Annotated in this window: 59 protein-coding genes and 1 pseudogene; 40 read left to right on the top strand and 20 right to left on the bottom strand. The window is 44.1% G+C overall.

Features of this window, described 5'->3' with window-relative positions; translation table 11 throughout:
• From AB5443_RS19120 to AB5443_RS19105, 4 genes are all read right to left on the bottom strand, one after another.
• Window positions 1-2,290: SusC/RagA family TonB-linked outer membrane protein (locus tag AB5443_RS19120; protein ID WP_368119625.1), on the bottom strand; the 2,290-nt coding region annotated here is incomplete at its 3' end.
• A gap of 448 nt (window positions 2,291-2,738) precedes the next feature.
• Complete coding sequence (locus tag AB5443_RS19115; RefSeq protein WP_307995438.1) at window positions 2,739-5,321, bottom strand: hypothetical protein; 2,583 nt, start codon at window positions 5,319-5,321, stop codon at window positions 2,739-2,741.
• A 201-nt stretch (window positions 5,322-5,522) separates the two neighbouring features.
• A complete protein-coding gene (locus tag AB5443_RS19110; RefSeq protein ID WP_307995439.1) occupies window positions 5,523-7,784 on the bottom strand; it encodes a GH92 family glycosyl hydrolase in 2,262 nt (753 codons plus the stop codon).
• 36 nt (window positions 7,785-7,820) lie between these two features.
• Window positions 7,821-11,063, bottom strand: a complete 3,243-nt coding sequence (locus AB5443_RS19105) for a sugar-binding domain-containing protein (RefSeq protein ID WP_307995440.1) — start codon at window positions 11,061-11,063, stop codon at window positions 7,821-7,823.
• Between the two features lie 381 nt (window positions 11,064-11,444).
• Between AB5443_RS19105 and AB5443_RS19100 the strand changes: the two genes are divergently transcribed.
• The 3 genes from AB5443_RS19100 (at window position 11,445) to AB5443_RS19090 (ending at window position 17,038) form a co-directional block, all read left to right on the top strand.
• Window positions 11,445-13,958: a carbohydrate-binding protein gene (locus AB5443_RS19100; protein WP_277134157.1), complete on the top strand. Its 2,514-nt coding sequence runs from the start codon at window positions 11,445-11,447 to the stop codon at window positions 13,956-13,958.
• 56 nt (window positions 13,959-14,014) lie between these two features.
• Window positions 14,015-15,514 carry a hypothetical protein gene (locus tag AB5443_RS19095; protein ID WP_277134159.1) on the top strand — a complete coding sequence of 500 codons (1,500 nt, stop codon included), beginning with the start codon at window positions 14,015-14,017 and terminating at the stop codon, window positions 15,512-15,514.
• A 96-nt stretch (window positions 15,515-15,610) separates the two neighbouring features.
• Window positions 15,611-17,038 carry a glycoside hydrolase family 32 protein gene (locus AB5443_RS19090; protein ID WP_277134161.1) on the top strand — a complete coding sequence of 476 codons (1,428 nt, stop codon included), beginning with the start codon at window positions 15,611-15,613 and terminating at the stop codon, window positions 17,036-17,038.
• Window positions 17,039-17,142: 104 nt separating this feature from the next.
• Here AB5443_RS19090 and AB5443_RS19085 read toward each other — a convergent pair whose 3' ends face one another.
• Window positions 17,143-18,015, bottom strand: coding sequence for an aldose 1-epimerase family protein (locus tag AB5443_RS19085; protein ID WP_277134163.1), 873 nt, complete (start codon window positions 18,013-18,015; stop codon window positions 17,143-17,145).
• Window positions 18,016-18,025: 10 nt separating this feature from the next.
• Entirely contained in the window at window positions 18,026-18,874 is an 849-nt protein-coding gene (locus AB5443_RS19080; RefSeq protein WP_073342574.1) for a Bro-N domain-containing protein, read from the bottom strand.
• Window positions 18,875-19,164: 290 nt separating this feature from the next.
• On the opposite strand from AB5443_RS19080, the gene AB5443_RS19075 reads away from it, so the two are divergent.
• The 5 genes from AB5443_RS19075 (at window position 19,165) to AB5443_RS19055 (ending at window position 28,982) form a co-directional block, all read left to right on the top strand.
• Window positions 19,165-22,269: a TonB-dependent receptor gene (locus AB5443_RS19075; RefSeq protein ID WP_277134167.1), complete on the top strand. Its 3,105-nt coding sequence runs from the start codon at window positions 19,165-19,167 to the stop codon at window positions 22,267-22,269.
• Window positions 22,270-22,296: 27 nt separating this feature from the next.
• On the top strand, window positions 22,297-24,006 hold the full coding sequence (locus AB5443_RS19070; RefSeq protein WP_083589132.1) for a RagB/SusD family nutrient uptake outer membrane protein: 1,710 nt from the start codon (window positions 22,297-22,299) through the stop codon (window positions 24,004-24,006).
• 13 nt (window positions 24,007-24,019) lie between these two features.
• Window positions 24,020-25,414 (top strand): DUF4960 domain-containing protein, encoded by a 1,395-nt coding sequence (locus tag AB5443_RS19065; RefSeq protein ID WP_277134169.1) that lies wholly within the window; start codon window positions 24,020-24,022, stop codon window positions 25,412-25,414.
• Window positions 25,415-25,447: 33 nt separating this feature from the next.
• Window positions 25,448-27,019: a glycoside hydrolase domain-containing protein gene (locus AB5443_RS19060; RefSeq protein WP_368114534.1), complete on the top strand. Its 1,572-nt coding sequence runs from the start codon at window positions 25,448-25,450 to the stop codon at window positions 27,017-27,019.
• A 130-nt stretch (window positions 27,020-27,149) separates the two neighbouring features.
• The gene (locus AB5443_RS19055) at window positions 27,150-28,982 is read left to right on the top strand and encodes a DUF4980 domain-containing protein (RefSeq protein WP_368114535.1); all 1,833 of its coding nucleotides are present in this window, start codon (window positions 27,150-27,152) and stop codon (window positions 28,980-28,982) included.
• A 165-nt stretch (window positions 28,983-29,147) separates the two neighbouring features.
• On the opposite strand, the gene AB5443_RS19050 is transcribed toward AB5443_RS19055, so the two are convergent.
• Window positions 29,148-29,324 carry a hypothetical protein gene (locus AB5443_RS19050; RefSeq protein ID WP_307995444.1) on the bottom strand — a complete coding sequence of 59 codons (177 nt, stop codon included), beginning with the start codon at window positions 29,322-29,324 and terminating at the stop codon, window positions 29,148-29,150.
• 121 nt (window positions 29,325-29,445) lie between these two features.
• Here AB5443_RS19050 and AB5443_RS19045 point away from each other — a divergent pair, with 121 nt between their 5' ends.
• The 8 genes from AB5443_RS19045 to AB5443_RS19010 all read left to right on the top strand — a co-directional run bounded on the left by AB5443_RS19045 (window position 29,446) and on the right by AB5443_RS19010 (window position 44,083).
• Window positions 29,446-30,615: an MFS transporter gene (locus AB5443_RS19045; RefSeq protein ID WP_307995445.1), complete on the top strand. Its 1,170-nt coding sequence runs from the start codon at window positions 29,446-29,448 to the stop codon at window positions 30,613-30,615.
• 35 nt (window positions 30,616-30,650) lie between these two features.
• Entirely contained in the window at window positions 30,651-31,538 is an 888-nt protein-coding gene (locus AB5443_RS19040) for a carbohydrate kinase (RefSeq protein WP_022140174.1), read from the top strand.
• 431 nt (window positions 31,539-31,969) lie between these two features.
• Window positions 31,970-37,534 (top strand): alpha-2-macroglobulin family protein, encoded by a 5,565-nt coding sequence (locus AB5443_RS19035; RefSeq protein ID WP_368114317.1) that lies wholly within the window; start codon window positions 31,970-31,972, stop codon window positions 37,532-37,534.
• A 14-nt stretch (window positions 37,535-37,548) separates the two neighbouring features.
• Window positions 37,549-40,359 carry a substrate-binding domain-containing protein gene (locus tag AB5443_RS19030; protein WP_368114333.1) on the top strand — a complete coding sequence of 937 codons (2,811 nt, stop codon included), beginning with the start codon at window positions 37,549-37,551 and terminating at the stop codon, window positions 40,357-40,359.
• Window positions 40,360-40,485: 126 nt separating this feature from the next.
• Window positions 40,486-40,824, top strand: a complete 339-nt coding sequence (locus tag AB5443_RS19025) for an MGMT family protein (RefSeq protein WP_073342551.1) — start codon at window positions 40,486-40,488, stop codon at window positions 40,822-40,824.
• Between the two features lie 296 nt (window positions 40,825-41,120).
• Window positions 41,121-42,347 carry a glycine betaine/L-proline ABC transporter ATP-binding protein gene (locus AB5443_RS19020; protein WP_368114318.1) on the top strand — a complete coding sequence of 409 codons (1,227 nt, stop codon included), beginning with the start codon at window positions 41,121-41,123 and terminating at the stop codon, window positions 42,345-42,347.
• A complete protein-coding gene (locus tag AB5443_RS19015; protein ID WP_167966670.1) occupies window positions 42,344-43,171 on the top strand; it encodes a proline/glycine betaine ABC transporter permease in 828 nt (275 codons plus the stop codon). Before AB5443_RS19020 ends, AB5443_RS19015 begins: the two co-directional genes overlap by 4 nt.
• Window positions 43,172-43,219: 48 nt before the next feature.
• Window positions 43,220-44,083: a glycine betaine ABC transporter substrate-binding protein gene (locus tag AB5443_RS19010; protein ID WP_368114319.1), complete on the top strand. Its 864-nt coding sequence runs from the start codon at window positions 43,220-43,222 to the stop codon at window positions 44,081-44,083.
• Between the two features lie 74 nt (window positions 44,084-44,157).
• On the opposite strand, the gene nifJ is transcribed toward AB5443_RS19010, so the two are convergent.
• Together nifJ and AB5443_RS19000 are read right to left on the bottom strand one after the other, a co-directional pair.
• Entirely contained in the window at window positions 44,158-47,706 is a 3,549-nt protein-coding gene (nifJ, locus tag AB5443_RS19005; RefSeq protein WP_195662727.1) for a pyruvate:ferredoxin (flavodoxin) oxidoreductase, read from the bottom strand.
• 32 nt (window positions 47,707-47,738) lie between these two features.
• Window positions 47,739-48,917 carry an ATP-binding protein gene (locus AB5443_RS19000; protein WP_044655606.1) on the bottom strand — a complete coding sequence of 393 codons (1,179 nt, stop codon included), beginning with the start codon at window positions 48,915-48,917 and terminating at the stop codon, window positions 47,739-47,741.
• 161 nt (window positions 48,918-49,078) lie between these two features.
• On the opposite strand from AB5443_RS19000, the gene AB5443_RS18995 reads away from it, so the two are divergent.
• The gene (locus tag AB5443_RS18995) at window positions 49,079-50,332 is read left to right on the top strand and encodes a hypothetical protein (protein WP_277134186.1); all 1,254 of its coding nucleotides are present in this window, start codon (window positions 49,079-49,081) and stop codon (window positions 50,330-50,332) included.
• Here AB5443_RS18995 and AB5443_RS18990 read toward each other — a convergent pair.
• Window positions 50,277-50,840, bottom strand: a pseudogene (locus tag AB5443_RS18990) (AAA family ATPase). The gene AB5443_RS18995 and the pseudogene AB5443_RS18990 sit on opposite strands and share 56 nt — an antisense overlap.
• A gap of 535 nt (window positions 50,841-51,375) precedes the next feature.
• Between AB5443_RS18990 and AB5443_RS18985 the strand changes: the two are divergent.
• The gene (locus AB5443_RS18985) at window positions 51,376-52,575 is read left to right on the top strand and encodes a glycoside hydrolase family 88 protein (protein WP_277134188.1); all 1,200 of its coding nucleotides are present in this window, start codon (window positions 51,376-51,378) and stop codon (window positions 52,573-52,575) included.
• Between the two features lie 62 nt (window positions 52,576-52,637).
• A complete protein-coding gene (locus AB5443_RS18980) occupies window positions 52,638-56,726 on the top strand; it encodes a hybrid sensor histidine kinase/response regulator transcription factor (RefSeq protein WP_277134190.1) in 4,089 nt (1,362 codons plus the stop codon).
• A 53-nt stretch (window positions 56,727-56,779) separates the two neighbouring features.
• On the opposite strand, the gene AB5443_RS18975 is transcribed toward AB5443_RS18980, so the two are convergent.
• The gene (locus AB5443_RS18975) at window positions 56,780-57,229 is read right to left on the bottom strand and encodes a DUF5053 domain-containing protein (protein WP_073342531.1); all 450 of its coding nucleotides are present in this window, start codon (window positions 57,227-57,229) and stop codon (window positions 56,780-56,782) included.
• Between the two features lie 491 nt (window positions 57,230-57,720).
• Here AB5443_RS18975 and AB5443_RS18970 point away from each other — a divergent pair, with 491 nt between their 5' ends.
• The 8 genes from AB5443_RS18970 (at window position 57,721) to AB5443_RS18935 (ending at window position 73,620) form a co-directional block, all read left to right on the top strand.
• Window positions 57,721-59,130, top strand: a complete 1,410-nt coding sequence (locus tag AB5443_RS18970; RefSeq protein ID WP_277134276.1) for an alpha-L-fucosidase — start codon at window positions 57,721-57,723, stop codon at window positions 59,128-59,130.
• Window positions 59,131-59,167: 37 nt separating this feature from the next.
• On the top strand, window positions 59,168-62,410 hold the full coding sequence (locus tag AB5443_RS18965) for a TonB-dependent receptor (protein ID WP_277134194.1): 3,243 nt from the start codon (window positions 59,168-59,170) through the stop codon (window positions 62,408-62,410).
• A gap of 10 nt (window positions 62,411-62,420) precedes the next feature.
• The gene (locus AB5443_RS18960) at window positions 62,421-64,193 is read left to right on the top strand and encodes a RagB/SusD family nutrient uptake outer membrane protein (RefSeq protein WP_277134196.1); all 1,773 of its coding nucleotides are present in this window, start codon (window positions 62,421-62,423) and stop codon (window positions 64,191-64,193) included.
• Window positions 64,194-64,217: 24 nt separating this feature from the next.
• Window positions 64,218-66,020 carry a TonB-dependent receptor plug domain-containing protein gene (locus AB5443_RS18955; RefSeq protein WP_368114320.1) on the top strand — a complete coding sequence of 601 codons (1,803 nt, stop codon included), beginning with the start codon at window positions 64,218-64,220 and terminating at the stop codon, window positions 66,018-66,020.
• A 14-nt stretch (window positions 66,021-66,034) separates the two neighbouring features.
• Complete coding sequence (locus tag AB5443_RS18950) at window positions 66,035-67,186, top strand: TonB-dependent receptor (RefSeq protein ID WP_368114321.1); 1,152 nt, start codon at window positions 66,035-66,037, stop codon at window positions 67,184-67,186.
• Between the two features lie 12 nt (window positions 67,187-67,198).
• Window positions 67,199-68,887, top strand: coding sequence for a RagB/SusD family nutrient uptake outer membrane protein (locus AB5443_RS18945; protein WP_368114322.1), 1,689 nt, complete (start codon window positions 67,199-67,201; stop codon window positions 68,885-68,887).
• Window positions 68,888-68,903: 16 nt separating this feature from the next.
• Entirely contained in the window at window positions 68,904-71,027 is a 2,124-nt protein-coding gene (gene hepC / locus AB5443_RS18940; protein ID WP_277134202.1) for a heparin-sulfate lyase HepC, read from the top strand.
• Window positions 71,028-71,259: 232 nt separating this feature from the next.
• Window positions 71,260-73,620 (top strand): PDZ domain-containing protein, encoded by a 2,361-nt coding sequence (locus AB5443_RS18935; protein WP_277134204.1) that lies wholly within the window; start codon window positions 71,260-71,262, stop codon window positions 73,618-73,620.
• Window positions 73,621-73,653: 33 nt separating this feature from the next.
• Here AB5443_RS18935 and AB5443_RS18930 read toward each other — a convergent pair whose 3' ends face one another.
• The gene (locus tag AB5443_RS18930; RefSeq protein WP_277134206.1) at window positions 73,654-75,105 is read right to left on the bottom strand and encodes a glycoside hydrolase family 10 protein; all 1,452 of its coding nucleotides are present in this window, start codon (window positions 75,103-75,105) and stop codon (window positions 73,654-73,656) included.
• Between the two features lie 108 nt (window positions 75,106-75,213).
• Between AB5443_RS18930 and AB5443_RS18925 the strand changes: the two genes are divergently transcribed.
• Genes AB5443_RS18925 through AB5443_RS18915 form a run of 3 tightly spaced genes read left to right on the top strand, consistent with a single transcriptional unit; the run spans window position 75,214 to window position 77,361 of the window.
• Window positions 75,214-76,644 (top strand): carbon starvation protein A, encoded by a 1,431-nt coding sequence (locus tag AB5443_RS18925; protein ID WP_195662723.1) that lies wholly within the window; start codon window positions 75,214-75,216, stop codon window positions 76,642-76,644.
• A complete protein-coding gene (locus AB5443_RS18920) occupies window positions 76,641-76,871 on the top strand; it encodes a hypothetical protein (RefSeq protein WP_022138347.1) in 231 nt (76 codons plus the stop codon). Before AB5443_RS18925 ends, AB5443_RS18920 begins: the two co-directional genes overlap by 4 nt.
• A 4-nt stretch (window positions 76,872-76,875) precedes the next feature.
• Window positions 76,876-77,361 (top strand): outer membrane beta-barrel protein, encoded by a 486-nt coding sequence (locus AB5443_RS18915; RefSeq protein WP_022138348.1) that lies wholly within the window; start codon window positions 76,876-76,878, stop codon window positions 77,359-77,361.
• A 110-nt stretch (window positions 77,362-77,471) separates the two neighbouring features.
• Here the strand turns inward: AB5443_RS18915 and uvrA are convergent, their stop codons facing one another.
• Window positions 77,472-80,243 (bottom strand): excinuclease ABC subunit UvrA, encoded by a 2,772-nt coding sequence (gene uvrA / locus AB5443_RS18910; protein ID WP_277134210.1) that lies wholly within the window; start codon window positions 80,241-80,243, stop codon window positions 77,472-77,474.
• Window positions 80,244-80,338: 95 nt separating this feature from the next.
• Here uvrA and AB5443_RS18905 point away from each other — a divergent pair, with 95 nt between their 5' ends.
• Window positions 80,339-81,847: a glycoside hydrolase family 10 protein gene (locus tag AB5443_RS18905; protein WP_277134212.1), complete on the top strand. Its 1,509-nt coding sequence runs from the start codon at window positions 80,339-80,341 to the stop codon at window positions 81,845-81,847.
• Here AB5443_RS18905 and AB5443_RS18900 read toward each other — a convergent pair.
• From AB5443_RS18900 to purL, 4 genes are all read right to left on the bottom strand, one after another.
• A complete protein-coding gene (locus tag AB5443_RS18900; protein WP_022138353.1) occupies window positions 81,844-82,392 on the bottom strand; it encodes a chromate transporter in 549 nt (182 codons plus the stop codon). The genes AB5443_RS18905 and AB5443_RS18900 overlap by 4 nt on opposite strands.
• 51 nt (window positions 82,393-82,443) lie before the next feature.
• Complete coding sequence (locus AB5443_RS18895; RefSeq protein ID WP_022138354.1) at window positions 82,444-82,986, bottom strand: chromate transporter; 543 nt, start codon at window positions 82,984-82,986, stop codon at window positions 82,444-82,446.
• Entirely contained in the window at window positions 82,983-86,999 is a 4,017-nt protein-coding gene (locus tag AB5443_RS18890) for a two-component regulator propeller domain-containing protein (RefSeq protein WP_277134215.1), read from the bottom strand. The genes AB5443_RS18895 and AB5443_RS18890 overlap by 4 nt, the downstream gene beginning before the upstream one ends.
• 273 nt (window positions 87,000-87,272) lie before the next feature.
• On the bottom strand, window positions 87,273-90,977 hold the full coding sequence (gene purL, locus AB5443_RS18885; RefSeq protein WP_277134216.1) for a phosphoribosylformylglycinamidine synthase: 3,705 nt from the start codon (window positions 90,975-90,977) through the stop codon (window positions 87,273-87,275).
• Between the two features lie 259 nt (window positions 90,978-91,236).
• Here purL and AB5443_RS18880 point away from each other — a divergent pair, with 259 nt between their 5' ends.
• The 9 genes from AB5443_RS18880 to AB5443_RS18840 all read left to right on the top strand — a co-directional run bounded on the left by AB5443_RS18880 (window position 91,237) and on the right by AB5443_RS18840 (window position 100,386).
• The gene (locus AB5443_RS18880; RefSeq protein ID WP_044656119.1) at window positions 91,237-91,890 is read left to right on the top strand and encodes a LysE family translocator; all 654 of its coding nucleotides are present in this window, start codon (window positions 91,237-91,239) and stop codon (window positions 91,888-91,890) included.
• A 10-nt stretch (window positions 91,891-91,900) separates the two neighbouring features.
• Window positions 91,901-92,446, top strand: coding sequence for a DUF4924 family protein (locus AB5443_RS18875; protein ID WP_022136486.1), 546 nt, complete (start codon window positions 91,901-91,903; stop codon window positions 92,444-92,446).
• Window positions 92,447-93,295, top strand: coding sequence for a dTDP-4-dehydrorhamnose reductase (rfbD, locus tag AB5443_RS18870; protein ID WP_022136485.1), 849 nt, complete (start codon window positions 92,447-92,449; stop codon window positions 93,293-93,295). It abuts the gene before it with no gap.
• 5 nt (window positions 93,296-93,300) lie between these two features.
• On the top strand, window positions 93,301-94,875 hold the full coding sequence (locus AB5443_RS18865; protein WP_022136484.1) for a peptide chain release factor 3: 1,575 nt from the start codon (window positions 93,301-93,303) through the stop codon (window positions 94,873-94,875).
• Window positions 94,876-94,951: 76 nt separating this feature from the next.
• Window positions 94,952-95,542: an RNA polymerase sigma factor gene (locus tag AB5443_RS18860; protein WP_022136483.1), complete on the top strand. Its 591-nt coding sequence runs from the start codon at window positions 94,952-94,954 to the stop codon at window positions 95,540-95,542.
• Between the two features lie 8 nt (window positions 95,543-95,550).
• Window positions 95,551-96,387, top strand: coding sequence for a FecR family protein (locus tag AB5443_RS18855; protein ID WP_277134220.1), 837 nt, complete (start codon window positions 95,551-95,553; stop codon window positions 96,385-96,387).
• A 644-nt stretch (window positions 96,388-97,031) separates the two neighbouring features.
• Entirely contained in the window at window positions 97,032-97,292 is a 261-nt protein-coding gene (locus AB5443_RS18850; RefSeq protein WP_022136481.1) for an OadG family protein, read from the top strand.
• A 29-nt stretch (window positions 97,293-97,321) separates the two neighbouring features.
• A complete protein-coding gene (locus AB5443_RS18845) occupies window positions 97,322-99,151 on the top strand; it encodes a biotin/lipoyl-containing protein (RefSeq protein WP_277134222.1) in 1,830 nt (609 codons plus the stop codon).
• Window positions 99,151-100,386, top strand: coding sequence for a sodium ion-translocating decarboxylase subunit beta (locus AB5443_RS18840; RefSeq protein WP_022136479.1), 1,236 nt, complete (start codon window positions 99,151-99,153; stop codon window positions 100,384-100,386). The genes AB5443_RS18845 and AB5443_RS18840 overlap by 1 nt, the downstream gene beginning before the upstream one ends.
• Window positions 100,387-100,486: 100 nt before the next feature.
• Here the strand turns inward: AB5443_RS18840 and AB5443_RS18835 are convergent, their stop codons facing one another.
• From AB5443_RS18835 to AB5443_RS18825, 3 genes are read right to left on the bottom strand one after another with little or no spacing between them, the layout of a single operon-like run.
• Window positions 100,487-101,758 (bottom strand): TolC family protein, encoded by a 1,272-nt coding sequence (locus AB5443_RS18835; protein ID WP_368114323.1) that lies wholly within the window; start codon window positions 101,756-101,758, stop codon window positions 100,487-100,489.
• A gap of 33 nt (window positions 101,759-101,791) precedes the next feature.
• The gene (locus AB5443_RS18830; RefSeq protein WP_195662715.1) at window positions 101,792-104,830 is read right to left on the bottom strand and encodes an efflux RND transporter permease subunit; all 3,039 of its coding nucleotides are present in this window, start codon (window positions 104,828-104,830) and stop codon (window positions 101,792-101,794) included.
• On the bottom strand, window positions 104,827-105,882 hold the full coding sequence (locus AB5443_RS18825) for an efflux RND transporter periplasmic adaptor subunit (RefSeq protein ID WP_022136476.1): 1,056 nt from the start codon (window positions 105,880-105,882) through the stop codon (window positions 104,827-104,829). The genes AB5443_RS18830 and AB5443_RS18825 overlap by 4 nt, the downstream gene beginning before the upstream one ends.
• Window positions 105,883-106,061 lie beyond the last annotated feature (179 nt).

Here is a 106,061-nt window from a genome sequence, read left to right as displayed (position 1 = left end):
CTCCATAGCCGCTTACACCGTTGATGGTGGAAGTCAGAATTTGGTTTTTGGTGTTCTTGTTGTAGTAGGTGAAGCTTAAGGAAGCGCGGTCTTTCAGGAAACGAAGGTCCAGACCTGTCTCGAAAGATGTAGTGCTTTCCGGTTTCAATGAGTTGGTCTTTCGCTTGTTCTCGCTTTCAAACCATGCCATGTCTCCCAGATAAGAAGTATTGTAGCTGAATCCGTTCAGCAACTGGTCGAAGCCGGTATCGTTACCTACCTTGGCGTAAGAACCACGAATCTTGGCATAGGATAACCAGTCTTTAGGAATGCTCTTCACTAGCTCCGTCAGTACGAAGCTGACACCGTAAGAAGAGTAGAAATAAGAACGGTTGTCGGAAGGCAGGGCAGACGACCAGTCGTTACGTCCGGTTACGTCCACGTAGATGAAATCTTTGTAACCTATGCTGGCGGTTCCGTAGACAGCCTGCTTTTTCTTCGCGTTATACTCCGGCCATGATTTGACAGTAGCACCGTTGTTGGTGAGAGAGATAAAGTCGGAAGTAGCCAATGTGCCGATTTCCGAGTTTTGTTTCTTGAATAGGAAGTCCTGCGAGTTGGCACCCACACTGGCGGATATGTTGAAGTCTTTCCAGGTCTTGTTGTAAGAAAGCATGGCTTCGTAAGTATAGTTGCGTGATTTTTCGGTAAACTCCTTGTAGAATCCGTCGGCATCCCCCGGAGTGTACATATTGCGAAATTCGTATCCTTCTTTCATATTCAGGTCGAGGGCGGCTTTCAAACGCAGTTTCAGGTCTTTGGTGATTTTGTAGTTGACCGTTACGTCCGCCAGCAACCATTCTTTCTTATCCTGGTTGGAAAGCTCGTTCAGCATCCATACCGGGCTTTTGAATTGAAGGGCGGTCGGTTTTCCGTTCTCGTCTTTCCAGGGATACATTTCCTGTATGGAAAGGTCACGGGGCATATCCATAAGTGTATAGATAGGGTTACGGTCGGAATTGTTACGGTAAGAACGGTTTTTTACATTCTCGTGCGTATAGCGACCGTTCAGGTCGACATCCAGTGACTTTGTCAGTTTCACATTGGAACGCACGTTGAAAGCGTTACGGGTAAGGTTGTTCAATCCTTCCAATACGTCGTCACTCCGCAGGTTGGTGAAGCCGATACGGGTGGAGACATGTTCGGTGGCGCGTTCTATGGAAACACTGTTCGTCCAGGAGTAAGCAGTCTGATACATGGAGGTGGTGTTTGCCGGGGTAGGAACGTAGGATTTGAGTTCTCCGTTACGTCCCACTACTTGGAAGCCTAACATGGGCATGCCCCATGAACGGGAGTTGTCATAACCGCCCATCCGTTGGATGCCGTAAGGCAGATTTGGGTCGTAGGGCACTTTGACGTCACCATTGAATGAGTTAGCCTTGTTGTTTTCAAAACGGTTGATATGTCCGCCCCCATATATATTCTGATAGATGGGGTATTGGGAAAACTCGGTGAACTGCACGTTTGTGGAGTAGGTAACTCCCAGTCCGCTTCTTTGACCGGCTTTCTTGGTGGTAATCAGGATGGCACCGTTGGCTGCATCCGAACCGTAGAGGGCGGAAGCGTTCGCACCTTTCAGGACTACGATGTTTTCAATGTCGTCCGGGTTGATACTGTTGGCAGGGTTACCGTAGTCAATTTCGCCGCCGGTGACATCATTAATAATAGGTACACCGTCGATAACATAAAGTGGCTGGTTGTTACCTGAAATGGAGTTGGCGCCACGGATGCGCACGGTAGCCGAACCGGCGGCACCATTGGAGATAACCTGTAATCCCGCTACTTTACCTGCCAGCATGTTTACGAATCCGGCATCCCGGTTTTCGGTCATGCTTTCCACGTCCATCTTCTGGAAAGCGGTGGAAAGTGATTTTTCATCACGGCGCAAGTCCATGGCTGTTACTACTGTCTGTTCCAACATGACGGCGTCTTCTTCCAGGGTTACATTCAATACATTTTTTCCTTTTACTACATTGAATGATTTTGTCTTAAAACCGATATAGGAGAATTTCAACACGGCGCCGTTTTCCGGGACTTGAATAGAGTATTTACCATCAAGGTCGGTTATTACACCTTTTGTACCACCTACTATCACTACATTAGCACCGATAATAGGCTCACCTTGTGCATCGGATACTGTTCCTTTAACTGTCCGGTTCTGCGCCTGCATCACCGAAGCACTGAACAGCATTAAAACTAAAATGAGACTTCTTTCATAGTATCTCATGTGCTGAGAAAATCGTTGTTTCATGCTTTTCATGAATTTATTTTTGAATAATCACTAAATTTAAGAATCAGTCGGATGAGAGAACCTGTTTTTATTATAGGCTTCATCATTCGAATTAGATTAAGGTGTTCTTTCTTCTTTCATAATACAGTTCTGTTTTTAAGATTAATTTTCAGCAAAAGAACTGTGAACCGATAAAAAAAGCGTGGTGTTTGCGATTAATTGGGGATTAAAAAACAATTAAATGTGAATTAAGTCTTTTTTTTCTTATAATCCTTCACAAACAGATGCTTACCCTTTGTATTAAGTGAAAATAAAGTTATGAGCAAAGAGGAATATCACTCGGTTTATTCAGGCTTGTGGTGTGGAATGTATGAAAAGAAACTCCCCTTTCTCTAAATCTTGATAAGTTTATCGGTGGTTCAGGGAAAAGGGAGAGAAAATTTAATTAAAAAATAGCTTGTCGTCCGGGTTATAAGTCGGCAAAGGGGACTTTATAAGTTTCACCCATGGAGTCATGATACTCTTTGCAGAAGCGGTCGTACAGGTTTCGGGCAATACCTTTCTTTCCTTGTGCGACTAGTACGGAACACTTGGCTGCCAATGCTTCTTCATTCAGCGGGTCGTGCAGGAACATGATGTCGGCAAGGCGGATAATCATATCCTGATGGTTCCGGCTGATTTCAATGTCCAGCAAGTTTTTCAGCAAGTCAATGGAATAACTGGAATAGTCGTCCTTAAAGTCGTCCAGCCAATCGAGAATCGTGTTGGGGAGTAAAGGGCCGTATAGCAGTAATTCCAGAATCCGGTTCAACAGTTCTTCACTTTTCTCCTGCTCGAATTGTTTGGTACAGGCAATCAGAGTGTGGTAATCACAGAAAACATCAGTTCCCCATTTGATACGCAGGAAATTGTTTTCTATCATTACTTCCATATCTCCGATGCTTTCCAAGAGTACCCGTAGCTTGCGCAGGTTTACGTTACGGTTATTACGGGCGGCTGTTTCTTCCTTGTCCGGCCATAATATTTCCGTGGTCTTGGAAGCTAAGATGCCTTGGGCATTTTTTTCCGTATGAAGTATGAGCAGGATAAGCATATGTTTCAAACGGGGGGTAAAGTTGGAAGTGATGTCATTTCCATCTTTATCGCGTACGTTGAAACAACCCAGTAAAGAAATTGATGCACGGCTACGGTCGTAATAGTTCATCGTTTCAGTGAAAACTGGTTCTGTATCTTGCATTATTTCTCTTTTCGATGTCGTCTTATACTCTGTTGGTTCCGGTTGGTTTGGAACTTTTCCGGTTTCTGTCATAGCTGGACTTTCTGCGATTTTCTTGGGGGAAGGTGTTTCTTCCTTCTTGTTCTTGCATTTCAAGCGGTAGAATACAAAACCACCTAGGGCAAGCAGGATGATACCGATGACATAGATATACCAACAGTTGCCGGTATCCTCTTCAGTCGTGGACTGCCGGATATCCATTTCATTCACGAGCGGCATATTGATGGAATAGATAGCTACATCGTGTGTATGGTTGCTTAGTATCTTATCCAATACCAGGAACAGTTTCCCATGTGACGGAGAAGTATATAGGCTGAAGTCGCAGTCTTGATAAGTCGATTCATTATATATAGGCTTGGAGACTTCCGTGTAAACGGAGTCTTTCATCGAAATCTTCCACAATACGCCCCCTTTATTTGTCGAGACGGCGTAGAAGGTACTGTCCGATGGTTCGAAATACATGGATGAAGCCATAATTGTGCCATCCGCTTTGGGGCTGTCTTTTTGCCAGACGATACGTGATTGCTTGGTTTTCAGATTGATGGCACACAAGCCCCAATAGTAGTGAGTGCTTAGTTCCTGCTTGCCGTACTTGTTTCCTCTGCCGCCAAAGATATATAGTTCATCGCCTACCACCGCCATAGCTGCCGAGTAGCGGGGATAGAGGGGGCGTTCGTATTCTATCTGTTCTACTTTACCGCTGCCGGACTTCATCCGATAGAGGTCATTGCGGTATTGGTAGAAACCATAGCCGCCGAAGAAATAGAAAGAAGAGTCTGCCGGATTAAATGCCCTGGCATGGTTGTAGTTAGAGGCTTCTTCCGTATTGCGTACCTCGTTGCTCCATTTCTCCATATCGAACGAGAAGCTGGAAGTTGTGCCTTTTTTCGGGAAATAAGAGACTAACCGGTTGCTTAATGTATCGTATATAAGATGGTTGGGAGACTCGACAGCCGGATAACCGCCGCGTATGGTTACTTCTTTTTGAAGGACTCCGTTTTCATCTAAAATATCAATAGACTGGGATTTGACGATATAAAACAAGGCGTCGCGGACGTTAAAGGCTATGTTCAGTTTTCCCGGAATTTTAGCCTGGTGGATAAGTTTCCATTCGATATGATTGTCTATCAGCCATAGAGGATGGACTGCGCGTGCCACGGCCTCTTCTATTTCATCATAGCAGACATCGTCATTGTGTTTCCACAGTTTCCATTCTCGTATCTGTTTTCCATCTTGTGTGATGGTTATGTTTCTCAGGTCGATAGGAGCTACGTCTGCCAGGTATTGTTGCATCTGTCCGAATGAAGCCGTTACGCTTTTCACTCCTTGCAGGGGAGCCATTGCCGATATTTTCTTGTTGTCGTAATCTACTTCGATAACGTTGTCTTTCAGGCGTAGGTGCAAAGATACATCCAGCCATTTTTCCCGTTCTATGGGGCTGTTTATGTTCACGATACCTTCGTTGAGCACCAATGCCGGGAAATGCCTTTCTTCACCTGCGACAAATGAGAAGCGGATAAACTGGTTCGTATTTGTATGCAGATGGAGAATGGAACCAAAGTCGGGTTCGCCTGCCCGTACATACATCTGAAAGGAAATGATGAAGTCGTTTTTTATAGAGAAAGGTTGGTTATCATCCAAGTACAAGGTGGTTCTCTCTACTCCCGGCACTGTATGGGATTTGAGAGAAAGACCATAATCATACAAAGAAGATGCGTCCACTTTACCTACCGTGCAAAGCAGGACGAAGAGCAAAATTTGCAGTTGATATTTCATAGTACTCTGTTTATAGTGCAAAAATACAAAAAACTGTATGATATCCCCAAGAAATGGGAGTTATTTATGGGGCAATACTTTGAAACAAACATTTGGCATTACTATCTATCATACGTTTTATGAAAAATGAAGATGTCCCAAAATAGAATGCAGGAAATGAAAATTCTATTTTGCGACATCTTCATATAAACCGGTTGTAGCTTATTTACTGTCTGCTGAGGGTGGAGCGGCATTGATTCCGCTGCCCCATGCCTTATTCGGCTTATTGCCCATTTTCAATACTAATTTTCCACCGTTTTTCAAATCATCGTGGCTGAACCAGGGTTTCTCCCATTCTTGACCGTTCAGTGTAGCCGACTGGATATATTTATTTTCTTCGGAAGCGTCCGGAGCCTCGATTTCAAATACGGAACCGTTGCTGAGGGTCACCTTTGCATTGGTGAAAAGAGGACTCCCGATATTGTAGGCGGGCATTCCCGGAGTGACAGGGTAGAAACCCAGTGAGGAGAAAACTACAAATGAAGTCATGCCACCGCCGTCTTCGTCTCCCGGCATCCCCATAAGGTCATTGCGGAACCAAGTTTTCAGCATTTGGCGGATACGTTTCTGAGTTTTCCAGGGCTGACCTGCGTAGTTGTAAAGATAAGGTACGTGCAATGACGGTTCGTTTGCCATGGAAAACTGTCCGACGTTGCCTGTGTGGTCGGGGAGTTTTGAATAGAATTCATATTTGCTGCGTCCCAGCGGTTCGCTGAAAGTACGGTCGAGGTTGGCGATGAACTGTTCTTTTCCGCCCATAAGGTTGATGAGGTCGGCTATGTTGTGGGGGACGTCCCAACGATATACCCAGCCGTTGTTTTCGCCATAATATTCACGGGCACCCATACCGCCTGAATAACGGTAGTCAAATGGAGTAATCCAGTTGCCTTCCTTATCTTTCGGATGGAAGAAACTTGTTTCTTTATTGAAGATATTCCGGTAGTTGTAAGAACATTGCAGATAGTGGGCAGCTTCGTCTTTTTTGCCTAATGCATCTGCTATGCGTGAAAGGCACCATTGGTCATAACTGGTTCCCAGTGTGACGGCAACAGGTTGACGCTTTTCAAAAGGATGCACGTTCGGGTCGGTTTCCTTTTCGTCCGGGCGAAGGGCAGGGATGTATCCGTTTTCATGGTAGAAGTTATCCAGCCAACCTGCGGCCGCTCCCGACCAGGGGGCAAGGGTTTTTTCTTCAATTCCTTTCCGGCAGGCTTCGTAGGCTTTTGCCGCATCTATGTTCAAGCCTTTGGCAAGGGCGTCGGCTATGGTGGCGACGGCATGATTGGAGTTCATACGGCGTGAGTCGCCTGTCACTTCGGGGAAGGTAGGCATCCACATCGTTCCCATCTGTTCCGCCATCAACAGGAAAGAAGCGATAATATCTTCTTCTTTTTTCTGGTCGATGAGTGTGCGAAGCGGGTGGGCGGCGCGGTAGGTGTCCCAAATCCAGTCGTCGTTATAGAAAGGTGTACCGTTGTCGTCATGTACTTTGCCGTCGAAGGCGCTGAAGTAGCGGCCGCCGGCTTCGCTCATGCAGATAGGACGTTCGAAAGTACGGTAGAACGAGGAATATAATACGGTCTTGTCGTCTTCCGTACCGCCTTCCACCTTGATGCGTCCCAAGGTTTCATTCCACAGTTGGCGCCCGGCTTTTGCCAGGTTCTTTATATTGTAGTCTTTCAGTTCGTTGCGCATATTCTTTTCAGCTTGTTCTTCGCTGATGAAAGAGATGCCATAGCGAAGGTTGACTGTCGTTGTTCCATCGGCGAAACGCCATGCTGCACAAGCATTTATGCCTTCTGCATTGTCTTTGCTGGCTTCGATGACACCGTCGTTCAGGATGCCGGTGCTTACCGGTTTTTCCTGCGGTTCGATATATACATATACATTGGTGTTGTCGCTCAGTTGCTGATGTCCGCTGATAAAGTTCTCACCTACATGGATAGAGCCATTGCGGGAGTTGACAATGATATAGGCAGGTTTGTCCGCTTCAAAGGTTATCCGGTAAAGGGCGGATTGATGGGAAAGGGCATACTCTGCTTTCATGCGGTTGTCGTCCAGGTCTACTTCGTATGAGTAAGGGGTGAGACGCTCGTTATCATAGTTGTAAGTGATGATGGGGCGGAGCTCCGTTCCCTGATAGGGACTGAGGTTGAACGCGGAACGTTCGCGATGATTGGTGACAATCAAAGGCAGTCCGTTTAACAACTCGGTTGTATAGTCGGCGCGTTCGGGATAGACGCGGAGCATACTGTTCGGTAGTTGGATGGTAGGGAATGTAGGAACCAGCAGATGGCTGATATTACCTATGTACGGATTGACATAGTCGACAGGCTCCTTGTTGGAGCTCTGCGACTGTCCGCCATTGCATCCGCTTAATATGGCAACGATTGTTGCGGCAGCGAAGAAATGTGTAATTCTCATGGTTACTTTTTATTTTTAGTTGTTTCTAATCCTATCTTATTTGTCTTCCGGGTTGATGAAGGCAGCCTTTAAAGTCGGAAGAAAATCCTGTTTGTTGTCACATTTGAAGAATCCGGTAAAGTCGTTCCGGTCGCCTTCTCCTATTTTAATGATAAACTTGTTCCAGCCTTGCAATAGAGGAAGCTCTTTATAGATTATTTCATTCCGCCCATTGTGCGATACGCTTGTATAAGGCTTGTCATTAATGAACAGTTCGCGTTTCTTCGCTTTCAACATCAGGGAGAGTTTCGGCATATTAGGCTCTATCAACAGGTCGTCCAGGGGACGCGGGCTGAATACATAAAATTCCAATGTCCGGCTGTCATTCTCTTTCACGAATTTATCTTTGGTGGCTACCGGGAAGTTCATCTGCTCGTCGCGCAGGAAAAAGACTTCGTTAATGTCGGTTTCCGGCTTTTGGGACTGGATTCCTGCGTTCTTCAAGATAGCGCTCAGTGTATTGTATCCTTTTTCTGAATTGGCGAACTCGGTTAGTGTGCTCAAATAGAAAGTGGAAGCGCCTTCCCGGTATTTGACAAACACCGGAGTGGCGGACGTACATTCGTATTCACTGCGGATTGTTCCGGCTGTCTTGATTTCTTCCGGTCGTTTGTTCCACTTGCGCCAGTCTGTCTTGCAGGCGTTCAGTAGGACATCGCCTTCTTCTACGAATGCGCCTTTCAGTGAATACTCGGAAGCATCCGCCTTTTGAAGTTCACAGAAATAGAAGTCGGAGTTGTTGAGCCCATGCATCCATGTTTTCTGCACAGGTAGGAAAGAAGAACGTTTCAGCGGGTCTAAGGCTACCGGAAGCGGTAGAATCTCGTTGTATCTTCCTACGGTTTCCGGTGTAATTCCCCAAATCCATGCATCTGCGCCTTTGGCAAGCTGCTTTTGCAGTTCTTTTTGGGTGGCGGCATCTAATGCGCGGCTACCGTCTATGATATAAAGCAGTGAGGAAGGAGTAGTTATTTTTGAAGCGAATGTTACTCCCTGTGCGTCCATCAGTTGTTTTATTTTGCTGTCCGGATTGCCCACGTATACTACTTCTTTATAATTCCCGGTTGCATTTGTGGCTTCGTGGGCCTTGTATTGTTCTTTGTCGATTGTGGCGTAAGGTGACCATGCCGGTTCTCCCGGAGCATTAGCGGCACGCAGAGCGCTATACATCGGCCATTCCTGATAGAGTGGCAAGGTTGGGTCGTAACCGGGATTGAATGTCGTGCAATAAGGGCCTACACGTTCGGGTTGCACGCCCGGAACCCCTTCTTTGTATTCGCCGAAGAATACGCCGTCTTCCGTCACGGAAGGCGTTTTCGTTACATCTCTCTTGCCGAGTGGGAGTGGTTTCAGTGCATACCATGCCATATTGAAGACAGTGGTGTATGAAGCACCCATCCGGCGTTGGTTGGCTATCAGGTTGTAACACTCGTTTGCCAGTCCTTCCATACGTCCTTCCTGTGATTCGTAAGCACGTTCTCCATTGTATTTGGATACTTGTTCCGGTGTTCCGTAGTAAGCCATGCTGTGTTCGCCGATACCCCAAGGCTTTCCGATGTTAATCCAGTTTTTCATGGAGTTGATGTCTCCATAGTGCCCGACGGTTACAGGTAGTATGCCATTGCCGTCGTCTTCACCGTCAGATGAAATCCAGGGACGGGTAGGGTCATATAGGCGTACGATGTCGCGCCATTCTTCCCATGCCTTTTGTTGGGTGGGCATTAGTTCGGGACGGTTATATACATGCAGGATAACAGGTTTATTCTCGTTGCTGACACTCCATCCGAAGACGGAAGCATGGTTGCGGTCACGCAAGACAAAACGTTTCAGATGTTCTTTTGATGATTCCCAAAAGTGTTCCGAATCCAGTTTCGGTCCGCCGTCACTTGCCCAGTTGGCGGTTTCATTCAGTACGCAGATACCCATTTCGTCGGCCATATCCATATAGAAGCGGGGATAGACTTGTGCGTGCGGGCGGACTGCGTTTCCGTTCATGCCCTTAATGGCAGTGAACCATGCCCATGCGTAGCGGCGTGTCATTTGCGGGATACCCATAAAGTGCCAGGAGTCTCCATGCAATGCATAAGGTTCGCCGTTCAGACATTGTGTAGTTCCTTGCAATGTCCATTCACGCCAGCCGAAGCGTTCGTATTTCGTGTCGACAGTCTGTTTTTTGTCTTTTATGGAAAGTAACAAGGCATACAGGTTCGGTTGTTCGGGAGTCCAGTATTGGAGCGTATTCTTGCCGACAGGTACTTGTAAAGTGACTTTCTGTGTTTCATTGGCTGCCAGCGAAACTTTGAGCGGAGCTACCTGTAACGCTTCCGTACCCAATGTCCAAGCAGGAACGGGAGCGGAATTAATGTCCGTTCCGGCACAGTTTATCCATTCTTTTACATTGCCTTGCAGTTGTATGTTGGCTTTCTGGGTGGTTTTATTCTTCAGGGTTACTTCTATTTCCAATGTATTCTTGGAAACCAGCGGTTTCACATATACATCTTCTATATGTATTTGGGGCAATGCCAACAGATATACATCTTGCCAGATACCGTTGATATGGTATCCCCACATGGAACCGCCCGGAACGATACGGCGACCGATAGTCGAGTTGTCTTCAAATAAGGACTGGCTGCGTACTCCTACAAGTATTTCCACAGTTTCGCCGGGAGTCACTTTATCTGTGATGTCGAAGCTGAAAGGCAGGAACAAATCGAAATTCTCGCCTAACTTTTTCTTATTGACATAGACTTCGGAATATCCTGCGACGGCTTCAAAGTGAAGTTTGATTTGCTGACCTGTCCAGTTGGCGGGGATGGTGATGTTCTTCTTCATCCATGCCATTTTTACCTGTTCCCATTCTTTCGGGTAAGAAGGATAGTTGCGATGGTCGGGCCCCTCTAAATCACGATAACCGAAAGAGTTGATATTCCATGGAGAAGGAACTTTGATGCGTGTCGCACTCCAACTGTCGCCTTCTTTCGGGAGTGGCAATTCGGGAGCTGTTCCTTTCCCTTGTTTGTAGTCCTTCGGTAAAGCAACAGGTTGAAAATCCCAGTAGCCGTTCAGGCAAATTTCTTGACGGTGTTCTTTCTCGGTTTTATTCACTAAGCCCTCGCTGGGAGCAAAAGGGTAGGGATAAAGTAACTTTTGTCCGTTAGTAACTGTTTGTGCATTCGTCTGTATGGGCTGTAAGGTAAAACTAGCCAGCAGACTGCACAATAGGATTAGATTCTTCTTCATATTTATACATTAATAGTTTTTCTGATATTATTAGTTTGTGGCAAAGTAAAGGGAAAAGCATTAAAAAGGGGGAAGGAAAAGAATTAATCTGGGATTAAAAAGTGATTAATTGCACAAAACGCTCGTTTTTCTTCAAAATAATGAAGAAAAGCAAGGTTTGGTTGTCAACTTTGCGGGACTAAAAAAACTTGTGGGCAAGAATGTTTTTTATTTTGGTTTCCATCTGTTGTCCGGGTGGATTTTAGATGAAAAACGGCATTTTAAGCGATTTAATTGTTTTTTAATCTCCGGTTAATCCGGTTTTAATAAAGTAGGAAACCGGCTCCATTTATCTTTGCAAATACAGATATGATAAATGTTATTTGATAAAAATGAAAAACTATGAGACACAATTTATTATTTGCTTTGAGATATTTTCTTCCGCTCTTCTTTAGCGGATTAGTCGTCTTGAATGTTGCTTGTAAGGAAGAACGTTCGTCCATTAATGATGATTCCGGGAAAGATGGGGATAGTGATGATGAATATGAGTACGTGGACGACCGTTATGATAATGGGATAAGCTGCGAGGAATACTTGGCCAATTATCGGGGAGTTCCGTTTAAGAAAGACCAGGAAGGAAATAGTTTGTTTGTGATTTCGGGAGTCCCCGCTACGATAGAAGCCGAGGACTTTGATGACGGCGGACAGGACATCTCTTTCAACTTCAAAAACAGCACGGCTGGAAACTACAAGGATTATCGTACAGAAAAGGGAGTTGCCATCAGCAAAAGCGGAACGGTCATTAATATTGGTAATATCAATAATGGTGACTGGCTTTGTTATACATTGCAGGTCACTCAGGCAGGGGCTTACTCTATTGAAACATATTGTGTGTCGGGTGGCGGAAAGACCAGTTTTTATTTTGAGGTGGACGGGAAATCCGCCGGTCAGATAGTCGATTCGCCGGAAGATGACTGGAGCGTCTTTTCACATTCGGTCAAGGTGACGAATGTGCAATTGAGTGAAGGAAAGCATGTTTTGAGGTGGTACACTACGGGCAGCATCAATCTGGATAAGTTCGTATTTACACGTACCGGAGAATATACAGGAGATAAAGTGGACGGTTCCCAGTTTGAATATCCCAGATACGGCTATTATGAACATAATCCGTTGTTCGTCAATTTCTCCTCTCAGATGTTTCAGAACTCATTTACGGGAACGCTTTATACAGCCGACCCTTCGGCACATGTTTGGGCGGACGGAAGACTGTATGTCTATGCTTCACACGACATGGAACCGACACAGGGATGTGACCGCATGGACAGGTACCATGTTTTCTCTACTACGGATATGAAAAACTGGACAGACCATGGAGAGATAATGAACTCGGCTACTGTAAAAGCGCACGTAGGCATGGGTATCGACGGCTTTATGTGGGCTCCTGATTGTGCGTATAATAAGGAAGACCAATTGTACTATTTTTATTTCCCTCATAAGATTGACGCGAATACATGGCGCATTTTTGTGGCAACAAGTAAAGAGCCTGCCGCGAAGTTCAGAGTGAAAGGAGTGATTGACGGCATTCCTTCTACGATTGACCCTTGTGTATTTGTCGATGATGACGGACAGCCTTATATTTATACCAGCGGTGCCGGCAAAGGTTGTTGGGGCGCTAAGTTACGTAAGGATGACTGGACGAAACTGGATGGGGTAATGATGCCTCTGACCGGTTTTACCGATTTTCATGAAGCTCCTTGGGTGCATAAATATAAAGGTAAGTACTATTTGAGCCATTCGGACAATCATGCGGCCAGCCAGGGCGGTAACCGGATGCAGTATTCTATGTCCAACAATCCTTTAGGCCCGTATACTCCATGTGGTGCATATATGTATCCTCATGGTGAAGAAACGGCGCATGGTTCTATTGTTGAGTATAACGGGCGTTGGTATTCGTTCTACCATACGGCTAATCATTCGGGAAAAGGAGCTTTACGTTCGGTCTGTGTAGACCCGATTGAATATGACCAGAATAATAAGTTGAAAATGGTACGGAATTGGGGAATTCCCCGCAGTGGAAAGGCCGTGGAAGTAAAGATGTCGCCGTCTGTGGTGATTCAGGCAGAGGACTATAATGCGGGCGGTGAACATTATGGGTATCATAAGAATCCGTCGGAAGGCGGAATGAAGCAGGAGACACAAAATGGGGTTACGTATCTTAAAGGAATGAAGTCCGGTGAATGGGTACGTTATTCGATTAATGTCAGGGAAGCGGGACGTTATGGCATCACTTGCAGAATGTTTCAGAAGCGTTCGGGCGGTAAATTCCGTATTGCCATCAATGGGGTATATAAAACGGGGGAAATTTCTTTGAGCGGTTCTGCCGGTGTATGGAATGAGACTTTTGTATATCCTGTTGAGCTGGAAGCAGGCGAGCAATATATCGACTTTCGTATTAAGGGCGGGGATATTGACATGGACTGGATAAAGTTCGGTGCGGGATACAGTCAGGTGCCTGGTGTCATTCAGGCTGAGGACTTTGACGAAGGACAATATAGTTTCAAGAACGGTTCGTCCGGCAATTTCAAATCTTACAGGAGCGACCAGGGGGTGGCTATCAGTGCAAGTAATAATGTTGTCCATATCAGTAATACTTCCGGTGGCGACTGGATTCAATATACGTTTAACGTTCAGGAGAAAATTTCCAGTGTCAAGGTTCGCGCGGCAGCAGAAAATGGCGGTAAGTTTGCTCTCTCTTTTGATGGCGGGACGCAGTTGGATGCCGTTTCCACAACTACGGGAAATTGGAATACCTATAATGACTTTACGGTATCGAATGTACAATTATCCCCCGGTACGCATACGATGAAAATTCATATACTCAGTGCCTTGAACATCGATTGGTTTGAATTTCGATAAGAAATAGAAAGAAATAAGTATAGTTGAGCTTGTTTGAGAATTAAATAGAGCAAAATATGAGAATACGAAATTTGTTTTTAGCGGGAAGTCTTGTCTTCTTTGGCTACTGTCCGTCTTTAGTTTCAGCGGTTACTGTTGAAAAGGCGGTAGTGCCGGGCACGGAAAAGAAAGATACCTATGTTCATATAATAATGAACGGGCAGAGTTTGTCTACCGGGCACCAGTCTTATCCGGTACTTTCTACGGAGAATGTGGAAGGTAATTATATGATTGGCAATCAGGTATGGATAAACTATGGAAATTCCCGGGAATATGTGTTTAATCCGTTGACAGGCAATATCGCTTCGAGTTTTCGCACCGGAAACGATGTAAAGAGCCGTTCGGCAGGAACGATAGCCGAGTGCCCGTTATTGGCGGCTGTCAATCATATCCGTTTGAAGCGACCGAAGATGGATAAAATTTTGGCGACTTCGGTAGGCGTCAGTGGTGCCAGTGTGGAAGAATTGTCGAAAGAGTCGGAAATACGTTCTTATTATAAGGACTTTCTCCGTTCATTGGATTATGGTGCTGAAGTTGCCCGAAGCCAGAATAGCAATCTCTATTGCCCGGTTATTTTTTGGATGCAGGGTGAGTTTAATTACAGTCCCAATAAAGATAAGGGAATGCGTGCCGATGTGCCGAATACAACAGACAGGGAAGAATACAAAGCATTGTTGTTGCAGTTGAAAAACAACATGCAGGATGATATATTGTCACGATACGGACAGAAGAAGAAACCGGTATTTATAACCTATCAGACCGGTGCGCAATATATGCGGGATACGCTTTCCATTTCTATGGCACAACTTGAGGCGGCTAACGAAAATCCGGATATTATCTGTGCGGGCCCCATTTATCCGATGACAGACAGGGGCGGGCATCTCGATGCGAATGGTTATCGTTGGTACGGGGAGATGTTGGGTAAGGTTTATTATCAGACGCAAATCAAAAAGAAGGAATTCAAACCTTTACAACCGGTGGCAATAAAGCGGACAAGCCAGCCCAATCAGATACGTATCAAGTTTCATGTACCTGTGCCGCCTTTGGTGTTTGACGTGAATACATTACCCAAAATCCGTGATTATGGTTTTGAAGTGTATCTGAATGATTATCGGCCGGACAACCGTCAGGAGATAACCAACATAACTATCGAGAAGGATGAAGTTGTACTGACCTGTCAGCAATCTTTGGAAGGAGAGGTTGTCATCATGTATGCCGGAACAAGAGCGCATATTGACCAACAGGAGAATGGCAGGAATCATTTGCAGGGACATGGCAATTTGCGGGACAGCGACCCTTATAAAGCTTTTTATACCTATATAGACTTGGATAAAAAGAATGAGGATGGTTCTTATGTTTATCCGCGTGAGGAATTCGAAACGACTCTCCGCCCTGACTATGAGCCCAAAGATGAATCGGGGCAAATCATTTATGATAAGGCATATCCGCTGTATAATTTTAGTGTCGGGTTTTATTATAAGCTGCCTGCCGGTTGTATCAAAATTGACATCCTTTGAAACAAAGTTTATAGATGAAGGCAAAGATACCCCCTATCTTTGCCTTCGTCTTATCTTTGATTAGAAGTTTGTATAAATAAAGAATGCTTTGTTGCTATGAGAACAACCCCTTGGATAGAACTATGTAAAGGTATGCTACTTGTGTTGACAGTTTCCTGCGGACTGACCTGTTGCCACACAAACGGTACGTTAGATACAGCCGATACTGATAAGTTTCGTCCTGTCTACCATCATGCTCCCCTTTACGGCTGGATGAACGATGTTAACGGATTATCCTATAAAGATGGAGAGTATCATATCTATTTTCAATACGATTTCCCCGATTCCAAACGGGAAAATATGTATTGGGGACATTCTGTAAGCAAAGATCTTATGCATTGGGAGTATTTGGTGCCGGCTGCTTCCCGTGATACGTTGGAACACATCTTTTCCGACGACATGGAGATATTCAGCGCTTCCAAAGTCTTTTGGTATGCATCGGAGAACAAATGGGTGATGATCGTGTCTGCCGGTAAAGAAATAAGTTTTTATGATTCCAAAGATAAGAAGGATTGGAAGTATATGAGCAGCTTCGGGGAAAGATACGGAGTTCAGCCTTGTCTATTTGAATATCCTTATATGGTGGAACTTCCCGTAGATGGAGATATCGGTCGTAAGAAATGGGCTTTGGTAGTCAATGTAAATCCGGGCTGTTACTTCGGCGGTAGTGCAACTCAGTATTTTATAGGAGACTTTGACGGGACGAATTTTATTTGTGACAATCAGCCTAATGTCACCAAATGGCTGGATTGGGGAAAAGACCACTATGTTACAGCTTGCTTCTCAAATACAGAAGAACGGGTGATTGTCGTCCCTTGGATGAATAACCGGCAATATTGCCACATTGTTCCGACGAAACAATTCCGCAGTGCCAATGCATTGCCGCGTGAATTGGGATTGTACACACAAGACGATGACATTTATCTTTCCGCCACTCCGGTAGCGGAAGTAAAAATGTTGCGGAAAGAAAGTAAAGAGATTCCCGCTTTCGCCGTTACCAAAGATTATCACGTTGATTCTTTATTAACTGATAATGAAGGTTCTTATGAACTTGTACTGGATGTTACTGCCGGGAAAGCGGAGATTATGGGATTCAGCCTTTTTAATGGTAAAGGTGAAAAGGTTGACGTCTATTTCAATCTTCCGGAGAAGAAACTCGTAATGGACCGTACAAAAAGTGGTATTGTAGATTTCGGAAAGAACAGTGTACCCCATGAACTGGAAGCCCATGACCGTAGAAAAACGATTTCGATTAATTATATGGATGAGTTTGCGTTGGCTACATGGGCGCCTATAAGGAAAGAGAATAAATATACTTTGGATATTTTTGTTGATAAGTGTTCGGTAGAAGTCTTTCTGAATGGAGGAAAGATAGCTATGACTAACCTCGTTTTTCCGACGGAACCATACAACCGTATGTGTTTCTACAGTAAAGGGGGAGCATTCAATGTTGATTCATTAAAAGTGTATAGATTAGGTTTATAAGTTAGGTTTTGTTGATTAGAATTAGGTGTGGGTAGCTGTCGGATACGAATCCGGCAGCTACTTTTAGGTATGATATGGTTCGAATATTGTCGGCTATTCATCAATTACTCATTTATTTCAATCGTGTATCTCCCTTGGAATATCTCACTCGGCTGTAAATGTTGCATCCAGTCTTTATTTTTATATTCACCTGTATAGTGTGCGCGGTCGCAACGCCCATACCAGGGTTCGATGCATACGAAAGGAGCATTCTTTGCAGGCGGTGACCAAAGACCTACCACTGGAGCATCAAAATGCAGGCTTAGATAAGTTCTCTTCTCCTTATTATATAACGTGACTTTATGAGTCTGTTCACCTTCCAATATCAAAGCATCCTTATCAAAGCTATGTATATCAAGTGGTAACAATCCATCCGCCAGCTCTAACGTATATTCAGTAGAAGGGTCTGCACATCCCTTTTCAGAGATAAGAATATACTTCAACCCTTCTTTCTTATCGAATCCGAAGAAACCTCTTTCCGAAGTGGCAGCATCAAAGTCCGGCCAATAGAAAGCAGGATGCGCGCCAATCTGAAAATGCATTTCTTTTTCACCGGTATTCTTAACTTTCCATATCACTTCAATTTGCTTCCCATGAATACGGTAACTTATTTCCAGACAGAATGGAAACGGATATTTCTGCAACGTCTCTTCATTGCTGGTAAGACGATAACATACTTCGTTCTCTTTTTCAGAAACAAGCGTGAATTCCATGTCGCGGGCAAAACCATGTTGAGTAAGTATATAAGGAATACCTTCATTGCGATACTCATTCTCCCACACACTTCCTACAATGGGGAACAGGACAGGGGAGTGGCGTTTCCAAAATGCAGGGTCGGCTTGCCATAGATATTCTTTTCCATTGGCAAAGATACTGCAAAGTTCAGCTCCATGCGGAGATACTTGAATCGTAAGTTGTTCGTTGGAGATTGTCTTCATATCATTTTACTTATTTGTTGGATTTTTCTTTTGATTCGTCTTTTAAGAGAATACCACTTTTTGCATTCAGGGGAGAGATTACTTTCTTTCCGGTTTTGGTTTCGAGTTCCAATCGTGCATTGCGTGCTACTTCTCCGCCTTGATGGGCAATATCCATATGTTCGTTAAAGCTTTCCGGATTGTTGGCTTCGGAGATTTCCTTCGTCGAAAGTTCTGCAAGCATATTCAGTACCAACTCTTTGTTGGTCATGTTATCCCGTAGATTTTCTTTTTTTAATCCTTTGAATTGTTTATACTCTTTGGCTGTCATATCCGACCATGTCTGATAAATAATATCTGTGAGTGTGGCGAATTGGACACCTTCCTGCAATCCGTGTTTCTTCCATTCATCAGTTAAATCTTTGCGGATTTCTATTGATTTCAGACGTTGGTTAATCCAATTGTCGGAATACCCCATACGCTTATAATCCATTAAGGCCTGGTCGATGGATAATTCGGGGTCTTGTATCTGGTTGAGTCGTTCGCTGGCAACTTTAGCCATCCATAGCTTGAAAGGTTCTGCCTTGGGAGAAGGAATGGACTGGATAAGGCGGAGAAGTTGTTCGGTATCGGCGACGTCGGTAAGTCTCATTTTGCCATCGGCTGCCTGCATTTTCAAACCGTGACAGTTTGTCACGGTTTCATTTCCTTCTGCTTTTAGACGCTGTTTGAGTTTTCTCCAATATGCCGTAGAATCAACACTGTCCGTCAGAACAGCCACCACATCTACTATCGAAAAATACCACTTATCCTGTTCGTCATCCCATACCGTACGCACTCTTCTTTCCTCAAAGAGCTTTAAAGCTTGTTGCTTAGTCATGAATTTTGTTTTTTAGAGTTTAATATTAAATGAAGAGTCGTTCTTTTTGGGGCTCATATCACTATACAAAGATAATGTTTTCTGGTATTATAAGGGAATATAATCTCAAGAATTCTCACCGCAAGAAGAAACACTCATAAAACCCTAAAAATAAGGGCACATGCAACAAAAATAACAGCCTTTGAAACATTTCTTTCAGCCGATTGACATAAATCAACCGTAATTTGCATCATCGATAAAAAGAAAATTCGTACTTTTAAATTAATAACATTAAACTAGTGCTCAGTATTATGAAGAACAAAAAACTTCTTAGCAGCGTTTGTTTCCTGTTTGCTTTCATGTCTAGTCTTTGGGGGCAAGGCATTACGGTGAAGGGAAACGTTACTTCCAAGACGGATGGACAGCCGATTATCGGTGCTTCCGTCATTGAAACCACAGCTACGACCAACGGAACAATTACCGACTTTGACGGTAACTTCACCCTTTCCGTTCCCGCCAATTCAACCTTAAAGATTTCGTATATCGGCTATAAACCGATGACCGTGAAAGCGGCTGCTTCTATCCGTGTACTATTAGAAGAAGATACACAGATGGTAGATGAAGTCGTAGTGACGGGCTACACCACCCAGCGCAAAGCCGATTTGACCGGAGCAGTCTCCGTCGTTAAGGTAGACGAGATTCAGAAACAAGGTGAGAACAACCCTGTGAAAGCCCTTCAAGGACGTGTCCCCGGTATGAACATTACAGCCGATGGTAACCCGAGCGGTTCCGCCACCGTCCGCATCCGCGGTATCGGTACGCTGAACAATAACGACCCTCTTTATATTATCGACGGAGTACCGTCCAAAGCCGGTATGCACGAACTGAACGGAAACGACATCGAATCCATCCAAGTATTAAAAGATGCTGCTTCCGCTTCAATTTACGGTTCGCGTGCTGCTAACGGTGTAATTATCATCACCACCAAACAAGGCAAGAAAGGTCAAGTCAAAATCAACTTCGACGCCTCAGTATCCGCTTCCATGTACCAGTCCAAACTCGATATGATGAATACCGAACAATACGGACGTACCTTATGGCAAGCCAACGTGAACAGCGGCAATAATCCGAACGCCAACTCTATCGGCTATCAATACGACTGGGGATACAATGCCGAAGGACGTCCCGTACTGAACAACATCTACGTCCCCAAATTCATAGATGAAGCCAATACAATCGCCATCGGCGATACGGACTGGTTCGACGAAATCACTCGTACCGGCTTTATCCAGCAATACAACCTCTCGCTGAGTAACGGTACGGAACGCGGCAACTATTTCTTTTCTTTAGGATATTATAAGAACGACGGTCTGATAAAGTACACCGACTTCGACCGCATCTCCGCCCGTATCAATAGCGATTATAAAGTAATAGGTAATCTCCTGACCATCGGTGAACACTTCACCCTCAACCGTACCACCGAAGTGCAAGCCCCAAGTAATATAATGAGCGACGCAATGATTGCCCTTCCGATGATTCCCGTGCGCACGGTAGACGGAACTAACTGGGGCGGCCCCAACAGCACCATGCCCGACCGCCAGAACGTAGCGCGTGTAGTCTACGACAACCGCAACAACCGCTATACCTACTGGCGTATCTTCGGTGACGCATACGTCAACCTGAACCCCTTGAAAGGACTCAATATCCGTTCCACCTTCGGCTTGGACTACGCACAGAAATACCAGCGCAACTTCACGCTCCCTTACAACACCGGCTTTCTGAACAGCGACAAAGACGCAGTGGAAATGAAACAGGAACACTTCACCAAATGGATGTGGAACGCCGTTGCCACCTACGAACTGGAGATAGGCAAACACCGTGGCGACGTCATGGCTGGTATGGAGCTGAACCGTGAAGACGACATCAACTTTGCTGCCTACCGCGAAGGATTTGCCATCCTGACTCCCGACTATATGTATCCGTCCGCAGGCGTCGGACAATCACAGGCAAGCGGTGGTGCAGGCGGCTTCTCTCTCGTTTCCTTCTTCGGAAAACTGAACTACTCCTACGCTGACAAATATTTGCTTTCATTTACGCTCCGCCGTGACGGCTCTTCTCGTTTCGGTAGCAACAATAAATACGCCACTTTCCCTTCCGTCTCCCTGGGATGGCGTATCAGCGAAGAAGCATTTATGGAAAAGACCAGAAGTGTAATTGACGACTTGAAAATTCGTGCCGCATGGGGACAGACTGGTAATCAGGATATTGAGAACTATGCCCGCTATTCCATCTACGAATCCAAATACGGCACAGGTAATCCCCCCACTTACGGCACTTCTTATGATATTACCGGCAACAACGGCGGCGGACTGCTCCCTTCCGGCTTTGTCCGCACTCAAATAGGAAACGACGACATCAAATGGGAAACAACCACTCAAACCAACATCGGTCTTGATTTCAGCCTGTTCAACCAAACCTTGTACGGCTCTGCCGAATACTACTACAAGAAAACGACAGACATTCTGATTAAACCCTCTTACATCGCTATTCTTGGCGAAGGTGGCGGTCAGTGGCGGAATGCCGGTTCGATGGAGAACAAAGGCTTCGAATTCCACCTGGGCTATCGTAACAAAACAGCTTTCGGATTGAGTTATGACATAAATGCGAATCTTGGATTGTATCGCAACAAAATCCTGTTCGTTCCCAGTGAAGTAGCTTCTACCGGTGACTTCGGCGGTGACGGGGTGATGAATATTATCGGACATTCCATCAATATGAGAGCAGGCTATATCGCCGACGGTATTTTCAAATCTCAGGAAGAAGTAGATAACCATGCCGACCAGACAGGAAAAGGCATCGGACGTATCCGCTACAAAGACCTGGATAATAACGGAGTCATCGACACCAAAGACCAGACATGGATTGGTGACCCGAATCCCGACTTCACCTACGGCTTGAATATTTATTTGGAATACAAAAACTTCGACCTCACCATGTTCTGGCAAGGCGTACAAGGCGTCGATGTCTACAACGAAGTGAAGAAGAACACCGACTTCTGGTCGGTAGGCGACATGAACGCCAACCGCGGAACCCGCCTGCTGGGTGCATGGACTCCGGAGAATCCGAACTCGAACATTCCCGCCGTCTGCCTTGAAGACTTGAATAACGAAAAAAGAATCTCAAGCTACTATATCGAAAACGGTTCCTACCTGAAACTCCGTAATCTGCAACTGGGCTACACACTGCCGACGGAACTTTCAAAGAAAATCAAGATGGAACGCCTGCGATTCTACTTCAGCGCACAGAACCTGCTCACCATCAAGAGCAAGAACTTCACCGGCATGGATCCCGAAAATCCGAACTTCGGCTATCCAATCCCCTTGAACTTGACATTCGGCTTCAACATCGGCTTTTAATTCATTCATCTTTAAACAACAAGAATCATGAAAATCAAGAAACTATATATATCCTCTTTGCTCTTGGCCGCCTCTCTGATAGGCACTACCGGTTGCGACGATTTCCTGAACAGAGATTTGCAGGGAAGTTCTGACGAAGGGCAGACCATCAACCCCGAGAATGTAGACAATCTTGTGATTGCCGCCTACGCCCACATGGTTTCCGGCGAGGACATGAACAGCCCTTTCAGCCTTTGGCCCTACGGCAATGTCCGTGCGGACGACGCTTACAAAGGCGGAGCGAACTCCGAAGACGGCTCTCATTTCCACTTTCTGGAGATAGCCACAGGCATGACTACCGACAACTGGGCTTTTGATGATATCTGGTATCGCCTCTACTCGGGCGTAGCACGTGCCAACGCCGCCTTGAAATCACTGGACGGAATGGACGAAGCCACCTACCCGAAGAAAAACGAACGTATCGGTGAAATGCGTTTCCTGCGCGGGCACTATATGTTCCTGCTGAAAGTAATGTTCAAGCACATCGTATATGTGGACGAAACCATCCCGACCACGGACTACACCAAGATTTCTAACCGCCAGTATACCAATGACCAGCTTTGGCAAAAGATAGCCGATGACTTTAAGTTCGCCTACGACCATCTGCCCGACACCCAAGTAGAGAAAGGCCGTCCCACACAAGCCGCCGCTTCCGCCTACCTGGCAAAGACCATGCTTTATAAAGCCTACCGCCAAAACGAAAAGAACGAAGTGACCGAAGTTAACGAAGACGACTTGAAAGCGGTATTGACTTATACCGATAACGCCATCATGACTGCCGGCGGTTTCGGATTGGAAGAAGATTTCGCCTACAACTTCCTGCCGCAATACGAAAACGGAAAAGAATCCATCTGGGCAGTCCAGTACTCACAGGATGACAATACGATGTATGGCAATCTGAATTTTGGGAATGAACTGACAGCTCCCCAATACTTCGGATGCTGTGACTTTCAGAAACCGAGCCAGAATCTTGTCAATGCTTTCCGTACCGAAAGCGGCAAACCGTTGTTCGATAGCTATAACGCCAAGGACAACTACGATGCCCAAAGTGAATACGACCCCCGTCTCTTCCACACGGTAGCCATCCCCGGATTCCCTTATAAGTATAACGTAAACTATACTTTCGACAAATCATGGACACGCAACGACCAGGAATACTACGGACTCTACTCTTCATTGAAAGAAAACGTAGACCCCGACTGCTCTTGCTTGAAGAAAGTAAACTCTCCTTTTGTAGCTAACTCGATGAACCGTATCGTATTGCGCTATGCAGACGTGGTACTGATGCGTGCTGAAGCCCTGATTCAGTTGAACCGGCTGTCGGAAGCCCTGCCGCTGGTCAACGATATACGTAACCGTGCGGCCCGTAGCACAACGCTTGTTTTTGATTACGGAGCAAATTTCAATGTAGCCCCTTATACGGTAGCCGACTGGTCGGATAAAAGCGCCGCAATGAGGGACCTTAAATGGGAACGCCGTCTGGAACTGGCTTTGGAAGGAAGCCGTTTCTTCGACCTGGTTCGCTGGGGAGACGCCGCAACGGTCATGAATCAGTATTACCATTCGGAAGCCGGTCGCCGTTCATACTACTCGAACGCAAACTTCACGGCCGGAAAGAATGAATATCTGCCTATACCGCAGAAACAGATAAATTATAGCGGTGGTTTGTATCAGCAAAATAATGGTTGGGATAATTAATAAACAGGAAACGATGAAGACTTTGATTAATAAAATATATATGATGCTGTTGGTTGCGCTGGCTTTCTCCGCAACCGGATGCAGTGATGACGATGATACTTCTTTTGCCTTGAACGGTGATGCATGGATTATTTCTTTCCGTATCCAGGGAAACGACCGCTTTATCATAGAACAGGATAATCAGGCGAAAACGATAAAGGTACATGTGACGGACGATACTGACATAACTAACCTGGTGCCTGTATTCACTTTGTCCGAAGGCGCTTCGGCAAGTCTCGAAAGTGGCAAACCTGTCAACTTTACCATGCCGGTGGTAGTGAAAGTCACCAATGGCAATGTATTCATGAACTATACGATTTCCGTGGAACCGGACAAACCGCTGATTACCAAGTTCATGATAGGAGAGTCTGCCGGTAGAATCAATGAAACGGACAAGACGATTCTGGTATATGTACTCGATGATGTAGACGTGACGGCTTTGTCGCCAATAGTGACTGTCCCGGATGGGGCCACGGTAAGTCCGTTGTCCGGCACTACGCTCGATTTCACTACTCCGAAAGAATATACAGTGACGAACCGCCTGAACGTGGCTACCTATACCGTCACAGTAGAGAAAGTGAAATCGGTGGAACCGATGGCATTTGTTGGTTTGGCTACTACGGTTGCCGAACTGCCCGAAGAAGAAAAAGCGGCGGCTACATGGATGCTGGAGAAATTTCCGGGAGCGCGATATGTTTCTTACCTTGAGATAAGAGATGGCAATGTGACACTTGCTCCGGCAAACTTCCGGACGGTTTGGTTCCATGACAGCAATGACGGTTGGCCGGATTTGAACTGGGATACTAAAGATAAGATAAGAGACTATTACGCAAATGGTGGAAATCTCTTGCTGACAGGTGAATGTTTGAAATATATCGGTGACCGCTGGATGATTCCGGCAGACGGGAAAGGACCTAACAACACATTCCCTGATTCCAAACCGGATTACACTTCGGATGCTCCGGGCAGTTTCGTAATCGGAGCCGGTCATGAAAGCCATGCTATCTTTGAAGGCTTATCTGTCGAAAACGGTTCATTGGTTAAATTGACAGATACCGGTTATCGTTGCACCAATCGTACATTGCGTTGGTATATCGGTCCTAACTGGGGCGATTACCAATCAGTAGAAAACTGGAAGAATAGCACTGGTGGCATTGATTTGGGCTACGCCGGAACCGAGGGAGATGATAAAGACGGAATTGTCATTGCGGAAATTACTCCGCGCACGGTTGCAGGAAAGACAACAGGCCGAGCCATCTGTATCGGCACTCCATTCTATGACTGGTATGACGAGAATAATTCCGGTAATCAATATCAGTACAATGTGATGAGAATGACGGAAAATGCGATTGATTATTTGAGTAAGTGACATCGTTTAATCTAACAGAAAGAAAAGAAAATTATGAAAACTATGATAGTAATAGCTTCAATACTGGGTATGTCAATGTCGTTCGCTGCTTGCAGCGACGACAACGCCCCGGTGATAACAGATAAGAACCTGGACGAAACAACGACCTTCTTCAGTTCGACAGAACCCAGTAATTACAGTACCTACTATAAACCCTATGTCGGTTATGTAGGCGACCCGATGCCTTTTTTCGACCCCGTGAGCAAGGAGTTTCGCATCCTCTATCTTCAAGACGACCGCGACGGCAACTCTACCATTTACCATCCCATCCACGAACTGGCAACCACGGACGCGGCATACTACACCTCTTTCCGTGAAGCCATCCCCTGTGGCACGGCAGTAGAAGACGACCCCGCCATCGGCACAGGAAGTACAATCTATGATGAGGCCGGCAAGACCTATTATACTTTCTATACCGGACACAAATCCGCCGAGCCCCGCGAAGTGATTCTGCTGGCCACTTCCAAAGATTGCAGGACATGGACTAAAGACCGTTCTTTCCGTCTGCCTTCCCCCGTGGAGCAAGGATATGACAAGAACGAATTCCGCGACCCGTATGTCTTTTATGATGAGGACGCGCAGCTTTACCGGATGCTGATTTCAACCCTGAAAGATGGTAAGAGCGTGATTGCACAGTTTACCTCGACCAACCTTCGCAACTGGACATTGGCAGCACCTTTCTTTACGAATATATGGGGACGTTTCTACGAATGTCCCGACGTATTCAAGATGGGTAACTATTGGTACATGATTTACTCCGATAAGGACGTCACCCGCATGGTGCAATACTTCTACGCAAGTACACTGGACGAATTGATGAATCTCCCCAGTGACAGATACCCGTCCACCCTTCCTGACGAAGGAAAACTGGAAGCTACTTCTTTCTATGCAGGCAAAACGGCAAGCGACGGACAGAACCGCTATCTTTGGGGCTGGTGTGCCACCCGCGAAGGCAGGAGAACAACAGGCAACGCTGATTGGGCAGGGGCCTTGGTAGCTCATAAACTGGTTCAGAACGAAGACGGCACATTAAGCCTGAACGTCCCGCAAGCCATCTCCGCCAAGTACTCACAACCAGTCGCCTTGACCGAAAAGGCGAGAGTAGGAGAGGTTACATCTGCCGCTTCTTCCTATACCTTAAAGACGAACTCCTTTGTCCGTTTCGCCCGCTTGGGAAACCAGAATAAGATAACAATGACCGTAACTGTCCCCGAAGGAACCGATGCCGTATTCGGACTGTCGTTTGTAGATTGCAGCGACAAGGAAGAAAAGGCGCGTATCTTTATTGAAGATAAGTACGGTTATCTGAAAATGAAAGAAGTAGCAGTAAATGAAAAGACAGGCGAATGGAACGATGCGCTTTCTATCACAGAGCGTACCATCGTTCCGGCCGCAGACAATGTATATCACATCGAAGCCTACACCGAACAATCCGTATGTGTAGTCTATGTCAACGGCAGATACGCTTTCACCAACCGTATCTACGATTTGGCCAAGAACCCGTGGTCTGTCTTCTGCTCCAATGGCGAAGTCACCGTATCCGACATAAAACTGAGTACTTATTAACCCGAAAGTAACATCTTTTACAGCGTTTGAAACAAAAGTGATAGGCGCTCTGCTCCGTTGCGCCTATCTTTGCACTGTAAACAAGAAATGTAATATCATAAAATAAGTAGCAACCTTAATACCATAAAACATGAATGTATTTTTGCCTTTGAAAAAACTTCAGACTCTTCTGATTTGTTTTACGCTTATGACTGTTTCACTCTCACTCCGAGCGGCTGATTCTTCCTTATTGATAAAGGATTTGGGAGAAGGTTATTGTCTGGTGCGTGTCAACACGAATCAGAAATACCTGCTGTTGCCTGTAGAAGATGCGTCTCCCGATGTACGTATCAATATGATTGTTAATAATAAAGAAGTAAAAAATTTCGATGTCCGGCTGGCTATCAATAAAGTGGATTACTTTGTTCCGGTAGACCTTTCCGACTATTCCGGTCAACTGATTTCTTTTAAATTCAAACTGACCTCGAATGACCCGGTACGCATCAATCTTTCACCGGACAATACTGCCTGTTGCAAGGAAATGAAGCTATCCGACACGTTCGATACTTCTAACCGTGAAAAGTTCCGTCCCCTGTACCATTTCTCACCCCTCTACGGATGGATGAACGACCCGAACGGAATGGTATATAAAGACGGTGAATATCACTTGTTCTATCAATACAATCCTTATGGCTCCAAATGGGGGAATATGAACTGGGGACATACCATCAGCAAAGACCTGGTCAATTGGGAACACCGTCCGGTTGCCATTGCTCCCGATGCTTTCGGAACGATATTCAGCGGCTCGGCAGTAGTAGACTATAACAATACCGCCGGCTTCGGCGCAGGCGCAATCATCGCCATCTATACACAGAACGGCGAACGTCAGGTGCAAAGCATCGCTTATAGCATTGACAACGGACGTTCATTCACCAAATATGAAAACAACCCCGTCTTAGTCTCTGAAGCCCGTGACTTCCGCGACCCGAAAGTCTTTTGGTACGAAGGAACAAAACGTTGGATTATGGTGCTTGCCGTAGGACAGGAAATGCAAATCTTCTCTTCTCCGAACTTGAAAGACTGGACATTTGAAAGCAGCTTCGGCGAAGGATATGGTGCTCACGGTAATGTGTGGGAATGTCCCGACCTCTTCGAACTTCCCGTGGAAGGAACCAATGAAAAGAAATGGGTACTGCTTTGCAGTCTCGGTGACGGCCCTTTCGGAGATTCCGCCACTCAATATTTTGTCGGCAGCTTTGACGGAAAGAAATTTGTTTGCGACAATCAGCCGGAAGCTACCAAATGGATGGACTGGGGAAAAGACCATTACGCCACCGTAACCTGGAGCGATGCCCCCGACAACCGCCGTATCGCTATCGCATGGATGAGCAACTGGCAGTATGCCAACGACGTTCCGACTTCCCAATACCGTAGTCCGAACTCCGTTCCCCGCGACTTGAGCCTGTTTGCCGTAGACGGTGGGATTTATCTCAAATCCGCCCCTTCTCCCGAACTGCTGAAACTGCGCGACATCTCAAAGAAACGTTCGTTCAAAGTAAGCGGAACACGCACGGTCAAAGAAATGATTCCGGGCAACGAAGGTGCTTACGAAATAGAACTGGCCATCAAGAACCAACAGGCAGATATTATCGGCTTCCGTCTCTACAACGATAAAGGCGAGGAAGTGGATATGCAATATGATATGAAAGAGAATAAATTCTCTATGGATCGTCGTAAAAGCGGCAATGTCAGCTTCAACGAAAACTTCCCGATACTGACATGGACAGCTATTGAAAGCGGTAAGAACGAACTGAAACTTCGCCTGTTTGTGGACAAATCAAGTATAGAAGCCTTTGGAGACGACGGACGTTTTGCGATGACCAACCAGGTATTCCCGTCGGAACCTTATAGTCATATTGACTTTTACAGCAAGGGCGGAGCTTATAAGGTAGATTCATTTGTGGTTTACCAGTTGAAGCCATAGGCTTCTTCTATGTAATCTATACGCTCTTTTCCCGATTCCCTACGGCAGAGTATATCTACCCTTACGGATTACTACACTTAAGGTAACGGTATACTTCTGCCAAGCTTACGGTATGGTCAGCTTACCACGGCCGTGGTAGATTCTTCTCACGGGCGTGAAGAGAAGCTACCACAGCCATGAAGAGAATTCGTCACGGCCGTGACAAACTAACAATATCGTAGCTTCCATCCTATTATAGCGGTAGGAAGCAAGAATCGGATAAGGGGCAAACAGGTTTACTCCCGTAGGGGCGGACAAGTTAAGCCCTAAGTAAGGGTGCAGAAATAGAAGTATTGCAATCATTCTGCATAGCTTGTAGGGGCTGACTAAAAAGTCGAATCTATCTCCACTCTCCTCCTTCCCGGAAGGAGGGGTAGCCATTCGGATAATATAACTCTCGAATTTAAAAAAAACAGATATAACAATGGAAAACAGTAAAAACTCTTCTCTCTCCAAACTTATCCCGGTGATGCTATGTTTCTTCGCCATGGGATTCGTTGACTTGGTAGGCATTGCTTCCAATTATGTAAAGGCAGACCTTGGTCTGTCGGACTCACAAGCAAACATTTTTCCTTCACTCGTCTTCTTCTGGTTCTTGATTTTCTCCGTACCGACAGGGATGCTGATGAGCCGTATCGGTCAGAAGAAAACCGTATTGCTCAGTCTACTTGTGACATTCGCTTCGTTACTGCTACCGATTTTCGGTGACAGTTATATGCTGATGCTGATTTCTTTCTCCCTGTTAGGCATTGGAAATGCGTTGATGCAGACTTCCTTGAATCCGTTGCTTTCCAACATTGTGCGGGGTGACCGTCTGGCGAGCAGCCTAACTTTCGGTCAATTCGTGAAAGCGATTGCTTCTTTCCTTGCACCGTATATAGCCATGTGGGGAGCGACGCAAGCCATTCCGTCTTTCGACTTGGGTTGGCGGATTCTTTTCCCTATTTATATGATAGTGGCCGTCGTTGCCATTCTCCTGCTCAATGTCACACAGATTGAAGAGGAAAAGGAAGAGGGAAAACCGTCTACTTTCGGTCAGTGCCTTGCCTTGCTCGGCAAACCGTTTATCTTACTTTGCTTTATCGGCATCATGTGTCATGTCGGCATCGACGTAGGTACAAACACTACCGCCCCGAAGATTCTGATGGAACGTATCGGCATGGGACTGGACGATGCCGCTTTTGCGACAAGCCTTTATTTTATCTTCCGTACGGCAGGCTGTTTTCTGGGTTCTTTCATTCTGCGCAAGATGTCTCCGAAATCTTTCTTCGGCATCAGCGTAGTAATGATGCTCGTTGCCATGATAGGTTTGTTTATCTTCCACGAGAAAGCGATTATCTATGCTTGTATCGCCTTGATTGGTTTCGGCAACTCTAACGTATTCTCCGTCATCTTCTCGCAGGCATTACTTTATCTGCCGGGTAAGAAAAACGAAGTTTCCGGCTTGATGATTATGGGGCTTTTCGGTGGAACGGTATTCCCATTGGCGATGGGACTGGCTTCGGATACTTCTATGGGACAGAACGGTGCGATTGCCGTTATGACAATCGGAGTGCTTTATCTGCTGTTCTATACGCTCCGTATCAGAAAATAATTTTATATTTGGGAATCAATTAAACTCTGTTTATCATGAATAATATAATAGTAGGAATGGGCGAAGCACTATGGGATGTGCTGCCCGAAGGAAAGAAAATAGGTGGTGCTCCGGCAAACTTTGCTTACCATGTTTCACAATTCGGCTTTGACAGCCGTGTAGTCAGTGCGGTAGGCAATGACGAATTGGGTGATGAGATAATGTCGGTCTTCAAGGAAAAGAAACTGAACACTCAGATTGAACGGGTAGATTATCCTACGGGTACGGTGCAGGTGACACTGGACGCTGAAGGTGTGCCCTGTTATGAAATCAAAGAGGGTGTCGCCTGGGATAACATTCCTTTCACGGACGAACTGAAACGCCTGGCTCTGAACACCCGTGCTGTCTGTTTTGGTTCATTGGCGCAGCGCAATGAAGCGAGCCGTGCCACTATCAACCGCTTCTTGGATACAATGCCCGATATAGACGGACAATTAAAAATATTCGATATCAATCTCCGTCAGGACTTCTACACCAAAGAAGTATTGCGCGAGTCTTTCCAACGTTGCAATGTCTTGAAGATTAACGATGAAGAACTGGTGACTATCAGCCGTATGTTCGGTTATCCGGGGATTGACTTGCAGGATAAGTGCTGGATTCTATTAGCCAAGTACAACCTGAAAATGCTGATTCTGACTTGCGGTATCAATGGCAGCTATGTATTTACTCCGGGTGTTGTCTCTTTCCAGGAAACTCCGAGAGTTCCCGTTGCTGATACGGTAGGGGCAGGCGATTCTTTCACGGCGGCTTTCTGTGCTTCTATATTGAATGGCAAGCCGGTTCCCGAAGCACATAAGTTGGCGGTGGAAGTCTCCGCTTATGTATGTACGCAGAGCGGAGCGATGCCGGAACTGCCGCAGGTGTTGAAAGACAGACTATTGTAAATTGTCTTTAGAATATAAGGGTAGGGGCATATCTTAAATCAGGAGATATGTTCTTACTCTTTTTATAATTATTTTCCTTCTTCCGTTGAAAATTAACCCCACTAGAATTTACGGGTGACCCGAGGTACAGGCATAAAAAAAGGAGCAACGCCTTGCTCCAACCTTTGTTAACCTTAAATCTAATACTATGAAAAACACATTGCAAAGATACGGACTTCTGTGAAATCTGCAAATAATCCAAATAAAAAGAGATGTTTTATAACATTGATTAAGCGTTTTGTTTATGCTTTACACTTTTGTTAATAATTTCCCGCCAAATATTTGTAGTCGTTCCGCTTTCTGTCAGAAGGGTAATTAGTAGAATAATCGAGTGATTATTAGCGAACTCGCGTATTTATTTTTATTTTTGTTCTGAATTAATGCAGAATACTATGAACACCCTACAATTTCAGATAAAAAGCCTGTTACTACTGGTATTATTACTTTTTTCGGGCCGGACTTTCGGACAACCGATGCTTGGAAGCGACGCTTCTCCCGAAACGGTTGTTTTCGAACTGAACAATAAGGATGCTTTGAAACTTCTCAAAGGTAAACTCGGACGTAAGGATTGGGACAGAATACAACAGACGCCATTTGCCCGTTTTACCAAAACATGGACTGAACTTCCCGCCAAAGGGCATTTCCTGTTGGCGGATGTAGAACGGAATGAAGTTCATTACCGGTATGCTCCGGTGATTCCCTTTCATGTTTTTCTGTTCAAAGAGTATGGGGTACTGACCCTTCAAGTGGTTGATGCCGAAGGAACAATCAGAAAAGATGCTAAAGTACGTGTTGGCGGCAGGGCGGTATATTACGATAAAGACAGCCAGACATATACGGATGATAACTGGTCGCAGAAAGAACAACATATCCTGACGGTGGAGTTAGATAAATTCAGGGCAGTATTTGATTTGCGGAAACATCTTGTTTCGCCTTGGTATCGGAATGATTATGGGCAACAAAGCGGCCCGGAATTTTATAGTTATCTGATTACGGATAAGAATAAATATAAACCGGGCGAGACGGTTCGCTTTAAATCTTATGCTCTTTCGGAGCATAAACGACCTTTGAAACAGGAACTTTCTTTATGGATGCGTACCGGTTCTTCCGGACGCGACTATAAGAAGATAATGCCTGTCACTCCTTATCATCCGGGGGGATATGCAGGAGAATTTCAGTTGGACGATTCGTTGAATCTGAAGTTAGACCAAATGTATGTCATGCAGCTTCGTGACAAGCGGGGGCGTATTGTCAGTTCTACGGGGTTCAGATACGAGGATTATGAGCTGAACGGGAATAAGTTGCTTGTCAAGTTGGCTTCGAATGTGCAGTATGCGCCACAGAGCAACCGGATAGATATTAGTGCCACGGATGCCAACGGACTTCCTCTGCGGGAAGTGAATGTGGAAGTTACCATCAACAGGGAGCAAGTGTTGAAATCTTATACGGAAACCCTCTCTTTGCCGGATACGTTGATGTCTGTACAGGCGGAACTGGATGTCTCAGGAAAAGCCTCGGTAGATATTCCTTCTAAAATATTCGGCGCTTCCGACTGCTTTTATAGTGTAAATGCCGTGTTGCTGACTGCCGATAATAACCGGTTGGGACAGTACGACAAGGCAACCTTTTATCATTGCAACCATGATATACAATATACGACGCAGGCGGATACCATTACTTTCTCATTCTTCGACCTGGGCGTGGAACGTCCGGTAGCGGCGGAACTGGTTTATGGAGAAAAGAAAGAAGTAAAGAAAATCCGTTTGCCTTATCGGGAACCATTCAACCAGTCTGTTTCCGACTATCGGTTTAAAATCCCTGAAGCGGATTATGAAACAGTCATTACTGCCGATAGACTGGATTCCAGACTGAAATTGAACGGTGGCATAGAAAAGGACTCGTTTTGTGTCTCTCTATCCAATCCTCTGCAACTGGAACTTTCCTGGTATGTATATCAAGGCAACCGGTTATTGCAAAAAGGTTCGGGGAAGGAGATGGAATATCGCTCTGGTGAAGTTGACCCGTCTTCTGTCTATTACGTGGAGATATTCTATTTTATGGGAGATAAGGAATGTATGCTGAAACGCTCGTACACATCTCCTTCCGAACGCTTGTTGATTGAATCCGATTTGCCCGAACGTGTGTATCCCGGACAGAAAGTAACCACAAAACTGAATGTAACGAATATCCAGGGACATCCGGTCGCCAATGTGGACTTGACAGCTTTTGCAGTGAATAGTCAATTAAATTATTATGTACCCGATTTGCCTTATTATGGCAGCGCTCCCCGTCCGCGTGAGCAGCGTGCTTCTTATTCGATGCAGCAAAAAGAATATCTGCATACCGGCAAATTGGATTATCAACGTTGGAACCAGTTGCTTCATTTGGAAAAGTTGCCTTATTATCAGTTTGCCTATCCTTCGGGAAAGCTGTTCAGGCGGACGGTGGACACGCCGGATGGGACGACCCAGTTTGCTCCTTATGTGATGCTGAACGGGGAAGCGGTGAATATTTATGTGATTGAGCAGGACGATGTTCCCTGTTATTTCTCGTGGACGGAGCAGCCGAAAGGATATTCTTTTCCTGTGCTTCATCCGCAGGGAAAGCAGAAGATAACTTTGCGGATGCACGACAGGACTTTTATTATTGACTCTTTGGCTTTTGAACGGGGAAAGAAAACGATACTTAGTTTTGATATGAACCAATTGCCGCAAGGAGTGTCAATGGTTTGGCTGAGACAGAAGAAAGGGAAATCTTATGATTATAAGTTTACTCCGGAAGAGAGAAAACGATATGAACGGTATCTTTGTCGGCTTCCCGTAGCGGAAGGGTGGGGATATACTTCCCTTGAACATAAGGAGAATTTGTTTCCTGTTTCACTTCAGGGATTGCCGCGTTATAAGAAGAATATATTGGCAGGGCCGGTAGAACCGGGACTTTGGAAATATATGAATGGCGTACTCTACCGGCATGAGGGCGGTTTCTCTTATGAGTTTGAGGGGAATGTAGTCTATAAGTATAAGGATGACGAGCTGTGTCCGCACCGTTTATACTTTTCATCTGTGGCTAAGATTCCCACTTTGGACGATTTCCACTTGTCGCCGGAAAGATTCCGTAAGCTAGTGGAAGAACATAAGAAAGGAATCAGTTGGCATCCTTCCCGGATTTATTTTTCTTTGCCGGACAAGAAGTTGAATTTCCGTCTTCCCGAAGAAAAGGATTCTACCGGAGTGGCAAACTTGTTCTTCAGAGATTGTGCTACCGGGGAAATGCACTACCCGGATACACTGGTGCGGAAAAGCAGGATATATTCAAAATTTCCTGCGGGCATCTATGATGCTATTCTGCTTTATAAGAATGGGAAGTATCTGAAGCGGGACAGTTTGCGGATAAGTCCTTATACTTATATGGACGTTAATATGGAATCTCTGTCATTGCATGAATGTGATTCTTTATCTGCCAAATGGCTTTTGGCGGGAGGAGAAGCCGGTTTCATCGGAACGAATCCGTCTTTTAATAAGACGATGAGGATAACGCAGTATGTTCGCCATTATGGAGGAAAGATTTGCGGGTATGTCGTTGATTCTACGGGAGAAGGGCTGATAGGATGCAGTGTGTTGGTGAAAGGAACGATGGAAGGGACGATAACTAATGTGGACGGATATTTTGAAATGGATTGTGACAGGAGCGGAGATTTGCTTCAGATTAGTTATATCGGATTTAAATCACAGGAAATAATGGCAACTCCCGGCATGAATCTGATGATTACGTTAGAAGAAGATAGTCAGGCGTTGGAAGAAGTGGTAGTCGTTGGATATGGAATAAATGTCAAGCGTTCGTTGACGGGAGCTGTTGCCGGACTTTCGGCGGATTCTTCTACCCCGGCTTCCGCGCCTTTAGAGAAACTGGAAGAACAGGATAAAGAAACTAAGGACGAAGTGGATGCCGGTCAAATCTATAATGAGTTGATGCAATTAAGCGGATTGCGCCGGAACTTCTCGGATGTAGCTTTCTGGCAACCCCGCTTGTTTACGGATAAAACCGGAACAGTCCGGTTTGAGACGACTTTCCCTGATAATATGACGAAATGGGAAGCGGTGGTCTATGCTATGAACCGACGTTTGCAGACGGGCACTTTCCGCCGTTCCGTCCGCTCCTACAAGCCGTTGATGGCGGAACTGAAAACTCCCCGTTTTCTGATAGACGGAGACCAAAGTGCGTTGGTCGGAACGATTCGTAATTATTTGGAAGGGCAGCAGATAAAAGGCAATGTGCAGTTCAGTGTTGACGGGGATGCCAGGACGGAGCGTGAAGTAAATCTGACGCAAGGATTCCATGAAACGTTGCCGATGCAGGTCGCGAATACCGATAGTGTGACAATGAGTTATCTTTTCACTCGTGACGATGGATATAAGGATGGGGAAGAATATACAATTCCTGTATTACCGCAAGGTACGGAACAGGCTGAAGGTACGTTAAGTATCTTATCCGATACGAAAACGGTCAAAGTACAATCCGGCAAGGATGAAGAGGTCACGGTTAGTATCATGGACAACCAACTGGATGTTTATAAAGAATCGGTGAATTACCTGAACGGATACAAATATTTATGTAATGAGCAACTGGCATCCAAATTAATAGGTTTGTTGGCCTATCAAAAGTTGATGCAAAATAAAGGCAAACCGGGAGAAACGGATAAGGCAATCAAATCTATTGTCCGCAAGTTGGTGAACAATCAGAATAAGCAGAAGCTATGGTCGTGGTGGGGAAATATGGAAAATACTTCTTACTGGATGTCGGCACATATCCTGCGGGCTTTGAAATTAGCGAAAGATGCAGGCTATACAGTAGACTTGAACCTGAACGGATTGGAAATAAATTATGCCCATGTGCGTCCTTATCGGGGGATGAAACTGGATGATATAGAAATACTTCATGCATTGTATGAATGGGGAGTTCGGGCGGATTATTCTTCTGCTGTCAAATTGTTGCAACCGTTTGTCCGGCAACAGGAACAGAAGGAGGATTCACTGGCAAACAGATATAAGGATTACCGTCCTCGCTCGTATCTGAAAGAAAAGCTGCTTCTTTGGGAAATCAAACAGCAAGTGGATTCAGTAAATGTAGGCGATAGTGTGAATCATTATTTGAAAAGAGATATATTGGGCGGTGTTTATTGTGATGACGGGCGGCGTACTTCTTTCTGGTCTTGGGAAGGAAATAAAATGATAAATACTCTGATTGCTTACCGGATTATCAAGAATGATTCTTCCTTATATAAGCTGAAAGACAAGATGCAACTATACATTCTGCGGACTAAAGACCGTGGTTGGAATACTTATCAAGCTTCTTCTGCCGTGGCAACCATCCTCATTGATATATTAAAAGAATCGAAAGGCACAACGGGGACGACTGTATCCGTGAGCGGTAAGGACAACAAACGAATTACGGAATTTCCTTATCAAGCCCGGCTGACAGCAGGAGAGAGTCTGCTTATTTCAAAAACAGGAAAAGAGCCTTTATTGTATAGTGTCTATTCGACGAAGCGTGTAATGGACGCTCGTGAAAGCGATTCATTCAAGGTAGAATCGACTTTGGGGACGGACTCCTTAGTGGCGGGTATGCCTGTTACACTGAAGGTTACCTTGCAGGTGAAACAGGAAGGTGCGCAATATGTAATGCTCGAAGTTCCTATCCCGGCAGGTTGCAGCTATGCTTCAAAACCTGTTAATTTTTCCGGTGGTGAAGTGTATCGTGAATATTTTAAGGAGAAAACCGTTATCTTTAGCGAAAAATTACCGATAGGTACTTATAGGTTTACGATTCCTCTGCTTCCACGGTTTACTGGTAAATATATGCTGAATCCTGCGAAAGTGGAATTGATGTACTTCCCGGTAGTGAATGCTAATAACGAAGGGAAAAGAATTTGGATTACAGAAAGAAATACGAAAGAATGAAAACAATTAAGGCGATGAAATATACGAAATGGATAGTGATATTGTTTTGTCTTTTAGGGATGGCTGCCTGTCGGCAGGATGCTCCCCGTTTCCGTATTGGGGTGGCTCAATGTAGCGATGATTCGTGGCGGCACAAGATGAATGATGAAATTCTCCGTGAAGCGATGTTCTATGACGGGGTATCGGTCGAAATACGTTCTGCCGGAGATGATAATCGCCGGCAGGCGGAAGATATTCATTATTTTATAGACAAAGGGGTTGACTTATTGATAATCTCCGCCAACGAGGCAGCCCCCATGACTCCGATAGTGGAAGAAGTCTATCAAAAGGGAATCCCCGTCGTTTTGGTAGACCGGAAGATTCTTTCTGATAAATATACTGCATATATCGGTGCTGATAATTATGAAATAGGCCGTACGGTGGGAAATTACATTGCATCCAGCCTGAAAGGAAAAGGAAATGTGGTGGAGCTTACCGGCTTAGGTGGCTCGACTCCTGCTATGGAACGGCATCAGGGCTTTATGGCTGCCATCAGTAACTTCCCGGACGTCAAACTGATTGACAAGGCGGATGCTGCCTGGGAGCGTGGCCCGGCAGAAGTGGAAATGGATAGTATGCTCTGTCGTAATCCGAAGATTGATGCCGTATATGCTCATAATGACCGTATAGCTCCGGGAGCTTATCAGGCCGCCAAGAAAGTGGGACGGGAAAAGGAAATGATGTTTGTCGGCATCGACGCTCTGCCGGGTAAAGGAAACGGACTTGAACTTGTTCTTGATAGTGTGTTGGACGCCACCTTTATTTATCCTACCAATGGCGACAAGGTGTTGCAGTTGGCGATGAACATCCTTGAGAAAAAGCCTTATCCCAGAGAAACTGTGATGAATACCGCTGTTGTAGACCGTACGAACGCACACGTCATGCAACTCCAGACCACTCATATATCAGAACTGGACCAGAAGATAGAAACCTTGAACGGACGTATCGGCGGGTATCTGTCACGTGTAGCCACGCAACAGGTTGTTATGTATGGCGGTTTGGCCATTCTTTTATTGGTGGCGGGGTTGTTATTAGTCGTTTATAAGTCGCTTCGCTCTAAAAACAGGCTGAATAAAGAATTGTCGGAGCAAAAGAGACAGTTGGAAGAGCAGCGCGATAAACTGGAAGAGCAACGGGATAAGTTAGAGGAACAACGTGACAAACTGGAAGAACAGCGTGACCAGTTAATACAGCTTTCCCATCAACTGGAAGAAGCCACTCACGCCAAACTTGTTTTCTTTACGAATATCTCCCATGATTTCCGTACTCCATTAACTTTGGTTGCCGATCCGGTAGAACATCTGTTGGCCGATAAAACATTAAGTGGTGACCAACACCGGATGTTGATGCTGATACAACGAAACGTAAATATCCTCTTGCGCCTGGTCAATCAGATATTGGATTTCCGTAAATACGAAAATGGCAAGATGGAATATACTCCCGTTCCGGTAGATATTCTTTCCTCTTTCGAGGGATGGAACGAATCTTTCTTGTCAGCAGCCCGCAAAAAGCATATTCATTTCTCTTTTGACAATATGCCGGATACGGACTTCCGTACCTTGGCAGATGTAGAGAAGTTGGAACGCATTTATTTTAATCTTCTCTCCAATGCCTTCAAGTTTACTCCGGAGAATGGTAAAGTTACCGTCCGTTTGTCTACCTTGACAGAAGAGGATAACCGATGGATTCGTTTTACCGTATCCAACACCGGTTCGATGATTTCAGCCGAACATATCCGTAATATTTTTGACCGTTTCTATAAAATTGATATGCACCATGCCGGTTCGGGAATAGGACTGGCTTTAGTAAAGGCTTTCGTTGAGTTGCATGGTGGAACTATATCAGTGGAAAGTGATGAAAAGCAAGGAACTGTCTTTACCGTGGATTTACCGGTACGAACGTGTGATACTCATACTGTGGAAGACCTTTTGACATCTTCTGCTTCTTTCGCTTCTTCTGTTTCTGAATCTTCTTCACTGAATGACGCTTTATCCATTGGAGAAGAAGAGAAACCGGGAAAAAGTTATGACCCTTCCAAAACTTCCGTACTTATCATTGATGACAATGCAGATATCCGTTCATATGTTCATGGACTACTTCATACAGACTATACTGTCATTGAAGCAGCCGACGGTTCGGAAGGTATCCGCAAAGCTATGAGATATGTTCCGGATCTGATTATCTCCGATGTGATGATGCCCGGTATTGACGGCATTGAATGTTGCCGCCGACTGAAAAGTGAATTACAAACATGTCATATCCCTGTTATCCTTCTGACAGCCTGTTCTTTAGATGAACAACGAATCCAAGGATACGACGGTGGCGCAGATTCTTATATCTCCAAACCTTTCAGTTCGCAATTGCTACTGGCACGTGTCCGCAACCTGATAGATTCGCATCGTCGCCTGAAACAATTCTTTGGTGACGGACAGACATTGGCAAAAGAAGATGTCTGCGATATGGACAAGGATTTTGTAGAAAAGTTCAAAGCCTTGATTGACGCGAAAATGGGAGACTCCAATTTGAACGTAGAAGATTTAGGCAAAGATATGGGATTAAGCCGTGTACAGCTTTATCGGAAAATAAAATCCCTGACTAACTATTCTCCCAATGAGTTACTTCGGATTGCCCGCCTGAAGAAAGCGGCCTCCCTGCTTGCTTCATCGGATATGACTGTCTCTGAAATAGGTTATGAAGTCGGCTTCAGTTCTCCTTCTTATTTTACTAAATGCTATAAAGAACAGTTTGGTGAGAGTCCGACGGATTTGTTGAAAAGAAAGGGATAGGGGGAATGGTTTGTTACAAGACATATAAAAACTTCGATGTGCAGACTTTATTTGATACAATCTTATTATTTGCAAATACCTTTCTTTTTATTTAGTTTTGTAGACTTGATAAGTAAAGTTTGAGTAATGAAAGATTATAAAGTAGATAAAGCGAGCCTTTCCGACGACTTCTGCCGGGAAGTATATCAGGTGGTCTGTGAAATTCCTTCAGGTAAAGTTTCCACTTATGGTGGTATAGCTGCATTATTGGGCATACCTCAATGCTCCCGCATGGTAGGTCGTGCCCTGAAGCAAGTGCCGGATGAAGTCTCTGCGCCTTGTCATAGGGTTGTCAATGCATCGGGACGTCTCGTTCCCGGTTGGGAAGAGCAAAAACTATTACTCTTGGAAGAAGGGATTTCTTTCAAACAAAATGGGTGCGTAGACTTGAAAAAGCATCTTTGGAACTACTCCGTTTCTGAATAAAATTTGCATCTTTAATCCATTTTGCCTATCTTTGCAGTAACAATATGCAAAAACAGGCTGTAATTCGTATATAAAAATACTGTTTTTTACTGTTCATTGAGAGGATAATCTTATCAAATTCTATTCCTTTTAAACCACTAAGTCTGTTTTTTTTATCATTAAAACTCATCAGGTTGTCATGTTATAATGTAACGTGATCGAACCAAGCGAACTTTCAACTTGTTTATCATTGGTGAGAATGATAAGCGCAACAGTTGGAAACAAAACAAATATTATAATCTAAACCAATATATTATATGAGCAAAATAGAAATAAGGGATTTATATCTCATCTTCGGTCATGAGAAACAGAAAGCACTCAAGATGCTGAAAGAAGATAAGAGCAAAGCGGAAATCCTGAAAGATACCGGGTGCACGGTAGGAGTGAAAGATGCCAATCTTTCAATTAACGAGGGAGAATTTTTTGTGATAATGGGACTCTCCGGTAGTGGAAAATCGACATTACTACGTTGTATAAACCGTTTGATACGTCCCACATCGGGGCAAGTACTCGTCAATGGAGTAGATATTTCCAAAGTATCCGAAAAAGAACTCTTGCAAGTCCGTCGAAAAGAACTGGCTATGGTTTTTCAGAACTTCGGGTTGTTGCCCCATCGTTCCGTATTACATAATATCGCATTCGGGCTCGAACTTCAGGGAGTGAAGAAAGAGGAACGTGAAAAGAAAGCCATGGAAAGTATGAAGCTAGTCGGGCTGAAAGGCTACGAGAATCAAATGGTAGGCGAGCTTTCCGGTGGGATGCAACAACGTGTCGGGCTAGCCCGCGCCTTGGCCAATAATCCCGAAGTACTTTTAATGGATGAGGCTTTCTCCGCCCTCGACCCTCTGATTCGCGTACAGATGCAGGATGAACTGCTGGCTTTGCAGTCAAAGATGAAAAAGACCATTGTCTTTATTACCCACGACTTGAGCGAAGCAATCAAACTGGGCGACCGCATTGCTATTATGAAAGACGGGGAAGTCGTACAAGTAGGAACTTCAGAAGAAATCTTGACCGAACCCGCCAACGACTATGTAGCCCGCTTCGTGGAAAACGTAGACAGAAGCAAGATTATTACCGCTTCATCCCTGATGATTGACAAACCATTGGCTGCCCGCTTGAAGAAAGAAGGCCCCGAAGTACTGATCCGTAAGATGCGTGCGAAGAATATAACAGTACTTCCTGTCATAGATGCCGACGACAAGTTGGTAGGAGAGGTGCGTCTGAATGACCTGCTTAAACTGCGTAGTAAACAGGAGAAATCCATAGAACCTATTGTGCGGACAGAAGTCCATTCAGTACTATGCGACACGGTTCTGGAAGATATTCTCCCTCTGATGACAAAGAGCAATTCACCGGTTTGGGTGATTGATGAAACACATGAATTTCTGGGAACTATCCCGCTGTCATCCTTAATCATTGAAGTGACAGGAAAAGATAAAGAAGAAATAAACGAAATAATCCAAAACGCAATAGATTTATGATAAATATAGGACAATATATAGAAAGCGCCATCAACTGGATGATGGTACATTTCGCCACCTTTTTTGATGCCGTGAATGCAGGCATCGGTAGTTTCATCATCGGATTTCAACACATTCTTTTCGGAATTCCCTTTTATATAACCATCCTCGTACTTGCCGTCGCAGCCTGGATGAAAGCAGGACGCGGAACTGGTATCTTCACCGTACTAGGCTTATTGTTAATCTACGGTATGGGATTTTGGGAAGCGACCATGCAAACTCTGGCTCTCGTATTATCATCTACTTGTCTGGCCTTGATTGTCGGTGTTCCTTTAGGAGTGTGGACGGCAAACAGTCCGCGTGCGGATAAAATACTCCGCCCCATTCTTGACTTGATGCAGACTATGCCTGCCTTTGTCTATCTGATTCCTGCCGTTCTTTTCTTCGGCTTGGGGGCAGTGCCCGGAGTGTTTGCAACCATCATTTTTGCGATGCCGCCCGTAGTCCGCCTTACCGGATTGGGAATCCGGCAAGTTCCTAAAAATGTAGTGGAAGCTTCCCGTTCGTTCGGAGCTACTCGTTGGCAGTTACTTTATAAAGTACAGCTCCCTTTGGCGTTGCCTACCATCCTGACCGGTGTAAACCAAACAATCATGATGTCACTTTCCATGGTTGTAATCGCCGCAATGATTGCCGCCGGTGGTTTGGGAGAAATCGTATTAAAGGGTATTACCCAAATGAAAATCGGACTCGGATTTGAAGGCGGCATAGCAGTGGTTATCTTGGCTATCATCCTGGATCGTATCACACAAGGTATGGCAGGAAGAAAAAGCAAGAAGGACTAAAATAGAAAGGACTGAAACAAGAAAGACAGAAAACTGAAAGGAATAAAAATGAGAATATATAAATTAGTAGGAATCGTATTGTCCGCTCTGCTTTTGCTGGCTTCCTGCACGAATTCCGACTCAAATAAGAAAAAAGTAAAAATAGCCTATGCCAATTGGTTGGAAGGAATAGCCATGAGCCATTTGGCGAAAGTGGTACTGGAAGAACAAGGATACGAGGTTGAACTACAGAATGCCGACCTTGCACCCATCTTCGTATCTATATCCGGAAAGAATTCAGATGTCTTTTTGGATACCTGGTTACCGATAACAATGAAAGATTATATGGACCAATATGGTGATAGTATCGAATTTTTGGGCGAAGTATATGGAGAAGCGCGTGTCGGACTGGTCGTACCTCAATACGTTACCATTAATTCCATTGATGAACTGGCCGCTAATAAAGACCGGTTCTCTTCTGAAATAGTCGGAATAGATGCCGGTGCAGGAATCATGAAAACCACGGATAAAGCCATCTCGGCTTACGGCCTTGACGGCTATACACTGATGACTTCAAGTAGCTCGACGATGCTTGCATCTCTGAAAAAAGCGATGGAGAAAGGCGAATGGATAGTTATTACAGGATGGACACCACACTGGATGTTCGATCAGTTTGATTTGAAATTTCTGGAAGACCCGAAGAAAGTATATGGTGACCTGGAAGAAATCCATGCCATTGCCTGGAAAAGATTCAGTGAAAAAGACCCGTTCGCAGCGGAGTTCTTTGGTAATATCAAATTAACGACAGAGGAACTTAGCTCCTTTATGACAGCTATGAAAGACGCCCGGATGGATGAAGAAGATATAGCACGTAAATGGCGGGATGAACATCGGCAGTTGGTGGATAGCTGGATACCGAAATCAAAGGAATAACTGGCTTGGACATAAAAAAAGGGAGTCATGCATTTGAGCAGACTCCCTTTTTATATCTATCTGAGTGTGATTAATTATTCAGCACCCCAGTTTTCTCTAGCCAAACGTTTGTAGCTGTTGTAACGCCATTTAGCATTTTCTTCAGCAGCTTTGAACAGTTCCTCAGCTTCGGTAGGATATTGTTTCATTACAGAAGCGTAACGAACTTCACCCTTCAAGAAACCTTGGAATTCTTCCCAGTTCGGTTCTTTGCTATCCAATTGGAACGGATTCTTGCCTTCTTCTTCCAAAGCCGGGTTGTAACGCCACAAGTGCCAGTAACCGCACTTAACAGCCTTTTCTTCTTCTTCCTGGCTCTTACCCATACCGGCTTTCAGACCGTGGTTGATACACGGAGCATAAGCGATAATCAAAGATGGTCCCGGATATGCTTCAGCTTCGCGGATAGCTTTCAGAGTCTGAGCCTGGTCGGCACCCATAGCAATCTGAGCAACATATACATAACCATAAGTGGTAGCCATCAGACCGAGGTCTTTCTTACGTACGCGCTTACCGGCAGCAGCGAACTTAGCGATAGCGCCTACCGGAGTAGCCTTAGAAGACTGGCCACCTGTGTTAGAGTAAACCTCAGTATCAAGAACAAGGATGTTAACGTCCTTACCGGAAGCGATTACATGGTCAAGACCACCGTAACCGATATCATAAGAAGCACCGTCACCACCGATAATCCACTGGCTGCGTTTAACAAGATATTGTTGCAGTTCAGCGATTTGCTTGCAATGATTACATTTATCTTTGTTAGCTTCAACTACCGGGATAATCTTAGCTGCCAGTTCTTTAGTCTTGTCCGCATCCAGCATATTGTTGATCCATTCAGCGAACAGTTCTTTCACTTCAGCAGGAGTGCAATCAGCAGCAATAGCCTCGTTCATCACTTTCACGATACGGGCACGCATCTTCTCGTTAGCCAATTCCATACCCAAACCGAATTCACAGAAGTCCTCGAACAGTGAGTTAGCCCAAGCAGGACCGTGACCGTTTTCGTTCTTAGTGTAAGGAGTTGAAGGAACAGAGCCGGAGTAGATAGAAGAACATCCGGTAGCGTTAGCAACCATTTCACGGTCACCGAACAACTGAGAAATCAGTTTCACGTACGGAGTTTCACCACAACCGGAACATGCGCCTGAGAACTCAAACAACGGAGTAGCGAACTGAGAATTCTTCACGTTAGACTTGATGTCAACCAAGTGTTGTTTAGTTTTCACGTTGTCTACGCAGTAAGTCCAGTTAGCCGCTTCAGCCAATTGGCTTTCGAGGTGTTTCATGGTCAATGCTTTACCACCCTTCTTCGGATTGCCCGGACAGATGTCGGCACAGTTACCGCAACCCAGACAGTCGAGAACGTCAACCTGAATACGGAATGTCATACCATCGAATACTTTACCTACCGCTTTCAGTTGTTCGAACTGAGCACCCTTCTGTTCTTCTGCATCGAGAACGAACGGACGGATAGAAGCGTGAGGACAAACGTATGCACACTTGTTACACTGGATACAGTTTTCCGGATTCCATTCAGGAACGAATGCGGCTACACCACGTTTTTCATATTTAGCAGTTCCTTGATGCCAAGTACCGTCTTCGATACCCTTGAATGCAGATACAGGCAGCAAGTCACCATCCTGTGCATTGATAGGACGAACTACTTCATTGATGAATGCAGGATCATTGTTTTCTGCTTTTGCGTCATCCGGCAGGTTAGCCCATGCAGGATCAACGGCCAAAGTCTTGTATTCACCACCACGGTCAACGGCAGCATAGTTCTTGTTGACAACGTCTTCACCTTTCTTTCCGTAAGACTTAACGATGAATTTCTTCATCTGTTCAACAGCCTGTTCAACAGGAATTACACCTGTGATACGGAAGAATGCAGATTGAAGGATAGTGTTGGTACGGTTGCCCAAACCGATTTCCTGTGCAATCTGAGTTGCATTGATATAGTATACGGAAATATTGTTCTGTGCAAAATATTTCTTCACCTTGTTCGGCAGGTTCTTAGCCAACTCTTCACCTTCCCAGATAGTGTTCAGCAAGAAAGAACCGTTCTTACGCAAACCACGGGTTACATCGTACATGTGCAGATAAGCCTGAACGTGACAAGCAACGAAGTTCGGAGTATTTACCAAATAAGTAGAACGGATAGGATTATCACCGAAACGCAAGTGAGAACAAGTGAAACCACCTGACTTCTTAGAGTCGTAAGAGAAGTAAGCCTGACAGTGTTTGTCAGTGTTGTCACCGATAATCTTCACAGAGTTCTTGTTGGCACCTACCGTACCGTCAGCACCCAAACCGTAGAATTTAGCTTCGAACATACCTTCACCGCCCAAAGCGATTTCTTCTTTCTGAGGAAGAGAAGTGAAAGTAACGTCGTCTACGATACCGATAGTGAAGTGGTTCTTCGGCATCGGCATAGCCAGGTTTTCGAATACTGAAAGGATTTGGGCAGGAGTAGTGTCCTTAGAACCCAGACCATAGCGGCCGCCAACGATAACCGGAGCATTTTCTGCACCGTAGAAGCAGTCTTTAACGTCAAGATACAAAGGTTCACCGTTAGCACCCGGTTCTTTAGTACGGTCAAGAACTGCAATACTCTTGGCAGTCTTAGGTACAGCAGCCAGGAAGTGTTTTGCAGAGAACGGACGATACAGGTGTACGGCAACCATACCCACTTTTTCGCCGTTTGCTACCAGATAGTCGATAGCTTCGCGGGCAGCTTCTGTTACAGAACCCATAGCGATAATTACGCGTTCTGCATCTTCTGCACCATAGTAATCGAACAAACCGTATTTACGACCTGTGATCTTAGAAATTTCATTCATGTATTCTTCTACGATAGCAGGAACTGCTTCATAGTAGTTGTTGCATGATTCACGATGCTGGAAGAAGTGGTCGGGGTTTTCAGCCATACCACGAGCTACCGGATTCATAGGATTCAGTGCGCGGGCACGGAATTCAGCCAAAGCTTCCTGGTCGATCAGCGGAGCAAGATCGTCATTTTCCAACATTTCAATCTTCTGGATTTCGTGAGATGTACGGAAACCATCGAAGAAGTTCATGAACGGAACGCGAGATTTGATGGTAGCCAGGTGAGCAACACCAGCCAAATCCATAACTTCCTGTACAGAGCCTTCAGCCAACATCGCAAAGCCAGTCTGACGAGCTGACATTACGTCCTGGTGGTCACCGAAGATACACAATGCGTGAGAAGCCAATGTACGAGCAGATACATGGAATACGCAAGGCAAGAACTCACCGGCAATTTTGTACATGTTAGGGATCATCAGGAGAAGACCCTGAGAAGCAGTGTAAGTAGTAGTCAACGCACCAGCCTGAAGAGAACCGTGAACTGCACCGGCAGCACCACCTTCAGATTGCATTTCCTGTACCAATACTGTTTCGCCGAAGATGTTCTTGCGTCCTGCGGCAGCCCATTCGTCTACGTACTCAGCCATAGTCGAAGAAGGAGTGATGGGGTAGATAGCAGCTACTTCAGAGAACATATACGAGATATGCGCTGCAGCCTGGTTACCATCACAAGTGATGAATTTCTTCTGTTTAGTCATAACTAAATTAAATATTTAAGTAAATAAATCTTTTAATATAAAAAACCGAACATCCAGAGAGGTATCTGGTTGCCTCGGCCTATTTCCGCTTTGTGCAATGCGTACGTCACATTCGGATTGTTCTTTATCTTTGCTCCTTCCTGGCAAATCTTGAACGGCATTACTTCGTCTACCATAAACGAGTAGTTCTTGTCTCCTTTATGTATCTTATGGTCTTTCCATAAGGAATTTGCAAAGAAAGTGTCCAGTACATCCTGTTCTTCTACTTTCACCGGATAGATGGAATACATCAGGTTGGAGTTGTGCATCATTATCTTTGATGGTTTTTTCGGAAATTCTTCCCCTTTCGGATAAACCAGGTTAATGAGTCGTGCGTCCGCCAGATACTTGATGTAATTCATCACCGTGGCGCGGGATGTCTGTATGTCGCTTGCCAGTTGACTCACATTGGGAGCTTTCGGACCGTCGACAGCGAGCAAATATAGTAATTTTTTTATCTTTGAAAGATATTTCAGTTCAATTTGTTTGAGGAGCAGTATGTCCACTTCCACCATCATGTTCATCGTTTTCAGCAGATTCTCCGAAAAGTTACGCTTTTCGAGAAAGAACGGGTAAAAACCATGATGCAGGTAATCCTGGAAATAATCCAGCGGACGAACTTTGGAGAGTACTCCTTTGGCAATCTGTTCGTGCGTGCTTAAAATCTCTTCAAGGCTGTAAGCCCGGAATTTCATACCAGTCTGTAAGTTCAGAAATTCGCGGAAAGAGAATCCGCGCAGGTTATAGCTTTTTGCAATATCACGTAGTTCGAGGTTTTCTTCTTTCAGTCGCATCACGGACGAACCGGTAAAGACAATCTTCAGATTGGGAAAACGGTCGTAACACATACGCAGTTCTTTGCTCCATTCCGGGTGCTTGAATACTTGGTCGATCAGTAATACTTTTCCACCGCGTTTCTGAAACTCGTTGGCAAAATCTACAATGCTGTGTCCAGAGAAGTAGAAATTGTTCATATTGATGAACAGGCAGGAACGGTCGTTCCCGAATTTCTCTTTGGCATATTGGAGCAGGAAAGTGGTTTTTCCTACGCCACGTGTCCCTTTGATACCAATCAGACGGTCGCTCCAGTCGATCTCGTCCATGAGGTCGCGGCGAACGGGGGCATTGGTGTGCTCAACAAGATAGGAGTGCGTGCGATAGAATGATTCCATTTCTGTTCTTTGTTTTTCGGGGGGCAAATATAGGGCTTTTTTTAGGATTTGCAAAGTAGAGATGGCAAAATTGTGCTTTTAATTCTAACTTTCTGTTTATTGTAGCCATTCCTGACTATTTCCTGCATATATTTGCAGAATAAAGTTTGAATTCGTTTGAAATGGCTAAAAAGACTCTTTATATATTCAACCCGGAACATGATTTGGCATTGGCTAGCGGTGAAACGAACTATATGGCACCGGCTTCCGCACGGCAGATGGCATTCGAACTGGCTTTGTTGCCGATTTGGTATGCGGAAGAGGGAAGTGCGGTGCTGGCTCCTTCCGCTTATAATCTCGACTATCTGAAAAGAATGCAAGAGTTATTGGGACTTTCCGTACATCTGATGACAGAACCTGAACTTGCTTCCGAAGCGGATCTGGATATACGCCCTTGGGGATGGGATGCAGCTTTGCGGAAACGGCTGTCAGGATTGGGGGGGAGTGAAGTCCTGCTTCCTTCTATGGAGCAATTAAACGCTTGGCGGGAATATTCTCATCGTTCTAAAGCTGTTGCATTGCTCCCTGAATTACAGCTGAATGAATATTTCTGCGGAGAATCTTATTATTTGAAGACACCGGAAGAATGGAAAGCTTTTGTGGAAGGGCGGGAATGCTGCCTGTTGAAAGCTCCGCTTTCGGGAAGTGGTAAAGGTCTGAACTGGTGCAAAGGCATATTTACTCCTTTTATCTCCGGTTGGTGTACGCGTGTGGCTGCTTCGCAGGGTGGAGTCATTGCAGAACCTATATATAATAAGGTAGAGGATTTTGCCATGGAGTTTTATTCCGATGGCGCAGGTGAAGTGACATTTGCGGGATATTCCCTCTTCCATACCGGAAAGAGCGGAATGTATGAAGGGAACTGTCTGCTTTCTAATGAGGGCATCCGAAGACAACTTTCACAATATGTTCCTTCAGAGGTTCTGACGGACTTGGAGAACTGTTTGAAATATAGGCTTTCTGCGTTGGTAGGAACCGTTTATAAAGGTTATCTTGGAGTTGATATGATGGTTTGCCGATTTCCTGAAGATGAGAAGCCGGTTTTTCGGATTCATCCTTGTGTGGAAATCAATCTGCGCATGAATATGGGAGTCATTGCGCGTTTTTTGTATGACCGCTATGTACACCCAGGTTCAACAGGACGTTTTATGATTGATTATCATCCTTCGGAAGGCGAAGCCTTGAAGGAACATGAACGGATGTCTGCAACTTATCCGTTGGAAATCAGGGAAGGTAGAGTGTACTCCGGTTATTTACCTTTGGTTCCTGTTCATAGGAGAAGTTGTTATCGGGCGTGGATATTGGTGACTCCTGATAGTTTCACCCTTGAACGTTATTCTTCACTCCAGTGTAGAACGGTACCAGGAAATTCATGAAGCCGTAGCGGACTTCATCATTAGGAAACTGCAATAGAGGTTTGTCGTATTCATCTATCAGGACTACGACGCTGCTGCCGGTTTGTTCGTAGGCACGATGGATGAGACCGGAAAAACGGCTGGAAAGAGTGTTTACGTCTATTCCTTTGCCATATTGGATTTCCCATAAGGTGAGTTGACGGCTGAGGATATCATAAAGTCTTTCCGGAGAATCGTACTTCTCGGCATTCAAATCCAGATGCAGACAGGATGCTTTTCCTATTCCGTTTCCAACTTTTCAATGGCAAGCCCTTCGAAGAGTTCTTTCTTTCTTTCCTTCAAAGTAGGCTTCAAAGGTAGAGAGGAGAAGACTTTTACCGAAACGGCGTGGACGGCTCAGAAAGTATGGAGTAGATGTATAAGCTATTTTTCATACAAGCTCTGTCTTATCTACGTATAGATAATCACCCTTACGAAGTTTCTCAAAGGTCTGTATCCCGATAGGGAGTTTACAAAGCAGGTCATTCATTGTTATTTTCCTTTTAGTGGTTCAAAGATAATCATTATTTTCGTAATATTTCGTTTCAATATCTCAAAGAACGGGAGTTGTAATTTTGTTTAACTGGGAAATTGTCATTTAGCTCATTTCCGTACGGGTTATGAACTAATTCCGAGCTTGCGCAGATTTATTTTTAATACTTAATGGATTTATGGTTAATGATGCATAGCTTTATTCGTCTGACAACTGTTTCTTTTTCGTCTGACAGTTGTTAGACGAAAGAATAACAGTTATCAGACGAAAGTTTAACAATTGTCAGACGAATAAAGTTATGTATAACGGGGATTAAATCATTGTATACTACCAATAAAGTTTTAGAAAAACTAAGTTTAGTTCATTTCAGTACGGTTATGAATATCTGAAAACGGACAACTTTTGTACAAAATCAAACACCACTAATATGGAAACGGACATAAAAAGAGAGTATTGTAAAACCGATGTCTGTAAGTTAGTCTACCTTTGTTGTTGGTATGTGGAGAAGTAATAACAGAAATAGATTGAGACAATGAATAGCAAACTTCTAATGGTGGCAACAGGAATTATTTTCCTGGCTGCTTGTAATGTTCCGAAAGAAAATGAGATGAAATGGTTTGACCGTGCGGTGAATACATCCGGACATCAATTGCTCTATATGGCAGAAAAGTTGAAAAATGAACCGGATACCCTCTGTTTCCCACGTTCTTTGAAAGATGGAAAATATCGCTTGGAAAAACCTTTGGATTGGACTTCCGGTTTTTTCCCGGGCTCCTTGTGGCTGGCGTATGAGCTTACAGCTAAGGAGGAATTGGCAAAACAGGCACGTTTGTACACTGACCGTCTGGAAGCGATGCAATATTATACGAAAAATCACGATTTGGGGTTTATGATGTTTTGTAGTTATGGGCAGGGCATCCGTCTAAAACCGGAATCTGCGGACAGCCTGATTCTCGTTCGCGCTGCCGAAAGCCTTTGTACGCGCTTTGAACCGCAAGTCGGATTGATTCGTTCCTGGGACTTTGGCAATTGGAGTTATCCTGTCATTATTGATAACATGATGAATCTGGAGATGCTTTTCTGGGCATCGGAACAGACTGGTAATCCGAAGTATCGGGAAATTGCCATAGCACATGCCGACAAAACACTGAAGAATCATTTTCGGGAAGATATGACATCTTATCATGTAGTCAGTTATTTGCCGGAAGATGGTACAGTTGAGTCGAAGGGTACTTACCAGGGATATGATGATGAATCGTCTTGGGCACGTGGTCAGGCTTGGGCCGTATATGGATATACCATGTGTTATCGTTTCACAAAACAACAAACTTATCTGAAAGCGGCTTATAAGATCGCTGAATTTATAATGAGCCATTGCCCGTCCGAAAAAGACTTTATTCCTTATTGGGATTATAATGCTCCGAACATTCCCAATGAACCTCGCGATGCTTCGGCGGCTGCCATTACAGCTTCCGCCTTGTTGGAATTAAGCGGTTATGGGGACAAAAAACAAGGGCGGAAATATTTCCGTTATGCCGGGCAAATCTTAAAACAGCTTTCTTCAGAAACATACTTGGCAAGGGAAGGAGAAAATCACGGATTTATTCTCATGCATTCGGTGGGTAGCTTTCCGCATAATAGTGAAGTCGACACCCCATTGATTTATGCCGATTATTATTATCTGGAGGCTTTGAAACGATATAAAGATATTAAAGCTAACGGATATATGTGATAAAAGTGGCTGGAAATATATATCTTTGTTTGAGTTAAAATGTTCTTGAACCGTGATTACTTATGAAAAACCGATATATACAAATTTGTTATTTGATTGTTTTAGCCATTTGTTTCCAATTTATTCCGATATCTACTTTATTGGCAGATGAGGCTCCAGTTCGTTTTAAACGTTTGTCTGTAGATGATGGATTGTCGTACAATACAGTGCTTGCTTTAACTCAAGATCATAACAATAAGATATGGGTGGGCACTACTGAAGGATTGAACTGGCATGACGGTTTCCGCTTTGCGTCCTTTTATAAATCTTTGGGCGATACTGCCAGTTTGGGGAATAACTACATCTATTCTCTTTATACTGACCGAAAGGGAACTGTGTGGGCTGGGACAATGGTCGGACTTTCCCGGTATAATATTATAGGTAATGATTTTACAAATTACTCATTACCGGGCAATCAGTCGGTTCAGGTATTTGCCATAGAAGAGCCGGCAGATAGGGAACAGTTGTTGTTAGGAACCAATCGGGGATTGGTTCTTTTTGAGAAAACGGATGGCAAGATGAAAATGCTCCCCCAGTTAGAAGGGAAGAATGTTTATTCCGTTCGTGCTATAGGAGACGGGGCATTACTTGGAACTTCAAAAGGTATTTGTTTCTATTATTTTCGTAATGGTAATATTGTTCAATTGCTTCCTGAATTAAAAAATGAAGTAATCTCCAGTATCATTTATGATGATAAGACCCGGAATTGCTGGCTGGCGTCATTGACGAACGGAGTATATTTGATAGATGACAAATTTCAGGTTCGAGAACATTATAACCGGAAAAATTATCCGAAACAGTTTGTTTCTGATGCTGTCCGGGCTCTTCAACTGGATGATCGGGGAAGATTATGGATTGGAACGGTAGAAGGACTGCTGATTCTCCAACCGGATACAAAAAGTATTTCGCAATATCGCTTTTCCTATGAAGACCCTTCTTCTTTGGGACATAATTCTGTACGTTCTCTTCTAAGGGATCATCAGGGAGGAATGTGGGTAGGCACCTATCACGGAGGGCTTAATTATTATCATGTATTAGCTCCTGATTTTCGTGTCCTGCAACATTCTGTCTATCGTAATTCATTGAGTGACAATACTGTCAGTTGCATAGCGGAAGATCCTTTTGACAATAATCTTTGGATTGGTACAAATGATGGAGGGTTGAATCATTATGACAGGACAACCGGGCATTTCACTTGTTATTCCGATGAAGGCAACAAAGTCGGCTCCTTACGTTCGAATAACATTAAATGTGTGTTTCCCAAGAAAAATGGTTCTGTTTATATCGGTATGCATAGCGGCGGGTTGAGTCATTTGAACGTCAAGACTGGACATATAAGTAATTATGATATTCCCGGTGCCGCATCCTTGGAAAATAGTTGCTATTCACTGTTGGATGGAGACGATGGTACACTTTGGATTGGTTCGATGGCTGGTTTATATCGTTTTGATTATCAAACAAGACAAATCTCTTTGCATCCTTTGGCAGTCAGATATCCTCAATTGAAAGGTGTGCTTGTCTCTACTTTGTTCCGTGATTCAAGACGGCGTGTCTGGATTGGCACGGAAGAAAGCTTGTATATGTGTGCTGATGGAGAAATGCGAGTGATGGCTGATTCGGCAGGGGCTTATTCTCTTGGCCTGATACAGGCGTTGTGTGTATATGAGGACACTAGCCATGTCATTTGGGTAGGCACTTCTTCCGGATTGTACCGCTATAAAGAAGGAACCTCTCTTTCATGGGAGCGTTATTCTATGAGCGACGGTTTGCCCGATGACTGTATCAGCGGTATTTTGGAAGATAAAAAAGGGCGGTTGTGGCTCACAACGAGCAGGGGACTTTCCTGTTTTGATTTACATAAAAAGAATTTCTGCAACTATGTCAAACAAGATGGTTTGCCGAACAATCAATTTATGCAGTCGGCAGTATGTAGCTCAAAAGACGGCACTTTCTTTTTAGGGACTTTGAATGGAGTCGTCTTTTTTAATCCCGAACACTTCTCCGGCACTCCTTTTACGCCTAACGCAGTGATAACCGGATTGTCCATACAGAATCTCCCCATAAGGCAAGCTAAAGACGGAGATGTCGATTTTTATCAGGCTGACAACGGGAAGTTGCTGGGAGTCTCTTTTCCTTCGGAACTCAAAATGTTCAGAATCACTTTTTCTGTAATAAATTACCTGTCAAACAGCCGTAACAAGTTTGCCTATAAGCTGGAGGGGTACGATTCGGACTGGATTTATGCTACATGGGCGGGAAGTCGTGGAGTGAACTATTGGAATTTGTCTCCGGGTAGATATGTTTTTAAAGTAAAGGCATGTAGTGACAGTGGACAATGGTCAGAAATCCCTGCAGAATTTTTTATTGATATTATTCCGATGTGGTATCAGACGTGGTGGGCAAAAACGTTGTTTTTCCTCTTTATCATCGGTATTTTAGCTTTTGTATTTTATTTCTTTATTGTTCGTGCCAAGATGAGGATGCAGGTACAGATTGAGCATATCGAACGGAATAAGATAGAAGAAATCAGTCAGGAGAAAGTCCGTTTTTATATTAATATGTCTCATGAATTGCGCACACCTTTAAGTCTGATATTAGCTCCGTTAGAGGAATTGTTGGGCGAAAAGAACTCTTTCGATCCCGCTGTGCAACAAAAATTGTCTTATGTCTATAAGAATGGACAGAAATTATTGCATATTGTCAATCAGCTACTTGACTTCAGGAAGGCAGAATCGGGAACATTACCTATCAATATCGTTTCAGGGCCGGTTGAGAGCATGGTAATGAATGTATTCAATTTATTTATAGAGAATGCACGGAAACGAAATATTAATTTCCATTTCCGTTCGGATTTGAAAGATGAATTATTTCCTGTTGACAGGATGTATTTGGAAACGATATTGATGAATTTGCTTTCCAATGCGTTTAAGTTTACTCCTGACGGCGGAGAAATCTCATTATCATTGTGGAAGAAGGAGTCTGTCTACGGATTTGCGATACGTGATAACGGTATAGGTATTCCGGAAGAGAAACTTTCCCGTATTTTCGAACGCTTTTACCAAGTGGACGATAATCAGAAAGGTTCCGGCATTGGCTTGTCTTTGGTGAAATTGTTGATAGACAAGCATAGGGGCACGATAGAGGTCGCTAGTGAAATCGGAAAATTTACAGAATTCAGGGTGATTTTGCCGGTAGACATCCACATATTTCCGGCTGAAGAACAAAAACAGGACACGGAAGCGGCCTTCACTTTATCAGAACCTATGTATTCTCCTATGGATGTTTCCTACATGGAAGAGGTTGTAGTTAATACCACTGACATAGAGAAACCGGATGGTAGGGAAGAAGAGGGGAGAGCGACTATCCTGCTGGTGGATGATAATAAGGAAATGGTTGATTATTTGAAGGATAATTTTAAATCGGAGTATATCACGTTGATAGCCGGAAACGGGGAAGAAGCACTGGAAATGATGAAGGAACAGAAAGTGGATTTAATTCTTTCTGATGTGATGATGCCGGGAATAGATGGTATTAAGTTATGTGAGATTGTGAAGAAGAACATGCAAACTTGCCATATTCCGGTTATTTTGTTGTCAGCGAAAGGTAGTCTTGAGGCACAGACTGCGGGTATTCAGGCAGGCGCGGACGATTATATCCCCAAACCATTTTCTATTAATCTTCTGAAAGGGAAGATTAATAATATCCTGAAAGCCAGGCAGCGTTTGAGATACTATTATTCCAGTACGATTGATATTGATGCGGCAAAAATGACTTCGAATAAGCTGGATGAGGAATTTATAACCAAAGCCATTCAGACTGTGGAAGAAAACATCTCTGATGAAGACTTTACAGCCGATGACCTTGCGGAGAAGCTTTTTATGAGTCGCTCGTCATTATACTACAAAATGAATTCCATATCGGGTGAACCGCCGGCAAATTTTATTCGGCGGATACGTTTCAATATGGCGTGCAAATTACTGTTGGACGGGCGTTACTCCATATCTGAAGTGAGTGCCATGGTAGGTTTTGCATCCCGCTCTTATTTCTCTACTAGTTTTAAAAAGTATATGGGTTGCATGCCTTCTGATTATGTGAAAAAACAGAGAAAATAGTTTAAATGATAAGAGGTATCTGAAAATGACAGATACCTCTCGATTGTGTAGTTCTATGAAGTTTGCTCAATAAGTTGAGCTGTTTTTTTTATATTTATACCTAAATCATTCAATGCTTTTATTAGGATTTTCTTTTCGTCATCTGTGAATTTTGCAGGTATTCCATTTACAACGCTCCCATTGATTCGCTGGTGCAACCACGATCTGGATTTCTTAAAATAATTAGATGCAATATAAGACCATGAAATTGCTGGAAATATATTGTCTAAAGTTAAACGTAGATTAGTCTCTTTTATGATAGACTCCGATTGCACAATGGCTTCTTTGGCACCTTCTACAAATACTTCCGCAAAGATTTCTTTTTCTTTTTCATTCTTATTGGAAAGAATAGACTTCATCTTCTTTGAGAAATCTGCTTCATCTTGTGAAGATTGTAAAGAACAGAATTCTTGTAAAAGCCCGTCTAACTGTTCTTTAGCATACTGTTTCTGTGATAAATCCATATTTTCTCCTTTCTTTTTTATTAATTCATGAAGTAGCTCCCCTGCTGAGGGGAGCTTTTTAATCTTTCAACTGTCGAAGCAATTCGTTCAGCTTATCCAGCTGAATGTCTATTAGCTTTTCCAATTCTCTTCTGGAGAATCCTTGTTCTACCACTTCATCTCCATATAGAGAATAGAACGTTAAAACGCGTTTAACATGTTCTATTTGAGCCTTTAGCTCTTGCTGATCGATCATTACTTCAATGAACTACTATGCAAAGGTAATAAACATTTGTATATTATGAAAGGAAAGGGCGATAAAATGTTGCCGGAACGGAAAAATGCCGCTTGAAGGTTCTTCTGGATAAAATCTAAAAAGATTTGATAGTTTTTAGCACTCTTCTGGCAGTTATCGGACAAACAAAAAATGATACAAAACACCCTTTCATTTCAATCCTCATATCTTAGCGGTGAAATTTAAAACCTCTAAAACAACGGTAAGTATGAGAAAAATGAAAAGCATGAAAGTGGTATTGGCTGCTTTGTTCGGACTCTCTTTTTCCTGGAATGTATGTGCACAGCAAAGTGATATTAAAGATCAAGGGTATGTGCACAAATCATCCACCTCTTATGAATATCCGACAGACCCGGCAGTACTGCAGAAATTAGATCAATGGCGAGACTTGAAATTCGGTGTACTGTTCCACTGGGGACTTTATTCCGTACCGGGTACTTTCGAGTCGTGGCTGTTGTGTTCGGAAGAAAGATTTATTCCACGCCGCACTAAAATCTTCGGTGATATGCCTTATGATGATTTTAAAAAATGGTATTGGGGATTAAGCGAGTCTTTCAATCCAACGAAGTTTGCTCCGGAAGTATGGGCGGACATTATGAAAGATGCCGGTATGAAATATATGATTTTCACTACCAAACATCACGATGGTTTTTGTATGTTTGATACGAAGGAAACTGATTTCTCGATAGCTAAAGGACCTTTTAAAAACAATCCTTTAAAAGATGTGACTTATCAAGTGTTTGATGCTTTCCGTCAGAAAGACTTTATGATAGGTGCTTACTTCTCCAAGCCCGACTGGCATTGCAATGATTACTGGAGTAGAGACAGGGCAACGCCCACCCGGAATGTGAATTATGACATCAAGCTGAATCCGGATAAATGGAAAAGTTTTCAAGAATATACGGCTAATCAAATCAATGAACTCATGACGCGTTATGGTCGGGTAGACCTTCTTTGGCTGGACGGAGGCTGGGTAAGAGCTCCCAAGGAAGACATCAAAATGGATCAAATCATAGATAAGGCACGCGAATATCAACCCGGATTGATAGCGGTGGACCGGACTGTGCCCGGCCGGAACGAAAACTACCAAACGCCGGAACTGACCATTCCTAAAGAACAACTGGAGCATCCTTGGGAAAGTTGCATCACACTGACTAATCATTGGGGGTGGTGGAAAGACGCTCCTTACAAGTCGGCAGCTCAAGTAATCAATATTCTCACGGAGATTGTAGCCAAAGGCGGTTCTTTGGTTTTGGGCGTGGGACCTACACCGGAAGGTACTATCGAGGAAGAGGGAATACAGCGTTTGAAAGAGATAGGGCAATGGCTGAAAATAAATGGTGAAGCAATTTACAACACACGCACTACTCCTGTCTATCAAAGTGAGAATATCTGGTTCACGGCTAACAAAGATGGAAAGACACTGTATGCTATCTATGCACTGCCGGACAATGTGGAATTGCCGCAGGAAATTGTATGGGAAGGAAATGAACCTGCCGGCAAGATGGTATTGCTTCAAAACGGTCGTAGCGTGAAGTATCGGACGAAAGACGGCAAAGTGACAGTAACTCTGCCGAAAGGATTGAAGAATGAATCGCTGGTTTTCAAATTTAAGCAGAAATTATAATGATGCTTTTTGTTTAACTATTTAACATTATCAAAGTATGAAAAACATCTTAACAGGTCGCATGCGGAAGGTTTTATTTATCGCCGTATGTATCAGGTCGTCTTTGTGGGGCGAGATTTGTTATTCCGCAGAGACGGGTAGGATTTTGTCGGGCAGTGACACCGGCAAAGAGTGGGTCAGTTCCGCTTTGCAACAGAACAAAAGTATAATAGTTACAGGGGTTGTTACGAGTGAGGGTGGCGAACCTATTATTGGTGCTACTGTACAAGTGAAAGGGACTTCCACAGGAGTTATCACAGATATTGACGGCCGTTATACAATAACGGTACCTGATGGAAATTCAATTTTATCGGTTTCATTTATTGGTTACCAGTCACAAGAAATAAAAGTAAACTCCCGAAGGGGGATTAACGTACGTTTACAGGAAAATGTACAAAGTCTGGACGAAGTAATGGTTGTGGCATATGGTGTGCAGAAAAAGGCGACATTGACCGGTGCTATATCAAGTGTCGGTACGGAGGCTTTACTGAAATCCCCTAGTGCCAGTGTCACCAATTCGTTGGCAGGGCAGTTGCCGGGAGTTTCTTCCATGCAGGCAAGTGGACAACCGGGAGCTGACAATGCGAAAATATTTGTACGTGGTGTAGGTTCATTGACGGAAGGGGGAGCTGCTCCGCTTATTCTTGTGGATGGCGTGGAGCGTTCTTTCTATCAAATGGATCCTAACGAGATAGAATCTATTAATGTATTAAAAGATGCTTCGGCTACGGCTGTATTCGGAGTGCGCGGTGCAAACGGAGTCATATTGGTCACTACTCGCCGGGGAGAAGAAGGAAAGGCCAAAATTTCGATTAGCTCGAATGTCGGCATTCAGATGCCTACCCGTATATTGGATGTGGCAGACAGCTATACAACCGCTTCTTTATTCAGAGAGGCACAACGTAATGACGGAGTTGCAGATGACCAGCTGGCTTTCTCGGAGTATGATATGGAACGTTTTCGTTTGGGGGATTCTCCTATTCTGTATCCCAATGTGAACTGGTATGATTATTTGATGAATAAGGCTGCTGTTCAAACCCAACATAATGTAAGTATTTCCGGAGGAACAAAAGATATCCGTTATTTTGTATCGTTAGGTTTTTTGTTTCAGAATGGTTTGTTTAAACAACTGGACGGGCTTGATTATGATAACAATTACAGCTATACCCGTTATAACTATCGTGCCAATCTTGATGTAAACCTCACACGCACCACTACGTTAAAGTTCGGCATGGGCGGAATTGTAGGCAACCAGCGTGACCCGGGAGGCAGTGGCAATGTATGGAAACAACTTACGTGGTCGTTGCCATTCTCATCTCCGGGAATTGTCGACGGGAAAAAAGTGGTGACACAGAGTACACGTTTTCCCGGAGTTAAAATGGAGAATCAAGTAATTAATGGATTTTATGGCTATGGTTATGACCGCAAAGTCTCGAATAATATGACATTCGATTTGAACTTGTCTCAAAATCTGGATTTTATAACCAAGGGGCTTTCTATTGAAGCGAAAGGGGCATATAATACGGATTACTCTTACATCAAAACCGTACGGGGACATGTGGAAACATATACTCCTTTTTATAAATCCGAAATAGACGGATCGGGACTTGATGTTGAAGACCCTGATTTTGATAAGAGTCTTGTGTATCGGATAACGGGGGAAAATATGATGAAAACGTATGGAACCGGAGATAAAAAACGTGCCCGTGACTGGTATGTGGAAGGAAGCATTCGTTATAATCGCAAATTCGGAGAACATAATGTCGGTGCCTTATTGCTGTACAACCAAAGTAAAAAGTACTATCCTAATTATCCTAATAAGTTTTGGGATGTCCCGACTGCTTATGTTGGCTTGGTAGGTCGTTTGACTTATGATTATAAGACGAAATATATAGCAGAATTTAATATTGGCTATAATGGTTCCGAGAATTTTGCGCCGGATAAACGTTTTGGTACATTCCCTGCAGGTTCTATCGGCTATGTTATAACAGAAGAGAAATTCATTCCTAAAAATGATTTCTTAACCTATCTGAAAGTGCGTGCTTCTGTCGGATTGGTCGGTAATGACAATATGTCCAGTAACCGCTTCCTTTATTTGCCGGACTCTTATTCAATAAATAATTCCGACTGGCTGCAGAAAGCCTATCAGGATAAGAACGGGTATATTTTCGGATTGACGAATACAGCCTATCAGACAGCTGCGAAAGAACTTATGCTGGGAAATTCGAATGTAACCTGGGAAACTGCCTTAAAGCAGAATTACGGTATAGACGCTTATTTCTTCAATGACCGTTTGAAGTTGACATTTGATTATTTCCGGGAAAATCGTCGTGATATTCTGATACAACGCAGCACTGTTCCTTCCTTGATTGCAATGAATGGCATATTACCTGTGGTTAATATGGGTGAAGTCAATAATCAAGGATATGAAGTTGATTTAAAATGGAATGATCGTATTAAGGACTTTTCATATTATATAAATACAAATGTCTCTTATTCTAAAAATAAAATTATTTATCAGGATGAAGTAGAACCGAACGAACCTTATATGTGGCGTACCGGACACGAGGTGGGAGCCCGTTTCGGATATCTGGCACAAGGGTTCTATAATGAGGATGACTTTGATGCGGATGGTAATGTTCGTGCGGATCTGCCGCAACCGCAGGGGAAAAAATATCCCGGTGATATTAAGTTTGCAGATTTGAACGGTGATAATATCATTGATAATGACGACCAGACCAAAATAGGAAACCCTAAACGCCCGGCTTATACGTTCGGTTTAAATTTGGGTGGAGAATATAAAGGCTTTTTTGCTTCCATGAACTGGACGGGAGTAGCCCAGTGTGATATTGAGATGGCAAATGCTTATAAACGTCCTTTTTATGAGGGGCAGGTACTTTATCAATATATGGCTGACGGGCGTTGGACACCTGAAACAGCAGCAACGGCTGTGTATCCCCGTTTGTCCATTGCAAGTTCGACTAACCAAGAGACATCGAGCGTATGGTTGAAAGATGCTTCATACATCAAATTGAAAAATCTGACGATTGGATATAATATTACTCAACAGAAGATTTTAAAAGCTATCGGCGCCTCTAAGTTGACGGTTCAATTTACCGGCTATAATCTCTTGACATTTGACAAATTGAAAGTTTTTGATCCCGAAGGAGAATTGACACGTGATACGAATACGTATCCTATTATGAAAATCTTCAGCTTGGGAGTGAATGTAACTTTTTAAAATGATTATTATGAAAAACAAAAGTTTAATTATTCTATGCGGACTTCTGGCTAGCTTATTCATCGGATGTGAAGACCTGAAGTTCGGTGATAATTTTTTGGAGAAGCCCAATAGTGATGATGTATCTATTGATACGGTGTTTTCTTCTAAAAAGTATGCAGATCAGGCCCTAAACCAGTTTTATAAGAGTTTGTGGGATTTTATGCCTACCTTGAGAGGGTGTCATCCGGAGGGGCTTATTTTGGATGGATATACTGATATAGGATATGCACAACCAATCTCATGGACACGCGGAGACTTTAATTCTTCTTCCAGTTGTATTAACTTTCCCTATTTCCCTTTTCATTCACAGATTACTGAAGTGACGGGAAATCCTTCTTTTGGTATAAGGAAGGCTTATATTTATATTGAAAATGTAGATAAAGTTCCCGATATGACTGATGACGAAAAGCGTATTCGAAAAGCGGAAGCCAAGGTAGTCATTGCTTTTCACTATACTCAAATGATTCGTTTCTATGGTGGCATGCCTTGGATAGACCACGCGTATGCGGCAGATGAGATTTTCCAGTTTCCTCGTCTGACGTTGGAGGAAACAGTCAATAAAACAGTTGCGTTGTTGGATGAGGCGGCAACCGATTTGCCTTGGTCTACCACCGCTGAAGAATATGGACATATGACAGCAGCCGCTGCTAAAGCGTTGAAGTTCCGTTTACTCTTATTTGTTGCCAGTCCATTATTTAATAATAAAGTACCCTATTATGACGGACAGGCGGCTACTGAACTTCTGACTTGGTATGGAAATCAGCAGGATAGCCGTTGGGAGGCTGCTTTGGAGGCAGGAAGAGAGTTCTTGCGCCTGAACATGCAGAATGGTGATTATTATCGGATTGAAAATACAGGGAATCCCAGAGAGGACTATGTAAACGGCTATTTTACGAAAGGCAATCAGGAGGTTGTGATGGCTTCTTTCCGTTGGGGAACTTATGATGGCGTAGATAAACCGTTCCGTATGTATGAATCCGGTTATGGTATCCCGCGTGGAAATTATGCGGATATGTTCCAATGGAAGGATGGTTCTACATTCGATTGGAATAATCAGATACACCGTGTGCATCCGTTTTTTGATGAAAAAGGACAGCCGAACCGTGATGTGCGTTTATATGAGAACTTGCTTGTAAATGGTGATAAATGGCAGGGGCGAACAGCAGAAGTTTATAAAGGTGGACGCGAAGGATATGGTTCGGGAAGTTCTGTGCAGAAGAAAACTCAATTTGGTTATGGATTCCGCAAGTTTATTCGTGATAAGAAGAATGAGATGAAAGGTAAGCCTTACTCTTGTCCCATGATTCGTATGCCTGAGATTTATTTGAGTATAGCCGAAGCTATGAACCAATTGGGGAAGGCTAACGTGCCCGATGAATTTGAGAAGACCGCTTATGATTATCTGAACCTCGTGCACGAACGTGCAGGGTTGCCGGGGGTAACTTCCGCTAAGGTGCCGCAAGGTGATGCATTGTTGAACTACTTATTGGATGAACGTGCCCGTGAATTCGGACAGGAAGATGTTCGCTACTTTGATATGATGCGTCATAAAAAGGGAGCGGAATGGGCTACACGTCCCATGGAAATGCTGGAAACGACGAAGGTCGGAAGTGGCTTCGAGTATGCAGTGAGTACGCGTGACGATATTAAATATTATTGGAATGAATATTGGTATTTACTGCCATTTCCTGTAAGCGAAATCAATAAGAAATATGGATTGATTCAAAATCCCGGCTGGTAATAAGGTTAATTAAACGATTTGATTATGAATAAATTATTATTTACGATAGGCTTGTTATTCATCTCTTCGGTAAGTCTGGTGGCGCAGGAGATGATGAATGGCATTGTGAAAGATGGCTCCGGTAAACCTCTTTCGGGTGTAAAGGTATCAAAGGTAGGAGAATTCAAAAATAACAATGTCACTGATGAAGACGGTTTGTTTTCACTCCTGTTGAAGAAAGGTGATTATATAGAACTGAATTATGCAGATGTAGCAACCAAGCGGATTAAAATCACAGGGGATACCCTGAATTTGGTGTTTGATATCAAGAAAGACGCGGTTGTTGATTTGGGATTTCTAAAGCGGACAGAAGACACCCAAACCCAGTCTGTGACTGCTATTTATGCTGACTTGCTGGAAAAGAACGCGACTTCTCCCGACCGGGTGAATAATGCGCTTTTCGGATTGATATCAGGGCTTCATCTGACTCAAACGGTGGGTTGGGATGCTAATGCTGGCATGAATATACGTGGTCGTGGTGGTTTGGGTAGCGGAGTTCCCTTGGTGTTGGTGGATGGATTTGAACGGGGACTGACTAATATGACAATAGAAGAAATAGAGTCCGTCCAAGTCTTGAAAGATGGTGCCGCTACGGCTTTGATGGGTGCCAGAGGGGCTAATGGAGTAATCTTGGTGAATACAAAAAGAGGTATTTATAATTCGTTTGATGTGGATGTGAACTATCGTCATGGTTTTGATTTTCCTGTCAACCGGCCGGAAATGGCGGATGCTTATACATATGCTATGGCGCAGAACGAAGCGTTGTATTATGATGGTTTGCCGTTACAATACACGAAAAGAGACTTGGAACGGTTTAAGGATGGTACGAATCCGAATTATTATCCGAACGTCAACTGGTATGAAGAGGGTACGAGGAATTTCAGCGAAAACAATCAGTTTAATGTAATGATGCGTGGTGGCGGAAAAAGAGTACGGTATATGGCGTTGTTGGATTATAAGAATAAGTTTGGTTTGTTGAATGAAGATTATACTCACTATTCGGATCGTTATAATTCTCAGATACGGACTTATGAGTTAGGACTGCGTATGAATTTGGATGTGGATATCACTTCCAGCACCCGAATGAAGTTTGGCTTATATGGCATTATTGGGGAAGATAAGCGACCGAATACGGATATTAATACCATCTTCCAGAATTTTTATAAAGTACCTGCCGCTGCATTTCCGGTGAAGACGCTGAATAATAATTGGGGGAGTAATACGCTTTTTAAGATGAATCCGATTGCGGCTATTGCAGATGTGGGATATGTACAGGAAAACCGTCGTATGTTGGAAACAGATATGCGGATTACTCAAGATTTCTCTATGTTCCTGAAGGGGTTGAGTGCGGAAGTGGCTGTCGCTTATGATAATACTGCCACTTTTCAGGATATAGGTAGTAAGACCTATAAGTATGAAGTCGGTTATCTGTCGGAAGAGGGACTCCCTGTAAGTGAGACTTATGGTACGGATAGCAAGGTGCAGATAACCAAGTCTGTATTGTCTGCCCAATTGATACGTGCCAGTGTTGAGGCTAAATTGAATTATGACTATACATCCGGTAAGCATCAGTTGTCGGCTTCGGCTGTCTATCGGCAGGATATGAAAGAGCCGTTGGAAAATAACGCCTCTTACTATCGGCAGAATGTAATGGGATTTGTCGGTTATAATTATGACAACCGTTATATGGTAGATGTTGTCGGTAATTATTATGGTACAAGTGTTCTGTTGAAAGGCGATAAGTTCCGTTTCTATCCGGCTGGAATCTGGCTAACGAAGATTTCCTGAAAGGGGCTTCTAACTTGGACTTGTTGAAACTTCGGGCTTCTTGGGGACGTTCTGCGGTAGATGAACTTGATTATGGATTGGGGAATTATTTCTGGACAGGGGGTACAGGATATCCTTTCGGAGATGGTATGACAGTAGTCAATGGTTTGAAAGAACAAAGGTTACCTGTATATGGCTTGAATCTGGAGACTGCAGACAAATATAATGTGGGAATAGACTTGCGTTTATGGAAGAACTTCACGGCAACGGCGGAGGTGTACTATGACCATCGTACTAATATTTTAGTTGCTAATAATAATGTGTCCGGCATATTAGGCATCGACCCGCCGAAAGCCTGCATAGGTGAAGTAAAGAGCCGTGGTGTAGAATTGAGTTTGGGATGGACTGGACAACATAAGGATTTCAATTATTTTGTAAATGCGAATTGGGCATTGAATGATAGTGAGATTGTTGAAAACGGACAGGCCTATCAGCCTTACGACTATTTATATACACGCGGACATAAAGTAGGACAATTGTTCGGATTGGAAGCCGTCGGTTATTTCCGTGATGAGGAGGATATTGCCAAGAGCCCGGAACAAACATTTTCGGTGGTTCGTCCGGGAGATGTGAAATATAAAGACCAGAATGGAGATGGAAGGATAGATAGTGAGGATAGGGTAGCAATCGGCAAGTCTACGACGGTGCCCGAAATGGTGTTCGGCTTGAATCTGGGATTCGAATATAAAGGCTTTGGAATGGATATGGTCTTTAATGGAGTGAGTGGGCTGACCAAACAATTGAATGTGGCAAATGTACATCAGCCCTTACGTAATGGCAATACCAATATCGCGACTTGGTATTTGAAAGATAAGATTCGTTGGACGGAAGCTATGAAAGATGTCGCCAATGTACCCCGTCTTTCTACATTGTCGAATGAAAATAATTATCAGACTAGTACACAATGGATTGAAGATGGTTCATTCTTGAAATTACGTAATCTGAATGTCTATTATAATCTGCCGCAGAAATGGGTGAAAAAGATGAAATTAGATAAACTTCAGATTTATGCTAAGGCTCAGAATGTATTTTCTATAGATAAGATTGATTATTTCAATTGTGAAGATCTGACATTGGGGTATCCGGATTTATTCTCTGTATGTCTGGGTCTGAATATTAACTTTTAAATAAAGATAGTTATGCGAAATATAAAGAACTATGTAGTAGCGGCTTTCGCTCTGTTTTTATTGGACGGATGTGATTTTCTCGATTACGATGAAACTAGCGGAAAAACCAAGGAAGAAGCCTACAGCTATTTTAATAATATGAACTCATCGGTAGCTTATATATATGGCTTCTTGCCGACTGATTTTGGGAGGGTGAATGATGCGATGATGGAATCTGCTACCGATAATTCTGTCTATACTTGGTTATATAATAGTATCTATTATATAACCAATGGTATTTGGAGTCCTCTAAAGCGTGTCGATGATGGCTGGAGTTTCTGGAACGGAATTCGTAGCGCCAATTTATTCCTTGAAAATTTTGATCCGAAAGTGCTTGAACGTTTTCAGTATAATGAAGATTATGATGAAATGATAGACAAGGCTTCTAAATTTTCTTTGGAAGTCCGTTTCTTGCGTGCGTTTTATTTATTCGAACTGGCTAAACGCTATGGGGATATTCCTTTGATAACACGTACTTATACGCAGGAAGAGATTAATTCTGTACGAAAGACTTCATTTGCGGATGTGATAGATTTCATAGCAAAGGAATGTACGGAGATAACCCGGGAAGGAGGACTGCCGGAAGATGGTGTCAGAGGCGAGACAGGCAGGGTGACCAAAGGTGCGGCACTGGCTTTAAAATCAAGGGCTTTACTGTATGCGGCAAGTGATTTGCATAATCCCGGTCGTGACTTGACAAAGTGGGAAGCGGCAGCTAAAGCGGCTTATGAAGTCATCGGTATGAATAAATATCAATTGCCGAAAGTCTCGGCCGACCCCTTGTATTCGGATTTAGGGGGTAATGAGGTTTTGAAATCCAAGCAGTTGATTTTTGAGCGTCGTGCCATTGCAACCACGAATGATTTTGAGTCACGCAATGAACCGATGGGATATGAAGGGGCAGAAGGTGGAAATACTCCTACACAGAATCTGGTGGACGCTTATGAAATGAAGGACGGAACTCCGTTTGACTGGAATAATCCGACGCATGTAGCAAATATGTATTATGATACTGCCAATAAAGAAACTCGTGACCCTCGTTTATACAAAAACGTACTGACCAATGGCTCGATATGGCAGAAGCAAAAGGTGGAGACTTTTGAAGGCGGTAAAAACAAGACATTGGATGGTTCTACGAAAACTGGATATTATCTGCGTAAATATATGAATCCGTCCGTATCACTCGATCCGAATAAACCGAATAAACTGTATCATCACTATGTCTTGTTCCGTTATGCCGAGATATTGTTGAATTATGCAGAAGCTATGAATGAGTGGAAAGGCCCGGATGCTACGGCAGAAGGATGCCCGTTGACGGCACGCGAAGCCTTGAATCAGGTTCGTGATTGTGCTGATATGAAACATGTGACTGAAAATGGAGCGGACTTTACAGCAAAGGTTCGCAATGAACGCCGCATTGAGCTGGCTTTTGAGGGGCATCGCTTCTATGATATTCGCCGTTGGAAGATAGCGGGGTTGGATGAAGTTAGGAATATCTATGGGGTAAAGATAAAAAAGAACGGGACTTCTCTGTCTTATGAAAAGGTCTTGTTGCAGCAAATGCATTGGGAGGATAAGATGTATTTGTTCCCATATCCCCAAAATGAAATTTATATGAATGCCGATTTGGGGCAAAACCCGGGATGGAGTAATGGTAATTAATTCAAATTGAATCAGTATGAATACAAAAATATTTAGTTTATTATTTTTGCTGGGTGTGCTCATGACTGCCTGCAATGATGATAAGATTATTTTCTTTGAGAATCATGTCAAGGAAGAGGATAATGGCGGAAGTGAAACATCAGTTCCAAGACTGTTTGAAGTAATCAATCTTGATTATCCCGGTTTGGAGCAAGTGAAAGCATATTGTGAAAAGAAAGATTATAACTCCGCCACTTCGACATTGTTGGAATACTATCGCAACAGGGAGGACGTGATTAATCCTAATCTTAAGAATCTGACGTCTATTGGTGATTTCAATAAAAATATTGCTGACCAGGCTTTAGAATATCGTTTTTATGTAAAAGATAAATACGAGTCAAAAGATGCAGCAGGAAAAGAAACGTACGTCCTGTTTAAACAAGAAGATGGAATAAACTGGAATTATGTCCCTGATAAGTTTAAGGGAGATGCTGAATTTGTTTATCAGTTGCATCGTCACCAGTGGATGATATATCAGGCAGAGGCATATTCGGTTACTCATGATGAGAAATATGTCAAATCATGGATAGAGGTTTATGGTGATTGGTTGAAAACGTTTCCTTGCCCTGAAGGGAAAGTCGATAAAAGCAAAAATGTGGAATGGTATGGACTTCAACCGGCTCATCGAATACAAGCACAGCTTGATATAATGTCTTATTGTATTCAATCGGAGAACTTTACTCCTGAATGGCTTTCTACATTTCTCGTTGCGTTGTCGGATGGAGTGGAATGTATCCGTAAGAATTATTATAAAGAGACTAATATTCTTATTACTCAAGTGGAGAGTGTTGTTTCTGCCGGATTATTAATGCCGGAATTCAAGAATGCAGGTGAATGGCTGAATGAAGGGACAGCGAAGATTACTGAACAGGTGGAAGCACAATTCTTAGGTGATGGGGTACATGTAGAACTGACTCCCGGTTATCATATAGAAGCTGTTTATGCTTGCAATAAGCTCTATAATATGGCACAAGTCAACAATAAAGTCGGATACTTCCCGACCAATTATGTCGGATTATTGAAGAAAGCCGCCCGTTTCGTAATGGATATTACGTATCCCGATTATTCTTTTGATAATTTTAATGATACAGGTGCTAGTTCATGGACTAAAAGTGTACTGTTAGGTAATTTCCGTAGATATATGGCCATGTTCCCTGATGATAAAGAGATAGAATGGATGGCAACTGAAGGGCAACAGGGAAAGGCTCCTGAAGAATTAATCCAGCTCTATAAGGATGGCGGTTATTATATGTTGCGCAGCAAGTGGGCGCCGGATGCAACCATGATGGTTTTGAAGAATAACAATAATCCCAAGAATTATGTGCACTGCCAGCCGGATAACGGAACTTTCAGTTTATATCGTGATGGACGTAATTTCTTACCGGATGCAGGTTTCTTTACTTATGGAGGAGATAAAGAAAGTGATAATCTGCGCAAATCATATCGGGCAACCACCATGCACAATACAATGACCAAGAACTCTGCCACTATAGCAGATGGTTATATGAATGGAAAATTCTTGTTGCAAGAAAGCAAAGGCAATATCGATGTGCTTGTAACAGAAAATAAGTCCTATGGTGACTTGACACATCGTCGTGCCATATTTTTTGTGAACAAGACATTCTTTGTTTTGGTGGACGAGGGCTATGATGCCGGTAAAACTACCCCGGTGGTGGATGTGACTTTCAATTTGGGTAATGCGCCTAAGGTTGTTGTTGATGAAGCTGATAAGGAGAACTTTCAGTATGGTGCTTACACAAAATTTGACGATAATAATAACATGCAGTTTAAGACATTTGTTGAAACTAATTCCGGATATGTAGCTAAATGGAGTACTAATTGGTCCTCTAGTAAGCAGAATGAGAAAACGCTTCAACGTAAATGGTATCGCGTGAGTATAACCAAACCGATGGGAGGTGCGGCACGTTTTATTACGGTAATCCATCCGTTTACGAATGAGTCTGAACGTGCAAGCTTGAATATTAGTGCTAAATTTACAGATAATATAGGTGCGACTCCCGGTACATTCCATGCTGATGGGGCTTCTGTAGAAGTTTCCGTAGGTGGTAAGAAGTACGATTTATCTTATAAATTAAAATAGAATTTTATCTTGATATTTGTATCATAGGAAAAAGTTTTGATATAGAGATGAATTAGTAATTTAACTCTTTTTTCAGGTAACTGAAATGGTATGGGATTGATTATTTTTTTGAGCTACCCCCATACCATTTCTTTTATGGTACGTAAAGTTATTAAAATTTCATTTTTTGTTAATTAAGTATTTTATTTAGTCTATCTTTGCCCATACAGATAGCCCCAATAATCATATCATTATGAAAACACGAAGAATAAAAACAATCCTTCTTTTTTTATCAACAATGCCATTTATAGGCATTTATGCCCAATCGATATACTACGTTTCTCCTCATGCATCATCCGGTGGAGATGGCAGTCTGGCAACTCCTTTTCATGTCATTCATGAAGCGGTGGAAAAATCTCGAAAGGATAAGAACTGCACTACGATTTATTTGAGGGAAGGGAAATATATATTAGATAGCCCCTTGGTGCTGACCTCTGCTGATGGAAATGATTCGAAAGAATTAATAATAAAGAATTATCCAGGTGAGAAAGCTATAATATCAAGCGGAATTACCTTGGACTTGAAATGGGAAAAGTACAAAAATGGTATCATGCGGGCTGCGGTGAAAGGGAATCCGGTTATGGATATGCTTATCGTAAACGGAGATTTGAGGTCTATGGCACGTTATCCTGATTATGATAAAACTGCTGTTCGTTTTAATGGTACATCTGCTTTGGCAACAGCACCGGAACGAGTGAAAAAATGGAAGAATCCGGAAGGAGGTTACCTTCATGCTATGCATAGTCATGATTGGGGTGATTTTCATTATCGTATTACAGGTAAGAATGAAAAGGGAGAGTTGCAACTGGAAGGCGGTTGGCAGAACAACCGTCCTATGGGAATCCATCGTGAAAACAGGATGGTAGAGAATATCTTTGAAGAACTGGATGCTCCGGGAGAATGGTACTATGATAAAAAAGAAGGCTGGTTGTATTATTATCCTTTGCCCGATGAAAATATAAACGAACTGACGTTTGAAACTCCTCAACTTAAAAACTTGATTGAATTGGCGGGCACTTCATCCTATCCGGTGAAGAACATAACCATTGAAGGAATAGAACTGACGCAAACGATACGGACATTTATGGAACCTTACGAGCCCCTGCTCCGTTCGGACTGGACGATATATCGGGGAGGAGCCATTATTTTCAGGGGAACGGAAAAATGTGCCTTGCGTGATTGCTATGTCCATCATGTCGGAGGAAACGGTGTCTTTTTTGATAAATATAACCGTTATTCGGCAGTGACCGGTTCTTTCCTGACTTTTATTGGAGCCAGTGCCATCTGCTTTGTTGGAGATGTGGCGGGAGTACGTTCACCGAGTTTTAGGTACGGGGAATTTGTTCCTTTGGATAAAATGGATACTACTAAAGGTCCTCAGAATGACAATCATCCTGCTTATTGTGAGGTTTATGATAATTTGATATGTACTATCGGTTTGTTTGAAAAGCAGATTACAGGAGTGGAACTTTCCATGTGCCGTAACATTACAGTTAGTCATAATAGTATTTACGATACTCCCCGTGCTGGGATTAACATCAGCGAAGGTACTTGGGGCGGACATATTATCGAATATAACGATATTTTTAACACCGTAAAAGAAACGGGTGACCATGGAACTATCAACTCTTGGGGACGTGACCGTTTTTGGCATCCGAATTATAATGTAATGACGCAAATTACGGATGAAAATCCAGCATTGATTTTGGCAGATGTAGTCGAACCTATCATTATCCGTCATAATCGGTTGCGTTGTGATAGAGGATGGGATATAGATTTGGATGATGGCTCCAGTAATTATCAAATATACAATAATCTTTGTTTGAATGGTGGTATTAAACTGCGTGAAGGTTTTTATCGGACTGTTGAAAATAATATTATCATTAATAATACGCTTCACCCGCATTTGTGGTTTAAAAATAGCGGAGATGTTTTTTCACGTAATATTGTAATGGCCAAATATAAACCTATAAGAGTGTATGGTTGGGGCAGGGAAGTAGACTATAATATCTTTACAGACAGTTTGTCGTATCTTGCGGCTCGCCAACTTGGTGGAGATGCTCATTCTATAGTAGCTGCAATCAGGTTTATAGATACTGCGAAAGGTGATTTTAATGTAGCAGACGATTCTGAAGCGATAATTAAAGGAGGTTTCCGTAATTTTCCAATGAATAATTTCGGAGTGTTGTCTTCTCGTTTGAAACAGCTGGCTGAAAGGCCTGTTATGCCCGTTCCACTTGTGGCAGGTCATGTTACGGATACTAAGACGATGCTTTGGAAAGGGGTAACGTTTAAGAATCTGGATACATTGGAAGAACGCTCCGCTACTGGTATGGACACGGAACGGGGAGTTTATGTCGTTTCAGTAGATGCCCTAGGTAGTCCGGTCAGAGATTTTATTGCTCCGAATGACGCTATTCTTAGTGTAAATGGAAAGCTTGTCAATAATTTAGCTGACATGAAAGAGGCGTTGAAACATGCGGATACACGCAAAAAGGTAGAGCTTGTTATCTTTAGAAATCAAAAGGAACATAAAACTGTTATTCCTCTTTGATTTTATATATGTCTTTACTTGATACTGTTAGTATCACTTTTGTACCGCTACACTCTCATTTCCATAACGGTCTACGGCTGTAACAGCGAAATGCTTTTTCGCATTCCAAGGTAGGATAGGGGCATAGATATAACTTGTCTCCCTGATATTCTGCGCTACGATATTTTCCGGTCGGCTGGTGTCTACCGGATACTCATTGGAAGCGTAAATCACATACATCGGATTATTATGCGGATCATTATCAGTAGCAGCCTGCCACTTTAATTCTGTATATCCATGGTCGATATCAGTTACTTTCAGTTCGGTTGGAGCTGTGGGCGGCACATTATCCAACCAGGGCATTGGTGGCTGTAAAGCCGGATATGCATAGAAGTTTTCGGCTAATTCATCATAAATACCTTGCGTATTTTCCATGAGATACTTTACCCGGTAGTGTGCTTCACCCGCCAGTTTATGACTGCGGATGAAATTCATCTGACGGTCTATCTCGTCACGCGTCCATTTTCCTTCGTCGGGATGAAGGAAATAAATGCCGAGCCCCGGAATCACCTGTCGTCCATTACTCTGTTCTTGCCAGTCGAGGGCAAAAGGATAGAAACTATTCCCTTGGAAATACATCATTGGATATATCTGATCCATGATGCCTTCTCCGAGCCATCCTTGCGGGTCTTGATAAACGGTATGAAAAGCATTCCACCCACGGGAAGGGTAACGTGAAGTATCACGATATTTTCCTACCGGGCTGGCACTTAGCTTCACCCACGGTTTTATCGCTTTTACACCCTTATATATATAGCGTACGATTTCTGAAATATTATCCCGTCGCCACTGTTCTACTGTACGACCTTTGCCATATCGGCGGAAGTCGTACTTGTCGGGAAAGAGAGGAGCATTCTCGGGATAACGCAGGTAATCGAAATGCACTCCGTCAATATCATAGCGGCTTACGACTTCCCGCACCAGTTTCATCAGATATTCTTTAGTTCCCGGATGTCCAGGATTCAGGAAATATTCATTCTTATACGGTACGCAAATATCTTTCATCCGCTTGGTGACGGACTGGCTGCCGAGAGAAGCAACATGTTTCCTGTTTCCTAACGGGATAGTCACCATCCAGGCATGGCATTCCATACCCCGCTTATGACATTCTTCGATGGCGAAAGCGAGCGGGTCATATCCGGGATTTCCACCGGATTTCCCTGTCAGGATAGAGTTGAAAGGTTCGATGGACGAGGGATATAGCACATCCCCGCGTGTACGCGTCTGAAACAGGACGGTATTAAAGTTGGCAGTTTTCAGTTTATCGAGAATATCCACCAGTTCTTCCTTTTGTTTGCGGATACTTTGCGGACTTACAGCACGTGTACGAGGCCAGTCGAGACCATACAGAGCTGTGAGCCATGCGGCACGGACTTCATACTTGGGCTGTGCAGCCATTGGGAGTAAAGGAAACAAAAGTGAAAGAATGAAAATATATCGACGCATATTCTTTATTTTTTGTTTTAAATCCCTGCAAAGTTAGTAAAAGTGTCGGTATTGTTGGGCTATTTCGTGAGATTATGTTACATTTGCCAAGCTAAAAAACGACACACTATGATTACATTTACTCTATGCCTGCTTGCATTGATAGTAGGCTATTTTACGTATGGACGCCTGATGGAGCGCGTCTTTGGTCCGGATGACCGTAAAACACCGGCACTAACCAAGGCTGATGGAGTGGACTATATCCCTTTACCAACCTGGAAGATTTTCATGATTCAATTCCTTAATATTGCAGGATTAGGCCCGATTTTCGGGGCAATTATGGGAGCGAAATTCGGAACATCTTCTTATTTATGGATAGTATTGGGAAGTATTTTTGCAGGTGCGGTACACGATTATTTTGCCGGAATGCTTTCTTTGCGTAATGGCGGTGAAAGTTTGCCTGAAATCATCGGCCGTTATTTAGGGCTTACAACGAAACAGATAATGAGGGGATTTACCGTTATCCTGATGATTTTGGTAGGTTCGGTGTTTGTGGCCGGCCCTGCCGGACTGCTGGCAAAACTTACACCGGAAAGTCTGGATGCCACGTTTTGGATTATCGTTGTGTTTGCCTATTATATTTTGGCAACTTTATTGCCTGTAGATAAAATCATTGGTAAAATCTATCCGCTGTTTGCGGTGGCGCTACTGTTTATGGCAGTAGGTATCCTGGTGATGCTTTACGTTCATCATCCTGCCTTGCCGGAACTGTGGGATGGGTTACAAAATACAAATCCCGAAGCGAGCGAGCTTCCTATTTTCCCGATTATGTTTGTGAGTATTGCTTGCGGGGCAATTTCCGGTTTCCACGCTACGCAAAGTCCTTTGATGGCACGTTGCATGACTTCGGAACGTCACGGTCGCCCGGTGTTCTACGGTGCGATGATTACCGAAGGTATTGTTGCCCTTATTTGGGCTGCCGCCGCTACTTACTTCTTCCATGAGAACGGGATGGGAGAGAGTAATGCTTCGGTTATAGTGGATGCCATTACAAAAGAATGGTTGGGAGCAGTCGGTGGAGTGCTCGCTATCTTGGGAGTGATTGCCGCACCAATTACTTCGGGAGATACGGCTTTCCGTTCCGCCCGTCTGATTGTGGCGGATTTCCTGGGACTGGAACAAAAAAGTATGCGTCGTCGTTTATACATCTGCGTTCCGATGTTCGTAGTTGCTATCGGTCTGCTTTTGTATAGCTTACGTGATGCGAACGGATTTAATATGATATGGCGTTATTTCGCTTGGGCTAACCAGACGTTGGCTGTGTTTACCCTATGGGCTATAACAGTATTTTTAGCGGTATCCAAGAAACCTTATATCATTACTTTGATACCGGCATTGTTTATGACAAGTGTATGTTCTACTTATATATGTATTGCTCCTGAAGGCTTGGGACTTTCGCACGTAATTTCTTATAGCGTTGGTATAGCGTGTGTGGTGATTGCGGCAGTTTGGTTCTACGTCTGGCTGGGCAAGCAGAAAACAAGAAAATTATCAGAATGAAGAAAATAAAGAAATCGACGGGAGTTGCGCTTGCATTCCTTATTTATGTATCAGTAACTGCGGCTTATTTGTTGCCACGTAACACTGAAGTTGGTCTGACAGAGAAAATACTCACGGTGGCCGTATCTTATGTCATTGTCTTCCTCCTCTGGTTGGTACTCCGGAAAAAGGAACAAATGCGTGAACGCCGCAAAAAAGACGAACAATCTATTCACTTAAAAAAGTAAGTTTATGAAGAAATTAGCTTTGGCTCTTTGCTTATTGGCAGTCTCTTTCACTGCACAGGCACAATTTGAGAAAGGAACTACGATTATTAATCCTTCATTGTCGGGATTGGACTTTTCGTATAGTAAAAATGATAAAGCAAAATTTGGTCTTGGCGCACAGGTTGGTACGTTCTTTGCCGAAGGTATTGCCTTGATGGTAAATGCCGGAGCCGACTGGTCGAAACCGGTAGACGAGTACACATTGGGTACGGGAGTACGTTTCTACTTTAACAAAACTGGTATTTATCTGGGTGGCGGACTTGACTGGAACCGTTTCCGTTGGAGTGGCGGCAAGCATCAGACAGACTGGGGATTGGGTATCGAAGCCGGATATGCTTATTTCCTCTCCCGTACAGTAACTATCGAACCTGCCGTTTATTATAAATGGCGTTTCAACGACGGTGATATGTCACGTTTCGGTGTTAAGATAGGATTCGGATTTTACTTGTAAGAGAGAAACCTGATAGAATACAAAATAATAAGTCCTTGTAGAAGCTATATTTCCACAAGGGCTTTATTTATTAGAGTCAGGTTTGGTACTCTTTACAGTATAAACGTTGCTTAGCCTAGTTTTTCTTTCAAAAACTGCCCCGTATAGCTTGCTCCGCAAGCAGCCACTTCTTCGGGAGTACCTACGGCTACGATGTTTCCACCTTTGTCTCCACCTTCGGGACCGAGGTCGATTACATAATCGGCACATTTGATAACGTCCATATTGTGCTCGATAATAACGATGCTGTGTCCCCGACGAATTAGTGCGTCGAAAGCATCCAGCAATTTGCGGATATCATGGAAGTGCAATCCCGTAGTCGGTTCGTCAAAGATGAACATGGTCGGGTCTGCTTTCTCCTGGCTCAGATAGAATGCCAGTTTCACACGCTGGTTCTCACCGCCGGAAAGGGTGGAAGAGGATTGTCCCAGTTTGATATATCCTAACCCTACGTCCTGTAATGGGAGCAGCTTCTTCACTATTTTCTTCTGTCCATGTTCATTGAAGAATTCAATAGCCTGGTTCACGGTCATTTCCAATACATCATAGATACTTTTATCATGGAATTTCACTTCCAATGTGTCGGACTTGAAACGTTTTCCGTGGCAGGATTCACATTCCAGTACCAGGTCTGCCATGAACTGCATCTCTACGGTGATTGTTCCGTCACCCTTACATTCTTCGCAACGTCCGCCTTCGCTGTTGAAACTGAAGAATCCGGCTGTATAACCCATTTGTTTGGCTAAAGGCTGTTCAGACCATAGTTTACGGATTTCATCATATGCCTTGATATAAGTCACCGGGTTGGAACGTGATGATTTGCCGATCGGATTCTGGTCTACGAATTCTACATTCCTCAGGTCGCGCAGGCTACCACCGATAGAGGAGAATTCTCCCGGACGGTCACTACATTCATCCAGTTCACGCTTCAGTGCCCGGAAGAAAATGTCCCGTACCAGCGTACTCTTGCCGGAACCGGAAACTCCGGTAACGACTGTCATTACGTTGAGCGGGAAACGGGCGTCCACACCTTTCAGATTATTTTCGCGCGCGCCTTTTAATTCTATATAGTTGTTCCACGGACGGCGATGTTCGGGAACGGGAATTTCTTCTTCTCCCAAGAGATAACGCACCGTGTGGCTGTTACTTCCTTTTTTCAAGTCTTTCATGTCGCCTTGATAAACGACTTCTCCCCCCAGACGTCCGGCATTAGGGCCTATGTCGATGATGTAATCTGCAGCACGGATGATTTCTTCGTCATGTTCCACGACTACTACCGTGTTGCCTAACTGTTGTAGTTGGCGTAATACATAAATCAACCGATCCGTATCACGACTGTGAAGGCCGATACTTGGCTCATCGAGGATATAAAGGCTACCTACAAGGCTGCTTCCCAATGATGTTGCCAAATTGATACGTTGGCTTTCTCCACCGGAGAGGGAATTGCTTAAACGGTTCAAGGTCAGGTAACCCAAACCTACATCAATCAGGAAGTGGATACGGTTGTTGATTTCAATAAGGATACGGCGGGCTACGTCGCTGTCGTGCTCGTTGAGTTCCAGACCGTCAAAGAACTGCTTTAATTCCGTGATTGGCAAATCTACCAGTTCGGAGATATTCTTACCGCCGACCCGTACATATCCGGCTTCCGGTTTCAGACGTGTGCCGTGACATTTCGGACAAAGCGTCTTTCCCCGATAACGTGCAAGCATCACACGATATTGTATTTTGTATTGATTCTCTTCCAACATCTTGAAGAAATCGTTGATGCCGTGGAAGTACTGGTTGCCTTCCCAGAGCAGACGACGTTGTGCATCCGTCAACTCAAAATAAGGCGTGAAAATCGGGAAATCGAACTTTTCCGCATTATGGATGAGTTCTTCTTTCCATTCTCCCATCTTCTCGCCGCGCCAACATACAATAGCTCCTTCGTATACGGATAAAGAACGGTTCGGTACAACCAAATGCTCGTCGATACCGATCACTTTGCCGAATCCTTCACAGGTAGGGCAGGCGCCGATAGGAGAGTTGAACGAGAACATCTGGTCGTTCGGCTCTTCAAAGACGATGCCGTCCGCTTCGAATTTCGTGCTGAAAGTGTGTCGCTTCGTTGTTCCGTCCGAAAGGTAGAAACGCAGCATGCAGGTTCCGTCACCTTCATACATGGCTGTTTCGGCAGAGTCGGTCAATCGGCTCATGGCATCCTTGGTGTTGGCTACCGCCATACGGTCTACCAGCAGATAGACTTCATCACCTGCCACGGGTGTATATTCGTCTATACGTTTCATTTCACCGTTCACTTCGATACGGTTGAAACCCTGTTTCAGGTCTATTTCCAACTGTTGTTGCAGGGTGCGGTCTTCACGCAGACGGATTGGTGTCAGCACCGTATATCTTGTACCTTCCGGATACGAGAGCATGCAGTTGACAATATCTTCCGTCGAATGTTTCTTCACTTCCTGTCCGCTGACGGGGCTGTATGTTTTTCCCACGCGGGAATACAACAAGCGGAGATATTCATAAATCTCAGTCGAAGTCCCCACAGTAGAACGCGGGTTGCGGCTATTCACTTTCTGCTCGATGGCAATGGCGGGCGGAATCCCTTTGATAAAGTCACATTCCGGCTTGCTCATTCGCCCCAGAAACTGGCGCGCATAGCTGCTCAAACTTTCTACATAGCGACGTTGTCCCTCTGCATAGAGGGTATCAAAAGCGAGGGAAGATTTGCCGGAACCCGATAATCCGGTGATTACAACAAGTTTGTTGCGTGGTATATCTACATCGATGTTTTTCAGGTTGTTTACTCGTGCACCCTTAATCGAAATATAGTTATTTTCTGACATAAAATACTCCTTGTTTTATGGTAGTCGGCAAAGTTAGCGAATTTATCGGGAGTTTGTATTATCTTTGCGTCACATTATTACGATTTAAGAATATTATGAAGCTGAAAAACTATCTTTTACTTTTAGCTCTTCTTCTTGCGGTAGGAGTGAGGGCGCAAGTGCCATCTGGCAATAAATATCCTAAACGTGAATTTCGTGCAGCGTGGATACAGGCTGTCAACGGTCAGTTCCGGGGGATTCCTACCGAACGGCTGAAACAGACATTGATTAGCCAGTTGAACTCTCTTCAAGGAGCCGGCATTAATGCGATTATCTTTCAGGTACGTCCTGAAGCGGATGCATTGTACGCTTCACAACATGAACCGTGGAGTCGCTTCCTGACCGGTACGCAAGGGCAGATTCCTTCTCCTATGTGGGATCCGATGCAGTTTATGATTGAAGAATGCCAGAAAAGGAATATGGAGTTTCATGCCTGGATTAATCCTTATCGTGTGAAGACTTCGTTGAAGAATCAGTTGGCACCGGAACATATTTACCACCAGCACCCTGAATGGTTCGTTACTTATGGCGATCAGCTATACTTCGACCCGGCACTTCCCGAAAGCCGGGAATATATCTGTAAGATCGTGACCGATATCGTGTCCCGCTATGATGTGGATGCTATCCATATGGATGATTATTTTTATCCTTATCCGGTGAAAGGATTGGACTTTCCGGATGATGCGAGCTTTGCCCGTTATGGTGGCGGTTTTACGAACAAGGCTGACTGGCGTCGTAGTAATGTCAATGTGTTGATAAAGAAGCTTCACGAGACTATCCGTGGGATAAAGCCATGGGTGAAGTTCGGTATCAGTCCGTTTGGTATTTATCGTAATCAGAAGAGCGATCCGTTGGGAAGTAATACGAACGGTTTGCAGAATTATGATGATTTGTATGCCGATGTCCTGCTTTGGGCACGTGAGGGATGGATTGATTATAATATTCCGCAGATATATTGGGAAATCGGTCATAAGGCAGCCGATTATGAGACGTTGGTGAAATGGTGGGCTACCCATTCGGAAAACCGTCCGTTGTTTATCGGTCAGTCTGTGCCGAACACTATCCAGCATGCCGACCCGCAGAATCCTTCCATCAACCAGCTTCCACGAAAGATGGCTTTGCAGCGTGCTTATCAGACGATTGGCGGTAGCTGCCAATGGTATGCGTCGGCTGTTGTCGAAAATCAGGGAAGATACCGTGATGCTTTAGTGAGTGAATATCATAAATATCCTGCATTGATTCCTGTCTTTGACTTTATGGATGACAAGGCTCCGGGCAAAGTGCGCAAGATGAAAAAGGTATGGACAGAAGATGGTTATGTCCTTTTTTGGACTGCTCCGAAAGCAGAAACAGAAATGGATAAGGCTGTCCAATATGTAGTGTACCGCTTTGGCGGAAAAGAAAAAGTGAACCTTGACGACCCTTCGCATATTGTAGCTATCACCCGCAATCCTTTCTACAAACTTCCATACGAAACTGGAAAAACGAAACACCGTTATGTGGTAACGGCTTTGGATCGCCTTCATAATGAATCGAAGTCTGTAAGTAAGAAAGTGAAGCTTTAGTAAAGCAGCAATCCTGCAATACCGCAGGCAATAATCATCAGAATCGGATTTGCTTTATATTTTCTTGTTCCGATAAAAGCTATCAGGAATATAATGACGCTGATAACGAACGAATAAGTGTCTTCCGTAGGTGAACCGAAATTCTCTACATTCATTAATACCAGTGCGGCAGAAGCCAGTAGTCCTACGACTGCTGGTCGCAGCCCGCTGAAGATGGATTCTACTACCGGATGTTTCTGGTATTTCAGAAAGAATTTACTGATAGTCAGCATTAAGATAAAAGAGGGGAAAACTACCGCAAAAGTGGCAATGATAGAACCCCAAACGCTGCCTGTCGAAGTGAACCCAACATAGGTCGCTGCATTGATACCTATCGGCCCCGGTGTCATCTGACTGATGGCGACTATATCTGTGAACTCCTGCGAACTTACCCATCCGTAGCGGGTTACCACCTCGCCTTGAATCATGGAAAGCATGGCATAACCGCCACCGAAGCCGAAAAGTCCGATTTTGAAAAATGTATAGAATAACTGTATGTAAATCATGTGATTAATAATTTATTATATAATAATCCGTGCCTTCTTAACTCTCCGTTCTCAACTCTCAACTTTTCTTAATTTTCCCCAAAGGAAACCGCCTACACCCGCAGCAATAATAATCCAGATCGGCGAGAAGCCCAGCAGCCAGATAAGCAGTGCTGAAACAATGGGAATCCACAGATTGTAGCGGTTGATTTTGGCTGACCGCCCCATTGTAAAGGTCGGTGCGGCGATAAGTGCCACTACTGCCGGACGGATACCTTTGAAGATACGCTCCACTATCGGATTATCCTTAAAACTATGAAAGAACAGGGCGATAGCCAATATAATAATGAAAGAAGGAAGAATCGTTCCTAATGCCGTGACAATGCTTCCCCGGATGCCGCGCAACTTATATCCTATAAAAATGGAAATATTAACCGCCAGGATGCCGGGGGCGGACTGGGAGATGGCCAACAGGTCGATAAAGTCTTCCTGCGCTATCCATTTCCGCTTGGTCACAATTTCATTTTCGATGAGTGGCACCATTGCATACCCGCCGCCAATGGTAAAAGCGCCTATTTTAAAAAAGATTCCAAATGATTCGAGATAAATGTTCATTCTTCTTTTTCTCCTTCTTCTTTGTTTGTTACTGCTTTTTTTGTTTTGAAGTATTGACTGGGACTTACGTTGTAATGCTTCTTGAATACTTCACGGAAGTATTTGGCATCACTGAATCCTGTCATCTCCGCTATTTCCGTTATGCTGTGTGCGTCTTCTTTGAGTAATTTTACGGCACGTTTCAGGCGAATCAGCCGGATGTAATCTCCGGGTGACTGGTCGGTCAGTGCTCTTAGTTTATTGTAGAAACTGGTACGGCTCATACCCATCAGGCTACAAAGCACATCTACTGTAAGAGCTGGGTTATCTATGTTGTCTTCCACATTCTTCTTGACACTTGCTATGAACTTCCAGTCAATATCCTGTGAACAATTGATGCAATCTTCATCGTTCTCTTCATCTTCGAGATCCAGGCTTGCATACTTGCTGCGCAAAAGGGCGCGGTTTGCCAGCAGATTGGATATATTTGCCTTTAGAATACCAATATTGAACGGTTTCACTACATACTCGTCTGCGCCGATGTTAAGTCCTGCAAGAATATCCTTCTCGTTGTTGAGAGCCGTCAGCAGGATAACAGGGATGTGCGATGTCTCGATATTGTTCTTGATAACTTTGCACAACTCATCCCCCCGCATTTCCGGCATCATGATGTCGGAGATAACCAGTTCCGGTTTATATTCGGGAATAATAGTCAACGCTTCTTTTCCGTTGGAACAAACCTGGATGGTATAGTCTCCGGATAATGTTTGTGATAGGTAGTTACGTAACTCATCGTTATCTTCCACGATTAAGATTCGTTGGTGACCTGCATTTTCTTTCTTTTGCGCTGTTTCGTAAATCTCAGGGGATGGAGCTGCATCATTGTTGAGGCTTTTGATTTCCTGGCGTTGCTTGCTTGGAGTCGCCAGGTGCGCTTTCCGATAAAGTTTACTGTTTTTCGGGAAAGTGATTTTAATTACGGAACCCTGATTCTCCACACTAGACAGGTTAATCTTTCCTTTGTGCAACCGGACTAATTTCCATACGAGCATCAGTCCGATACCGCTACCGGTCACTTTGGAATTGATAGCGTTACTGCCGCGGAAATGAAGTTTGAACAATTTGCTTTGTTCGCTGGCCGGAATACCGATACCTGTATCCCTCACTTCCACGCTCCACGAATCGGACGTCTCTGAAACGAAAACCTGCACGTTTCCATTTTCCGGTGTATATTTCAACGCGTTTGAAATGATATTCTTGAAGATAGATTCCATCTTCTCTTTGTCAAACCAGACATTCATGTACCTGAAATTACTTTCATAGGTGAAGTTGATATGTTTGATATTGGCATACTGCTGGAATGCGTTGAATATTTCACTCATGAACGTGTTGAGCTCATGTTCCGAAATATATAGCTCGGAAGAATATACGTCCGCTCTTTCGAAATTGATAAGATTAGTCGTGAGACGTAACAGAGAGTTTACGTTACGTAAAGCCGTGTTCATATTCGAAATGCCTTCCTTGCTTAATGTCTCTTTTTCGCGAAGTTCTTCTAAAGGTGCTTTGATCAGCGTCAATGGAGTGCGGATGTCATGTGCCGTATTGATGAAGAAGTGTATTTTCTCGTCGGAAACTTTACGCTGCTTTCTTAAAATAAGGATACGCAATAGAATGGCGGCAATGAGGAAAAGTATGCCTGCATATAACAACATCGCCCAGAACGTCAACCAGAATGGTTGGGCAATGATAATATCCATACTTCTCTCTTCGAGTACGATGCGCTTGTCTTCATTAGAGATGGTGCGTACTTTCAGTGTGTATGTTCCCGGTGCAAGGTTGGTGTAACGGATTATACTTTCACTGCTGGGCTTGCTCCATTCTTCGTAGAATCCTTCCAGTTTCCAGGAATAAAGGATGTTGGAAGGATAATCGTAGTTGATGGAAGAAACCTTCAAGGAGAAAATATTCTGATTGTATTTCAATTCCAGTACTTTGGTATCATTGATACTTTCTTTCAGCGGAGAATTTTCATCTCCCGGATAAATAGTCTGATAGAAAAGCTTGAAGTCACTGAAAATCATCTTGGACGAATAGCTTCTGGGTAATTTCATATCTTTATGAAATTCGATTGCTCCGTCAGAGCTTCCGAAGACAAAGTTATTGTTTTTGCGTAATACGCCCGACAACGCATTGAAGTGCGTAGTCATCAATCCCATATCTTCCGTCCAGTTATAAAATTTCTTTTGTTCCGGATAGAAACTCGTCAGTCCGCTCTCTGTACCCATTAATATCTCTTTATCCGCATCCGACAATATGGTATAGATATTATTGGATATCAAAGCGCAGTTCTCCGAGTAGTAATGAGTGAACAGCTTTTTGTTAAAATCGTAGATCAAGAGTCCTGAACCGCTTGTACCTATATATAATGACCCGTTCTTTGCCTGATACAAAGAGTAGATATAGGTTGATTCTACGGGAAGTTTGATGCGTTCCCATTTTCCGGATTCCTTGTCCAATAGATATAGCCCCGTGGCACTACCTATCCACATGCTTTTATCATCTTTTTCGACGATGGCGGTGACGGAGTTCAAACCCGGGTAAAACCGTACATCCTGTGTTTCCAGGCGGATACGTTTCAGGTTGTAAAATCCGCCGGACCAGATGTATCCTTGTGAATCCATGCGGATATCACGAATATATTTGTCAGGCCGCATGCTGGTTTGGGTGTATAGCGGCGGCATGAAATAACTGACTTTAAATGACTTCTTGTCTATTTGGTAAGCACCGGAAGAATAACCGCCTGCCCAAATAGTTCCGGGCGCCACTTCACAAAGGGTGAGGAATATATGGCTCTTATTTTCTTGTGACTTCTCAAATGAACTGAGCACCGAACGCCACTGTCCGGTTTTTGAATTTAAAAAGCTGATACCGTTGTTTGTCGCGAACCATAAATCTCCGTCTCTGTCTTCAATGATTGCATTTACCTGGTCATTGATTAAGGACTGCTTGTTTCCTATGGAGTGTTTTATCCATTTATAACTGGAGTAACGGTTGTTTTGTATGGTTATTCCAATAGGATAATTTGCCAGCCAAATCCTTTCTTCATCATCTACATAAATGTCATTGATGCTGTTGCCGTTCATGCCATTATTGTTGTTGTAGTCTGTGATGATGTAAGGTTCCAACTGGAAAGTTTCAATATTCATTTTATGTACACCACCGCCATCCGTTGCTATCAGCAATTCTTTGTCATTCAGTGACTTGAATTTGTTGATACTGATATCTCTCAGATTGTTGTCCGGTTGTACGACAGACTTGATACTCATGTCGTAGATGAAAATGCCCCGAAGGAAAGTTCCTATGAATAGTTTTCCTATCTTTTTGTCGAAGTGCAGGTCGCTGACCTGAACTTTCACGTTCTCCAGTTTGTCGCAGTTGATAAGTTCCAGAGTGTCATTTTCCAGTTTGGCATAGTGAATCCCCATTTCCGTACCAATAAAGTAATGCGATTCGTCTATTTGCTCAATGTCGGTGATTTCTTCCTTTATTTCATTCCTGATAGGGCACACTTGAGCGGTTGCCGTGTTATAAAGAAAGATTGTTTCTTCATTGCATAGCCATATATGATTATTCCGGTCGAGCCATGCAAAGCTGACCGGAGCAGGCAGGTCACGGAAGTTCTCTATCGGTAACTTGTAGACAAGTTCGAAACGGTCATGGATCTCGTCATATCGGAATATCTTGCCCTTCTTGCCGATTTCCCACAGTACTCCATCCCGGTCTATATATAGCCAGTTGAGGTTTAACAGAGAATTTACTTCTGTGTCACCGTCCATCAACTTATATCGCTTGAAATCTTTTCCGTTGTATCTATCAATACCTTCGTGTGTGAGGAACCACATATAGCCGGTTCTGTCTTTCTGAATGCAATAAACTCGCCTGTTGCTCAACCCATCTTCCACTCCTAGATATTGATACGTCTGAGCGACACAGGTTAAAGGAAACAATAATAATAGAAAAATCCACTTTTTCATACAAATAGGACTTTTAAGGGTTATTGAATCTTATTTTAGAGGGGGAAAGTTTGACAAAATTAAGAAGAATTTTTGATACTGCAAAATTTTAAGGTAAGATTACATGGCTCTTAAAGTGAAGTGGATAAGGTATTTTACTGCTATTTGTATAAGCTGTTTATTTGAGACTGTTTAGTTGCAAAAAAAGGAATTACGGTAGCAAGAAAAAAATGAAGAAAAGGCTGATATTTCAAAAAATACCAGCCTTTCTTAGATAAATTATAAAGGAAAACTTTATTTCACTTTTTCTTCCACCCATTTACGGGCATTGACAAATGCTTCGATCCACGGAGTTACCTGATCGCTGTTCTTGCGATCTTCCGGGTAGCAACCATTTTGCCATGGGAAGATGGATCGTTCCAAGTGAGGCATGATAGCCAGGTGACGTCCGTCCGCACTAGCCAGTGCTGCGATGGAATAGTCGGAACCGTTCGGGTTAGCCGGATATTCATCATAGCTATACTTCGCTACTACATTATATTTGTCTTCGTCATAGGGCAAAGAGAACTTTCCTTCTCCGTGAGCAACCCAAATACCCAGTTTGCTGCCGCTCAAAGAGCCGAACATCACACTGCGGTTTGTCGGGATAGTCAGGCCGAGGAAGCGTGATTCGAACTTATGTGAATCATTGTGCAACATCTTGCCCTGCTTCTTCAGTTCCGGGTTGATAAGGTTGAGTTCCATCATCAACTGGCAACCGTTACAGACACCTAATGACAGTGTATCTTCACGGGCATAATAGTTATCCAGCGCTTCTTTCGCTTTCGGGTTGAACAGGAATGCGCCTGCCCATCCTTTGGCTGAACCCAGTACGTCAGAGTTGGAGAAACCACCGCAGTAAACAATCATGTTCACATCTTCCAGTGTCTCACGTCCGCTGATAAGGTCGGTCATCGTAACGTCTTTTACGTCGAAGCCTGCCAGGTAGAGTGAGTAAGCCATTTCACGTTCGCCGTTTGTACCTTTCTCACGGATGATAGCCGCACGGATACCGCTAGGAGTACGACGCTCCGGAGTGATACCATATTGAGAAAGCTTACCCTTGAATTCAGGCATGAACGCAAATTCAACAGGTTGCATTTTATAGTTTTCGAAACGTTTCTTTGCGCAGCCGTTCATAGACTGTTTGCGGTCGAGCAGGTAAGAAGAAGAATACCATACATCACGCATGTAGTCGATACCGAACTGGTAAGTAGCACCGTCCTTAGATACCAGGATGTGGCGTTCGTCAGTCGGTTTACCCAATTTCATGTAGCCTATGCCGGCATCTTCGAGAATCTTCTTCACTTCTTCCTTATGCTTGTCGCTGATCTGGATAACGATACCCGGATTTTCAGCAAACAGAATCTTGATGATATCCTGTTCCTTCATCTTGTCAAGGCTGATTTCCATACCGCCTTCTACATTAGAGAAGCACATTTCGAGCAATGTGGTAATCAGGCCACCGGCGGAAATATCGTGTCCCGCAAGAATCAATCCTTTGTTTACAAGCTCCTGTACGGCAAGGAAAGCATCACGGAAGTATTCGGCATCCTGTACGCAAGGTACATCGTCGCCTACTTTACCCAAAGATTGCGCGAAAGCGGAACCACCGAGTTTCAGTTCGTCAAAGCTGAAGTCGATATGATAAAGAGTAGTCTTTTCATTGTTTACCAATACTGGAGATACTACTTTCTTCACGTCTGAGACTTCACCGCCTGCAGAGACAATCACTGTTCCCGGAGAAATTACTTTCTCACCGTTCGGGTATTTCTGAGTCATGGACAGAGAGTCTTTTCCGGTAGGAACATTGATTTGCAGAGCGCAACAGAAGTCGCTCAATGCTTTCACAGCTGTGTAAAGACGAGCGTCTTCACCTTCCTGTGAACGACAGGGCCACATCCAGTTGGCAGACAAAGAGATACTGTCCATGCCTTCTGCCATCGGAGCCCAAACGAGGTTGGTCAGCGCTTCGGATACGGAAAGGATAGAGCCGGCAGCCGGATCAGCCAATGCAGCTTGCGGAGCATGTCCGATAGAAGTGGCGATACCTTTCTCACCACGGTAGTCGAGTGCTACGACACCACAGTCGCTCAACGGCAACTGAAGTTCACCCTGGCATTGCTGGCGGGCTACCTTACCTGTTACCGAACGGTCTACCTTATTTGTCAACCAATCCTTGCAGGCTACTGCTTCGAGTTGCAATACATTAGTCAGATATTCGTGAAGTTTGGACAATTCGTATTCCGGCATTTTATAATGACGTTCTACCGTTTTGTCTACCATATAGGTCTTGGGGGAAGAACCGAACATCTGTTCTACGGCAAGGTCGAACGGACGTACACCGTCAGCCTGTTGGAAAGCGAAACGATGGTCGCCGGTTGTTTCACCGACTACGTACATCGGAGCGCGCTCGCGTTCGGCGATTTTGCGTACATGTTCGATAGCTTCTTCTTTAATCAACAGTCCCATACGTTCCTGGCTCTCGTTGGCAATGATTTCTTTTGCCGACAATGTCTTGTCACCGATAGGCAACTTGCTCATGTCAATCAAGCCACCACATTCTTCTACCAGCTCGGACAGGCAGTTAACGTGTCCGGCTGAACCGTGGTCGTGGATGGAAACAACAGGATTCACATCTTCTTCGCAAAGGGCACGTACTACGTTGTTGGCACGTTTCTGCATTTCAGCGTTAGCGCGCTGAACAGCATTCAGTTCAATGCCACTGCTGTAACGTCCTGTATCTACTGAAGATACGGAACCGCCGCCCAGTCCGATGCGATAGTTGTCGCCGCCGATTACTACCACCTTGTTACCTGCTTCGGGAGCACCTTTCAGGCAGTCACGCTGTGTACCGTAGCCTACACCACCGGCGAGCATGATTACTTTATCATACCCGTACACTTCTTTGTTCTCCGTATGTTCGAATGTCAGTACGGAACCGCAGATCAGCGGCTGGCCGAACTTGTTTCCGAAGTCGGAAGCACCGTTGGATGCCTTGATAAGAATCTGTTCGGGAGTTTGGTATAGCCATTGGCGTACCGGAAGAATTTCCTCCCATTCGCGTCCTTCGTCCGTGCGGGGATAAGAGGTCATGTATACAGCAGTACCTGCAATCGGCCATGAACCTTTACCACCACCCATACGGTCGCGTATTTCACCACCTGTACCGGTAGAAGCACCGTTGAACGGCTCTACGGTAGTCGGGAAGTTATGTGTTTCCGCTTTCAGAGAGATAACACTCTTGATGTCTTTCACCTGGAAATAATCAGGCTTGGAGTGGTCTGCCGGAGCGAATTGCTCTACAACCGGCCCTTCTGCGAAGGCTACATTATCTTTATAAGCAGAGATGATTTTATTCGGATTTTCCTGTGTCGTCTTTTTAATCATTTGGAACAGGGAAGATTCCTGTTCTACACCGTCGATGATAAACGTTCCGCCGAAGATTTTGTGGCGGCAGTGTTCGGAGTTAATCTGTGCGAAACCGAAAACTTCAGAGTCAGTCAGTTTACGGCCGAGGTCATTTTCCACTTTCTTCAGATAGTCCATTTCTTCTTTAGAAAGCGCCAGGCCTTCTTTTTCATTGTACACTTCGAGGTCTTCGATATAGATGATCGGTTCCGGCTGACGGTTGGTCGTGAATACATTTTGGTCGAGTCCCTTGTACATGCGTTGCAGCATTGGGTCGAAGTCGGCATTTTCGTCCTTAACGGGGAAGTACTCCTCGATGCGGCTGATGCCTTCAAGTCCCATGTTTTGGGTGATTTCTACTGCGTTTGTACTCCAGGGAGTGATCATTTCGCGGCGCGGACCGACGAAACAGCCTTTCAGGTTTTCTTCACTTTCCATCACGGCTTCTCCAAAAAGCCAGCAGAGTTTATTACTTTCGTCAGGGGTGAGCTGATGGTTGCTCTCTACGGCAATCACGCTCTTGGAAGGGGTTCTGAAAAAAAGAATCATGTTGTATATTTACGATTTTACGATTTGCTATTTTACGATTGAAGTCTCTGCGGGAGAAACTCTTCTCTTTTTCTGTGGCGCAAAGATAATCAATTTCATTGGTGGTAGGAAAAAATAGGGAGAATAAATTCCTATACCTTATTTAATATGTTTATTTTCGATGTATGTTTTGCTTATTATGGCTATATATCATGATTCTTGTGTGGAAAAAACGTTAATATACTATCCCCATATCACAAAAAAGTGCGATATTTGCGGAATGATTCAGATAGAGACAATATTCGATATATTAGTTAAAGGCTTTATTATTGGCGTTGTTGTGTCCGCACCCCTCGGTCCGGTGGGCGTATTATGTATCCAGAGGACTTTGAACAAAGGGCGTTGGTACGGATTTGTGACAGGGCTGGGAGCCTCTATAAGTGATATAGCTTACGCTTTGTTGACAGGTTATGGCATGAGCTTCGTTTCTGACTATATTAATAAAGGCAGTTTCTATCTGCAATTACTCGGTAGTGTCATGTTGCTTATTTTCGGAATCTATACCTTTCGCAGCAATCCGGTGAACTCGATTCGTCCGGCTTCGTCCAACAAAGGTTCTTATTTTCATAATTTTATTACTGCATTTTTCGTCACTCTTTCCAACCCCTTGATCATATTCCTGTTTATCGGACTTTTTGCCCGTTTTGCCTTTGTGCAGCAGGGTGTTCTGGTCTTTGAAGAGATAACGGGATATTTTGCTATCGCTGCGGGCGCATTGACCTGGTGGCTCGGAATCACTTATTTTGTAAACAAGGTGCGCACGAAGTTCAACCTGCGTGGCATTTGGATACTGAACCGTGTGATCGGAAGTATTGTGATATTGGTATCCGTGGCGGGACTGATTTATACTTTGTTGGGAGAGTCAATTTATTAGGAGATAGCTTATGAATCAGATAGCACAACAACTGAAGGAGCGGAATATTGCCGAATACCTTATATATATGTGGCAAGAGGAAGACCTGATCCGTGCCAATCATTGTGAACCGGAAGAAATGGAAGTCAATGTGATTTCCCGTTATCCGGAAGAACAACGTTCCGGCATGCGTGAATGGTATGGAAACCTGATTACGATGATGAACGAGGAAGGTGTGCGTGAAGCGGGACATTTGCAGATTAACAAGAATGTGATTATCAATCTGACTGAACTGCACAATGCGTTGGCTTCTTCCCCTAAATTTCCTTTTTACAGTGCCGCCTATTTCAAAGCATTGCCGTTTATCGTGGAACTGCGGAATAAAAACGGCAAGAAGGATGAACCCGAATTGGAAACCTGCTTTGAAGCTTTGTACGGAGTACTCTTGCTCCGGCTTCAGAGAAAACCTATCAGTGAAGGAACAGCCAAGGCAATGGAAGCCATCACTAGCTTCCTCTCCATGTTGGCGAACTATTATGATAAAGACCGCAAAGGTGAATTAAAACTGGATGAATAAATGAGAATTTTGGTAACGGGTGCCGACGGTCAGCTTGGCAACGAAATGCAGGTGCTTGCGAAAGAGAACCCGCAACATACATATTATTTCACAGATGTGCAGGAACTCGACATTTGTGATGCGCAAGCTGTCTGGGCTTATATTGCGGAGAAACGGATTGAACTTATTGTTAACTGTGCCGCATATACGGCAGTGGATAAGGCGGAAGATAATCCGGAATTAGCTTACAAACTGAACTGTGAAGCACCGAAAGAATTGGCTAAAGCGGCACAATTCAATGGGGCGGCTATGATACAAGTGTCTACTGACTATGTGTTCGACGGCACTGCCCATATTCCTTATACCGAAGATTGTGATCCTTGTCCGGATTCCGTATATGGCACTACAAAACTGGAAGGAGAATATGATGTGATGAATCACTGCGAGAAAGCAGTCGTTATCCGTACCGCATGGCTTTATTCCACCTTCGGTAATAATTTCGTAAAAACGATGATTCGTCTGGGTAAAGAACGTGATAACCTGGGAGTCGTTTTTGACCAGATAGGAACACCTACTTATGCCAACGACCTGGCACAAGCCATCTATACGATTATTAATAAAGGTATAGTTCGCGGTGTCTACCACTTCAGCAATGAAGGCGTATGTTCCTGGTATGACTTTACGATAGCTATCCACCGCCTTGCCGGAATCACTTCATGTAAGGTAAGACCTTTGCATACGGCGGAATACCCGGCTAAGGCCAACCGTCCCGCCTATTCCGTACTTGATAAGACAAAGATAAAAACAACGTTCGGCATCGAGATTCCTCACTGGGAGGAAAGTCTTAAACGATGCATTGACACCTTATAATATATATGGCAGATAATACAGAAATTTTGAGACGGCGAACGTTCGCCATTATTGCGCATCCTGATGCCGGTAAGACATCTTTGACGGAGAAGCTGTTGCTTTTCGGTGGTCAGATTCAGGTAGCGGGTGCGGTAAAAAGTAATAAGATTAAGAAAACGGCTACATCCGACTGGATGGAGATTGAGAAGCAGCGTGGTATCTCGGTAACGACTTCTGTGATGGAATTTGACTATCGCGACTACAAGATTAACATTCTCGACACTCCGGGGCACCAGGACTTTGCCGAAGATACATATCGTACATTGACAGCAGTAGACAGCGTTATCATCGTTGTGGACGGTGCGAAAGGTGTGGAAACACAGACACGTAAACTGATGGAAGTGTGCCGTATGCGCAAGACTCCGGTTATTATCTTCGTCAACAAGATGGATCGCGAGGGAAAAGACCCGTTCGATTTGTTGGACGAACTGGAAGAGGAACTGATGATTCAGGTTCGTCCTTTGTCCTGGCCGATTGAGCAGGGAGCCCGTTTCAAGGGTGTATATAATATCTACGAACAGAAACTGGACTTGTATCAGCCATCCAAACAAATGGTGACGGAAAAAGTGGCAGTCGATATTCATACGGACGAACTGGACGAACAGATCGGGAAAACATTGGCAGACAAGCTGCGCGGTGATTTGGAACTGATTGAAGGGGTTTATCCTGAATTTGATGCTGAAACTTATCTGGCGGGTGATTGTGCTCCGGTATTCTTCGGTTCGGCTTTGAATAATTTCGGTGTTCAGGAGTTGCTGAACTGTTTCGTAGAGATTGCTCCAAGCCCCCGTCCTGTGCAGGCTGAAGAGCGTGAAGTAAGACCGGAAGAGCCTAAATTCACCGGATTTATTTTCAAGATAACTGCCAATATCGACCCGAACCACCGCTCATGTGTAGCATTCTGCAAGATTTGCTCCGGCAAGTTTGTGCGCAACGCTCCATACCAGCATGTGCGCCACGGAAAAACAATGCGCTTTTCGTCGCCTACACAGTTTATGGCGCAGCGTAAAACAACGATTGACGAAGCTTATGCCGGAGATATTATCGGTCTGCCGGATAACGGTACTTTCAAGATTGGTGACACGCTGACGGAAGGTGAAATGCTTCACTTCCGCGGATTGCCGAGTTTCTCGCCGGAGATGTTCAAGTATATAGAGAATGCAGACCCGATGAAGCAGAAACAATTGGCGAAAGGTATCGACCAGTTGATGGACGAAGGTGTGGCACAGTTGTTTGTCAACCAGTTCAATGGCCGCAAGATTATCGGTACGGTGGGACAGTTGCAGTTTGAGGTTATCCAATATCGTTTGTTGAACGAGTATAACGCGTCCTGTCGCTGGGAGCCGGTGAGCCTGTATAAGGCTTGTTGGGTGGAGAGTGACGATCCTGCGGAACTGGAAGCCTTCAAGAAACGTAAATATCAGTATATGGCGAAGGATAGGGAAGGACGCGATGTGTTCCTGGCCGATTCCGGTTATGTACTTCAGATGGCTCAAATGGACTTTAAAAACATCAGATTCCACTTTACAAGTGAGTTTTAAGGCATATCTGATATATTTTTACTAAAAAACAGGTAAAAAAAGGAAAAACATATCTCATATAAATGAGCGGAGAGAAATGAAGACACTATCCTGGGATAAGATTCAGCAAGGGGATGAGGATGCATTCAGGCAGCTTTATGACCAATATGCAGATTTGCTTTATGGGTATGGCATGAAGATAGCCGGTGATGACACCGTGGTGACAGAGGCGATACAGTCGTTGTTTGTTTACATCTTTGAGAAAAGGGAAACGTGCGCCGAACCTCAATCCATATCTGCCTATCTATGTGTTTCGTTGAGACATATGATAGTGAACGAGCTGAAAAGAGAGAGTAGTGGAACATTCAAATCGCTGGATGAAGTAGACACCAATGAATATCGGTTTGATCTGGAGATAGACATAGAGACAGCTATTATCCGTTCGGAATTGGAAAAGGAACAGTTGGAGGCTTTGCAAAAAGAGTTGAATGGCCTGACAAAGCAGCAACGGGAAGTATTGTATCTGAAATACTATAAGAAGATGAGTCCTGAAGAGATTGCTCAGGTGATGGGACTCACTCCTCGTACGGTTTACAATACCACCCATATGGCTATAACCAGATTGAGAGAGCGTTTAGGTACATCTTTATTGTTAGCAGTGATGGCTAATTTATGGATCTTTAATTAAGGTGGGATATGGAAAATTGGACAGAATCTTTAGAAAAATACCTGGAAGAAGGCAAACTACCTCTGATCGGTGAAAAGTTCTCCCGTAAGAAAGAAATCGGTGATAAGCTAAAGTTGCAACGTGAAGAGAGCCATAAGATTGCCTTAAGCCGCAGGAGAAAGCAAGGCGTCGGGCGCGGTATTCCTTTCTCTTGGGGAATAGCTGCCATGTTCTTGCTTCTTTTGGGAATAGGCGGATATTATTTCTCGGAGAAGAAGATTGTGACGGAAGATACGGCTCTGGCATATGAATTGCCGGATGGCAGTAATGTGCAGATTATGGAGAACTCGAGCCTGACTTACAACCGGATCACCTGGCTTTGGGAACGTAAACTGCAACTGTTTGGCAAAGCTTCTTTCGAGGTGACTAAGGGTAAAACATTTACTGTGAATACCGAAGCTGGTGCTGTGACAGTGCTGGGAACAAAGTTCCTGGTCGACCAGCAAGGAAAGAAAATGTTTGTGAACTGTGAAGAAGGTAGTGTCAAGGTAGAGACTGCCGTAGGCAAGCGGACATTGGTTGCCGGAGAAAGTGTGCGCTGTGATGAAAACAAGATTATTCCTGTGCCGAAACCGGATGATCCGGAATTTCCGGAAGTCCTGGGGTATGAAGACGACCCACTCGTAAATGTAGTGGCAGATATAGAACTCATATTTAAGGTCACGGTGGTAGGGCGTGAGAAGTGCGACGGACTGACCTATAATGGCACGGTTCTGACGAAAGACTTGAACGCTACCCTCGAAAAAGTCTTCGGTTCATGTGGAATCAGTTACGAACTTCGCGGAAAAGAAATAATTTTAAAATAAAAAAAAGCCCCTTCTGGATGTCTGGAAGGGGCTTTTTTGTTTTTCTTCATATTTTCTTCATTTTTTCTTGGTAAAAAAGAAACGTTCTCTTCTCTTTCTAATAGATGAGCTATTAATGATGTATGAAAGAAACGATAGAGATTTAATTAGAAGAGTAAAATGTTGTAGAAGAAATTGATGTAGAAAGGTTCTCGCGATGAGGACTAAATTTTAAGCTCAAAACAAACAATAGACAATTGGCAGGTGAATGGTTGTCGGAAATTAGAATAGGAAACGGCTAATAAAAGGGTTGACAACCGGACACTACATTGCTGTACTAATTGAAAGATGAACGCCGTGATGGCGGATGAGAGGTTTACAAAGACGGTCGGCCATTTTGGTGGTTAATAGGTTAAGACGGTATGAAACCAGAATGCGAAGCCGAACCAGTTTTTATCATTGAGTATTTTTATTTAATAATTGTTTTATCAGAATGTGAGAGAAGGTTGAGGGGCCTTCTCTCACATTGTTTTTATACCTGTCAATAAGCAAGGTTAATTACGGATTTATATTTTATATTCCTTTCTTAATTTATTTTATAGCAAATATTTGGTATTTTCGGACGCTTTTTAGACAAACGGCTTAAATTACTAATAATTTATTATATGGAAAATATCGAAACAGCGCTCCTGCTGATGGTAGTTGGAATGGCTACCGTATTTGTTATTCTGCTGATTGTGATTTATTTAGGCAAGTTCTTGATCACTCTGGTCAATAAATATGCCCCCGAAGAAGTGGCTCCTGTGAAGCGGGAAACACAGAAAGGTCCTGCGCCTATCCCCGGAAATATTCTGGCAGCTATTACGGCCGCTGTGAATGTGGTGACATTGGGCAAAGGTAAAGTCACTAAAGTAGAAAAATTATAAATCTATAAAAAGTTATATCACTGAAAGACATGAAAAGAGAAGTAAAGTTTAGTTTGGTTTTCCGAGATATGTGGCAATCTGCCGGAAAATATGTACCTCGTGTAGATCAACTCGTAAAGGTAGCACCTGCCATCATTGAAATGGGCTGTTTCGCCCGCGTAGAAACAAATGGCGGTGGTTTTGAACAAGTAAATTTATTGTTTGGCGAAAATCCGAATAAAGCTGTACGTGAATGGACAAAGCCCTTCCACGAAGCAGGTATTCAAACCCATATGCTTGACCGTGCACTGAACGGACTCCGCATGAGTCCTGTTCCGGCAGATGTCCGCAGGTTATTCTATAAAGTAAAGAAAGTACAGGGAACGGATATTACCCGTACATTTTGCGGATTGAACGATGTCCGCAATATCGCTCCTTCCATTACCTACGCAAAAGAGGCCGGCATGATTTCACAGTGCTCGCTTTGTATCACTCATTCACCCATCCATACGGTAGAGTATTATACCAATATGGCATTGGAACTTATCAAACTGGGGGCGGACGAAATTTGTATCAAGGATATGGCCGGTATCGGTCGTCCTGTTTCATTAGGAAAAATCGTGGCCAATATCAAGGCTGCGCATCCCGAAATACCTGTCCAGTATCATAGTCATGCAGGTCCGGGATTCAATATGGCAAGCATCCTTGAAGTGTGCGAAGCCGGTTGCGACTACATCGACGTAGGCATGGAACCTCTTTCATGGGGTACAGGGCACGCTGACTTGCTGAGTGTACAGGCAATGCTGAAAGATGCCGGATACCAGGTTCCCGAAATCAATATGGAAGCCTATATGAAGGTGCGCGGTATGATTCAGGAATTTATGGATGACTTCCTGGGATTGTACATCAGCCCGAAAAACCGCCTGATGAACTCCCTGCTGATTGCTCCCGGACTGCCCGGTGGTATGATGGGTAGCTTGATGGCAGACTTGGAATCCAACCTGGAATCTATCAATAAATACAAGGCGAAACACAACCTGCCGTTTATGACACAAGATCAGCTTCTTATCAAACTGTTTGATGAAGTGGCTTATGTATGGCCGCGTGTAGGTTATCCACCATTGGTGACTCCGTTCAGCCAGTATGTGAAGAACCTTGCCATGATGAACGTGATGGCAATGGAGAAAGGTAAAGACCGTTGGGGTATGATTGCCGATGATATTTGGGATATGATTCTGGGTAAAGCCGGACGCTTGCCGGGTAAGCTTGCTCCTGAAATCATCGAAAAGGCGGAACGCGAAGGACGCAAATTCTTCGAAGGAAATCCGCAGGACAACTATCCTGATAATCTCGACAAGTATCGCAAGCTGATGAAGGAGAATAAATGGGAAACCGGACAAGACGACGAAGAACTCTTCGAATATGCCATGCATCCGGCACAATATGAAGCCTACAAGAGTGGCAAGGCGAAAGAAGATTTCCTGGAAGATGTTGCCAAGCGCCGTGCCGAAAAAGACAAGTCTCCCGAAGAAGATGCAAAACCAAAGACACTGACCGTACAGGTAGACGGACAGGCTTACCGCGTGACTGTTGCTTATGGTGACGCTGAGCTTCCCGCAGCACCTGCCGCCGCTGCTCCGGCAGGAGAGGGTAAAGATGTGCTTTCTCCATTGGAAGGTAAATTCTTCCTGGTGAAGAATGCGCAGGAAACTGCTTTGCAGGTAGGCGATACTGTGAAAGAAGGCGACGTGCTCGGCTACGTGGAAGCAATGAAGACTTACAATGCTATCCGTGCGGAGTTTGGCGGTACGGTGACTGCCATTTGCGCTAACCCGGGAGATGCTGTTTCAGAAGACGATGTATTAATGAAGATAAGATAATGAACGAGATATTTGAGAATTTGTACGACATGACTGCGTTCAGCAATATCATTGCCGAACCGCAGTTCCTGGTTATGTATGCCATCGCGTTCGTGTTGCTCTATTTGGGTATCAAGAAACAGTACGAACCGTTGCTGCTTGTCCCCATCGCTTTCGGTGTGTTGCTTGCCAACTTCCCCGGTGGAGATATGGGCGTGATTCAGGCGGACGAGAATGGTATGGTGATGATAAACGGAGTAATGAAGAACATCTGGGAAATGCCTTTGCACGACATTGCCCACGAATTGGGAATCATGAACTTCATCTACTATATGTTGATTAAGACGGGTTTCCTGCCACCGATAATCTTTATGGGTGTCGGTGCATTGACGGACTTCGGGCCGATGCTGCGCAACCTGCATCTTTCTATTTTCGGTGCTGCCGCACAGCTTGGTATCTTTACTGTATTGCTGGTGGCCATCCTGATGGGATTCACTCCGCAAGAAGCTGCCTCATTGGGTATCATCGGTGGCGCGGACGGCCCTACGGCTATCTTTACGACCATTAAGCTCGCTCCGCATTTGCTGGGCCCGATTGCTATTGCCGCTTATTCTTACATGGCATTAGTGCCGGTCATCATTCCGTTGGTAGTGAAGCTGCTTTGCTCAAGGAAAGAGCTAAGTATCAACATGAAGGAACAGGAAAAGAAATATCCTTCAAAGACTGAAATCAAGAACCTGCGTGTATTGAAGATTATCTTCCCGATTGTGGTAACTACGGTTGTTGCCCTCTTCGTGCCCAGTGCAGTGCCTTTGATTGGTATGTTGATGTTTGGTAACCTGGTGAAGGAAATCGGAACCAATACATTCCGTTTGTATGATGCTGCTTCCAACAGCATTATGAATGCAGCCACTATTTTCCTCGGCTTATCCGTAGGGGCAACGATGACTGCCGAAGCATTCCTGAACTGGACGACAATCGGTATCGTTATCGGTGGATTCCTTGCATTCGCACTGTCCATTACCGGTGGTATATTCTTAGTGAAACTATTTAATCTCTTTTCTAAGAAGAAAATCAATCCGCTTATCGGTGCAACCGGACTTAGTGCCGTTCCGATGGCGAGTCGTGTTGCCAACGAGATTGCTTTGAAATATGACCCGAAGAATCACGTATTGCAATATTGTATGGCTAGTAACATCTCCGGTGTGATCGGTTCTGCCGTAGCAGCGGGTGTGTTGATTTCCTTCCTTGCGTAAGTGAAGAACAACTGACTTAAGAAATGGAAACCGGAGAAATGAGCATCTTGACTCATTCTCCGGTTTTCTTTATATAGAGATTTTGAGAATTGGGTTCTCTTTATTCACTGATAACTTTCCTGTATTCCGCTATCGCCATCTTTTCCGCCAGATAAGCATTAATCAGATTGGTATGAGCCTGTGTCCATGATAACTGTGCGGAGAGTACATCCACCATATTCGCTTTCCCTTCATTGTATGAGAAAGAAACCAAATCGAGATTCTCATTTGCCAGGTTCATCGTCTCTGTCGCTGTCTTTACCTGATATTCCGTTTCCGTCAGTTTGGTCAGCGCAGCGGAAAGTTCTTCATTGATGTTATCCGTCACGTAGCTTTGTTGCAGCTTCTGCATACTGATATATGCTTTCTGCTGACGGTTCGTTTTGAAACGGGCACCCCAGCGAAAGATAGGGATATTCAGGTTAATGCCGACAATGGGATTAAATGAAACATCATATCCGAGGTTAGGCGTAGCTGTAGCCCATCCGCCACTGAAGTACATATTCAACTGCGGATTGAACTGGCTGAGCGCCGCTTTACGTTGCGCCTCACTTTTCATGATGTTGACTTCTGTGCTTTCATAATCGGCACGGCGTTGCAATACATTTTCAAGGGATAGGATTTGTATAGGGGCGGAAGCCGTATCAATCGTATAAAGGCTGTCTACGGGACTATTAGGTTCCGATCCCATTAGAATATTTAGTTTTTGCAATGCCAATGTATAATTCTGGCGGGCTTTGATATATTGCAATTCCGCTTCTTTCAACCGGGTAGAGATCATCAGTAAATCCGTGCGGCTAATCATTCCGTCGTTGAAACGATCCTGGATAATATCATATTGCTGCTTTACGATACTCTGATATTTATCAGCAGCCTGTAACATAGCTTGTGAAGCGGAAGCGTTCCAATAGACAGCATCACTCTGATAGTGAATCTGGTCTATGGTGAGTTCCTCGTTAAGCCGGTTCAGCTTTTCGTCAGCTTTCGCTATTTTGTGCTGGGCATTGAGAGCGCCACCTGTGTACAGCGGTTGCGACACGACGAATACTCCTTGATAAGTGTGATTGCGGTATTCACCTAACGGTTCATTCCATGCACTGAGGTCACTCATGTTGAGAGTACCGTCCGCATTGACATCTATTTGGGGCAAGAATCCTGTATGGGCAATCTTTCGTGCTTCAGTACTAGCCAATGTCTTTAGTTTCTGTTGTTTTAGAATCTGGCTGTACGCTTCCACTTTATCCCGGTAGGCTTCCCTGCTGAGATAAGGCTGTTGCGCCCTGGTCGTGACACCGAGGGCCAGTAGTGCTAGAATTATAAGTTGAGTCTTCATTTTATTCATTATAAATATTAAAATCAAGTTTCATCAGGAATCGGAGTGGATTCGTTGAATGGCACAATAAGCTACCGGAAGGACAAATAATGTCAGTGCCGAAGCTACTAGCAGTCCGCCCATAATAGTAGCCGCCATTCCACCGAACATGGCGTCGAACAACAATGGCAGCATACCAAGGATCGTTGTACCGGATGCCATCGCTACAGGAACAATACGACTGGTCGTTGCACTGACAACAGCATCCATAGGTTTCTTCCCTGTTGCCGCTTCCAAGTCGATTTGTTCGACGAGTACAATCGCATTCTTTATATTCATACCAATCAACCCCAGCAACCCCAGGATAGAGAAGAAGTCGAATGACTTGCCAAGCACCAATAATCCCAATACGATTCCGATGAAAATCAGCGGTAACATGAGCAGAATCACTGTCGGCTTACGATAGGTACGGAACAGGAACAGCAATGTCACAAACATCAGGAAGAACGTCAACGGTAAATTCTTAGCCAACGCCTCGTTAGATTCCACCTGGCTTTCCTGTTCGCCAAAATACTTCATCGTATATCCTTCGGGAACTTTAATCTCTTTCTGTACCTGCGACCATACTTGATTAAAGGCAGCGATGGCATTTACCCCGCGACGCGGGTCGCATTGAGCCATCATGACCATCTGCCGGTTATAATCTTTCACATTCGAGAACCGATACTGAAAATCAAAATCAGAAACGACTTGTTCGAGACTGGTTGTCTCGTTTCCGGTTCCGAATACCGGTAATGTGCGCAAGTCATTGATGCGGAACGAATCTACCGTATTATCTTTCAGTAAAATCGGAAGCACCTGGTCACCTTGACGATATTCTCCCAATGTCATTCCTGTAGTTCCTATTTGGATACTCTGTGCCATGCCCTGGCGTGATACTCCTAAGGGTTGTGCCCGTTCCGGGCTATACACCGGTTTCCACACCGGAATCTTGTTTCCCCACGAATTACGTACGTTAATCAAATCAGGATTCCGATGCATAATGTCCAATGCCTGGTTGGTGAGTGCCACGAGTGTATCCGTATTGGGGCCGATAAAGCCGATTTCAATAGCTGCGTCTACGGCAGGAGATAACTTGAACAGGCTTGTGCGGGTAATCGCGTTCGGATAATTCGCTTTCATATATCCATCGAAATTCTCTTCATACTCTTTTGTATATTTACTGTCCGTCAATTCCACCAATACATTGGCAAAGTTAGGTTTCGGGCCTACTGAAGTGGAAGCCAGGTAATATCTGAGCGGCGTGCTGCCGAAGGTTATGGATACCTTCTTCACTTCCGGCTGTTTGGCCAGATGTTCTTCTACCGATTTCATCTCTTTCACCACATCGTTGATGCTGTATCCATCCGGATAGAATACGTCCGCACGGAAATAAGGCTTATCCAAAGACGGGAAAAAGTTCTGCGGCATCGTCCCCATGATAACGAGTGAAATGACGAAAAGTACGACCATAGAACCTAGCGTCAATGTTTTCCTGCGGATTAATGCACGGAGAATGGAAGCAAATTTGTGATAGAAAGGCTTGTCGTAAGGGTCTTTAGCGCCATCGGCAGCTTTTGCCTTCAGAATAAAATTACCGAATACGGTAGTCTGCGTGAGGGCAAGCACCCAGCTCAATCCGAGTGAGATGGCGAGTACGACGAAAAGCGGTTTCACAATTTCCGCCACGGAAGAAGGAGCGAGGTAGAGTGGCAGGAACGAGCAAATGGCAATAAATGTGGCTCCGAGTAATCCCCATTGCGGCCCGGTAGCGCCATCTATCAATGCTTTCCGTCGATTGACTCCACGGGCAATGGCTATCTGTGCGTTGTCCGTCACTACGATAGCATTGTCTACCAGCATACCCATGGCGATGATGAATCCTGCCAATGAGGTACGATTCAGCCCGACACCGAAGAAAGACATGATGAGCAGTGTGCCGCCAATAGAGAAAATGAGTGATGAACCGATGAGTAATCCTGCACGTAGCCCCATCACTAACATGATAATCACGATTACTATCAGGATAGACTCTATCAGATTGATGATAAATCCGTTATTGGCTTCATTGGCTATTTCGTTCTCCAGATACAGGCTTTGTAACTCAAGTCCTACCGGCATAAGTGGTAATAATTCGCTTAATTTCGCTTTCACATTCTCGCCTGTCTGCACTACGTCCCGTTGCGGGTCGGTAGAGACACCGATACCGATGGCACGTTTTCCGTTCACATGCATGATATTGGAAGGCGGATCCATATATCCTTTTTCTATAACGGCGATATCCCCCAGTTTCACTTGTCCGGCTTTCGTGGTAATCACTTGGTTGCGGATGTCGTCTACCGTAGTGTACATACCATTGGCGGTCACCCGTAACTGCTGCTCGCCTGCACGGATTTCTCCGGTATTGATAATTTGGTTCTGTGATTGCAGCAGACTGGCAAGCTGCTTCGGATCAATACCCATACCTACCAGTTTGTTGGTTGAAATAAAGATATTGACCACTTCCGTCTGTACCCCGAACAAGGCGACTTTCATCACTCCGTCCGCAGTGACTACCTGTGTCTTGATTCGTTCCGCCCAGTTGCGCATCTCTTCATACGAGTAACCGTCGTCCGCTGTCAATCCATAATAGATGCCGAACACATCCCCGAAATCATCGGAAACGGTTGGCGTGGAAGCACCGCTTGGTAATTGCGGCTGTATATTGAGCACCTTTCGCCGCAACTCATCCCATTTCTGTGGAATAGAACCGGCTGCCAGTGACGGTTGTAGTTCGAATGTGATTTTAGAAAGCCCGTACATGGATTCCGACTTAATCTTGTACACACCACTCATACTTTGAATCTCGCGAGAGATAGGTTCGGTAATCAATCGCTCCACTTCAGCCGGTTCGGCTCCCGGATAGCGGGTCATGATAACCGCCGACTTGATAACGAAGGGAGCATCCTCTTTCTTACCCAGCTTACCGAAGGAAGTGATTCCCCCAATCAATAATACGGCAAGAAAGAAATAGATGATTTTCGTGTTGTCCAGTGAATATTTAGCTAAGTTCATTTCTCAATTTCTTTTACAGTTTCTCCTTCTACTAACTGATGCACACCTGCAATAACGATTTTCTCTCCGGGTTTCAGTCCTTCGGAGATAAGAGCCTGGGCTTCTCCGGTCGGTGCATTGACGGTAATCCCACGCTTATGAACTTTGTCTCCTTCCACTACCCAGACATACATTTTCTTTCCCTCGCTTTCGCCGAACACGGCGCTAAGAGGCACGATTGTCCAACTATCTTGCACCAGCGGACCTACGTCTGCTGTGAAACGGATGCTGCACGTAAATCCCGGTTTCACCGCATAGAGGTCGCGGTCGAACGACGGGTCGTCAATCGTGATACTCACCGGAATTCCGGTACCATCTGTCGATATGTCAAGATACTCCTCCAGTTTTGCCTGGAACACGTGTCCCTTGAATGTATCAAATTCTACCAGGAAACGAGGGTCTTTGGCACGGAGCAGGTAGAGATAAGCATCAGGAATAGTGAACTTGATACGCAAATTACGTGTGTTGACCAACTGCACGATGCCTTCACCGGAATTGACACGCTGATAATTCTCTACCAGACGCTTCTCGATAGAACCGTCAAAAGGAGCTGTCAGCTTTGTGTCGCGCATATTGTTGACGGATAATTCGTATTCGGATTTTGCTTTCTGGTAGTTGGCCAGGCTGATTTCGTATTCCTGCACCGAGATAGCCTGACGGGAGAGAAGCCGTTTATTGCGTTCCACCTGTGCGGCAGCCGTTTCATAGGCGGATTTTGTAGCAGCATATTGTAACGCAATGTCTCTAGGGTCAATTGCGGCTATCAGTTGTCCCTTTTTTACTTTCTCTCCTTCGATGACGGGCAATTGGATGATTTGTCCGCTAACGCGGAATGCCAGTTTCACATACTCCACAGCTTCTACGATTCCCGAAAAATCTTTCCTGATAACCGACCTCGACTCTACAATCGTAGTCTTAACGGGGCGAGCTGTTGTTACTTTCGTCTCTTTTTTCTGTCCGCAGCCGGCTAGCAAGATTGCAGCCGCCAGAACAAATCCATATTTCTTCTTCATATACCACACTGATGTTTAGAGTTTTTGCGTTGATTCGTTTTTCTTTTTTAAAGAGAATAAACAACTTGCAGGTATGAATGTTCAGGGTTTGTTTCTTTTAGTACGATTATGAATCAAATCCGTACGGTTATGTTATGAACTAATTTCGAGCTTGTGCAGATTTATTTTTAATGCTTAAT

The organism is Bacteroides sp. RTP21281st1_H5_RTP21281_210402 (assembly GCF_040918965.1).
GTDB lineage: Bacteria > Bacteroidota > Bacteroidia > Bacteroidales > Bacteroidaceae > Bacteroides > Bacteroides congonensis.
Note: the sequence above shows the minus strand (reverse complement) of the source record. Positions and strands in the feature narration are given on the sequence as shown.

Excerpts from the sequence above, each read along its gene's own strand:
- AB5443_RS19035 (WP_368114317.1), top strand. The coding sequence starts at position 31,970 with ATGAACACCCTACAATTTCAGATAAAAAGCCTGTTACTACTGGTATTA.
- AB5443_RS18975 (WP_073342531.1), bottom strand. The coding sequence starts at position 57,229 with ATGGATTTATCACAGAAACAGTATGCTAAAGAACAGTTAGACGGGCTT.
- AB5443_RS18900 (WP_022138353.1), bottom strand. The coding sequence starts at position 82,392 with ATGATTTACATACAGTTATTCTATACATTTTTCAAAATCGGACTTTTC.
- AB5443_RS18930 (WP_277134206.1), bottom strand. The coding sequence starts at position 75,105 with ATGCGTCGATATATTTTCATTCTTTCACTTTTGTTTCCTTTACTCCCA.
- AB5443_RS19025 (WP_073342551.1), top strand. The coding sequence starts at position 40,486 with ATGAAAGATTATAAAGTAGATAAAGCGAGCCTTTCCGACGACTTCTGC.
- AB5443_RS19090 (WP_277134161.1), top strand. The coding sequence starts at position 15,611 with ATGAGAACAACCCCTTGGATAGAACTATGTAAAGGTATGCTACTTGTG.
- AB5443_RS19010 (WP_368114319.1), top strand. The coding sequence starts at position 43,220 with ATGAGAATATATAAATTAGTAGGAATCGTATTGTCCGCTCTGCTTTTG.
- AB5443_RS18920 (WP_022138347.1), top strand. The coding sequence starts at position 76,641 with ATGAAGAAAATAAAGAAATCGACGGGAGTTGCGCTTGCATTCCTTATT.
- AB5443_RS19105 (WP_307995440.1), bottom strand. The coding sequence starts at position 11,063 with ATGAAGAAGAATCTAATCCTATTGTGCAGTCTGCTGGCTAGTTTTACC.
- AB5443_RS19065 (WP_277134169.1), top strand. The coding sequence starts at position 24,020 with ATGAAGACTTTGATTAATAAAATATATATGATGCTGTTGGTTGCGCTG.
- AB5443_RS19080 (WP_073342574.1), bottom strand. The coding sequence starts at position 18,874 with ATGACTAAGCAACAAGCTTTAAAGCTCTTTGAGGAAAGAAGAGTGCGT.
- purL (WP_277134216.1), bottom strand. The coding sequence starts at position 90,977 with ATGATTCTTTTTTTCAGAACCCCTTCCAAGAGCGTGATTGCCGTAGAG.
- AB5443_RS19020 (WP_368114318.1), top strand. The coding sequence starts at position 41,121 with ATGAGCAAAATAGAAATAAGGGATTTATATCTCATCTTCGGTCATGAG.
- AB5443_RS19045 (WP_307995445.1), top strand. The coding sequence starts at position 29,446 with ATGGAAAACAGTAAAAACTCTTCTCTCTCCAAACTTATCCCGGTGATG.
- AB5443_RS19095 (WP_277134159.1), top strand. The coding sequence starts at position 14,015 with ATGAGAATACGAAATTTGTTTTTAGCGGGAAGTCTTGTCTTCTTTGGC.
- AB5443_RS18935 (WP_277134204.1), top strand. The coding sequence starts at position 71,260 with ATGAAAACACGAAGAATAAAAACAATCCTTCTTTTTTTATCAACAATG.
- AB5443_RS18840 (WP_022136479.1), top strand. The coding sequence starts at position 99,151 with ATGAACGAGATATTTGAGAATTTGTACGACATGACTGCGTTCAGCAAT.
- AB5443_RS19040 (WP_022140174.1), top strand. The coding sequence starts at position 30,651 with ATGAATAATATAATAGTAGGAATGGGCGAAGCACTATGGGATGTGCTG.
- AB5443_RS18925 (WP_195662723.1), top strand. The coding sequence starts at position 75,214 with ATGATTACATTTACTCTATGCCTGCTTGCATTGATAGTAGGCTATTTT.
- AB5443_RS18880 (WP_044656119.1), top strand. The coding sequence starts at position 91,237 with ATGATTCAGATAGAGACAATATTCGATATATTAGTTAAAGGCTTTATT.
- AB5443_RS18875 (WP_022136486.1), top strand. The coding sequence starts at position 91,901 with ATGAATCAGATAGCACAACAACTGAAGGAGCGGAATATTGCCGAATAC.
- AB5443_RS18890 (WP_277134215.1), bottom strand. The coding sequence starts at position 86,999 with ATGAAAAAGTGGATTTTTCTATTATTATTGTTTCCTTTAACCTGTGTC.
- AB5443_RS19000 (WP_044655606.1), bottom strand. The coding sequence starts at position 48,917 with ATGGAATCATTCTATCGCACGCACTCCTATCTTGTTGAGCACACCAAT.
- AB5443_RS18865 (WP_022136484.1), top strand. The coding sequence starts at position 93,301 with ATGGCAGATAATACAGAAATTTTGAGACGGCGAACGTTCGCCATTATT.
- AB5443_RS18850 (WP_022136481.1), top strand. The coding sequence starts at position 97,032 with ATGGAAAATATCGAAACAGCGCTCCTGCTGATGGTAGTTGGAATGGCT.
- AB5443_RS18980 (WP_277134190.1), top strand. The coding sequence starts at position 52,638 with ATGAAAAACCGATATATACAAATTTGTTATTTGATTGTTTTAGCCATT.
- AB5443_RS18895 (WP_022138354.1), bottom strand. The coding sequence starts at position 82,986 with ATGAACATTTATCTCGAATCATTTGGAATCTTTTTTAAAATAGGCGCT.
- AB5443_RS19100 (WP_277134157.1), top strand. The coding sequence starts at position 11,445 with ATGAGACACAATTTATTATTTGCTTTGAGATATTTTCTTCCGCTCTTC.
- AB5443_RS18835 (WP_368114323.1), bottom strand. The coding sequence starts at position 101,758 with ATGAAGACTCAACTTATAATTCTAGCACTACTGGCCCTCGGTGTCACG.
- AB5443_RS19030 (WP_368114333.1), top strand. The coding sequence starts at position 37,549 with ATGAAATATACGAAATGGATAGTGATATTGTTTTGTCTTTTAGGGATG.
- AB5443_RS18825 (WP_022136476.1), bottom strand. The coding sequence starts at position 105,882 with ATGAAGAAGAAATATGGATTTGTTCTGGCGGCTGCAATCTTGCTAGCC.
- AB5443_RS19115 (WP_307995438.1), bottom strand. The coding sequence starts at position 5,321 with ATGAAATATCAACTGCAAATTTTGCTCTTCGTCCTGCTTTGCACGGTA.
- AB5443_RS18960 (WP_277134196.1), top strand. The coding sequence starts at position 62,421 with ATGAAAAACAAAAGTTTAATTATTCTATGCGGACTTCTGGCTAGCTTA.
- AB5443_RS18965 (WP_277134194.1), top strand. The coding sequence starts at position 59,168 with ATGAAAAACATCTTAACAGGTCGCATGCGGAAGGTTTTATTTATCGCC.
- AB5443_RS18830 (WP_195662715.1), bottom strand. The coding sequence starts at position 104,830 with ATGAACTTAGCTAAATATTCACTGGACAACACGAAAATCATCTATTTC.
- hepC (WP_277134202.1), top strand. The coding sequence starts at position 68,904 with ATGAATACAAAAATATTTAGTTTATTATTTTTGCTGGGTGTGCTCATG.
- AB5443_RS18995 (WP_277134186.1), top strand. The coding sequence starts at position 49,079 with ATGGCTAAAAAGACTCTTTATATATTCAACCCGGAACATGATTTGGCA.
- AB5443_RS19015 (WP_167966670.1), top strand. The coding sequence starts at position 42,344 with ATGATAAATATAGGACAATATATAGAAAGCGCCATCAACTGGATGATG.
- AB5443_RS19070 (WP_083589132.1), top strand. The coding sequence starts at position 22,297 with ATGAAAATCAAGAAACTATATATATCCTCTTTGCTCTTGGCCGCCTCT.
- AB5443_RS19050 (WP_307995444.1), bottom strand. The coding sequence starts at position 29,324 with ATGATTGCAATACTTCTATTTCTGCACCCTTACTTAGGGCTTAACTTG.
- rfbD (WP_022136485.1), top strand. The coding sequence starts at position 92,447 with ATGAGAATTTTGGTAACGGGTGCCGACGGTCAGCTTGGCAACGAAATG.
- AB5443_RS19060 (WP_368114534.1), top strand. The coding sequence starts at position 25,448 with ATGAAAACTATGATAGTAATAGCTTCAATACTGGGTATGTCAATGTCG.
- AB5443_RS18860 (WP_022136483.1), top strand. The coding sequence starts at position 94,952 with ATGAAGACACTATCCTGGGATAAGATTCAGCAAGGGGATGAGGATGCA.
- AB5443_RS18955 (WP_368114320.1), top strand. The coding sequence starts at position 64,218 with ATGAATAAATTATTATTTACGATAGGCTTGTTATTCATCTCTTCGGTA.
- AB5443_RS18970 (WP_277134276.1), top strand. The coding sequence starts at position 57,721 with ATGAAAAGCATGAAAGTGGTATTGGCTGCTTTGTTCGGACTCTCTTTT.
- AB5443_RS19075 (WP_277134167.1), top strand. The coding sequence starts at position 19,165 with ATGAAGAACAAAAAACTTCTTAGCAGCGTTTGTTTCCTGTTTGCTTTC.
- AB5443_RS18845 (WP_277134222.1), top strand. The coding sequence starts at position 97,322 with ATGAAAAGAGAAGTAAAGTTTAGTTTGGTTTTCCGAGATATGTGGCAA.
- AB5443_RS18855 (WP_277134220.1), top strand. The coding sequence starts at position 95,551 with ATGGAAAATTGGACAGAATCTTTAGAAAAATACCTGGAAGAAGGCAAA.
- nifJ (WP_195662727.1), bottom strand. The coding sequence starts at position 47,706 with ATGACTAAACAGAAGAAATTCATCACTTGTGATGGTAACCAGGCTGCA.
- uvrA (WP_277134210.1), bottom strand. The coding sequence starts at position 80,243 with ATGTCAGAAAATAACTATATTTCGATTAAGGGTGCACGAGTAAACAAC.
- AB5443_RS18905 (WP_277134212.1), top strand. The coding sequence starts at position 80,339 with ATGAAGCTGAAAAACTATCTTTTACTTTTAGCTCTTCTTCTTGCGGTA.
- AB5443_RS19085 (WP_277134163.1), bottom strand. The coding sequence starts at position 18,015 with ATGAAGACAATCTCCAACGAACAACTTACGATTCAAGTATCTCCGCAT.
- AB5443_RS18915 (WP_022138348.1), top strand. The coding sequence starts at position 76,876 with ATGAAGAAATTAGCTTTGGCTCTTTGCTTATTGGCAGTCTCTTTCACT.
- AB5443_RS18985 (WP_277134188.1), top strand. The coding sequence starts at position 51,376 with ATGAATAGCAAACTTCTAATGGTGGCAACAGGAATTATTTTCCTGGCT.
- AB5443_RS19110 (WP_307995439.1), bottom strand. The coding sequence starts at position 7,784 with ATGAGAATTACACATTTCTTCGCTGCCGCAACAATCGTTGCCATATTA.
- AB5443_RS18945 (WP_368114322.1), top strand. The coding sequence starts at position 67,199 with ATGCGAAATATAAAGAACTATGTAGTAGCGGCTTTCGCTCTGTTTTTA.
- AB5443_RS19055 (WP_368114535.1), top strand. The coding sequence starts at position 27,150 with ATGAATGTATTTTTGCCTTTGAAAAAACTTCAGACTCTTCTGATTTGT.